Origin of the sequence: Pseudoxanthomonas sp. LjRoot143, from assembly GCF_964252945.1 — a bacterium.
Classification (GTDB): domain Bacteria; phylum Pseudomonadota; class Gammaproteobacteria; order Xanthomonadales; family Xanthomonadaceae; genus Pseudoxanthomonas_A.
In genome coordinates, this window is sequence record NZ_CAXUPM020000001.1 from 3,146,083 (window position 1) to 3,256,577 (window position 110,495).

A 110,495-nucleotide genomic window follows, 5' to 3' on the forward strand; every position below is an offset into this window, starting at 1 on the left:
ACATCGATGAAGCGCGCGCGCGGCTGGCACTGTGGACTGGTGCGCACGGGCGCGTAGCGATAAGGCTGCGCGGCATCGCCGGTGAAGACGCCTTCAAGACGCGCGCAGGCCTCGGGAATCTGCCGCAGCGTGTGCACGGTGCCGACGGCTTGCGGCGTGCCCGCCGGGCGCTGGATCTCCGGCGCGGGATCGGCCGCGCGCAGCGGCGAGGCCGCCATCAGGCAAGCGACAAACATTGGAAGTGCGACGGTCTGACGCATGGCAACTCCTTGAAACGGATACGAAAACACGAGCAGGGTCGCAAGGCTGGCACGGAAAGCCTGAACCAGTCCGTCACCGCTGGCGGCCTGCAACGCATCCGGTCATACTCGGGCCAGCTCCAGGGATGTCTGAACAAGGGTTTCGTGCTGCAGTCCATCGCAGCGGTCGAGTGCGCTCAATCGTTCAACAGGCTCCACCGGGATTGGGTTGCGTGTTCATGCTTTCTGCTGGACGACATCCATCTACCTTGGGAGGGGTCATGCTGGAACAACACGGTTTGACGCTGGCGCTGATCTGCGCCGGCGTGGCGATCATCTACGGCGTGGTGGCTGCGCGCTGGATCCTGAAACAACCCGCGGGCAACGCCCGCATGCAGGAAATCGCGGCGGCCGTGCAGGAAGGCGCCAGCGCCTACCTCAACCGCCAGTACACCACCATCGGCATCGCCGGCGCCGTCCTGCTCGTGCTGATCGGCTTCTTCGTTTCCTGGCCCAGCGCCATCGGCTTCCTGATCGGCGCGGTACTGTCCGGCGCCGCCGGCTACATCGGCATGAACGTCTCGGTCCGCGCCAACGTGCGTACCGCGGAAGCCGCCACCAAGGGCATGAGCGCGGCGATGGACGTGGCCTTCAAGGGCGGCGCCATCACCGGCATGCTGGTCGTCGGCCTGGGTCTGCTGGGCGTGGTCGGCTACTACGCCGTGCTCCACCTGCACATGGGCTACACGCAGGCCGAAGCGCTGCATGCGCTCGTCGGCCTGGCGTTCGGCTCATCGTTGATCTCGATCTTCGCGCGCCTGGGCGGCGGCATCTTCACCAAGGGCGCCGACGTCGGCGCGGATCTGGTGGGCAAGGTGGAAGCCGGCATTCCCGAGGACGATCCGCGCAACCCGGCGGTGATTGCAGACAACGTGGGCGACAACGTCGGCGACTGCGCCGGCATGGCGGCCGACCTGTTCGAGACCTATGCGGTCACCATCATCGCGACCATGCTGCTCGGCAGCCTGATGATCGCGCAGGCGGGCGAACATGCGGTGCTCTACCCGCTGGTCCTGGGCGGCGTGTCGATCATCGCCTCGATCATCGGCGCCATGTTCGTCAAGGTGAAGGCAGGCGGCTCGATCATGGGCGCGCTGTACAAGGGCGTGATCGTGTCGGGCGTGCTGGCCGCCATCGCGTTCTATCCGATCACCACGCAGCTGATGGCGGATTCGTCCTACGGCGCGATGAACCTGTACTTCTGTGCCCTGGTCGGCCTGGTGCTGACCGGCGTGATCGTATGGATCACCGAGTACTACACCGGCACGCAGTACGCACCGGTCAAGCATGTCGCCGCGGCATCGACCACCGGACACGGCACCAACATCATCGCCGGCCTGGGCGTGTCGATGCGGTCGACGGCATGGCCGGTGGTGGCGGTGTGCATCGCGATCCTCGGCGCCTACGCGCTCGGTGGCCTGTACGGCATCGCCATCGCCGCGACGGCGATGCTGTCGATGGCGGGCATGATCGTGGCGCTGGATGCGTACGGACCGATCACCGACAACGCCGGTGGCATCGCGGAAATGGCGGAACTGCCGCCGGAGATCCGCAACATCACCGATCCGCTGGACGCGGTCGGCAACACCACCAAGGCGGTGACCAAGGGCTACGCGATCGGCTCGGCGGCGCTGGCGGCGCTGGTGCTGTTCGCCGACTACACGCATAACCTGCAGACCGAACATCCGGGCGCGGTGTTCACCTTCGACCTGTCGAACCACCTGGTGATCGTCGGCCTGCTGATCGGCGGCCTGATTCCGTACCTGTTCGGTGCCATGGCGATGGAAGCCGTCGGCCGTGCGGCAGGCAGCGTGGTGGAAGAGGTGCGCCGGCAGTTCCGCGAGATCCCCGGGATCATGGCAGGCACGGCCAAGCCGGACTACAGCAAGGCGGTCGACATGCTGACCAAGTCGGCGATCAAGGAAATGATCGTGCCGTCGCTGTTGCCGGTGATCGTGCCGATCATCGTCGGCCTGCTGCTCGGCCCGCAGGCGCTGGGCGGCCTGCTGATCGGCACCATCGTGACCGGCCTGTTCGTCGCCATCTCGATGACGACTGGCGGTGGCGCGTGGGACAACGCCAAGAAGTACATCGAGGACGGCCACCATGGCGGCAAGGGCAGCGAAGCGCACAAGGCCGCGGTCACCGGCGACACCGTCGGCGATCCCTACAAGGACACGGCCGGCCCGGCGATCAATCCGCTGATCAAGATCATCAACATCGTCGCCCTGCTGCTGGTGCCGGTGCTGCCCGTCAATGGCTGGCTGGGCAGCGCCACATCGTCGGAGGTGGCTGCCCATGCGGCCCCGATGACGGGCAGCGAGGTGGTGGACGGACGCAGCGCGCGCATCCTGTTCGACAGTGGCTCGGCGGTCGTGCCGTCGGACACCAGTGCGCGCCTCGCCGGTGTGCTGGGCACGCTGGGTACCGATCCGGCGACGCGCGCCCGCGTCTCCGGCTTCCACGACGCCAGCGGCGATGCGGCGGCGAACGAAGCCCTGGCGAAACAGCGCGCGGAAGCCATCCAGCAGTGGCTGGTCGTCAACGGCGTGGCGGCCGAGCGCATCACCCTGGACAAGCCGGCGCAGACCACCGGCAGCGGGGATGCCGACGAGGCGCGCCGCGTGGATGTCCTGGTGGAATAGGCGCACGTACGACGCAACAAGAAAAAGGGCGGCCACCGGCCGCCCTTTTTCATTGCGATCCCGATGCGGATCAGGAGGTGGGCTGCAACGCCACGACACGCACGTCCACGTCCTTGCACGCGTCGTCCTTGCAGATGCCGTTCACCCACGCTTCGCCGTTGCCGAACATCACGCCCTTGTAGTTGACCATCAGCTGCGAATACTTCTGCCGCTTGATCGCCTCGGCGATGGCGGGGGTCATGATCCGGTCGTACTCGCGCACGAAGGCATCCGCATCGGCCACCTTCAGCGGCTGGCCATCGCGCACGGTAGAGAACGGATACTCGACCAGCGCGGCCACGGCGGCTTCGTCGTTCGCCGTTACCGCCTGCTGGAGCTGGCGGATCACCGCCTCGTAGCGGACGTGGTCGCCCAGCACCTCGTCGATGGCCTGGTTGACGGCGAGCGGATCGTCGACGACCTCGGCGACAGGAGGCGCAGTGGCACGCGAGGCGGACGCCGCATCCGCAGACGCTGCAGGCGGCGTCGCGTCGGCGGACGACGGTGCGGGATCGGGCGTGGCCGGCGTGCACGCCGCCAGCCACAGCGCCGCGAACGCGGCGATCGGTGTTTTCATCGAGCGGATTCCTGGTCAGGTGGAAACGCAGTGCGACAGGCCATCCGTGGCGACAACCCAACTCCGGCGATGCGCCTCCATCCTAGCCAGCCCCGCGTGCGATTGCGTTCGGGAATCGTTAGGCGGACGTGTCGAATCAGCTCAGCACGTCGGCCAGCACCTTGCGACCGACCGCCGCAGCCGCTTCCACTTCCGGCGTCGCTTCGGCGGCTGCCCGCGCCTCGGCCTGCTGCTTCAGGTACACCGGGCAGTGCTCCATCATGTAGTCGACGTCGAACTTCATCCGCTCGACCAGGAAGTCGACGAACGCGCGCACCTTCGGCGACTGCACGTGGCCGCGCGGGAACACGGCGTTGAATTCGAACTCCGGCCCGGCCCAGCCGGCAAGTACGCGCTGCAGATGGCCCTGCTCCAGATACGGCTTGACCATCACGTCGGCGCCGACCATCAGGCCTTCGCCACACAGCAACGCGCCCTTCAGCGCGGCGGGATCGTTCGCCACAAGGATCGGATTGATCGGATAGTCCTGTTCGCCGTTGGCGTCGCGCAGCGTCAGGGCGAAGCCATTGCCGCGCCGGTTCTTCGGCATGGCCAGCACGCGGTGGTGCTGCAGGTCGTCCGGATGCAGCGGCTCGCCGTAACGCGCCAGGTATTTCGGGCTGGCGTAGACCTGCGTGCGCAGCGTGCTGAGGCGACGCGCGACCAGGTTGGAGTCCGGCAGGTTGCCGATCCGCAACGCCACGTCGATCTCGCCGGAGATCAGGTCGAGCGTGTCGTTGGCGAGCAGCATCTCCACGCGGATCTCGGGGTACTGCGCGTGGAACTCGCCGAGCAGCGGCGCGATCTTGTCGATGCCGATCGAATACGGCGCGGTGAAGCGCAGCCAGCCGCGCGGACCGGCGTGCAGCTGGCTGACCGCGCTCGCGGCTTCGTTCAACTCGCGCGCGATGCGCTGACAGTGTTCGTAATAGACGTTGCCGGCTTCGGTGAGGCCGAGCTTGCGCGTGGTGCGATGGAGCAGTTGCGCACCGAGGCGCGTCTCCAGTTCCTGCACCTTGCGGCTGACCGTGGTCTTCGGCAGACGCAGCACGTTGGCGGCAGCGATGAAGCTGCCCTGTTCCACCACCTTGACGAAGATCAGGGTGTCGTTGAGATCGTGGCTCATCGTGGGGACTCCGGTAGGCGAAGGGGCATTGGCCCGCTGACGGGATGATTATTCCCCTAAATCAGGACTAATCAAGTCCTCATTGGGGGCGTAACGTGGCGCCCATCGTCCTCCACCGGGTACCGCCCCCATGCTGCTCGCCCGCCTCTTCCAGTCGCTGGAACACCCCGAAGACTCCCGCGAAGTCCCGCCCGAGCGGGCTTTCCGTCGCAGCAAGAGCCTGTTGTTACATGATCTTTCCGGTCATGTGGCTGCGCCGCGCTCGCAACGCGGTGGCGTGCTCGGGGGCGGTCGCCGCCTGGGCAGTCTGATGTCGGGTTCTGGGATTATCCCGGTCACGGGAGGATTCATCCCATGAGCGGGACACTCGCCCGCCGTGTTCCGACGAACGGCAGGGCCTCGACCCAGGACTGCGCCAACGGCGTGCAGCTGCGCCTCGGCCGCTGCCAGGCGTTTGTCGCGCCGGTGATCGACGGCACGCAGGATCAGGCAATTGCACAGCAGGATCCGGATATCGCCGCCGCCGTGCGGGTCGCCAGACTGCACGCCATGCCCGTTTCCCTTCCGACTGCCGCCCTGCGCTGGCTGCGTGCCGTTGCACGCACGCTGGCCGAACGCTTCCGCAGGCCGACCGACCCGTCGCCATCCTCCCCCGTGACGGGTCGGTCCGCCATGCGCCTGCCGTTCGTGCGCAAGGCCACCGGCTTCCGCGAGTTCACCCTGCCGCGACACCTCGCCGATGGCGGTGCGCTGCGTCTGCGGGTGAAGTCGGCCGGCGTCAGCACGCGCATCCTGCCCGTCGCCGGGCGGAGGCTGCCGTGACCACGACGAAAGACGCCCTGACGCCCGGCGCGCTGGTGCTGGGCGCGAGCGGCAACGTCGGCTTCGGCGTGGTCGGCGCGCTGCTGGAGGCTGGCTGCCCGGTGCTTGCCGTCGGTCGCGAAGGGCCGCGCATGAGCGCGCTGGCCGAGCACTTCGAGGATGAGCCCGGCCTGCAGCTGCTGCACTCGCCGTGCATCCACGATGACCGCGGTGCGGTGCGTCTGGCCGACGAGGTACGCGAACGCGGCCGTCCGCTGCGCGCGGTGTTCGCCAGCATGGGCACGCCGCTGCAGGCGGGTCGCCTGCTGGACCGTCCGGCGTCGTTCCTGCTGGAGAAGCTGGAAGCGGACCTGATCCCGCATCTCGCCGCCGCCCGTCATCTGTTGCCGCTGCTGTCGGAAAGCCAGACCGCCGCCAACTACGTGCTGATCGGCGGGCCATACGCGGAACGCGGCTGGTCGGGCTACGGCCACGCCTCGGTGACCGGTGCAGCGATGCGCATGCTCACCCAGGTGCTGCACGAGGAAGCGCAGACGATGGGCGTCCGCGTGCAGCTGCTGTCGGTCGACAAGCCGGTGTGCACGCCGGAGAACGCCATCAATGCCTGCGCCGAGTGGCCCAACGCGCTGGCGGTCGGTCGCAGCGCGGTCTCGTTGCTGTCGCGCAACGGGCGTGCCGCGCAATCGATCGTCACCTGGTCCGCGCACGACGCCAAGCCGCCGGAACAGACGCTCGCACGCGATTTCGAGGATGCGCTGTGGGCGGTGGCGGGTGCCAACCGCAATGGCCGCGCCTCGGCCTGAACTGTCACGGCGGAACATCGCTGATCGTCCTCTGCACAGCCTTCCAATACATCACCGCTTGACCTCAACCAGACTTCAGGTCGCACCCTTCCCTCCCGTTTCCTCCTCTCCCCCAAGAGACCACCACCCATGAACACGCCTCTTTCCGTTTCCCCGCGTTCGCAGCGCCTGCTGGCGCTCGGTGCGTTCAGTGTCCTCGCCCTCGCCGTGCTGGCCGGTTGCAGCGGCCAGGCCGCCGAGAACGGCGCTCCCCCGCCGCCGCAGGTCAGCGTCGCGGCCGTGCCGGTCAAGGCGATCAGCCAGTGGGACGAATTCAGTGGCCGCGTCGAAGCCATCGAACACGTCGACCTGCGTCCGCGCGTTTCCGGCTACATCGACCGCGTCGTCTACACCGAAGGCCAGGAAGTGAAGAGGGGCGACGTGCTCTTCACCATCGATGCCCGCAGCTACCGCGCCGAACTGGCGCGTGCCCAGGCCGAACTGGCGCGTGCGCGCACGCAGGCCGAACTGGGCCGCAGCGAAGCCTCGCGCGCCAAGCGCCTGGCCGACCTGCAGGCGCTGTCGACCGAAGAGTACGAGCAGCGCCGCGCCAACGCCGACCAGGCACAGGCCAATGTCGCCGCCGCGCAGGCCGCCGTGGAAACCGCACGCCTCAACCTGGAATGGACCCAGGTGCGCGCGCCGATCGACGGCCGTGCCGGCCGCGCGCTGGTCACCGCCGGCAATCTGGTCAGCGCCGGCGATGCCGCCAGCGTACTGACCACGGTCGTCTCGCTGGACAAGGTGCACGTGCACTTCGACGCCGACGAGCGCGCGTTCCTGCGCTACGCCGAAATGGCGCGCAAGGGCGAGCGCCCGAGCGAACGCGACGGCAAGGTGCCGGTTCAGGTCGCTCTGGCCGACGAGGCGGATTTCCCGCACGCGGGCACGGTCGACTTCCTCGACAACCAGGTCGACCGCAGCACCGGCACCATCCGCGCCCGCGCCGTGCTCGACAACACCGACCGCACGTTCACGCCCGGCCTGTACGCGCGCGTGCGCCTGCTCGGCAGCGGCGAGTTCAAGGCCGCGCTGGTCGATGACAAGGCCGTGCTGACCGACCAGGACCGCAAGTACGTCTACGTGGTCGACAAGGATGGCAAGGCCCAGCGACGCGACGTGAAGGTCGGCCGCATGGCCGATGGCCTGCGCATCGTCGAGCAGGGCCTGGCCGCCGGCGACAAGGTCATCGTCAGCGGCGTGCAGAAGGTCTTCTTCCCCGGCATGCCGGTGCAGGCCAAGGCCGTGGCGATGGGTGCGGCCGATGCGCCGCCGACCCAGGCCGTCGCCAAGAACTGACGCACCCACCCTCGTAACGATGGAACCCACATCGGTCGCCCAGGCGGCCGGTGACGGGGACGCTCTTTCTTCTTTCCAGGAAATCCACCCATGGACTTCTCCCGTTTCTTCATCGACCGGCCGATCTTCGCCGCGGTGTTGTCGATCGTGATCTTCGCTGCCGGCCTGATCTCGATCCCGCTGCTGCCGATCGGCGAATACCCCGAAGTGGTACCGCCCTCGGTGGTCGTGCGCACCGTGTACCCGGGCGCCAACCCCAAGGTCATCGCCGAGACCGTCGCCACGCCACTGGAAGAAGCCATCAACGGCGTCGAGGACATGATGTACATCAAGTCCGTCGCCGGTTCCGATGGCGTGCTGTCGCTGACCGTGACCTTCAAGCCGGGCACCGACCCGGACGAGGCCGCGGTGCGCGTACAGAACCGCGTGGCGCAGGCGCAGGCGCGCCTGCCCGAGGACGTGCGCCGCCAGGGCGTGACCACGCAGAAGCAGTCGCCGGTCTTCCTGATGGTCGTGCACCTGACCTCCAGCGACGGCAAATACGACTCGCTGTACCTGCGCAACTACATGCGCCTGCACGTGAAGGACGAACTGGCGCGCATCCCCGGCGTCGGCGATGCGCAGCAGTTCGGCGGTGGCGACTACGCCATGCGACTGTGGCTGGACCCGGACAAGGTGGCCGCGCGCGGCATGACCGCCAGCGACGTATTGCGCGCCGTGCGCGAGCAGAACGTGCAGGTGTCGGCCGGCCAGCTGGGCGCCGAGCCGATGCCGAACGGCAGCGACTTCCTGTTGCCGATCAACGCCAAGGGCCGCCTGGAGACCGTCGAGGAATTCGGCAACATCGTGCTGAAGAGCGGCGGCGACGGCGAGATCGTGCGCCTGGCCGACGTGGCCCGCATCGAACTGGCCGCCGGCGACTACACGCTGCGCGCGCGCCTGGACGGCAAGAACGCTTCCGCCATCGGCATCTTCCAGGCACCGGGCGCCAACGCGCTGGACATCCGCGACGCCGTCGTCGCCAAGATGGACGAGCTGCGCCCGACCCTGCCGCCGGGCGTCGAGATCCAGTCGATCTACGACACCACGGTATTCGTGCGGGACTCGATCAAGTCGGTGATCTCCACGCTGCTGGAAGCCACCCTGCTGGTGGTGCTGGTGGTGATCCTGTTCCTGCAGACCTGGCGCGCCTCGATCATCCCGCTGCTGGCGGTGCCGGTGTCGGTGGTCGGTACGTTCGCCATCCTGCACCTGCTGGGCTACTCGATCAACACGCTGACGCTGTTCGGCCTGGTGCTGGCGATCGGCATCGTGGTGGACGACGCCATCGTGGTGGTGGAGAACGTCGAGCGCCACATCGAGCACGGCGCGACACCGCTCGAAGCGGCGCACCTGGCGATGAAGGAAGTCTCCGGGCCGATCATCGCGATCGCGCTGGTGCTGTGTGCGGTGTTCGTGCCGATGGCCTTCCTGACCGGCGTCACCGGCCAGTTCTACAAGCAGTTCGCGGTGACCATCGCCATCTCCACGGTGATCTCGGCGATCAACTCGCTGACCCTGTCGCCGGCACTGGCCGCCAAGCTGCTGCAGCCGCACGACGCACCGAAGGATCGCCTGTCGCGCGTGATCGATGGCCTGTTCGGCTGGCTGTTCCGTCCGTTCAACCGCTTCTTCAAGCGCAATTCCGAGCGCTATGAAGGCGCGGTGGGCCGCACGCTGGGCCGTCGCGGCGCCGTGTTCCTGGTGTACGCGGTGCTGCTGGTGGGTGCGGGCCTGATGTTCCGCGCGGTGCCGGCCGGCTTCATCCCGGTGCAGGACAAGCAGTACCTGATCGCCGGCGTAAAGATGCCGGAGGGCGCCTCGATCGAGCGCACCGACGCCACCCTGAAGAAGATGGCCGCCATCGCGATGAAGGTCGAAGGCGTGGAGCACGAGGTCGCGTTCCCCGGTCTGAACCCGCTGCAGTTCACCAACACGCCCAACAACGGCGTGGTGTTCTTCACCCTGAAGCCGTTCAACGAACGCTCGCGGAGTGCCGAAGAGATCACCGCCGAACTGAACCAGAAGTTCGCCGGCATCGAGGAAGGCTTCACCTTCGCCTTCATGCCGCCGCCGATCCAGGGTCTGGGCAACGGCTCCGGCTGGTCGCTCTTCATCGAGGACCGTACGCGCCTGGGCTACGGCGAGTTGCAGAACGCGGTGCAGGCGTTCCAGGGCGCAGCGTCGCAGACGCCTGGCCTGGGCTTCCCGATCAGCAGCTACCAGGCCAACGTGCCGCAGCTGGACGCCGAGGTCGACCGCGTCAAGGCCAAGGCGCAGGGCGTGCCGCTGACCGAGCTGTTCGACACGCTGCAGACCTACCTGGGTTCGGCCTACGTCAACGACTTCAACATGTTCGGCCGCACCTGGCAGGTCATCGCGCAGGCCGACGGGCAGTTCCGCGACGACGTCGAGGACATCGCCAACCTGCGCACCCGCAACGCCAACGGCGAGATGGTGCCGATCGGCAGCATGGTGAACATCAAGCAGACCTACGGCCCGGACCCGGTGATCCGCTTCAACGGCTATCCGGCCGCCGACCTGCTGGGCGACGCCGACCCGCGCGTGCTGTCCTCGGGCGAAGCGATGGCCAAGGTCACCGAACTGGCGCAGCAGGTGCTGCCGACCGGCATGGGCATCGGCTGGAGCGACCTGAGCTACCAGCAGGCCACCCAGGGCAAGGCCGCGCTGGTGGTGTTCCCGCTGGCGGTGCTGCTGGCCTTCCTGGTGCTGGCCGCGCTGTACGAAAGCTGGACCCTGCCGCTGGCGGTGATCCTGATCGTGCCGATGACGCTGCTGTCGGCCCTGGCCGGCGTGTGGCTGGTCGGCGGCGACAACAACGTGTTCGTGCAGGTGGGCCTGGTGGTGCTGATGGGCCTGGCGTGCAAGAACGCCATCCTGATCGTCGAGTTCGCCCGCGAGCTGGAGCTGCAGGGCAAGGGCATCATCGAATCAGCACTGGAATCCTGTCGCCTGCGCCTGCGCCCGATCATCATGACGTCGGTGGCGTTCATCGCCGGTACCGTGCCGCTGGTGCTGTCCAGCGGTGCCGGCGCCGAGGTGCGCTCCGTCACCGGCATCACGGTGTTCGCCGGCATGCTGGGCGTCACCCTGTTCGGCCTGTTCCTGACGCCCGTGTTCTACGTGGCCCTGCGCAAGCTGGCCAACAAGCCGCTGGTCTCCCATGCTCCCGCCGCCGACACGGCGACGACACACGCCTGATCCAATTCCCACTACCCAACGAGGTCATGCCATGAACGTTTCTTCCAAGATCGCCCTCGTCACCGGCGCCACCCGCGGCATCGGTCGCGAAACCGTCCGCCAGCTGGCCGAAGCCGGCGTGCACACCCTGCTGGCCGGCCGCAACCGCGACAAGGCGGTCGAAGCCGTGCTGGACCTGCAGGCCCAGGGCCTGCCGGTCGAGGCCATCGCGCTCGACGTCACCGATCCAGCCAGCATCGCTGCCGCCGTGAAGGAGGTCGAACAGCGCCACGGGCGGCTCGACATCCTGGTCAACAATGCCGGCATCCTGGTCGATGACGCGACCAAGGGCGTGTCCGGCCAGTCGCTCGACACCTGGCGCACCACGTTCGACACCAACCTGTTCGGCGTGATCGAAACCACCCAGGCGTTCCTGCCGCTGCTGCGCAAGTCCAGTGCCGGCCGCATCGTCAACGTGTCCAGCCTGCTCGGCTCGCTGTCGGAACACCAGAACCCGGCGTCCTTCATCTACGAGTTCAAGGGCGTGCCGGCGTACAACGTCTCCAAGAGCGCGGTGAACGCATGGACCATCCACCTGGCCCACGAGCTGAAGGACACCGGCATCAAGGTCAACACGATCCATCCGGGCTATGTGCAGACCGAGATGAACAAGGCCGGCGACCAGCAGAACGGCGAGCTGTCCGTGCCGGAAGGCGCGCGCACCAGCGTGCAGCTGGCGCTGATCGACAACGATGGCCCGACCGGCGGCTACTACTACTTCGACCAGGTGCTGCCATGGTGATCCGTCCGCTCGTCCTCGGCGTCGCCGCCGTGCTGCTGGCGGGCTGCGTGACCGTGGGGCCCGACTACGCGGCCCCGCAGACCGCACCGGCCACGCTGCAGCAGGCCGGTGCCGTCGACTACGTGGCCGACCATCCGGTCGCCGCGTGGTGGAGCCAGTTCGACGACCCGGTGCTGGACCAGCTGGTCCGCGAGGCGCTGCTGGCCAACCTCGATGTGCGCATCGCGGTGTCGCGCGTCAACGAGGCACGCGCGGTGTTCTCCGAACGGCGTCTGGACCTGGCACCGCACGTCACGATGGGTGTCGAAGGCACCCGCTCCAAACAGCCGGTCGAAGGCCAGGGCCGCGTGGAGACGGACAGCTACTCCACCGGCTTCGATGCCGCGTGGGAACTGGATCTGTTCGGCCGCGTGCGCCGCAGTGCCGAGGCCGCGCATGCGGACCTGCAGGCGCAGCGCAACGATCTGCAGGCGATGCAGGTGACCGTCGCGGCGGAAGTGGCGCGCAACTACTTCGAACTGCGCGGCACGCAGAAGCGCCTGGACGTGTCACGGCGCATCCTGCAGACACTGGGCGAAACCCAGCGCCTGACCGAATCGCGCTTCGACCTCGGCGCGGGCAGCCAGCTGGAGGTGCAGAGCAGCCTGGCCCGCGTGCGCGCGGTCGAAGCCGAGGTACCGATGCTCGAAGCGGCCGAAGGCCAGTCGCGCCACCGGCTGGCGGTGCTGGTCGGCCAGCGTCCCGGTGAGCTCGACGCTCTGCTCGTCCCGCGCGAAGCCCCGGCGTTCGCCAAGGCGTTGCCGATCGGCGACACCACCGAACTGCTGCGCCAGCGGCCGGACGTGCGCGCGGCCGAGCGTCGCCTGGCGGCGGCCACGGCACGCGTCGGCGTGGCGACGGCGGACCTGTTCCCGCGGGTGAGCCTGCGCGGCTTCATCGGCTTCCTGTCCGGCGGCTGGGGCAACCTGGTCAACGGCGACAACCGCGCCTGGCAGGTCACGCCCTCGATCAGCTGGGCCGCGTTCGACATGGGCAGCGTCCGCGCGCGCCTGCGTGCGAGCGAAGCACAGGCCGACGGCGTGGCGGCGCAGTACGAGAAGGCCGTGCTCGGCGCGCTGGAGGAAACCGAAAACGCACTGCTTTCCTATGCCAAGCAGCAGGCCCAGCTGAAACTCCGGCTGGAACAATCCGTTGCCGCCCGCCGCGCAGCAGAGCTGGCCGAAGTCCGGTATCGTGCCGGCTCGTCGGACTTCCTCACCCTGCTGGACGCACAACGCACGCAGCTCGCGGCGGACGATGCGTTGGCGCAGGCCGAGGCCGGCGTCAACGTCGGCGTGGTGACGATCTACAAGTCGCTGGGCGGCTGGGGCGAACAGGACGTGGCTCCCGCGCTCGCGGCGCTGCCCTGAACCACCACCGTCACGCCGTCTTTCCGTTGCTGCATTGCATGCTGCGCCCACGGGCGCAGCCCACCCCTGATCGAGTGTCGTCCGTGCCCGCTGTACATCCTCTTTCCCCCGTCGCCTCCTCCCTCTCCTACCCGCTTCCGCGCGCCGCTTCCCGCCTGGCGCTCGCCGCGCTGTTGGCCGTCGCCAGCACGCAGGCCCTGGCCGCCGAACCGCGCACCGCCTGGTACGTGCAGGGCGGCGTGGCCGAAGACGCGCAATCGCTGACCGTCGGCATGAGCCGCGACTGGCGTTGGGAGAAGCAGTACCGCTATGGCCATATCAGCGGCCAATGGCAGGGCGAGGTGGGCCGCTGGCACAGCGACAGCGAGAACAGCACCCAGGTCGGCTTGTCGCCCGCGCTGCGCTGGCGCCCGAACGGATGGAGCGACGGCTGGTTCGTCGAGGGCGGCATCGGCGTCAACGTGATCTTCCCGAAGTACGACACGAAGAAGAAGGAATTCAGCACCACCTTCAACTTCGGCGACCACATCGCGCTGGGCAAGCGCTTCGGCGCCAGCGACCAGCACGAATGGTCGCTGCGCTTCCAGCACTTCTCCAACGCCCGCATCAAGCGGCCGAACCCGGGCGAGAACTTCCTGCAGTTCCGCTATACGCACCGGCTGTAAGCAGCAGCAAGTTGGGGATGTGGGTTGTGGGAGCGACGTAAGTCGCGATGGAAACATCGGGGGGCTTGAGCGCCCTCGATGCGGAGTGAGCCTCACCCTGCGGCAAGGTCGCCGATCCGTCAGATCGCGACTTACGTCGCTCCCACACCTGTTCTTCCCAGGCCGGTCAGCGCCCGTGAGTCACCGCAGCGGCGCCGCCATGATCAACGGCTTCAGGTCGTAGCCCATCGCCTCGGCCTTCGCCTTCAGCTGCTCGAACTGCGCACGCTCCATGGTCGGCTCGCGCGACAGGATCCACAGGTACTCGCGGTCCGGCTCGCCCACCATCGCCCACTGGTAGTCCGGGTCCAGCGCGATCACCCAGTAGTCGGCCCACACCATCGGCACCCACGACAGCCAGTCCGGGGCGAACCGTACTTCCAGCCGGCCCGGATGTCCCTCGACCGGACGGGCGACGCCCTGGGACTGGTCCATGCTGCCGTCCTCGGTCTTGCACGCGTTGAGCACGCCGATCTTACCGGGCGCGTCCAGCGAGTAGCGCGCGGTGATGTCGCCCACGCACTGGCGCTGGAAGAACATCGGCAGGTGCGCGATCTCATGCCACTGGCCGGCGTAGCGCGAGATGTCCAGTTGCGGGACGGAGGTGACCGGTTCGGCCGCATGCGCGGACAGCGTCGCGCAGGCCATCAGTGCGATCACGGACAGTCGGGGCAGGCATCGGCGGCGCATCGGTCACTCCCTGGCGATTGAATCGACGGACGACATACGTTCCAGACAGAGAAGCGGATGCACCCTACGCTGGAGTGCATCCGCTTCGTGCCACACACGCTTGGACGGGCGCTTAGCGCGCGGCGAGGGTCAGGCCACTGGCCTCGACCGACTTCACGCCCTTGATCTGCTTGGCGACGGTGATCGCCTTGTCCTTCTGGGACTGGTTGGCGACCGCGCCAGACAACGTCACCACGCCATCGACGGTTTCGACCTTGATGTCGAGGCCGGATACGTTCTCGGTGGCGAGCAGATCGGCCTTCACCTTGGTGGTGATCCACGTATCGGTCACCGGCTGGGTCGAGTCGTTCTGCGCGTTCTCTTCCGGTTCGTTCGGCGGATTGGCCGCCATGACGTGCGAGGCGGAGAACAGCAGCGCCGTCGACAGGGCGGCGGCAAGCAGCGAACGGGTATGCAGAGGTTTCATGATCTTTCTCCTGGTCGTGTTGCGGTCCGAGTGTCGGCGCGGCCTCGTACAACATGCGTGAAAAAGGGCGTGTCGTTCAGGCCGGTGTTGCGTGGGATTCATGCACGTGCACAGCGGATCAACGCGCCGCTTCCCGTACCATGGAGGCCTTCCTCCCGGATCCGCCGCGCATGACCACCTCCCTCAACGTTGCGCTGGTCGGTTATGGCTTCGTCGGCAAGGTGTTCCATGCACCGTTGATCCTGGCGACGCCCGGCCTGCGACTGCACACCGTGGTGTCGCGCGATGCCGCCAAGGTGAAGGCCGACTGGCCGGAGGTGCAGGTCGTCCAGGATGCGCACGCCGCGTTTGCCGATCCGCACGTGGACCTGGTGGTGATCGCGTCCCCGAACGACACCCACGCACCGCTCGCGATCGCGGCCCTGCGCCAGGGCAAGCACGTGGTGGTGGACAAGCCATTCACCGTCACGCTGCGCGAGGCGCATGACGTGATCGCCGCGGCGGACGCGGCGGACCGCCTGGTCAGCGTGTTCCAGAACCGGCGCTGGGATGCGGACTTCCTCACCGTACGGCGGCTGATCGCCGATGGCGAACTGGGCCGCGTGGCGGAGTTCCATTCGCACTTCGACCGGTTCCGTCCCGTCGTGCAGGACCGTTGGCGCGAGCGCGACGAACCCGGTGGCGGTCTCTGGTACGACCTCGGCCCGCACCTGCTCGACCAGGTGGTGCAGCTGTTCGGGCTGCCGGAAGCGATCACCGCCGACATCGCGCGCCTGCGCGACGGTGCGCAGGCGGCGGATTACTTCGACGTCACGCTGCGCTACCCGAGCCATCGCGCCATCCTGCACGCGTCCACGCTGGTCGCCGGCAACGGCCTGCGCTTCGCGGTGCATGGCACGCAGGGCAGTTATCTCAAGCATGGGCTGGACGTGCAGGAAGACCAGCTACGGGCGGGCATGGTGCCCGGCACGCCCGGCTGGGGTATCGACGCCCGGTCGGGCGAAGTCGTGCAGGAACGCGACGGGCGCCTCGTGACGGACATCGCCCGCGCCGAGCACGGCGATTACCGGGCGTACTACGCCGGCATGCGCGACGCGATCCTGCAGGGCGGCCCGGTACCGGTGACGCCGCAGCAGGCGCTGGAGATCATGCGGCTGATCGAACTCGGGGCTCGCAGCAGTGAGGAACGCCGGGAGATCGCACTGGGCTGATTGCATGCTGTAGGAGCGACGCAAGTCGCGACCGTACGCCATCCGGCGCAGAAGACCCCCGGCGTGTCTTCGGACGCCCCGTACCTGCGGATGCACCGTGATGCGGTGAGGTTCACGATCGCGACTTGCGTCGCTCCCACACCCACCGTCCCCCGGCCCTCACGCCACCGCCTCGCCGCGATACGTCCGGTGATGCGCCATCGCCAGCATCGCGAGGTCCTCGTGCGTATCGCCATAGGCGTGCACGGCGCGGTACGCCTGCGGATCGCACAGCGCGCGCACGCGACGCACCTTCTCCTCGCCGACGCATTGCGCGCCGGCATAGCCGGTAACGCGTCCGCCGCGCTCGGCCAGCACCGAGCAGGCGAGCTCGACGCCCTGCGTCGCGCACCAGGGTGCCAGATAGACATCCAGCCCACCCGACACGATGACGATGCGATCGCCGCGCTCGCGATGCCACTGCAACCGCGCCATCGCCTGCGGTCGCAGCACGCCGGGAAGCACGTCGCGCGCGAATGCTTCGCCCTGTGAACGCAAGCGCGCCGCGTCCACGCCACGCAGGCCGACCTGCACGATGCTGGCGCGCGTCGGATTGCCCGCCACCCAGCCGCGCCGGTAACCGAACACCACCGGCGCCAGCAGCACGCCTCCGGCCAACAGGCGGGGGCGCGCCACCGCATAGCGCATGAAGTCCGGAAAGGTCTCGCGCGTGGTCAGCGTGCCGTCGAAATCGAACAGGGCGAGATCCATGGGCGCCGATGGTCAGTGTCGTTCGACGCGCATCCTGCCGCGCGAGGCGGGTGTGGTTTCCTCGATCAGCTTGCGAATAGCCGGCTCGAGCGTCTTCATGCGCACCTGCATGGCTTCCATCGAGTGCTGCATCACCAGCGGCTGCTTCCTGATCAGCGAACGGCCTGTCGGCGTGCGATAGAACGCCAGCATGTCCTGCACTTCCTGCTCGGTGTAGACCTTCCGGTAGACCTCGATCAACGCGGGCGCCATCGCCTCCCAGCCCATCTCCGACCTGAGAAACGCCGACAATCGGGCGTGGCGATGTCGCGCCTGCACGTCATCCGCCGTGGGTGCGCCACCTTCGCCCTCCGGCGCCTGGTCGTACAACGACATCATCTGCGTGTGTACCTGGTCTACCAGCTTGTCCGCCTCGGTCGCCAACAGCAGCTCGCGTATCGACGCCTCGGTGGCAGGCTGCGGATCGGACGCGACCGCGATCCCGGGAAAACTGAGCAAAGCGAGCAGAATCCACTTCTTCATGTCGATCTCCTTGACGGTGTGCGGAAACAGCGATGACCCGCTCAGATGCTGCGCAGGACGTCCGCTCGCTGGCGCTCACGCTCGCCCTGCGTGATGGTGCCCCTAGCAAGCAGTTCATCCAGGCGTTGCAGACGCGCCTCCACGGTGGGGGCCTGCGGAGGCGCCGCGCGCGACCGGCGGACGAGGAACCAGGCCAGGCCACCGATCGCCAGTACCGGCAGCACGAAGAACACGAATAGGATGATCCAGTGCCAGATGCTGATGCCGCCCATGCGCACGCTCCTTATGTCGCCGGCCCCCTGCCGGTGGTTGCGATTCTAGCCACGATGCACCCCGCCCGCGACAGGTCAGTCCACCGCTTCCAGCAGCCGCGCGCCCGGCCCTTCCTCACCCAGTTCGTCCCACGGATTGCGCAACGGGCAGACCTTCAACGACAGGCATCCGCAGCCGATACAGCCATCCATCTGGTCGCGCAGCCGGGTCAGGCTGGCGATGCGTGCATCGAGCGCCTCACGCCAGCGCACGGAGAGCTTCTTCCAGTCCGCCGCCGTGGGCGTGCGGTTTTCTGGCAACGCCGACAGCGCGGCCTGGATCTCCGCCAGCGGAATGCCGGTGCGCTGCGCCACCTTGATTACCGCCACACGCCGCAGCACCTCGCGCGGATAGCGGCGCTGGTTGCCCGCATTGCGCCAACTGTGGATCAGCCCCTTGGCTTCATAGAAATGCAGCGTGGACACCGCCACGCCCGCGCGCGCGGCCACCTGGCCGACGGTGAGCTCCGTTTCAATGGGGGGATGCTGCTTTTCCGGCATGGCGCATTGACCTCAAGAATGGTTGAGGTTCTACCCTGCCCTTCCTGTTCCCGCAAGCCGCTCTGCGATGTCCGATCCCCTGCACCTGGCGCTGCTGTACGGCAGCACGCGCGAAGGCCGCTTCTGCAGCACCGTGGCCGACTGGCTGCGGACGCAGCTGGAACGGCGCAACGACTACACGGTCGATGCGATCGATCCCGCCTTGCTCGATCTGCCCCAGCGCCACGGGGCAGTGCCCAGTGCGGACCTGGTGAATCTGCAACAACGCATCTGGCGTGCCGACGCCTTCGTGGCGGTGGTGCCGGAGTACAATCACGGCGGCTTTCTATTGGGATGCGCCGCCGCGCTGAAGTTCGTGATCGATTCGGTCCAGGCCCACTGGCAGGCCAAGCCGGTCGCCTTCGTCGCGTATGGGGGTCACAGCGGAGGGGTCCGCGCAGCGGAACAGCTGCGCCAGGTGTTCTCCGGCCTGCATGCCGTGCCGATCCGCGACGGCGTGTACTTCAGCCAGGCATGGGATCGTTTCGATGCCGCTGGCAGGCCACACGCCACAGAGGCCAGCGAACGTGCGGCGCGCCGCATGCTGGATCAACTGGCCTGGTATGGGCACGCGCTGAGGCAGGCGCGCGCCGCCTGGCCTTATCCCGCCGGCTGACGCCGGCAAGTTTTCCTGCGCGGAACGACCGCGCCACGATGGACCGACCGATGTTCCGATTCTTCGAAACCCGCATCAATCCGTATCCGAAGGGCGAGCCGACCACGCCGCCGCGGAAGCTGCTGCCGTTCCTGCTGCATTACTCGCGGCCGCTGCTGCCCTGGCTGATTGTGATGTCGGTGCTGACCGGCGTGATCTCGGCGCTGGAGATCACCTTCTTCGACTACATGGGCCAGCTGGTCGACTGGATGGGCAGCACCGGCCGCGACAGCTTCCTGTCGGTGCACGGCGAGAAGCTGCTGCTGATGGGCGTGCTGGTGGTGGTGGCCTATCCGCTGCTGATCCTGGTGCAGTCGCTGGTCATCCACCAGACGATCTTCGGCAACTACCCGATGATCGCCCGCTGGCTGTCGCACCGCTACCTGCTGCGGCAGAGCGTGGGCTTCTTCCAGGACGAGTTCGCCGGCCGCATCTCGCAGAAGGTCATGCAGACCGCGCTGTCGATCCGCGAGACGGTGATGAAGCTGATGGACGTGTTCGTCTACGTCGTCGTCTACTTCGTCGGCACCGTGGTGCTGGTCGCGCAGGCCGATGTCTGGCTGGTGCTGCCGCTGGTGGTCTGGCTGGTGAGCTACCTGGTGCTGGTGTTCCACTTCGTGCCGCGCCTGCAGAAGGTGTCGATGGCGCAGTCCGATGCACGCGCGCAGATGACCGGGCGCATCGTCGACAGCTACACCAACATCCAGACCATCAAGCTGTTCGCCCACACCATGCGCGAGCAGGACTACGCGCGCGGCGCCATGGACGAGTTCATGGTCACGGTGCATGCGCAGATGCGCCTGGTCACCCAGCTGACGGTCGCCCTGCACACGCTCAATGCGTTCCTGCTGGCCAGCGTGGCCGGCGTGGCGATCTGGGCGTGGCTGCAGTCGTCGATCTCGATGGGCGCGATCGCCGTGGCCATCGCGCTGGTGATGCGCATCCGCTCGATGTCCGACTGGATCCTGTGGGAAGTGGCGGGTCTGTTCGAGAACATCGGCACCGTCGAGGACGGCATGGGCACGCTGGCGCAGCCGCTGGCGATCGCCGATGCCAAGGATGCTAAGGATCTGGACGTCACCCAGGGCGAGATCCGTTTCGACCACGTCCAGTTCCACTATGGGCGCGAGGCCAAGGTGATCGACGACCTGTCGCTGACCATCAAGCCCGGCGAGAAGGTCGGCATCGTCGGTCGCTCCGGCGCGGGCAAGTCGACGCTGGTCAACCTGCTGCTGCGCTTCTACGACGTGGAAGGCGGCCGCATCCTGATCGACGGCCAGGAGGTGTCGCGCGTCACGCAGGAGTCGCTGCGCCGGAACATCGGCATGGTCACCCAGGACACCTCGCTGCTGCACCGCTCGATCCGCGACAACATCCGCTACGGCCGGCCGGACGCGACCGAGGCGGAGCTGCTGGAAGCCTCTCGGCGCGCGCATGCGGACGAGTTCATCCAGGGCCTGACCGATGCCAAGGGCCGCAGCGGCTACGACACCCAGGTAGGCGAGCGCGGCGTCAAACTGTCCGGCGGCCAGCGCCAGCGCGTGGCCATCGCGCGCGTGCTGCTGAAGGATGCGCCGATCCTGGTGCTGGACGAGGCGACATCCGCGCTGGATTCGGAAGTCGAGGCCGCCATCCAGGAGCAGCTGTACGCACTGATGGAAGGCAAGACTGTCATCGCCATCGCCCACCGCCTGTCCACGATCGCCGTGCTCGATCGCCTGATCGTGATGGACGGCGGTCGCGTGATCGAAAGTGGCAGCCATGAGGAACTGCTGGAACAGGACGGCCTGTACGCCGCCCTGTGGCGCCGTCAGTCCGGCGGCTTCATCGGCGTGGATCTGGAAGACGTGGACGCGTAAGCCGGACCGACTGCGCAGGGACAAAAAAAGCCGCCGGGAAACCGGCGGCTTTTCTTTGCGCTGAGGCGAAACTCAGGACAACCAGCCCCGTGCCTTCGCCTTGTTGGTGTACCACAGCAGGAACAGCGCGATCAGCACAAAGACGGCCGGCATCACCAATCCGACGGGACCGTAAACCGCCCATGCCGGCGTCACTGCGTAAGCGCCGATCATCTGCACCAGCAGACTGACCAGCGACACCAGGAACATCGTTCCTGCCCAACGCTTCTTCATCAGCAGGCCCAGTGCGCCAAGCACGCCGCCGAACACCGCGACCGCGAATGCGATGTTGATCCAGCCTGGTGTGGCTTCGTATATCTGCCGCTCCGGCTCGGACATCATCGCAAGCCGGTCCGGCGTCATGCTGATCTGCATGTACCAGAACGCCACGCCGATCAGGTTCCAGACCAGCGCGAACACCGCGACGATCCAGTAACCCACCGAACGCTTCGTACCTGTCATGGTCGTCATCTCTCCCCTCCCCAGGGTCATTGTGGGACCGGGACGGAGCATAGACCCCCGCGCCGCGATACGCGCGTTACGGTCCGCCGGCCGGTGCCACCCGCCAGATCACGTTGCCGACGTCATCCGCCATCAACACCCCGTTGCGTGCATCCACCACCACGCCGACCGGACGTCCGCGCGCGTTGCCATCGGCGTCCAGGAAGCCGGTCAGCACGTCCACCGGCGCGCCCTGCGGGCGGCCGTCGACGAAACGCACGAACGCCAGCTTGTAGCCGGACGGTTCGCGCCGGTTCCACGAGCCGTGCTCGCCGATGAAGGCGCCGCCCTGCAGCGCCGCCGGCCAGCCCACACCGTCATGGAAAGCCAGGCCAAGCGCGGCGACATGCGCACCCAGCGCGTAGTCGGGCGCGATGGCGGACGCGACCAGGTCGGGCCGTTGCGGCTCGATGCGGGTGTCCACGTGCTGGCCGTAGTAGCTGTACGGCCAGCCGTAGAACGCGCCCTCGCGCACGGATGTCAGGTAATCCGGCACCAACGCGTCGCCGAGTTCGTCGCGTTCGTTGACCACGGTCCACAGTGCTCCGCTGTCCGGCTCCCACGCCAGTCCTACCGGATTGCGCAGGCCACCGGCGAACACGCGGCGCGCGCCGGTGGCGATGTCCACCTGCAGCACCGCGGCGCGGTCTCTTTCCATCTCCATGCCGTTCTCGCCGACGTTGCTGTTGGATCCCACGCCGACGTACAGGTACTGGCCATCCGTGCTGGCCAGCAGGCTCTTGGTCCAGTGGTGGTTGAGCGGCCCGCCCGGCAGGGCGGCGAGTTTCACCGGCCTGTCGGTGCTGCGCGTCTGTCCGTCGCGGTACGGCACGCTGACGATGGCATCGGCGTTGGCGATGTACAGCCGGCCATTCACCAGCGCCATGCCGAACGGCGACATCAGGTTGGAGAGAAACACCTCACGTACCTCTGCCACACCGTCACGGTCGGCGTCGCGCAGCAGGGTGATGCGGTTGGCGCTGGGCGTGGCGGCGCCGGCCTTCTTCATCGTGCGCTTCATGAACCAGGTGCGCAGGCCCTTCTTCTCCGCCGATTTGGGCGGGGCGTTGGTCTCGGCGACCAGTACGTCGCCGTTCGGCAGCACGTACAGCCAGCGCGGATGGTCCAGCCCGCGCGCGAAAGCCGTGACGGCCAAGCCTTGCGCGGGCGTCGGCGCCGTTCCTTCCGGCCAGCCGACCGCGGGCGCCACATTGACCGTGGGGATCCAACGTTTCTGCGGTTCCGGCAAGGTCGGTTGGGGGCCGGTCTCGGCCGGCGACTGCGCATGTCCGGAACACGACAGGCAGCCCAACAGCAGCAACGGCATCAGGCAGCGGATCTGCTTCATCGCACGCACTCCGGATGGCATGCGGCGAGCCTAGGCACGATGGCGCGAACGCGGCGTCAATCCGCGCACGGCTAGGCCTCGTCCTGCCCCCACGCCACCACGTCCAGGCTGCCTTCTTCGTCCATGCTCACCCGCACTTCGATCGGCTTGCAGCAGACGTGGCAGTCCTCGACGTACTGCTGGTCGCCCGCGGAGTCGTCCACCACCAGCGTGATGGTTTCTCCGCAATAAGGACACGCGATGTCGGCAGCAGGGAGATGAGGCATCAGAACGTGCCCAGGGCCGTCACCGTGACGATGCGGTCCAGCCACAGATAGTGCGCCACCTGTGGGCGATGGCGGTCATCGATGCGCACCACGGCATTGAAGCCCTCGTGGCCGTCGGTGTCGCGGAACACCTGCACGGCCGGCCGTACGGCGACGGTGCCGGTGATGCTGCCGCCATCGTTGAGGTCCAGCCGTACGACGGCCTCGTCCGGGAGCTGCAGGATCATGGCCTCCAGACGGGCGATGTCGGCCTGCTGCGTATACAGATGCGGGGGCGCCTCGGTCATGACCCACCTCCGTGCTTGCCTGGCGACCACGCTACCCCCGCGCGGGTAACAGTGCGTGAATGCGTCAGCGCAACAGACGCAGCACGTCCTCGGCCGCTTCGGCGGACGACGCCGGATTCTGCCCCGTCACCAGCCGGCCATCGGTCACCACGTACGACCGCCACGGCGCACCGCGCTCGTAGCGCGCGCCATTCTTCTTCAGTTCGTCTTCCAGCGAGAACGGCACCACGTCGGTCAGGCCCACCGCCGCTTCCTCCTCGTTGGAGAAACCGGTGACGCGCTTGTCCTTCACCAGCGGCTCGGCCAGCGCACCGCGCGCGTGGCGCAGTACCGCAGGACCGTGGCACACCGCGGCCAGCGGCTTGCCGGCGGAGAACGTCTGCTCGATCAGGCGCAGCGAATCCTGGTCTTCGGCCAGGTCCCACAGCGGCCCGTGTCCACCGGGATAGAAGACGGCATCGAACTCGTCGTCCACCACGTCCTTCAGCTTCAGCGTGGCGGCCAGCGTGGCCAGCGCATCGGCATCCTCGTTGAAACGCACGGTGGCCGCGGTCTGCGCGTCCGGCGCATCGCTCTTCGGGTCCAGCGGCGGTTGCCCGCCCTTCGGCGACGCCAGCACGATCTCCGCGCCGGCGTCCTTGAACACGTAGTACGGCGCGGCCAGTTCCTCCAGCCAGAAGCCGGTCTTGTGCCCGGTATCGCCGAGGCGGTCGTGCGAGGTCAGCACCATCAGGATCTTCATCGGCGGCTCCTCCGGTCGGAGCAGCCACCCTAGCCGCGCCTGCGATAAGGCCGGGTGATTAATCCTGCTTCTTGACCGCGTGCCCGCCGAACTCGTTGCGCATCGCCGACAGCAGCTTGTCGGCGTAGGAATCGTGCTCGCGCGAACGCAGGCGTTCCAGCAGCGACATCGTGATCACCGGTGCCGACACGTCCAGGTCGATCGCCTCGGCCACCGTCCAGCGGCCTTCGCCGGAGTCGGAGACGAACGGCGCGATCCCGGCCATGTCCGGATTCTTCTGCAGCGCATTGGCGGTCAGGTCCAGCAGCCACGAGCGCACCACGCTGCCGTGGCGCCAGATCTCGGCGAGCGCGCCGAGGTCGAAGTCCATCGCCTCCTTCTTCTTCAGGATCGCGAAGCCTTCGGCGAAGGCCTGCATCATTCCGTACTCGATGCCGTTGTGGATCATCTTGGCGAAGTGGCCCGCGCCGCTCGGCCCCACGTGACCCCAGCCGGTCGACGGCGTCGGCGCCAGCGTGGCGAACACCGGCGTCAGCGTCTTCACCGCGTCGGCGTCGCCGCCGATCATCAGGCTGTAGCCTTCGGCCAGGCCCCACACGCCGCCGCTGGTGCCGCAGTCCACATAGCGGATGCCGGCATCGCCGAGCGCCTGCGCGCGGCGCTGGCTGTCCTTGTAGTTGGAGTTGCCGCCGTCGATGACGATGTCGCCGGCGGCGAGCAGCGGACGCAGCTGGGCCAGTGTGTCGTCCACCACCTGCCCGGCCGGCACCATCAGCCACACCACGCGCGGCGAAGGCAGCGCGGACACGGCGTTCTGCAGGCTGGCGTGCGGGACGATGCCGCGGGTTTCGGCCTGCTGGCGTGCCGCCTCGCCCGGATCGTAGCCTCGGACCGTGTGGCCGCCGCGCACCAACCGTTCGGCCATGTTGGCGCCCATGCGCCCCAGTCCGATCATCGCCAGTTCCATGTGTACTCCCGTGGGTTCAATCGAAAATGAAAGAGGTCGCCATTGTCCGCCATCGGCCGTCGGCACGCGCGCAGGCGCGTGCGCGATGCCGGCGGCGCGTCACACCGCGGCCAGCCAGTCGCGCAGCACGGCTGCGGTTTCCCGCGGCACTTCCATCGGTGGCAGGTGGCCGCAGCGGGCGAACACGTGCAGGTGCGCCCCGGGGATGCGCTCGTGCATCAGCCGGGTCTCCTCGGGTAGCGTCATGCGGTCGTCCTCGCCGACCCCCAGCAGGGTGGGCACGGTGATGGCGGACAACAGCGGCAGCGAATCGGGCCGGCCGATGATGGCGCGCTGCTGGCGCAGGAAGGCATCGCGTCCGACGCGCTGCGCCATCGCCATGACCTCTTCGCCGACCGTGCCGTCCACGCGACTCTCGTGCACCAGTTGCGGCAGCAGCTTGCGGGTGACCCCGGCGAAACGGCCGGATTCGGCCATCGTCAATCCGGCCCGCCGCACGGCCAGCCGCTTCGGCGGGTCGAGCCGCGCACTCGTGTCCAGCAGCGCCAGCTTCGCCACCCGCTGTGGCGCCTGGCGCAGGATCTCGAACGCGACGTAGCCGCCCATCGACAGCGCCGCCAGCGCGAACACCGGCGGCGCCGCGGCCAGCACGCGTGCGGCCATGCCGGCGACGCTGTCGTCGCGCGTCAGATCGCCGTGGTGAATGTCGGCGACGTCGGCCAGCGCCTCGGCGGGATCGCGCCACAGACGCGCGTCGCAGAGCAGGCCGGGCAACAGAAGCAGGGGATATGGCGGCATATGCGTAGTGTAGTGGCCGCAACCGGAGCTGACCGGCGGTCGGCACCGACGGTCCGTTCCACGTCCGCAACACGCATCACGCCGTACGCTGCGCACTCCTCCGTCCTCGACCTCCTGCATGCATGTCCTGCTGACCGGCGGTACCGGCTTCATCGGCCACGCACTCTGCGGGCATCTGCTGCGGGCAGGGCACGCGCTGAGCGTGCTGACCCGCGATCCCGTCCGCGCCCGCACGCAGGTGCCGGCATCCGCACGCGTCCTGGTCAGCCTGGACGACGCGCGCGATGTGGAGGCGGTGGTGAATCTGGCCGGCGAGCCGCTGATGGCCGGCCGCTGGAATGCCGAGCGCAAGGCCGAGTTCCGTCGCTCGCGGCTGGGCACCACCCAGGCGCTGATGACGTGGATGGCGCGGCAGTCGGTGCGTCCGCGCGTGCTGGTGTCGGGCTCGGCCATCGGCTACTACGGCCCGCGCGACGATGAGGCGCTGGACGAATCCGCCGCCCCCGGCGGCGACTTCGCCGCGCAGCTGTGCCGCGACTGGGAAACCGAAGCGATGCAGGCCGAAGGCCTGGACGTGCGCACGTGCCGGCTGCGCACCGGCATCGTGCTGGCCGCTGACGGCGGCGCGCTGGCCAAGATGCTGCCGCCGTTCCGGCTGGGCGCAGGTGGACCGATGGGCGATGGCCGCCAGTGGATGAGCTGGATCCATCGCGACGACCTGGTGCGGATGATCGCGTGGCTGCTCGACAGCGACCGCGCCGGTGGTGCCTACAACGGCACCGCGCCCGAACCGGTGACCAACCGCGTCTTCGCCCGCACGCTGGGCAAGGTATTGCATCGCCCCGCCGTGCTGCCGACCCCTGCGTTCGCGTTGAAGGCGGGTTTCGGCGAGATGGCACACCTGCTGCTGACGGGCCAGCGCGTGCTGCCGGCGCATGCGCTGGCGGAGGGGTTCGCGTTCCGGTTTCCCGTACTCGAAGACGCGCTTCGCGACCTGCTACCCGGCTGACCGGCAACCTCGTCGACATCGCCGCCTGCGGCGACGTCATACTGGCGCCGTGCCCACCTCTTCGCCCTGTATGCCCTCGCCCACGCTACGCCCGTATCGCTCCCACGACGCGCCCGTCCTGACGGATCTTTATGCACGTTCCGTCGTGCACTACGGGCCACGCGCCTACAGCGCGGAGCAGGTCGCAGCGTGGGCGGCGCTGGCGACCGTCGAACGGACCGCAACACGGTGTGCCGACGGACGCTACGTGCTGGTCGCCCAGGACGATGCCGGCGGCGTGCTGGGCTTCGGCGACCTGGAAGCGGACGGCCACCTGGATTTCCTCTACGTGGCGCCGGAAGCCGAAGGCCTGCACGTCGGTCCGCTGCTGTACGCCGCGCTGGAAGACCATGCACGCGGACTGGGGTTGTCGAGGATCTTCGTCGAGGCCAGCGAGCTGGCACGCCCGTTGTTCGAACGGCGTGGTTTCGTCGTTCTGGGCCGCAACGACCTAGTGCTGGATGGCGTGGCGATTCACAACTACCGGATGGAAAAAACGCTGTAACCACCCCCCGGATCATCTTCCCCGAGCACCGAGAGAGCGATGCGACCTCGCGAGAGAAGCTTCGTGCTCGGTGATAGAGGCGGAAAGCCTCTCTCGGCGTGCGGCGCTTACCTCGCCTTCGCCTGCTGCACCTCGCGCGCCTGCCGCGCCATCTCTTCGTAGTGCGCGCGCAGGTCGTCGAGCTCCTTCTCTTCCAGTTCCTCCAGGTCCAGCAGCGCGTTGTTGGCGCTGCGCGAGACGCGGATCAGCTCGTCCAGCTTGATCTGCATGGCTTCCGTGTCCCGGTTCTGGGTGCTCTGGATCAGGAAGACCATCAGGAACGTGATGATCGTCGTGCCGGTGTTGATGACCAGCTGCCACGTATCGCTGAAGCCGAATAGAGGCCCGCTGATCGCCCACACGACGATGGTGCCGAGCGCGAGTGCGAAGCACGCTGGCCGGCCGGTGAAGGTGGACGCCTTTTTGGCGAGACGGGTGAAGGCGGACTGGGTGGCCATGGCGCGCTCCGTGGCGGGTGTTCGTGCAGTGTCGTCGATCCGCCCGGAGCGGGGTGACGGTCTTCTTCCACCGACCCACGATGCCGCCGATTACCGCGGCGACAGCACGTCCAGCAGCAACGGTACACTGAAGGGCTTGGTCATCAGCAGCGTGCCGGTGGGCAGGTCGCTCATGTCTTCGCGCGCATGGCCCGACACGACGCACACGGTGACGCCGGGCTGCAGGCGACGGGCTTCAGATACCACCGCTGCTCCCGTGATGCCGGGCATGTCGTAGTCGGTCACCACGCAGTCGTAGCGCTGCTGCTGCAGGAACGCCTGCGCGGCGCTGCCGCTGGCGGCCTGGGTGACGCGATGGCCGGCCAGTTCGAGGGCTTCGGCCACCATGGTGCGGTGCCTGTCGTCGTCGTCGATGTAGAGGATGGTGAGGTCGGTCATGGACCGACTTTGCGGCAGGACGGTGCGAACCCGGCGTGAAATCCGCGCGCTCCGGCCGAGCTTTACGCGTCGTCTTCCAGGCCCGCGTACCAGCCGGCGTATGGCGTGTTCCTTACCAGGTGGCGGTTGTAGTCCCGGGCGCCGTCCCGCCACCACACCGGGCCGCGTTCCCCGAGCGCCGTCTTGGCGGCGTGTACCGCCTCGCGTGCCTGGCGAAGGCGGGCCGCATCCCGTGAAGCCATCGCTGACTTCACGTCCCGCCTGGCCTGCATGAGTTGCTGCACGAGTGCCTGCCGTGTGGCATCGGCGAGGTGCGGATTGGCGGCACGCCACAGGCGGCCGCGCACGACCAGGTAGCGTCCGTCGGGAGTATGCCGCTGCGCCATGTCGCCACCAGTGTGCCATCCCGCGAGCCCGCGACTCGAGGGCAGCGGTTGTCCGCGACGATGCACCGACGACATCCACGCAACGCCGCGCGGGGCTAGCATGCCGGCATGGACGTCGCCGCCCTCAAACGCCATTGCCGTTCCCTGCCCGGCAGCGTGGAAACGCTGTACGACGCGCCCGCCAACATCCTGGTGTACGCCGTGGGCGACAAGCGCTTCGCGTACTTCAAGACCAGCGAGCCGGAGCGCTGGCGCTTCAGCTTCAAGGTGGCGCCGGAGCGGTTCTTGGAACTGACCGACCAGCCCGGCATCAAGCCGGCGCGCTGGCTGGGCATTCACCGCTGGATCACCGTGGTGGACGTGGCCTCCGTGCCGACCACCGAGCTGAAGGCGCTGGTGGGCTGGTCCTATGGCTATGCCTGGGACCGGCTTACCCGGCGTCAGCGCGCGGCGGTGCTGGCCGATGCGCCCCGGGCCGGCGACCCCGTCCGCTGAAGGACCGATCCGTCGAACGAATCCCGGCCTGCCCATCTGTCGATTCCGGGACTGCCGGTTCGTCGACTGCAGGAAGACCACCCCGGCGCCGTGCCCTGGCGCCCTGTCATCACCCACCCAAGGAGCACGAGATGAACGTCAATCCCTACCTGATCCTCAATGGCGACTGCGAAGCCGCGTTCACTTTCTATGCGCAGGCCACCGGCGGCGAACTGGGGCCGTTGATGCGCTTCGACGGCACCGAGGGTTGCGAGGACATGCCGGCCGAGTACAAGCAGAAGATCATGCATACGCACGTGATGTTCGGGCAGACCGTGCTGATGGGGTCGGACAATCATCCCAACTATCCCTACGAGGGCGTGAAGGGCTGCTCGGTCTCGCTGTCGGTGGACAGCATCAAGGATGCCGAGCGCATCTTCGGCGCGCTGTCGGCCGGTGGCCAGGTGACCATGCCGCTGGCGCAGACGTTCTGGGCGGTCCGCTTCGGCATGCTGGTCGACAAGTTCGGCGTGCCGTGGATGATCAACTGCGAGAAGGATGCGTGATGCGCGCGTGGGGATGTCGTGCGCACGCTGACGCCCCTGCCCGCTGCACTGCGGCTTTCACCCGCCGCAGTGCCGTGGTCTGATGCGCGGCATGTCGAGCTCCCCCACCCATCGCGCGATCGACGCCGTCTGGCGCATCGAGTCCGCGCGCGTGATCGCCGGTCTGGCGCGCATGCTGCGCGACCTGGACCTGGCCGAAGAGCTGGCGCAGGACGCGCTGGTGATCGCACTGGAGACCTGGCCCCGTGACGGCGTGCCCGACAACCCGGGTGCCTGGCTGATGACCACCGCCAAGCGCCGCGCGATCGACCGCCTGCGCCGGCTGCAGTTGCTGGACCGCAAGCACGAGGAACTGGCGCGCGAACTGGACGACGCGCACGAGGAGCGCCGTGCGCGCGACGAGGATGCGCTGGACCACGATATCGACGACGACCTGCTGCGGCTGGTGTTCGTGTCGTGCCATCCGGTGCTGTCGATGGAGGCGCGCGTGGCGCTGACGCTGCGCTTGCTGTGCGGGTTGACCACGGACGAGATCGCACGTGCGTTCCTGACCTCCGAGCCGACCGTGGCGCAACGCATCGTGCGGGCGAAACGCACGCTGGCCGATGCCGATGTGGCCTTCGAGGTGCCGCGCGGCGACGAACTGCAGGAACGCCTGGCCTCGGTGCTGGGCGTGGTCTACCTGGTCTTCAACGAGGGCTATTCGGCCACCAGCGGTGACGGCTGGATGCGCCCTGCATTGTGCGAAGAGGCACTGCGGCTGGGCCGCATGCTGGCGGCACTGGCGCCGCACGAGCCCGACGTGCACGGCCTGATCGCGCTGATGGAAATCCAGGCCTCGCGCCTGCCCGCGCGCGTCGGCAAGGACGGTGCGCCGGTGCTGTTGCTCGACCAGGACCGCGGCCGCTGGGACCGCCTGCTGATCCAGCGCGGCCTGGAGGCGCTGGCGCGCGCCGAGCGGCTGGGCGGTGCATTCGGCCCGTATGCGTTGCAGGCCGCCATCGCCGCCTGCCACGCGCGTGCGCACATCGCCGAGGCCACCGACTGGACGCGCATTGCGACGCTGTATGCCGCACTGGCGCAGGTGAATCCGTCGCCCGTGGTCGAACTCAACCGTGCGGTGGCGGTGTCGATGGCCACCGGCCCGGCCAGCGCGCTACCGCTGGTCGACCGGCTGCTCGACGAGCCGGCGATGAAGCACTACCACCTGCTCCCCAGTGTGCGCGGCGACCTGCTGTTCAAACTGGACCGTCGCGATGAAGCGCGCGCGGAGTTCGAGCGTGCGGCGGGGATGACGCGCAACGAACGCGAACAGGCCCTGCTGCTGGCGCGCGCGCAGGCGTGCGTCGCGGGATGACACCCGCCGTACGCGATCAGGCGGCGGGGCCGAGGTAGTCCAGCTTGCCCAGCGGCACGCCGTGGTGGCGCAGGATGGCGTACGCAGTGGTGACGTGGAAGAACAGGTTCGGCAGCGCGTGGCCGAGGAGATAGCCACGCCCGTCGAAGTGCAGGTCGCCGCGCGTGCGCGTGGACAGGGTGACCGCGCGCGTTTCGCTGCCCTGCAGCGCGGCCTCGTCGAACGTGTGCAGGTAGTCGGCGATTGCGTCCAGGCGCGCGTACAGCTCGTCGAACGTAGTTTCCACATCCTCGAAACGCGGCGACTCCACACCGGCCAATCGTGCCGCGCCGAACTTCGCCGTATCGGTCGCGATCTGCACCTGCCGCACCAGCGGCAGCATGTCCTCGTACAGACGGGCCTGCAGCAGCGCAGCCGGATCCTCGCCACGGCCGCGGGCATGCGCCTCTCCCTTCTCCAGCACATGACGGAGGTTGCGCAGCGCGCGCAGGAACACGGGAACGGAGGCCTGGTACATCGACAAAGGTACGCTCATGGGCATGTCCGGAAGCAGGTGGCGTGAGGATAGTCGCCGGCGTGGACCGTGATTAGCGGGTCATCCCGGGAGAGTGCATCCCAACGCCACATGCCCGGTCGTCCGCAACGACGCGCCAGCGGGTCTGGGGTAGGATCGGCGCCCCCTCTGCTGCCGAGCGCCACCATGCCCGCCTGGACTGACCTGCTGCGCGACATCGCCGACTTTCCCAAGCCCGGCATCCTCTTCAAGGACATCACGCCGGTCCTGGCGGACGCCAGCGGCTTCGCCGACGCGGTGGCCGCGATGGCCGCACCCTGGCGGGACGCATCGCTCGATGCGGTGGTGGGCGTGGAAGCACGCGGCTTCATTCTCGGTGCCGCCGTGGCGCGCGAATTGGGCGTGGGGTTCGTACCGGTACGCAAGCCGGGCAAGCTTCCCGCGCACACCCTGTCGCTCGATTACGGCTTGGAATACGGGCGCGACCGTCTGGAAATCCATACCGATGCCCTGCCCGCCGGCGCGCGCGTCATCGTGATCGACGACGTGCTGGCGACCGGCGGCACGCTGAAGGCGGCGGTGCAGCTGGTCGAACGACAGGGTGCCATCGTGGCCGGCACCGGCGTGCTGGTGGAGCTGGGCTTTCTTGCTGCACGCGCCACCTGGGACCATGCCGCCCCGCTGCATGCGGCCGCGATCTACTGACCGGTCACGAGCAATGGGCCGCAACCTGCCGGGTCAGTCGGGCACGCGGGTAACGTAGGCGCCGGTACCGATGATCTGGAAGGTGTCGTTGTCGATGCGACGCACATGGCTGCCGTCTTCCAGCACGTAGGCGGGGGCGTGGGGGCCATCGCCGCGGGATGCATTGCCTTCGTCGCTCCGGGTCACCTGGATGCGGCAGCGACGGCCCGCGGAATCCTCGGCGGTGAAAACATGCGTGGTCATGTGGCCTCCTGCTTGCAGGGATCGGGCCACGACGATAGGCCATCGCGTGTTAAGCGCACCGAAGCGGAATGTCATCGATCCGTAGGTGCCGTAAAAAACGAGGGGAGGCATTGCGCCTCCCCTCGGCGCCTGAGCGCGACGCCGCCCATGTGTCGGGCACGGACGGCGATGGACACACTCCCTGGGGATGGGAGTGGTCCCACCTAGCCACGGGCGGGGGTACGCCCGCGGATAGCGGTCTGCGGATCAGCGTGGAGGGACACCTCATCCCCGTCACGTCAGCCCGTGGTTCTGCAAGGACTGCCCCTACCTATTCGCGTCGCCTTGCGCGTCACAGGACATGCTCAGGAAGCGCGCATGGCCCGGCTGAGGTACTTGGTGTTGTTGCGATGCAGGTAGCGCTCGATCAAGGCATGCAGATCGAGGGCACGCTGGTCCTGCGGATCGAAATGCGCCAGCACCTGGGTCCAGTTGCCATCCTGTGCCCAGCGGATGAAGCGGACGTAGATGCCGTGCCATGAACCGAAGTCCCGCGGCAGATCCGACCAGTAGGCGCCGGTCTGCGCGACCCACAGCACCGCCTCGATGAACCGGCGTGCGTTGCCACCGTGACGCGCCCGTGCGCCGACACGGCCAGGCAACGCGTGCATCAGGCGCTTCCATTCTTCTGCCGTCAGGCGCTCGGTGATGGGCCATTGGCTGATCGCACGCGGACCCACGCCCTGCGGCAGCGTCCAGTGCGCGGGCAGTGCGACGGTCACCTCCTGCTCTCCCCTCGCGTCTCCGTCCTTCCGCGTGGGATCCGCCGCGCCCTCATGCACCATGGCCCGTCCCCCTCTCCGCCGCGATGGTGTTTTCCTTCGCCGTCGACTTCATCGCCAATGGCCCTGCCGCACAGACCTTCCTCAAACTACGCATGCCGTCCTCTCGTGGATCCCGCCGTCTCGATACACCTGTGTCACTCATTCACCGCTCGCCGCTCGCGCCGCCCCTTGCGCCTCAGCCCTCAGAAGGCGTGCCAAGGCTTGCTTGATGGCCCCGGGAGGGGTGTTATATGCAAGGAACGAGATCGTGATGGCAGGCACATTCCGGACATGACAGGGCGATGGGACATCGGCGGAACGGAGGTCGGCAGTGGGGAGATGCCGGGCTCGCTCGACGTGACCGCGATACCTCCCCCAGATCCGGATGCCGTCACCCAGCTGCTGGGGGAGGTCGAGAAGGGCCAGGCCGGTGCCTGGAACCGCATCTACGCGCTGCTGTACCGCGACCTGCACCAGATCGCCCGGTCGCAGATCCGCCAGCAGCGGCGTGGCCACGTGCGCTCTCCCACGTCCTTGATCAGCGAAACCTGGCTGAAACTGGCCAGCGCCGACTTCAGTGTCGAGAACCGCGCCCACCTGGTGGCGCTGGTCGCGCGCGCCATGCGCTTCGTCCTGCTGGACGAGGTCCGCCGCACCTTGGCGGAGAAGCGTGGCGAAGGCATGGACCTGCTGCCGCTGGACGAGACCACCGAGCCGGGCCAGAGCTCACGGCTGGAGCAGTTGCTGATCCTCGACCAGGCCCTGAACGATCTGGCCAAGCTGGATGCGCGGCTGGCGCAGGTCGTGGAGATGCGCTATTTCGGCGGGCTCAGCGAACTGGAAATCGCGGGCGTCCTGAAAGTGACCGAGCGCACCGTGCGCCGCGACTGGCGGAAGGCGCGCGCCTTCCTGTTCAGCCATCTCGGCGAAGGCGAGCTGCCCGACCCCGTCTGAGGTACCGCGCTGCGGACGTACGTCCGGAAATGCCGTCCGGCAGCGAATCCTACAGACGTGCTTCATCATCCCCTTTCCGCCTCTTCCGCCCACCGCGTTGCGCCCTCGGCTGCGCTGGGCACCGCGTGGATCGTCGGAACGGCACAGGCATGAAGCAGGCCAAGGCCCTCGCGATGGGTCTGTTCAGCGCGTACTGTGAAATGGCCGACGACGATCAGGCCAATGCCCTGGCGGTGCTGAGGACCGTCGACCCCACGGTCCATGATGCCTTGGTCCAGTTGCTGGTCGCAGATGCGCTGGCCCATGCGCTCGACGTGCCGCCCTGGCTCTGCCTGAACGCGTCGACCAGTCCGCAGACGGATTAGCCGGCCGGCCGCACACCGGGGCGTGTACAGCGCGTCGCTGACAGGCCTTGCTGGCTGGACGCCTGCTGCCATTGATCCGGCTCGAAGATGCCGTCGGGATCTCCCGATGCCGTACCCGCCCCCTGATGCACCCGTCGGACGCTCCGCTGTGGCCTGCGTCGCACTTCGCATCACATTTGTCACGGCATCCGGTCACTCTCCCGCCCTCGGCGCGAGGCGCGGGTGTGGAATTGAGACAGCGTTGGCAGCCGCCCCACCGGGGGGGCTCGCTAGCATGGACCCCTCCCGTCGAAACCCGTCCTTACCGCACAAGGAGTGCAGATGACGATCCATGCCGCCGCCGCATTCGCCGGCACCTGGCACCTGCTCCCGGAGCAGTGCGATTACCAGCTCGGGCGTGCGCCGCGCGCCGGACACTACCGGCTGGCGTGCGCGGACGACGGCGCGTTGTCGATCGCATCGGAATGGCTGGGCAGGAACGGCAAGCGCCACCGCGCCGCCTTCGATGGCAGGGCCGATGGCACGCCCTACCCCTATCGCGGCACCCCACATGCGGATGCGCTCAGTTTCGAATCGGTATCCCCCACGCAACTCCACTCGACCACCTGGCACGACGGCCGGGAAGTGCAATGGTCGGAACGCGAACTGGTGGATGCCGACACGCTGGTCATCCGCATGCGCGGCCATCTGAGCGACGGCCGCAGCTACACCAACGTGGGCGTATTCCGGCGCCAGGACAGCTGAGGTCATCCGCCGGCCTGGCGGCCATCGAGCCCGCCGACACGGAAAGGGCGCCCCGAGGGCGCCCTTTCTGTTTTCGGACAACCGGACGAAGATCGTCCGCGGCAATCCGGCTTCAGCGCGTCTGCACGCAGTTCTGCAGCCACAGCACGCGCTTGAAGTCGTCGTAGCGCAGGAACTGGCCCTTGAACACCACGCGGTCGCCCTTGCGGAACGTCAGTACGTTGGCCAACTGGTTCGGCTTGAACAGGCACGCGACACCCACGCGCGGCTCGTTGTCGCCGGGCACCTGCAGCAGGCCCGTGCCCGGCTGCGGGATCTCGAACGAGACGTTGTAGTCCTCGCCGTCCTCCTGCACGTAGTCCACGCGCCCGCGCAGCGCATAGTGGCGGCCCTTGTGGCGCGCGGTGACGGCGACCGCATTGCCCTTGGCTTCACGTGCGATCTCGCGCGAGAACGCGTAGACGTCCTTCACCGTCACGTCGGCGTTGTTCTGCGTCTTCGCGCCCTGCGTGGCGGCAGCGCGACCTTCCTTGCCGCCCTTCAACTTGGCGAGGATTTCGCACATGTAGGGCCGCATCGCATCCTGCTTGGCCAGCTGGCCCTTCTCCGTCTTCACGGTCATCTGCACCACCGCCGCGCCGCCTTCCTGGCTGATGTTGATCAGTGTGGGGATCGCGCGCGTGGCACCGGTGGAGCGTTGCTCGACCAGCATCGCCCCGGTCTCGACGTCCTCGGTGATCACATCCATCTTCTCGCCGATCATGATGCCGCGCATCTGCGCCATCGCATCCTTGACCGACTGGTCCGGCACGGTGATGCGGCTGGAGAAATCGGCGCCCGAGAAGATGCTGCCGGACTTGCTGAAGTTGTCCTCGCACTCACCCGCGATCGCCGCGGGCGCCACGCTCGCCAGGGCGAACGCGATGGCAGCAAGTAGCTTGTTGGTCATGTGGTCCTCACATAGTGGAAGTAGCGGGCATCCCGGACACCACGCACATGCTTCCGACTGCGAAGGATCCGTCCCCACCGCATTCTGGCAAGGTCGGGCGACACATCACAAGCGCCCCGCGCTCTAGAATCGCGATCCTCCTTCAAACAGATGTCAAATCCACGACCATGCGACACGCGCCACGCCCGCACCGGCTTTCACTCCGCATCGCCGCTATCGCGGCCCTGCTGCCGTTCGCCGCCGGCGCATTCGCAGGCGATGTCGCGCCATCCCGTGCCTTGCCGGCGGACGTGCAGGCCGATGTCGAGGCGATCGCCGAACAGTTGACGCAGGTAAACGACACCGAAACCGCGCTCGCCTGCAGCAAGGCCGTCGACAATGCGCGCTACGGCGTGGAAAGGACGCTGGAAGTCGGCGAGAAGAACCTGCGCGACGGCTACTTGACCCCGTCCGCGTACGACGCGATGGCGCCCGCCCTGCGCTCGCTGCTCGGCGTACTGAGCGTGCAGGACTGCGAATCCGCCAGCGGACCGCGGCGCGACTTCTACCAGTGCATGTCCAGCGACTACAACCACGTGCTCGCCTGCGGCAAGGCGCATCCGTTCGAGCCCTGAGGTTGACCATGCGCACCGGCGCCGTCACCCTTCCTGCATGACAACGCACGCCCCCTCCTCCCTCGAACGCCTCCATCCAGCCCCCACGGAGGCCTGCTGATGTCGTGGCCCGAATTCAACGGTTGGCTGCAGGAGGGCGCCGCCGTCGTCATTCCGATCGCGCAGGCGCTCGCGATCCTGCTGGGTGCGTGGCTGCTGCTGCGGGTGCTGCGCATCGTCGTGCGCCGCATCTGCGACAGCTACCACCTGCCGGCGCAGGTGGCGGTCAGCGCGCGCCGGCTGCTTGGGGCGCTGGTCTACATGTCCGCGGCCATGCTGGCGCTGGGTCGACTGGGCGTTTCCGGCAGTGTGCTGTGGACGGCGCTGACGGGCTTCACCGCGGTGGCTGCCGTCGCGTTCTTCGCCGCCTGGAGCGTGCTGTCAAACATCTTCTGCAGCGTGCTGATCCTGACCACACGGCCGTTCCGCGTGCACGACCACATCGAGGTGCTGGAGAACGGCGACAAGCCGGGCTTGCGCGGCCGCGTGATCGACATCAACCTGCTCTACACCACGCTGCTGGAAGAGGACACCCTGCGCGGCGACACCGTACTGCAGATTCCCAACAGCCAGTTCTTCCAGCGCACCACGCGGCGCTGGCGCTCGGGCTCGCCACCGGCGGCGTCCGCGCCGGAGTGAGCGCGGCCGCCCGTCGCCGACGGGTCAGGCGGCGGCCAGGACGCGGGACGCCGAGGCAGGCCGTGCATCCAGGACAAACACATCCACCGCCTGGATCAACTGCTGCGCCTGCTCTTCCATCGACCGGGCGGCGGCGGTGGCTTCTTCCACCAGGGCGGCATTCTGCTGGGTGGTCTCGTCCATCTGCACGATGGCCTGGTTGACCTGTTCGATGCCGGCGCTCTGCTCCTGCGAGGCAGCGAAGATCTCGGCCATGATGTCGGTCACCCGCTGCACCGAGGCCACGATCTCGGCCATCGTCGCGCCGGCCTGGTCGACCAGGACCGAGCCGTCGGCCACCTTGCCCACCGAGGTCTCGATCAGACTCTTGATCTCTCTGGCCGCATTGGCCGAACGCTGGGCGAGCGTACGCACCTCGCTGGCCACCACCGCGAAGCCACGACCCTGTTCGCCGGCGCGTGCCGCTTCCACCGCGGCGTTGAGCGCCAGGATATTGGTCTGGAACGCGATGCCGTCGATGACCGAGATGATCTCGGCGATCCTCTTTGAGGATTGTTCGATGTCGGCCATTGTGGTGACCACGCGTGACACGGTTGCCCCACCTTCCGACGCGATGGCCGCAGCACCGATCGCCAGCTGGTTCGCCTGACGGGCGGAATCCGCGTTCTGGCGCACGGTGGAGGTCAGCTCCTCCATCGACGCCGCGGTTTCCTCCAGATTGGCCGCCTGCTGTTCGGTGCGGCGCGACAGGTCGGTGTTGCCGGCCGCGATTTCGCCTGCCGCCGCATCGATCGATGCTGAAGCACCCTGGATGTGCCGCACGATGTCGCGCAGCTGCACGACCGTGGCGTTGGCGTCGTCGCGCATGCGCGCGAACACACCGTGGAAGTCGCCCTCCATGCGTGCGGTCAGGTCACCGCGGGCGATCGCCTGCAGCAGCAGGGACACCTCGGCCAGGTTGGCGTCGGTGGTCTCCATCAGGCGATTCAGGCCGGCGACCATGTCGCGGAAATCGTGCTGGTACTTGCGCACATCGCCGCGCAGCGAGAAGTCGCCCGTCGCGGCCGACTGCGCCAGCCGCTTGATCTCGCCGTTGATGGCCGACAGGTTGGCCTTGGTGGCATCCATCGCATCGGTCAGCACCGCCTTCTCGCCGGGCAGGCGGTCCATGTCGACGGAAAGATCACCGATGGCATAGCGCTGCATGATCTCTACCAGGCGCATCTTCACCGCGATGTGCGAGGCGACGAGCGTGTTGGCGCCGCGGACCATGCGGCCGTACTCGCCAGGGAAGGCGCCATCGTCCATGCGGAAGCTGAGCTGGCCGGCATCGTGGCGCTCGGCCATTTCGCCCTGTGCTGCGATGACGCCTTTCAGTGTCGACGTCATCGCCAGCATGGCCGTGCCCAGCTGGCCGATCTCGTCGCCGCTGCGCACGTGGATGCGGGCACCCAGGCTGCCGGAGGCCACCGCGCGCGCGGCATTCGCCGCATCGATCACCGGGCGGATGACCGAGCGCCGGATCCACCAGCCCAGCGTCGCGATCAACGCGATCGCGGCCAGCACCGACAGCACCGCGCACAGCACCAGCGTGCGTCGCGCCTCCTGCGAGCGCGCCACCACCGCGGCATCGGCCAGCGTCTTGGTGCGCACGATCAGCGCTTCCAGTGTCTGGCCCAGTTCGCGGTCCATGCCCTTCACCAGGGCGTCGCCTTGTTGCGTGTCGTAGCCGGCGGCGGCGAACTGCTCAAGCGCCGCGCGATAGTTGCGCTCCAGCGTCGCATGCTGCGCCAGGAAATCCCTGGCCAACCGCTGCGCATCGGGATCGACCAGCGAGGCCGACAGCATGCCGGCAAGCGTCGCGACCTCGCGGCCCTTCTCGTCGAATGCCTTGGTGTACCTGATGCGCTGCTCATCGTCGTGGCCGCGGATCAGGATGTTCTTCCATTCCTGCACCTGTAGGCGGAAGTCGCGACTCAGTCGCTCGCCGTCGGTGGCCTGCGCCACCTGTGGCGGGACATCGGTGGACAAGCTGAGCCACGCCGATCCCAGGCCCGCGAGCGCACACAACAGGATGACCACGAGGCCGAAGGTCAGAGAGCCCAGCAGCTTGGCCTGCAGGCTGTAGGAACGGGGGACGGAGGACGACATGCGGCACGACGCGAAGAGGAAGGGACGCACTTCTTAACGGCGTCGAACGCACGGAGTTAAGCCACACTGACGCCCGCGAGGCGATGTTTTTTATTGCAGTTTCGTGACACGCCTGCGCAGCAATCGCGTACTACCCGGAAATCCCGGCCCGACTCAACGCGTTACCCCATGACACGCGGATGACAGCGCTCAGGAGGCAGTGTCGCAGGCAACGTTGGCCGGCGTGCTCGCACCGCGCAAGGTGCGCTGTGCCCACACATAGATCAGCAGGCCTGCGACCGCCATCGCCGCACCGACGTAACCCGTCGATGTCCAGCCGTAACCGGCCGTGATCGCCATGCCGCCCAGCCAAGGTCCCAGTGCGTTGGCGGTGTTGAAGGCGGCGTGGTGGGAGGCGGCAGCGAGCGTCTGCGCATCGCCGGCCACGTCCATCAGGTGGGATTGCAGAATCGGACCCAGCGCGCCCATCAAGCCAATGGTTACCGTGGCCAACAGGATGGTCGGCAATCCCTTCGCCAACAGCGGGAACATCAGCAGCGCCACCATCGCCCACGCCAGCACCATCCACGCGCCGCGCAACTGGAAACGGTCCGACAGCCAGCCGCCAACGAAATTGCCGATCACACCGCCCACGCCGAACCCGGCCAAGCCCAGCGGAATCCATGCCGGCGACACGCGCGTCACCTCCAGCATCGTCGGTGCCAGGTAACTGAAGACCGAGAACATGCCGGCGAAGCCGATCGCACCGATCGCCAGCGCCTGCCACACCGGCAGGCGGTTGAAGGCGCGCAGTTCGTCCAGGGGATGCGCCTTCGCGCCGTCGATACCGGCCGGCAGCCAGACCGCCAGCAGCAGCGCCGTGCTCAGCGCGACCAGCGCCACCGCGGCGAACACCCAGCGCCAGTCGATGATCTGGCCCAGCCAGGTCGCCAGCGGATTGCCGATCAGGATGGCCAGGGTCAGGCCCAGCATCACCAGGCTGATCGCGCGGCCACGTTTGTTGGGCGGACTGATCGCCACGGCGGTCAGCGCGGCGACGCCGAAGTACGCGCCATGCGGCAGGCCTGCGATGAATCGGAAGACAAGGAGGCTTTCGTAGGTCGGGCCCAGTGCGCTGGCGAGGTTGCCCAGGGCATAGAAGCCCATCAGTGCGAGCAGCAGGGTCTTGCGCTTCCAGCCCGCGCCGAGGATCGCCAGCAACGGCGCGCCGACCACCACGCCCAGTGCATAGGCGCTGATCAGATGCCCGACCTGCGGCTCTGTCACACCCAGTGAGGCCACCATGTTGGGCATCAGGCCCATACTGGCGAACTCGCTGGTGCCGATGGCGAAGCCACCGAGGGTCAGCGCGAACAGGATCAGGCCGACCTGGCGCGCGGTCAGTGCATCGGCAACGGAAGGCAGGGGAACGGGGGGAGGTGCGACATCCATCCCGCCATTATGCTGCGCCGCAACACCCGTGGTCGACCTTGTGGGTGGAACGCTGCGGGCGATGGGTCAGGGGCCAGCCACCCGGAACGGCAGGTTGGCGTAGGCCGCATGACCCTGGCCGTCATGGGCTTCGACGAACAGCCGGTAGGCGCCCGGCGCCTCCGGCGCCGTGAACGTCATGCCGCCCTTCCCGTCCTGCTGCAGGACCAGCCCGACCTCCGCAGGCACGTCCTCGCGGTCGCCGCCGATGCTGGTGGCCGTACTCTCGTGCAGCACGGTCCACGTGTAGGTCACGGCGTCACCGTCGGGATCCCGCGCGTCGGCCCGTGCGGCATACGACTTCCCCGGTGTCAGCACGATGCTGTCGATCGCGACACGGCCGTCCAGCCGCAACGGCTGGATCGACGGCGCACGGTTCGCAGGCCACGCGCCGGTCCAGACGTACTGCATCGCGTCCACCGCCGGCGTGCTTTCGCCGCTGGGCAGGAACAGGCCGTACCACGTCGGCGTGCGTTCCTGCTTGTTGCCCCACAGGAACACGTACGAGCCCAATCCCTGCTTGGTGTCCGACGCGATCACCTGTTCGTAGCGCTGCTGCAACAGGGCTGCCTTGCGCGACGCATCGTCCTCGATCGGCGCCTTCCACGTGGTCAACGGACTTTCCCAATGGCCGGTTGGGCCCCACTCGGTGACGACGTAGGGGCCGGTCCATCCACTGCTTTCCAGCTTCTCCGGCAATGCACCGATGTCGCCGTACAGCTGGATGCCGATCAGGTCCAGCGATGGTGCACGCGCCTTCAGCAGGTCGATGAGCTTCTTGTCGAAGCCGGCCAACGTGGTCATCACGGGGTGGTTGGGATCTTCCTTGTGGATCGCGTCGGCGATGCTGCCCACCGCATCCCAGACTTTCGGATTGCTGTAATGCAGGTTCAGTTCGTTACCCACCACCCACATCAGCACGGCGGGATGGTCCTTGTAGAGCGCGACTTCGCGACGGATGCGCTCGCGCTGCTTCTTCACCGCGGTGGCGTCGTCGTAGTCGAAACCGTGGCGTTCGTTGCCCACCTCGAGGCCCATTGCCACTTTCAGGCCGTTGCGTTGCGCGCGGTCCAGCATCGCGCGCACCTTGGCCTCGTCCATGCCGGTGCTCCACGTGCGGAAGGAATTGCCACCTCGCGCGGCCAAGGCGTCCTGCCCTTCTCCGCCCATGCCAGCACCCTTCACACGGAACGGCGCACCGTCCACCAGCAGTACGTACGCCCCCTCCTGCTGGACGATGCGGACCTGCGACGGCGCCGCGAGCACCAGAGGCGATACAGCCAACAGGAAGATCGACACGAACAGGCGCTGCAGCATGCGGGCACTCTCCGACCACCAGGGACGGCGCATCATGCCATGCACGCCGTCATCGCCCCCACCAGCGCTAGAATGCGCGCATGAACACCATCCTCATCCCCGTCTCCATCGGCGAACTGGCCGACAAGCTGACCATCCTCGAGATCAAGGCCGAACGCATCGAAGACGCCGGCAAGCGCCAGCACGTGCAGGTCGAACTGGAGGGCCTGCGCGCGCTGTGGATGCCGCTGGAAGGCGCGCAGGACGAACTCGCCCCGCTGAAGCGCGACCTGCGCGCGATCAACGAGCGCATGTGGGACGTGCAGGACGCACTGCGCGCCAAGGAAGCCGCGCAGGCCTTCGACGAGGAATTCGTCACGCTGGCGCGCGCGGTCGCACAGCGCAACGGCGAGCGCATCGCGGTGAAGAACACGATCAACCGCCTAGCCGGTTCCCGTTTCATCGAAGAGAAGCAGTACCAGGCGTAAACCGCGGCGCGCTACGCCACGCCGTGGCGCTCGCGGATCACCTGCAGGCGCTCGCGGTAGTACAGCGCGTCTGCCGCGACCTTCGGCGGGTTCTCCGCCAGCCAGTCCACGGCCTGCCGCATCAGCGCCGCCTTGTCGGCGTCGGGCGCTTCCAGGGCGGTATCCACACGATCCAGTTGCAGGATGACGTCTTCTCGGGTCGGGGTCGTCATGCGTATCTCCTGTGCGATGCCAGGAGTCTGGGCCGGCCCGTGTGTTTGCCGCGTCATCGTCGTGGTACATGTGTCCGGGCGCTCCTCTCCCGCCTTAGCGGCGCCCGCTGCTGCGTCCTATCGGCGTGCGTCTTGCCTATGTCACCTCACATGACACTACCCGTCGATAGGATCGTCCCCAGAGGTGCGCGCGTCGCGTTCTCCAGCTCGGCGCCGGCGAAGGCTTCATCCGCAGCATCCTCGACCAGGGGAGCACCGTCGGCGAGGCCTTCCTAGCCTTCGCGCGCGAGCAGGCGCACCTGCCCGCGATCGAGGCCGATTATCTCGCCCGCATCTGTGCCGCCGCCGGCGCGGACCGGTCCACCGGGGACGATGCCGTACCGTTTGCCCCGGGTGCCGCCACCACGTTCGTCGTGAACGGCATCGCCGAGTCACTGACACACCGTGAGATCGGCGTGCTGCGCCTGCTCGCCGATGGCGCGTCCAACACGCAGATCGGCGCATCACTGTTCATCTCGGTCAACACCGTGCGCTGGCATGTGGCCAACATCCTCAGCAAGCTGCACGTCGAGAACCGCACGCAGGCCGCCGCGTCCGCGCACCTGCTCCATCTCGTCGACTAGCGGCGGCCGGATCCGCCACCATCGCTTCGCCCCGCGTCGTCCCCCGGGGCTTCCGCCTCCTGCCGCACCCGACATGCGGTGACGCGGCGACGGTATGCGGGCATGCATGCCATCACTGGCATGCGATCGGATGCACCGATGCCTCCAGGCGCCGCTGTTCGGCGGCGCTGAGCTCGGGAAGGAAGTCGAAGCCGGTCGCGTCCTCGATGGCATCGATGCTGGCGGCGAAATCGTCGAGCTGGGAATTCTCCGGCAGTACCTCGTTCGGCATCACCGCAGCCCATGCGCGCAGTTCGTCGCCCGGCGTGCGGTAGACCAGGATCTTCCACGTGTGCGTCGGGATCACCACGCCATCGCCGATGGTGTCGACGGTGACGACCTCGACATCGCGTTCGGTGTAGACCATCGGCCCGCTGATCACCCACTTGGCGCCGCGCACCGGCCCGGTGGTGCGCGCGCAGGCTTCCAGCCGCGCCCACTGCCCGCGGTTCATCGACCGGTGCTGCGGCACGGCGTTGGAGAGGTAGAACGTGTCGACGATGCGCGACTCGCTGCTTGAATGCGCCTCGGCCGGCGCCATGTGGCCGATGTCGATCGGGAACGGGCCGGCGCGCGTGCGATGTTCCGACGAACCGCGGTAATCACCCGGCACCGCACGCGCCAGGCGCAGCTGCGGATCGGTCTTGAAGGACCGCGAACCACGCTCGACGTTGTTGCGGAGCGACGCCGTCGTATAGGTCTCGCATACCCAGTAGGGCGTCTTCAGGTCGGCGCTGTGCAACAGGGCGTAGCCCGCGCGCACGACGCGCTCGGTATCGCCGAAGTCCAGCCCGCGCCGCGGCACCGGTTCACCGAACGGGCACTGCGTCGTCGCTGCGATGGCCATCGCCGTTGCCATCCGCGCTCCCGCCGGCGGGGGAGGCGGCGCGACGTCGCCCGCCATCACAGGGGCGTCCATGGCGTCGCCGGTCATGGCCGACGCTGCGGTCTCGTCGCTGAAGTGCGGACGGGCGGCCGCATCGTGCGGTACACGGCTCGGGATCTGCTTCACCTCCCTGCCTGCGTCCGGCCCGGCACTCACCGGTCCGCGCGTACTGCAACCGGCCACGACCAGGCCCAGCGCGAGCAACAGGCCTGCGCGGCACCAGGGATGGAACATCGGTCGCGGGATCATCGGGAACCTTCGGTCTGCACGGAGCGGACGGCATCGCACCGGTCGCGATACCTACCCTCTGACACGCATCCTTCCGTGCGCGTCGGCCATGCCCGCGCCTCAGCGCTTGCTGGCCAGTTCCTCCAGCAGTTCGCAGACCAGCCGCCGGCTGGTCCGGGTCAGGCGTCGCAGGCTGTCCAGGCAATGCGCCTCGAATTCATCCATCGCGAAGGCCCTGGACACGGCGGGCGTCTCCAGATCGTGCGCGGGACGGGTACCGCGTCCGGTCGCCAGCCATTCGAAAGCGACCTTGGTGGCCACCGCAATACTGGCGAGATTGGCGACACTCGGCGTGGTGGCACCTTCGGCGCGTTCCCACTGGGCCACCGCGCTGCGGTTCACACCCGTATGCCGCGCAAGCTGCGCCTGCGTCAGCGAGGCACCCAGGCGTGCGCGACGGATCCTGATGGCCATCGTAGCCCACATGACGATCCACTCCACGATGAAAGGCCAATACCCTCGCCCCCCTTCGGTGACAGCCGCGTGGGTGCCGTGCACATGGGTTATCCACGGCGAAAAATCCACCGATGTGTCGACCAGCGGTCTTCACCACGCTGAGTCATACCGCACTGCAAGCGTCACCATGCAATCGTTGCTTGCCGTGTTCGCAGCCGGCGATGTCGCGTGTCAGGACGAACGGAACTGTCCGCGCTCGATGCCGTCGCGCCAGCGCTCCGGTTGCGGTTGCCAGGAGCCTTCGCCTAGCACGGCCTCCACCAGGTGCGCGATGGGAAAGCCGAGGTGGTGCTCGGCGGCCAACCCGCCGTCCTGCAGGTGCGCGTCGGCGACGAACGCACGGAAGGCGGCCTCGTCGCGCGCCGCCAGCGCGGTGATCTTCTTCGCCAGGTCGTACGACAGGCGGTTGCCGTCGTCGGTGGCGAGGAACGACCTGCCCGACCAGAACGCCTGGATGCTCTCGGCGTTCCAGTAGGCGGCATGCTGCGCCGCGACCTCGTGCGGGAAGTAGAGCTGCGCCTGCGGTGAGGCCAGCTGCGGGAACATCGTGTGTTCGGTGTTCACCGCCAGCCCTTCGTTGAGCCACGCCGGGATGGGCAGGTGGGTCAGCAGGCAATGGGTCAGTTCGTGTGCGATCACCGGTTCCATCGCATCGATCTGCTCCAGCGGCATCACGAAATGCCCGTACCCCGCCTGGATGAACATGCCGGACGACATCGCGTACTCGCCGCCGTCGGGATAGTAATGGCCGACATAGTCGTAGTAGTCGTCGGGATCGTCGAACACCATCACCACGTGCCGCCCCCAGCCGCCCTGGTCGGCCAGCGGCCCGAGATTGCGCACGATGCGCGCGCGCATGCGCTGGCAGGTCGCCAGGAAGACCTGCGCCGGACGCGCCTCCAGCGTGGACAGCAACAGGAAGTCCTGCGATCCGGCGATGCGGTAGTGCCCGCCCAGTGCGTCACGCAGGGCCTCCAGCCACGCCTGCGCGGCCGAGTCCCAGAACGCGTGCGCCGCCTCGCCGGTCCGGTCGCCGGCCTGTGCGTCCAGGCGTTCCCAGTCGACGATCGGCAACCGCGTATCGGCGAACCAGGCCATATCCACCGCCACGCGCGGACGTTCGGTCGCGGGCGCGGCCTGCGGACGGGAGAACAGGCGGGTCAGGTGCTTGAGCATGGCGTCCCTGCGCGTGCAGCGCTGTGGTGGCTACTGCGCCATCAGCGCGGTCTTCACGTGCGGCGGCAACTGGATGAAGGCCGCCAGCTGCTCGGCGTTCTCGTTGAACAGGTCGCAGGTCTTCTCGACGGGGATCTGCGCACCCAGCGCCACGTCCTTCATGTCCTGCTCCACCTGGCCCATGATCACCTCGCGCACCCTGGCTTCCTGCTGGTCCAGGTCGACCCCTTCTGCGGCGGCCACGGCCCGGCTCCGCTCGCGTTCGAGGCGATGGGTCGCCAGGAAGGCGGTGACGAACGGGGTCAGGTCCACACCGCGCTGCCGGCAATAATCGGCGCGGGCACGCACGTTCATGTAATCGAAGCCCCAGAACATGCTGGCCGCCGAGAACGCCCGTTCCCGCGCGCCCATGTCGTCGAACTGCTTGGCCGACTCGGCGGCGACGTACGCCTTCAGCGCATCCGTCTTCGCCATGTCGGGATTGGACGCTTCGGCCTTGGCACGCATGCTGTCCACCGACGCCTGCAGCTGTTCCGTGCTCACCTCGCCTTTCGGCATCAGGCCATCGTACGGCGCTTCGGCCGGTGCTTTGCTTCGCAGCATGGTGATGCCCGCGACGATCGCCAGCACGACCAGCATGCCGAGCAGGATCTTGACGACGTTTCCCATCGGATTCCCCTTCGTGGTGATGCGTCGCGCGCAGGCCGGAACATCCCCATGCTCCCGGCCGGTCCGACGCGGCGACGTCGTGCCGTGCACTGTATACAGGCGGCCGGCACCGGGGCCAGCCCCCGGCGCGCGTGCGCATGGGCCGCAACGATCAGACCGGTGCCGGCTCCACCCGCAACGCGACGCGCGTGGTCCAGCCCGCGTGCGAGAACCGGTGCTGCACGCCGGTCAGTCCGCGAACCACACCACGCTGTTGCCGGCCGGCAGTTCGTGCGCACGCATCGCCTCGCCGCCGGGCCGCGGCGTCCAGCGCGCGCGACCAACGTCGTCGATGCGCGCGTAGGTACCGAGCGCGCGGAACCCGTCGATGGCGAACGGCAGACCTTCGCTGCCCAGCGCGCTGGGGCCGTCGGCCAGGTTGAAGTGCAGCTGCGGATCGGACGCGCTGCCGGTGAACCCCACCTCGGCGATCGTCTGCCCCTTGCGTACGCGCTGTCCGACGGCGACCTGCGCACTGCCCGGACGCAGGTGGCCGTAGAAGGCGAAGCGGCCGCCACCGAGATCGAGCACGAGCGTGTTGCCGCCGCCGGTCTCGAGCCCGTGGTCCGACGCCTCGTCCAGCCGGCGCCGTTCCGGCAGGTCGTCGCGCACGTCCACCACCGTGCCGTCGGCGACCGCCAGCACGTCTTCGCCATGGCTGTAGGCGTCGGCGACCTGTCCATCCGCGCGGTCCGTCTTGCGCCCCTGCGTATCCAGCTTCACCCAGTCGACCGCGACACGTCCCGGCGTGCGCGCCTTGCCATCGATGGCATAGCCGACGCGGCGATGACCGCGTTCCCATGACGGATCATGGATCGCGATCCACGGTCCGCCGCGCAGGGGCGGACCCAGCACGACCGCCGGTTCGCGTGCGATGGGAACGGCTGCGCCTTCCACCTGCACCACCGCGCCATCGGCGGCGCGGAACGCCACGCGGTGCCGCAGCGTGCGCGGCGGTTGCGCGCTCGCCGGCAGCGCCAGTTCGAAGAACACAATGCCGCGACGCCCGGGCTCGATCGGCGCGCCGGCTTTCGCCTGCCATTGCAGTCCGGAGCGATCCAGTTGCCGTTCGAGGGCCTCGCCCGCTAACGAGGCCAACGGCACGCCGGAGACGGTATCCAGCACGTCGACGCGCACCGGATCCAGTGCGTGCCGCGAGAAGTTGGCCAGGTGCAGTTCGTAGAACAGGCGCGCGCGCCCGTCGATGGCCACCGGCGTCGGCGGCATCGGCACGCTGAGGTCGAACGATTCCTGCAGGGCTGGCCCCGCGTTGACGGACAGCAGCGGCAGGCAACCAGCGCAGGCGCTCAGGATCCAGCGGCGGAGACGTGGCTTCACGGGAACTCCTGGTCGGCACGGGATCCCGTCATCGTAGGCGTGGCATCGCGCGACGCCGGATCGATCCGGCGTGCGTTTGCCACGGCACGGCGCATCGACGCGTGCCGCTGGCGTATGCGGCCCGTGCTCACCGCGGCATGGATGTGCGCGATGGCGGGCGCGCGCCCACCCTGCGCGTAGTTGCGTGGCACGCCGTCCCGCGCCACGAAGGCCGCTGGACGTTTACGCGGTAGACGTCACTTGTCGCCGCGCAGGACGTCCAGCCCACTGCGCGGATGCGTCGCCGGGCCGGTCAGCGAACAGATGCCCGTCGCCAGTGCGTCGTCCTTGCCCCAGGCATACACCACGTACTCCTGCCCGGTGCGGAAGGCGTAACCGCAATCGCCGCCACCGATGCCGGTGTCCACGGTGAGCTTGCGCACGGGCGTGCCCTTGAAGGTTTCGCGCACGACGAAGCGCACACGCCGGTGGGGCTCGCCACGCGGGTCTTCCTCGATGGCCTGCACGCGCCCCAGGAACACGCGCGTGTGCTGGTCCTTCTCCTCGACCGGCGTGCCGGGACGCGCGCAGGAGCACGCTTCGGCGCGCAACGGCAGCCACGCGGCAGCGAGCAGCAGGCAGAGGATCAGGTGTTTCATGCGGCGTGCTCCAGGATTGACGTCATGCTGTCGCGGCAGAGGCAGGACCACGCGGCCTGCGCCTCCCGGCGGCGATGGTAGCAGCCGCATTCCACGCGATCGCGCGCGTCCGCGCCTCAGGGACCCCGCGCATGGTCACCGCGCACGGTGGCGATCGTCTCCACCAGCGGCGACACGATCAACGGCATCGCCAGCAGGCTGATGCCCAGCGTCAGGAAATACATGCCGAACGGATTGGTGACGAGGAAGGCCGCCTTGCCCGGATCCCAGCCATGCAGGTAACGCCAGAACAGGCCCATCCCCACCCCCCAGCCGACCAGCCCGGCGACCGGGGCGAACTGCAGGTGTTCCGCTCGCACCACGGTGCCGCCGTGCGGGTGCAGGTCGTCGTCGATATCCCCGAAGGCGGTGACGCCAACACTGATGCCGCCGGCCGCCATCGTCATCAGGCACATCATGTAGGTGGGCACCTCGATGGTCAGGCCCGAGTGGTGCTGCGTGAACAGCACCCAGCCGGTGACGGACACGATCGCGAGCACCTGGGCGCAGGCGAGCCACCGCCATCGCCGGCGGACGTGGGCGATCCGGCGCGCGTCGTCATCGCCCGCACCGACCCCCAGGTCGGCGGCGATGCGCTCGCGCGAGCGGAACTGCAGGTCCTTCGGTTCGGGACCGGACGCATCAGGCTGCATGGCATCCCCTTGCCGTGTGCTGGCGATGATACGCGCGGGAAGCGGTGATGGACGGCCACGATGCGCAATGCAACGCCATCGCAGGGGATGCGGAAGATCGGCAGGTTTGACGGAAAGCCGCCGGACCTGATCGACGTGGAGGACGTTGCGAGGGCGGGACGCGGTCGTCAGCCCGCTGCCGGGGCCATGGGCGGCGACGGTTCGTTCGCGAAAGCCTGCGCCGCGCGTGCGCGCAGGATCTCCATGAACGCCGGGTTGCCGGTGTAGAAGTCGAGGATCTTCTTCGCACGCGCGGTGGAGAAGATGCCCGGCACCGGGGCCATGTAGGACTCCCACGATGCTTCGTCCAGGCTGCCGCATTGCAACTGGTGCCAGGCGAACTCGCGGATCCGGATCGCCTTGATGACGATCCAGGTGAACCTGCGCTCATCAAGCGCGGACAGCGCGACGTCGTCACCGATCAGGTGCGGATCGATGCCATGGGTGATGTAGTCGGAGATCAGGCCGAGATCGGCGGCCAGCAGCCCCTGGCGCGAGCTGGCCAACGCCGCCTGTGTGTTCTGCCGGATCTGCCGACCGACGTACCAGAGGGATACCACGACGACCAGTGCACCGACGAGTTCGATCAGCGTGGAGACGACGGTCCAGTTCACGGTCATGGCGCACCTGGTGGGAAGTGGCGGGAGAACGGCATCGCGGCGGATGTCGCGCCGCTCCGTGCAGCCAACGCGCAAACCGGCCGGGACCAGACAGCATCGGGCATGCCTCCGCGACAACGGGATCGCGCTGTCGCCGGGTGGGCACGGCGCCGCCGTCCCGGACGTGGGTTACGCACGCGGCTGCGTTCGCGTCTCCTTGCGGCGCATCACGCCTGACGTGTCGTGAACCTGTGCCGCACCGACGGCAGGAACAGCATGGCCGCGGCCAGGATGCGGGTGATGTCCGCCGCGCAATGCAACAGGTCCGCCGGCAGGATGGGCAGGTGCCGGAGCTGCAGCAGCGAGATCACCGGCAGGATCGTGAAGAAGACGAGCCACGCGCGCGCCCACCCCTTGCCCCGCACCAGCGCGATGCCGACCAGCAGGTTCACCAGCGCCACGCCCATCCAGGTCAATGCCGCGTAGCGGGTGATGCCGATCTCCAGCACCAGCGACTGTGCGAAGCGCATCAGCAGCGATCCCCCGTAGAGCGCCACGGCCACGTAGAGCAGCACGGGAACGCCACGCGCGTCGGATGTCGCAAGTCCGGCCGTCGGCGGCTGGTAAGGGTTGTCGGTCGCGGTCATGACGGGTGCTCTTCCGGCGACTTCATCGCAAGTGCTTCGGTAAGCAGGGCTTCGTAGAGTTGCAGCCGGATGCGCATCAGTGTCGCCAGGGTAACGATCAGCCATAGCAGGATCAGGAAGGCTGCCGCCAGCAGCTCCCACGTCGGCATGTCCAGAATGTCGCCGGCATTCCGCACGAAGAGATAGGTCGCCGCGATGGCCGGCAAGATCCCCAGTCGATCAAGGCCCCCGGCCAGCAGGCCGATCTTCGCCGTCAGTTGGCGATGCGTCACCCTCACCATCCGCCGGCATTCGTGCAACGCGTCCGCGGGTTGTCGGCATAACCACGCAAGGAGCGCTTCGAACTGGGGACGGTCATGGTCCAGTTGCTCCACTTGTCCCTGCCGCCAGCGCCACATCGTCACGCCCAACACCCAGACCTGCCTGACGAAGATCGGTAACCATCCCATCACCATGATCGCGAAGCCGATCTGCACCATGGTCAGCATCCACGGCGCAGCGGTCAGCATGCGCACGAGGACCTGCGGCACCAACGCAAGCAGGAAGCCGGCGCTGCCGACGAGATTCGCGATGCGATAGAGCTGCGGCGTGTCGAGTATCCCGGACGGGCCTTGCGGCACCGCACGCAGGCGACGATCCAGTTCCGCAAAGCTCAACGTGTCGTTCGATGCCATGGTCGACTCCTTGTCGGTCCGGAGGAGGAATTTTTCCGCCTGTCGGTATGTGTAATGCCCAGCTGTACGGCGGGCCGGGAGCCCTATGGAACACCCTTGGCTGTCATGATCGCCTGCACCCACGCCTTCGACTGCTCGCGCGTCCACGCCAGATCGTCGCTGCCGCCGTGGACCCACAGCACGAACACCGTATCGTCCACCCGGACGAAGCTCATCGTGGCCGTGCTGACCTCAGTGCTGGTTCCGCCCTGTTCGAGCGCCACGGTATGGCGCGCCACCAGCGACATGGCCAGCGAATCGGCGGTCTCGTCGTGGACGGGAAGCGGCCTCACGCCATCGATCGTCATCCGGACGTCGCTGCCCCGCTTCTCCGACAGCGAGTCGCTGACGCGCTCCATGTGCTCGTCGATCTGCGGCCCCAGGCTCGCCAACTGTCGCTCGGCCTCCGTGCGCGCCATCGTCTTGAGCGCATCGAAGTCCGCCGCCGAATACGGACTGTCGATCATCGGTACCGGAATCTGGATCTCGAACCTGCGCGCCATCGGCGGCGTCCTGCCCTCGCGGGCGATCGCAAGATCGTCTTCCGCCAGATACAGCGCCAGCAGCCGGTTGCTCGGTGGCAGCACGGTTTCCACCAGCGCGAGGACGCCCGCCATGTCGGCGCCGACGCGGCCATACCCCTGCGGTACGGGAACCTCGATCGTCTTGCGGCCGACCTGGACGGGCGCCGCCCAGGCGATGCCGTACACGCACGCGAGCAAGGCGGCCGCCACTACCGTCGTCAACCTGCGCATGATGCCCCCGGGTCCGATCGCTCGACCGGAACCCCTGCCGGCGAGAGGGCCGTAGTCTAGCCTGCCATTGCCGTCGCCGCCGGATGCCGCCGATGCCCATGCGCAGGCGTGAGCCTGTCTGCGGCGGCGGGCTTGAGCCCGCCCTACGTCGCGGGCGTATCGTGCAGCGCTACGTTTAGGCGGTCCACCACCATCGCCCAGTCGGCATCATCGAGGCGTTCTTCGCGCAGCAGCTGCGCCTGCGCAGGCGTCCAGAACGGCGCCTCTTCCAGGCGCACGTCATCCGGCAGCGGCGAATGGGTGGCGATGAACTGCTGGATGCTGGCGTTGTCGTTCGACAGGCCGAGCTGGGCGAAGAGTTCGGAGAAGGGGTGGATAGGCAATTCCATGATCTGGCCTCCAGAATGAAACTTCACCGTAGCGATGTGCGTGTTAAGCCGATGGCTAGTGCGCATCCGTTGTGCGCCTGCGCGGTCGCTGGGCGGACGACATGGCGACGCATGCACTCGGCGCCACTTCCGCGCGCCTCACGAAGTCCTCGACGACGTCGGATTCATGGCGCAACTGTGCAAGGTAGTTCATGCCCACGCTGACCTTCCGTATATCGATCGAAAGGCCGGTCGCCCGGTGAACGGTATAGATGCTGGGGTAACCGGCACCTTTCAGCCCAAGCGGGACAAGTACGTAGCGATCCTCCTCCACCAGGAGGGTCTGCCGGGGAAAATCGCGCGTCGGGAAGGACGCCATCTCGTCGGCATCCTTGGTATGGATACTGACGACGCCAAAGGGACCGCGGCCGGTGCCGATCTCGCCGGGTGAGGCCGATGCGCCTGTCAGGTAGTCGAGATCGGAGTACCGGAAGATGAATCCGTCATCTCCTTGCGAGGGCAGCAGCGCACGCGGCAGGCGGAAGCAGCGATGGCCGGCGCCGTCCATCGTCGGTGCCCTCACGAGGACGCTCCCTCCACGCGGCAACCGGTGCGGTCTGTGCTCGTAGCGCGTGTATTCGCATGCTGGCAAGGTCAGCACAAAGGCCAGCGCGCACCACCGCATGGTTCGTCGCCCACACAGGTTCCTACCTGTTCCCACCTTGCCGCGCGCCATGGTGTCTCCCTATCGTGGCTTCCCATCGCGTCCCCCGCCCCATCCTACGCGGTCATCGGGCCTACTGCGGCACTTCCACCACCAGCGTGATGTTCGGATGCGCGGCGATGATCTCCAGCACGATGTCGAAGTAGGTCTTCCCGGTGCCCGCGTCCAGCGCATCGAGTTCGCGCTGGAAGTGCGCAGCGTTGAAGTGTTCGGGCTGGGCGAGTTTCGCGAGCAGGTACTGCCGTGTGGTTTCCACCCCGAGCGCGTCGCGGCTGGCGGCGAAGTGCGTCCAGACCAGTGTCACCGGCGCATCGCCCTCGAGCGCGCCGTAGCCGCCGTAGAGCAGGTCGTCGAGGGCATCCAGGCTGGGGCCGAGCGTCCAGTCGACGTCCTGCATGAAGACGCGGTTGATCTCGTCGTAGAACGACGGGATGTCGTGGATGCGGGTGCCGTCGAGGGTGAGGGTCCGGGTCATGGACGCAGCGTAGCCCGGATAGGGCCGAAAGCCTCGGCCGGGAACGGAAGGACGACGTGCGCGCTGCGCTTGCCCGGGTGGCGCGCGATGATCTAAGGACCCGCCGCAGGACGCACGTCCAGCGACTGCGTCAGCGCCTGCCACAGTCGCCCGGTCTCTTCCGGCGCCAGGCGGCCGTCGCCGTCCTCGTCCACGTCGGTCAGTCCGTGCGGATAGCGCGCGTCGGCGTTCTCCAGGTAGAAGACGATCGCCTCGTGTCGGCCTTCCCTGTCGGCTACGCGAGCCAGGCGCACCACGTGCCAGTAGCGCGGCGGTGACAGGTCGTTCGCCTGCAGCGCGGCGCGCGTGCGCGCGGCCTCCAACGCGGGTTCGCGGGCGGCGGCGGTGGCGTCGTCGTAGGCGTAGCTGCCGAAGCGGTAGACGTGCGGGCCCAGCGTGCGCGGCGGCTTGGGCGGGAATACGAAGCGGAAGTCGCTGCCGGGCTGCACCGTCTCGAACTGCAGCACCAGCATGCGCGTCACCGCGCCGTCGGCGGTCTCGACGAACAGGCGGCGCTCGGCTTCGGTCTGATCGCGGATCGGGAAACGCAGCGCGGGCAGCGGCGTGAGGCGGGCATCGACCTGGAAGACCGCGTCGGGCACCGCGGGCGACGTCACCGTGTGGGCATCCCCGGCGTGCAGCGGCAGGGATAGCGCCAGCAGACAGGCGGAAACGAACCTCCGGTGTTTCATCGTCGTGCACCTCCAGCGTCGCGATGGACTCTGCGCGCGCGGTCGTCCGGCGGAGCGTGCTGGAAGTCATCGTCGACCCGGGCGCCCGGCCAGACGCGTGTGGACGGCGTGCGATGGCGGGCCCGGATCCGCCCTGCGGCAGAGGTTGCGCGGCGCCGGAAGTGATAGCGTGGCAGCCGCCCTGCTGCAGGCTGCCCTCCGGGAGGCCACGATGAAACCGTTCCTGCTGGTGCTGTTGCTGCTCTCCCTGCTGACCGGCGTGGTGCTGGTGCGATCGGACACCGTCTGGCTGCAGGCACCCGCGGTGCGCGCACAGGCCGCCGCCCCCGTGGCGCGCGGGAACGCGCCAGGCGTCGCGGTGACGCAGCCCCCTGCCCCTCGCGGCACGCCGCCGATGGCGACGACCATCGCGTCGCAAACCGATCCGTTCGCCCCGGTCTACATCGTCACCTCGCGCGAGACCTGGCAAGGCATCCGCGGCGTGGCGACGAAGGTGGCCGAGCCGCACGACAGCACCGGTGCGCCGTTGTTGATTGCCGAAACCCGCGCCGACCGCCTGGGCGAGATCAGCCACTACGTGCACACCCACGAGCGGCGCTGCGGCGGCTACTTCGCGTTCCCCAGCCGCGCGCAGGCCGAGGCATTCGTGCGCGAGGGCCGCGCGAAGCAGGCGATGACGAAGTCGATGCTTGCCGGCTACGCGCTCGACAACCAGGCCACGGTGAACCGCTGGCTGCCGCAGGTGCAGGAACGGCGCCTCTACGACACCATCAACCACCTCTCCAGCTACCGCAACCGCTACTTCGCCAGCACGCACGGCAAGACCTCGGCCGAATGGATCCGCACGCACTGGCAGTCGCTGGCCGCGGGCCGCGACGACGTCACCACCGAGCTGTTCACTGCCTGCACCAACTGCAGCACGCAGCCGTCGGTCATCCTGACCATCCGTGGCTCGGACCTGCCGGACGACGTGGTGGTGCTGGGGGCGCATCTGGACTCGATCAACGCCAGCACCTACACCGATCCCAACCACCATGCGCCCGGCGCCGACGACGATGCCTCGGGCATCGCCACGCTCACCGAGACGCTGCGCATCGCCTTGGCCGACGGCTGGCAGCCGCGGCGCACGGTGAAGTTCATGGGCTATGCGGCGGAAGAAGTCGGCCTGCGTGGTTCCCACGCCATCGCGCAGTCGTTCCGCGCCAGCGGCGTCAACGTGGTCAGCGTGCTGCAGGTGGACATGACCAACTACAAGGCCGGCGCGACCAGCGACATGAAGCTGATCAGCGACTACTCCAACACCGACCTGAAGAACTTCTTCGTCACCCTGTTCGACACGTACCTGGCACCGATGGGCCTGACGCGCAGCAACAGCGCGTGCGGGTACGCCTGCTCGGACCACGCGTCGTGGACCAACGCCGGCTACCCCGCGGCGATGATGTTCGAAGGCGGCAGCCCGAACGGCAGCTTCCCTTACATCCACACGCAGTACGACACGCTGGCGACGATGGGCGAGTCGGCGCAGCACAGCGTCAAGTTCACCCAGTTCGCGCTGGCCTACCTGGGCGAGACGGCCAAGACGCGCGTGAGGGTCACGGGCGGGCCGGCGCAGGTGTTGGTGAGGGAGTGAATCGTAGGGTGGGCCTTGGCCCACCGTTCGGGATGGCGGCTGGCGTGCGATGGCGGGCTTGAGCCCGCCCTACGGCAATGAGTTCTGGAGACCGGGATGAGACACGCGTTCGCGAACATCGCTTTCACCCCTGCCGTCCGCGACGTGCAGGCCCGCGACGGCAGCCGTGCGCAGTACGCCCGCGCGTTCGAGTCGGGAGACGAGGTCCGCAATGCCGACCTCGGGCCGGACGAAGCCGCCTTCATCCACGCGCAGCGCAGTTTCTACATGGCGACGGTGTCGGAAACCGGCTGGCCGTACGTGCAGCATCGCGGCGGAACGCCGGGCTTCCTGCGCGTCGTCGATGCGAAGACGCTGTCGTTCGCGGAACTGCCGGGCAACCGGCAGTTCATCAGCGTGGGCAACCTGGCCAAGGATGATCGCGTGGCGATGATCCTGATCGACTACGCGCACCGGCAGCGCCTGAAGCTGCTGGGACGGCTCACGGTCGAGGAGTCGCCGGGAACGCCGCGCACCGAGCGCACGATGACGATCCACGTGGAAGCCTTCGACTGGAACTGCCCGAAGTACATCCCGATGCGCTTCGAAGCCGAAGACGTGCAACGCGCCATCGACGAGCGCGATCACCGCATCAGGGAACTGGAAGCGCAGGTGACGCGGTTGCTTCGGCAGGAGAAGTAACCGCGCAGTCCGCAAGGCGGGGCTTGGCCCGCCTTGGGACGTAGACGGATGGCGGGCCGGAGCCCGCCTTACGTGACGCAGCCTTGGCTCAGGTGCCCAGCAGTTCCACGTCGAACTTCAGGGTCGCGTTGGGCGGGATGACGCCGCCGGCGCCGCGGGCGCCGTAGCCGAGATTGGCGGGGATGATGAGGGTGCGCTGGCCGCCGACCTTCATGCCCTGCACGCCTTCGTCCCATCCCTTGATGACCATGCCGCCGCCGAGGGGAAAGATGAAGGGTTCGTCGCGGTCCTTGCTGGAATCGAACTTGGCGCCCTGTTCGCCGTTCTCATACAGCCAGCCGGTGTAGTGCACGGTGACGTTGCTGCCGGGCTTGGCCTCGATGCCGCTGCCGACGACGGTGTCTTCGAACTGCAGGCCGGAGGCGGTGGTGGTGAATGCCATGGAGTGTTCCTTATCAAGAGCGGAAGGTTGTGGCGCGTAGTCTATCGCGCGTGTATCCCGGGTGCGCCGTGCCCACCCGGCGACGTGGCGCCCGTTGCGCTTCAGAAGCAGGGTGTCGATTGCACGCGGCGCGATCGGACGGTCAGTCAACTGCCAACGGCGTTTGACCTCGTGGCGGGCAATAGTGGTATATCCCCCTGTATGCAAGACGCTGAGAGAGACAAGATGCTCCGGCCAAGGACATGGGTCGCCGTACTCGGCGCGTCAGCCTACGTCACCCTGCATCTGATCTTGCTGGCGCCGGGATCGGAACACGCCAAGCTGCTTTCCTTTGCCTTCCTGATCCTGGCGCCGCTGCTGGCGGGCGTGGCGAGCGTTGCGCTGGCCCAGCGGTCAGGAGCCATGCGGGGGCAATGGAACGCGCTGGGCGCGGCCATGATGCTTTGGGCGGCGGGCATGGCCAGCACCTCGCTCGATGAGCTGGTGCATGACCTGTTCAACATGCCGACCACGCCCAGCGTCCTGCTCTTCGTTCTCTATGCGGTGCCATTGGTCTTCGCCCTGGCCAGCGAGAACCATGAGGACCGCTTCGTGCGCTGGACCGATGCGGGGCTTGCGCTCGCCTTGGGCGGGCTCTTCGCGATCCATACGCTGGCCTTCTCCACCGTGCAGGGAACCGATGCCGCCGGCGTGTCGCACCTGCGCCTGATGTTCGATGTGGAGAACCTCTTCCTTGCGCTGTTTGCCCTGGGTCGCTGGGTGACGTCGGAGGATGCGGGGCAGCGTCGATTCTTTGCCGTGCTGGGACGCTACGCGGTGGTTTACCTGCTCGTGGCTGCCTACGTGAACCACGTGGACACCTCCGCCTATGGCCAGTGGATGGACGCGGTGATTCCCGTGCCCTTTCTGCTCCTGCTGATCGATGTGACGCGGAGCGCGCCGGACCCGGCCAGCGGGCGCTTGCTGGTCCCCCAGCGCTGGACGCAGGTGGCCCGCATTGCGAGCCCCTTGATCTTGCCGCTGGCGTTGCTCGCGGTCGCAACCGTGCTCATGCCCCACCGCCCTGTGCTGGCATGCGCGGGCTTCGTGGTGGCCACCGTCGGTTACGGCGTGCGCACCATCCGCGTGCAGGTGCGATCGAATGCGGAGCAGGAACACCTGGCGCTGCTGTCCGGCCTCGATGGGCTGACCGGCCTCGCCAACCGGCGCCGCTTCGATGACAGCCTTGCGCGCGAGTGGACGCGGGCAAGGCGCAGTGGCGATTGGCTGTCCCTGCTCTTGCTGGACATCGACCATTTCAAGAAGCTCAACGACCACTGGGGACACCAGGCAGGCGACCAGGGCATCCGACTGGTCGCGGGCGCGCTGGCGTCCCGTCTCCACCAGGGCGGTGGCTTGCTGGCGCGCTATGGCGGCGAGGAGTTCGCCGTGATCCTTCCGGGCTGTTCGCCGCACGTGGCGCGCGCGGTCGGCGAGGACATGCGGCGGGCGGTCGAGCAGATGGGGCCCGTGGCCGTCGATGTGCCGGCAACGCTGACCATCAGCGTGGGCGTGGCCAGCATCCGGGCGATGCCGGAAGGCAGTGCGCTGGAGCTGGTCAAGCTGGCCGACCGGGCGCTGTACGACGCCAAGGATGCCGGTCGCAACACCGTGGTCGTCAGCAACGGCGTTGAAGCAACTGAGGGTGGGCGCTGACAGGGCGCGGACCTCACGCGCGACGGTCTTCCTCATCCCGCCCGGTACACACCGGATCGATACGGTGAAGGGTGGATCTTGGCCCACCGCTCACTGCGTACCCACTTCCCCATCGGCGGCGGCATCTACGGCATTCAGCCCATGATCCAGCGCGACGCGCACGTGGGAGGACAACGCAGGCGCCTGTTCGCAATGCGCCATGATCCGGTCCAGCAGGTGGGCCAATGCATCGGGGCGCGGACTTGCGTGAGCGCCCCATACGCGATGCTGGATCTCGTTGAGCCATTTGAGGGCATTGAGTTGTTCCGCCGCCTCCAGCCCTTCGTCGCTCCAGATGCTGCGGCCGACGATCGTCAGTTCCAACCAAAGGCGTGTGCAGAACTCCCTGGCCCGTGTTCCGTCGAGTGCTACGACGCGTGCTCTCATGTCGATGGTTCTCTCTCGTTGATGTGCAGGGATGCCGGCGACAGCGGTGAGCCGATGTCGTCAGACGGCGATGGGGTTGGCGAGGCGGATGACGCCCGTAGCCCAGGCAGGGCCAACGGCCGCACCCGGGGACCGCGTCAGTTCCCTGCGGATCGGGAACGGCGTGCGTCAGGGCCGCCTACGCGGACGGTCTGCGACAGCAGGCGTGCCCCGCCCTACTGCGATGCGTCGTGCGGGTCGCCGGTGCGCTCGTAGTTCGCGATGTAGTCGGCCGTCGGGTAGGCGGTGCCGGTGTCCATCAGCCGGCCCGTCGCGCGTTCGACGAGGTAGGGCGCGTTGCCGGCGAGGGCGTAACGGAAATCGCCGGTCTCGTGGTAGCGCCGTGACGTGTAGAAGAACACCCAGCCCCACGGCTTCTCGAGGGTGGCGTCATCGAGGATGATCCGCGTGTCTTCGGTCATCCCGTCGTGGGTCGCCGACAGTTCCTGTTCCACACGGGCCCTGGCTTCTTCCCTGGTGATCACGCGCTTGCCTTGTCCGTGCGGTGGAAGCGCATGGTAGCCGCGGAGGACGCGGTGGCGCGACCCTGGGTGGCTTGGCTGGCGCGCTCACCCCGCCGCATGGCGCTAGTTGCCCAGCGCCTTGAACAGCAGCAGCCAGAAGAACCAGCCGATCATCATGAAGAACAGGGCTTCGCCGGCGGCTTTCTTCCGGTCGGCCATCAGGTAGCCGGCGGCCAGGAAGATGACGATGCCGGGCAGCAGGACGCACAGCACCTTGAGCACGAGCGGCAGGGGGTCGGCGGGCTTGGCGCCGGAGATGGGCGGGGGTGAGCGTCCCGGCGGGGTGTCGAAGCGCGCATCCTGGATGCCGCGCCCGATGAGTTCCTGCCGCGCCAGGTCGATCGCTTCCTCACCGTACTCGTCCGTGGTTGCCAGCGCGATGCGCATCAGGCGGTCGGTTTCGTACTCGCGGTACTGCTGCCTGGCGGCGTCGGCATCGAAGTAGGTGGACATGTTCGCTCCATGATCGTTGTCCTGCGGTGGGATCGACTTGCTGGGCCTCTATGGCACGGTGGTGGGGTTCGCACGCTTACCCCACCCGCTGGTCCTTGGCTGCGAACCAGCGACGGCTGGCCGGCAGCAACAACATTACCCCGACGGCGATGCGCAGTATGCCGGCCAGACAGGCGTGCCACTGCTCCATCGACACGCCGCGCCAGAGCATACGGATCAGGAAGAACACGGCGAGTAGCGTGGTGAGTACCAGCCATACCCTGGCCCACTGCCACCGCCGCCACAGCGCGAACGTCATGACTAACGTGTAGATGCCGAGCGCTGCCATCGATGGCACGAACAGCTCGAACCTGGACATGGGTGTGCCGAACAGCGGGACCACTTCCAGCAGGTAGACGACCGGATACGTCGCCAGCGCCGCCTTCATCGCCGGTGGCATGCGCACCGGGCGGGTGTCCGCCTCCACCAGCGTCGCCTTTGGCGCGTCATACGGATTGGATGCTTCACTCATGACGCCGCGACTCCGGAGTGGACTTCATTGCCAGCATCGGTCAGGCGGGAGCAAATCGTAGGGTGGGCCTTGGCCCACCGTTCGATGGATGGGATAGCGTGCGATGGCGGGCTTGAGCCCGCCCTACGGGATCTGATCTGCCGAGTTTGCGCGTCAAAGCGAACCGGGTGCGCTTCGCTCACCCGGGCCGCGCCAGCATCTTCTCTTGGTCACTTCTTGCGAACATCGGGCGTGTTCACGAGCGCACGAAGATCTCGACGCGACGATTCAACTGCCGCCCGCCCGGATTGTCCCGGCCCTCAATTTCGTTGGGTGCCACGGGCTCGCGCTCGCCATATCCTCGCGCATCGGCCTGCTGCGCCGCGCCGTGCTGCCGCAGCGCGGCCACCACCGCATTCGCACGCCGTTGGGACAGTGCTTGATTATAAGCATCATCGCCCTTGGCATCCGTGTGACCACGGACTTCCATGCCGGTTGCCGATACCTTTGCCAGCGCCGCGGCCAGCGTGACGATCACCGCTTCTGCGTCAGGGCGAATATCGGCCTTGTCGAAATCAAAGAGCACACGATCATTTAGGGTGATCAGGTAACCGCACGGCGCGCCCGGTGGCGAAAACTTCTTCAGCGGCGGGAATCGCCCGGCAGGCGACACTCGCGGCATCGGCGGCATTCTCACTTGGCGCGCCGGAGGGCCTATCGTGCCAGTGCCGTCGCCATGATTGGTGATGAGCCCTGCCTCGCCGTTCCAGACGCCCGAACCATCCGCGTTGACGCGGATCAAACCCATGGGTCCATTCCACGTGCCGCTGCCGTCACCATTGTTCGTGATCAGGCCGCTGTCGCCATTCCAGGTTCCCCCGCCCTTGCCATCGAGGCTGATCAACCCGGCGGCACCATTGTAGGTACCCGATCCGTCGGCCTCGACACGGATGATCGCATCATCGCCACCACCCGAAGCCGTACCGTTGATGGTGCCGCTGCCATCGGGGTTGACGCGCACCAATCCTCCTTCAAAGTTGGCCGTACCACTGCCGTCAGAATCTATGGTGAAGATACCTTCGTCGCCGTTGCGGGTAAGCCTTCCGCTCTGGTCGATATGCGTGATTCCGCCATCGGTGATCAGGCCGCCGTGGTTATCGCAGCGTGCCGGGGAAACGCTCACGCCTTTCATTGGGTTAAGGATCGAATGGATAGATGATTCCAGGGCCCGTTGGGCCGGCGTCACCCCAACTATCTCGGGTACCACGATGGCTGGGATCACTGGGAACTCAGGGATATCGCTCTCGAATTCTTGGTCCTTGCGCTCGGCGGCCTCCCTTTCCACCGCTTGTTCCTGTGTGTCGGCCCTCGCTGCGGCCGACCTTTCGTGATCACTTGGTCTGGAACAAGCCGCGAGCGTCGTCAGAAGACATGGAATGATCAATAGCTGGCACGCACCCTTGCTTGACATCATCGAATTTTCCGATCCAGGCTGTAGTCTCGAGGTCATTCTATTCAGTGTTCCTAAGGCCCGCGTGAAGCCGTGAACGGATGGAACGAATACCCGGTTCGACCTATCTCTGTATTGTCCTCCGGCCACCTAGTAGGGTGAGCCTGATGATCCCTTGAGTATTAAGACGGGGCCGTTCCTCAATTGGCACACCCGGGCCGGGTTCTACCGCGTTTCCACGGAAGGTTGGGTTAAGAGTCTAAAAACCTGATTCTTGGTATGGAGCGTTCGCCGGATAAGCTGATTGTTTAAGCGCTCGATGTAGCGGAGCACGTTGATTCTGACCTCGGCCAGCGCTAGATAGCGACGACGATGGACGCGTTCGCGCTTGAGCGTCCCGAAGAAACCTTCAGCGGCAGCGTCGTCTCCGCCGTGAGCGGCCTCGCCCATTTTGCCGACGATGCGATAACCCTTCAGGAACCGCTAGTAGAAGCCGAAAATTACGGATCAACCTTCTTGGCATCGGCCTCATCGCGCAGATACCGATCGATCGCCAACCGGCCAATCTTTTCCCCCATTTCCCTTCCGACTTGAGTTGAGGTTCGGAAATGCACGCCGTCATAGATACGAGCCGCTGATACCTCTGCGACAAAATCTTCCAGTCGCGCCCAGCTGCGCTTAACGCCAGGCGCGGTATCACTAGTGGTAGAGAAAGCGCTTATGCCATTTGCCTCAGCACCCAGCACCGTTCCCACTGCACTGGCGACGATGCAGTGCGCGCAGGGATACTCTGGGTGTATTGGCGTATCGATAAGTGGCAGCCAAGAGCTATCCCTCTCAGTCGCTTCGGCACCATCCAGATCGCCATTGCGGATCGCCGTAATGGGCCTCCAGAACCCATAGTAATATTTCGCATCGAATACGGCGATGATCGCGTCATCCATCGCTTGATTAACCGCCATCAAGAGGCGCGCGTTCTGGGTCATTTCTCGTGAAGGCTGATCGGTAATGGAATAGACAATCCCGTAGAAGATCACCGGTAGCGTCGTTTCCCAGAATCGACCAAGTTCGGTCTGGGCGGGTGTTCGTGCCACGCTCTCACGAGCACCGAGATCCTTGATCTCATTGAAATCCCGTACCCATACCTCACTATCTAGTGACGGCGGTGGCGCGGGACGAAACTGCGTGGCATCCGACATCAACCATGGCTTGCGCTGTGGCCACTGCGGCACGATCGGCAAGGTGGTCGCTACATATGTGCCAGGCTGAGTAACGGGTCGATACGACGGCACTGTGTTGGCACCATCTCCCGCGCGTTCCTTTAGTAATTTCCTGGCACTGAATTCTCCGATCGCAATGCCCCGACGAGTCAGCGCGTCGTCCGGCAAGGCGCCAATGGAGGCTCGATAGAGCCTTTCGATATGACTGGATTGAGAAGGAAGCAGTTCGCCGAGTACGACGCGATTGGTCGCGGCGATAGCGGCTTCGATCGAGGCGGGCTCCTCGTTTACCGGTGAGCTCGATGGATAGCGTTGGGTGATCTGGTTGACGGCTTCATAGACAGATGTCTGCAGGATGGCCATCGTACGGTTTGCCATGGGCGTATTGACTTTGGCCTCAACCACAATTTTCATCGCGGCTCGATTCCAGTCCGTCACCACATCGGCTTTTGCTTCTCCATAAAAGGAGAGCGCAATCATGATTGAAAAGAACGCCGCCACGTTGCTCATCTCACCACCTGCACATGAACTAACCAATCGAACGATACGGGACCAAATAAGCGGCCAGACACGCGAGCGCCATGGCATCACTGGTCTCGCTAGCCTCTACACTGGAGGTGCATTTAGGTCAGCTTGAGCCCGCAATGTGCAGATGGGCTGAAAGATGCTTGGTCAAACCGCGATTCGGCTACAACCTCTAACGCAAGCAGGTCTAGGACGGGAACCGGCCAATCTCGCCTGCGGGATTCAGGAGTCATGAATGCTCCTCTGGGCATAGCCCCGCGCCTCCTGATAGAAGCGCGCGCACCACGAGCCGGCGGTGGGTATCCAGCCACTGCTCGACCCGGGTCAGAACCTCGATAGCATTTGCACTTGTAAAGCTAGGGAGATTGATTCCTGGAACAGTAGAGCGGCATTTCCAGGCAGACTCTTTACGGGAAACCACCGCGATGCGGCACTCGCCTACATAATAGCCCCAGGCAACGCCCTCCTTGCGCCAATGGATGCCTTCTCCCTGCATGCTTGGAACAGTCTCTTTCTACAGTGGCCGGTGACCCGAAGGCCACCGGCAAGAAGCGCTAACGATGGTGCAGATCGTGCCCATCGGTGGCGCCTGCCACCTCTGCAGGCTTCGGAGATACCCAAAGCCTGAGAACAAACCATGCCAGCGATATTGCGCCCACGCTGAAGATTACATCGCCCGGAACGCGCATCCAGACCAGCATCTCCACAATCGGCTTTTGCATGAACTCAGCGGATCGAGCGTAGTAGTAGCCGTGCTCGATGGCCGCCAACAACTGCATGGTGCCCAAAGGAAGCAGCGTGAGCAGTGCCATCAGCGCCAAGCCGATGTTCAAGCACCAGAAGGCTGTCTTGAGCGCTTTGGTGTTCCACCGCATCTGTCCTCGGAGCCCGCGCAGGCAGAACAGCACCAGAGCGATGCCCAGCATGCCGTAGACCCCAAAAAGCGCGGTGTGTCCATGCAGCGGGGTTAGATTCAAGCCCTGCATGTAGTACAGCGACAATGGCGGGTTGATCAGGAATCCAAATAGCCCCGCGCCGACCAGGTTCCAGAACGAGACTGCGATGAAGAACAGAATTGGCCAGCGATAGCGTTCCATCCAAGGCGTGGCCTTGCCCATTCGATAGGTGTGATAGGCCTCGAAGCCCAGATAGGCCAACGGCACCACCTCAAGCGCGCTGAAGCTGGCGCCCAACGCAACGACAGCAGTCGGCGTCCCCACAAAATAGAGGTGGTGCAAGGTGCCCAGCACGCCACCGGACATAAAAATGATGGTAGCAAACATCACGGCCGTCGTAGCCGACTTCGGCCCCACCAGGCCCAGCTTTACAAAGATGAGGGCCATCACGGCGGCGGCAAAGACTTCAAAGAATCCCTCTACCCACAAGTGAACCAGCCACCAGCGCCAGTATTCGACCTCAGAGATATGCGTGTGCTCGTTCCACATCAGTGCGGACGCGAAGAACAGGCCGATGCATACCGTAGAGAGGAACAGTAGCCCGACAACGGTGCGGGTCTCAGTCTTGGGGCCACGCAAGACGGGCCACAGCGCTCGACCCACTAGGACCAGCCAGAGCAATAGACCTATGAACAGGTACCACTGCCAGAACCTGCCCATGTCGGCGTATTCCCAGCCTTGGTGCCCGAACCAGAAGTTGTGCTCCAGTCCCAGCTTCTGCATGACCGCCAACCACTGGCCGGTGAAGGAGCCCACAACGATGATGAGCAAGGAGAAGAACAGGAAGTTCACGCCCAGCCGCTGGAACTTGGGTTCATGACCCGACATGGCAGGGGCGATGTACAAACCAGTGGCCAGCCATGCCACCGCGATCCACAGCACCGCTAGTTGAGTGTGCCAGGTGCGGGTAATCGAGTAAGGCAGTATCTCTGACAACTCATATCCGTAGGCTACCTGTCCCTCCACCTGGTAATGGGCCGTGATCGCGCCCAGCAGAATCTGCAGCAAGAAAAGGGCCAACACAACCCAAAAGTACTTGGCCGTCGCCCGCATCGAGGGCGTGATCCTCAAGGTTGCTAAGGGGTCGGTGGCCGGAAGAGCAGGCTCGTCCTCGTCACGCGTACGGGCGTGATGCCAGCCTAGCAAGGCGATGCCCGCGATCAAGAACAAGACACTGAAGGCTGACCAGACCCACAGTGAAGGCGGCGGCCTATTGCCAATCAGTGGTTCACTGGGCCAATTGTTCGTGTAGGTCACCCGTTGCGGCGTGACCCCCGCCTGCTCGGGTGCAATTGATTCGCCTGTGGAGCCTGGCCGCTCCGTGCCGGCACCCCACGCAGTCCACCAGAAGAAGGCGGTCAGCGCCTCACGGTGGTCTGCATCGGGGACCGTATTGTTCTTCATGGCGTACGCTTCGCGTAGCGTTGCCGTTTGGGGGTCGTTGCCAAACAGGCTCACGTAATGAGCCGCAACCGTGGCCATGGCCTCGGCTCGTACGTTCGGGACTGTAATGACCTTCGATCGCGGATCAAAGGTGTTCGCGCGAATCAGCGACTCCAACCGAGCGCGGAGTAAGCCTTGCTGTTCGGCCGGTAACTCTCGATAGGTCGGGGCGCCCGCCGTCGGAGCCCATGAATCGAGAATGGCTATGGCTTCGCGATGAAGCCAATCGGCGCTCCAGTCCGGCGCCACATACCCACCATGGCCCCAGATAGAGCCCAGCTGCATGCCTCCCATAGACTGCCAAACTTGGCGACCGCGTTCGATATCGGCTCGGGTGTAGAGTTCGCGTCCGTCTTCCGCGACAACACGCTCGGGTATGGGCGGCGCGCTCCGGAAAATCTCGGTGCCTGCCCAAAGCAAGACTGCGAATGACACGACTAGCAGAGTCCCTAGCCCGATCCAAAGCTTTTTGGTCGCGTCCACGTTCTCTCCCTAACGTTGAGGTCCCGGCGGTATCCTGCCGCTTTTACGTAAAGGATTTGTGAATCGAAGTCGTACTTTTGCACCCTTACACTATGCGATCGCACCGGAGACAAGCCGTGATCCACTACTACTTGCAGATCAAGTCGGCACACGTCTTCCTCGGCATCACCGTTGCGCTCGTTTTCGTGGCGACCTTCATTGCGGCCTCGTTGCCGGCGCTGAGCGCTGCGCGCACACCGATCAAGTATGTGAGTTGGACGGCCGATATCGCCCTCCTGACAGCCGCCATGATGCTGTTGACCATTCTTCCCGGCGAGATGTACGCGAACGGATGGCTGATCGCCAAGCTCCTCGCTCTTGCAGGTTTTGTCGTTTGTCGACACTTCATGGGGAAGGAGCATGCCCTAACTGTTCCACGGTGGACGTGGTTCCTGGTCGGCCTCTTGTTGCTCGCCTACGCCTATACCGTTGCCCGCGAGCACCATCCGTTGGGGTACCTCTCCCAACTTGGCCTTTGACTGCCCTTCGCTGGTGCTGACCGGCGACCAAGACTTCAACGAGCGCTTCTCCGCTCGCAAGACGTGGCGGGGCGACGCGTTACGGTTCAGCCCCAAGGACAACGGCGCCATGCTGGTCACCTTCAACAATTGCGCCCACATCTTCGGCGGCATTTCCGGCTACGACGCCAAGGAGGCCAACGACGAGAATCCCCAACTCCGGCTTGAATGAATTGTTAGGCCCCGTCGCGGCGGCCCGGGAAAGTGGGAACCGGCCATAGCGCCGCAGCGGCAAGCCGCCTTCCAGCTTGGGGGTGTGCAGTATCGCTATCGCAGGATAGCTATTCACTACATCGTATCGTCGCGGACAACGGTAATCGTCAATAGCCGGCTACAGCCCTTACGAACCTTCTTCAACAACATGGGGCGCCCCATTTGCCGGAGCAGCAGGTGAGTTGTCGACAAATATCACGCTATTTGAGTCGTCCCACTTGATAAGGTCCGATTGTTGCCCCGCTGGGCTGCGCCATAGGAGCCCCAGCGGGTCGTCCTCAGGCGAGACCTATGTCCACATCCATGTCAGTGCGTATCCTAAGTGCTCGCGCAGAAGCCAAGTTGACCCAAACTCAGCTGGCCGAGCGTCTGGGGGTCAACCGTAGCGCCGTCGCGCAATGGGAGCGCGCGCAAGGCGGCACCAATCCGAGCATGGCTCACTTGACCCAGATTGCCGATATCACCGGCGTAGGTTTTGAGTGGTTGGCCACCGGGCGTGGCACGGCACGTGGCCGTCGACGCCGCACGGCACCAGGCACATCTGTTGAGCAGGCATGCAATGATCTGGAAGCCCAATGCCTGCAGTGGTTCCGACGCGTACCATCCTATAAACAGCCCCTCGCGCTTCAACTGCTGGCCGAGCTTGCCCGCCCTCGCTAAGAATTTGAAACTCCGGATTCCACTACGCAATCCTGAGTGCCAACACTAGTCTCCAAGTTCCTTAGTCGAGCGGCAGCCTGGGGTCAAATGGGCCGCGGACCCTGGGGCCCACTGCCTGCTGCGTGCCATAGCGAGAGCATCTCGCTCAGCCGCATCGCGCGATTTGTGAGGGGTGGTAGTTGCCCCATGCCATCTGGCCCCTCCCGCAAGCTCAAGGATGAAGCGGGCCTCCCAGAAGTCGGTACCGTCTGCTGCCCTTGTTTGGACGACTCGCACGGTGATCTGCTCTTCGTTCTGTATAAACATCTTCATCGCACCGGGTCCCCGCCCGTCGAGTATTCGAAGTTCTAACCCACCATAGTCGGAGCGGCAAGTGTTATGAGGCGCGGGCAACACCTCAAGGGAAGCGCCCATTCGAATGCACAAAAGTATCCACAAATTCACACGAAAGCGCAGGCACCTTGAGACGCAGAGGTGAATGCAAAACATTCTCATTTGGATCGGCAAACATCACGCCTCTCCAACGCTGCTCACGACGATGAATAGGTGAATCAAGTAGCTGCGATGATTGCCGATAGATCCCCAGACTAACTACTGTCCGTCCGCCATGTTTCCTGCGTTACCTGCCCTGACCGTATCCGCCACACGTAGCGCAGCGGCGCGCAGGGGCGCGCTTGCGGTGCTGTGCCTGATACCGTTAATCGCGTTGGGTGCCCGCGCGCAAACGCGGGATGATCTGACGGACATGTCGCTCGAAGATCTCTTGCAGGTTGAGATCGTGACCGCCACGCGTTTCCAGCAAACGGTGGCCGAAGCACCTTCCAGTGTCCAAGTCATCACCGCTCAGGATATTCGCGCGCATGGGTGGCGCACGCTCGCCGAGGCGTTGGACAGTCTGCCTGGCCTTTATGTAAGCGACACCGGCCTCTATACCTACTTGGGTGCGCGTGGGCACCTGCGCGCCGGTGACTATGACACCCGCTTTCTGTTGCTTATTAACGGCCACCGCATCAATGACCCCGTCTATAGCCAGAGTCCGGTGGGCGCAGAGTTCCCGCTCGACATGTCTTTGGTCGAACGTATCGAGTACGCACCAGGCCCTGGATCGGCGCTCTACGGCTCCAATGCCTTCTTCGGTGTCATCAACGTATTGACCCGGGATGCGGGGGCCTACGGTAACGGGGAGCTACGGACGGCAGTAGGCAGCTACGGCACCTCCGATGCTCAGTTCACCCTGCCCTTGGCGTCGTCAGGCGGCAACACAACGCTGCTATCTGCACGTCGCTACCACTCGGAGGGCCGCACGCTGCGCTTTGCAGAGTTCAGCGACACGCCCTCGGGCGGCGTGGTTAGAGACCAAGACGACGAGCGTGTCCGTCAGATCTTCGCACACCATGCAAAGGGAGACCTTTCTATCCAACTGGTAGCCGGCGACCGGCGCAAAGAAGATCCCGTTGCGCCCTACGACCAGGCCTTCGCCACACCCGGCGCGCAGGTACAAGACCGCTGGATTACCTTGGGTGCAGCGTATACACACCGCTTTCGGGAGGCACGAGAAGCTAATGTCCGACTTGACGTGGTGGATTATCGCTACGTCGGGGACTACGTGTATGACCCTGCAGGCCCCTACCTAAATCGCGATGTCGCCACCGGCACCTCGGTCGTCGTAGGTGGACAGGTGTTGTCCAGGTTCGGCCAGCGCCATACCGTGGTGGCTGGCGTGGAAGCCAAGGTTGATCAAGGCGTCGTTCAACGCAACTTCGATATTGACCCCCGAATCAGCTATCTGACCTCGCGTGAAAACATGTCCACATGGGGCGTGTTCGTGGATGACGATATCCGCCTCTCAGATCGCTGGCGCGTCAATTCAGGTCTGCGAGCCGACAGGAGCGACGCAGGTACATGGCGGTTGAGTCCCCGATTTGCGCTGATTGCCACGCCCGAAGAGGGCACTGTCCTGAAGCTGATAGCCGGCCAGTCGTACCGGTCGCCTAATGCCTACGAGCGCTACTACCAAGTCGATGCCGAAGAGAGCGCGCAGTTTGCCAACCCCGCGCTTGGCGCAGAGCACATGCAGACTACCGAACTGCACTACAGCAGGGCCGTGGGTGCACGTGGACGGGCGGACATCTCAGCTTATCAATACCGCTTGCGCGACCTGATCACGCTGGTTGAGGTCGAGGATGGCGTACTGACGCTGGCCAACCACGGGCATGCATCATCGCGTGGCGCCGAGTTGGCTTACGTGTATCAAGGGAACAACGGCCTTCGCATGCGCGCCAGCCATGCCTACAGCGAAGTCAGCGACTCGGAGACCCGACGTCCGGTGAATGCGCCCACAGGCATCACCCGGCTGGCCGCGTCAATGCCGTTGCCTTATCAGTGGAAAGTCGCGGCAAGTGCCCAGCGGGTCAGCTCGCGTGCGAGCTTGGATGGAAGCCTCCCGGCATACACGACTGTCAACGCGCATCTGTCCTGGCAGCCCGACGGCTTGCCGTTGTCAGTCTCGATGGGGGTGCGCAATCTGCTCGACGAGAGCTATGGCGACCCGGTCGGCCCCGAGTTTGTCCAGGACGTCGTGCCCCGTCGCGGCCGGGAGTATCGTCTGGAGGCCCGATGGACCTTCTAGAAAGTCGGCCAGCGCGCCCCCGCCGTAAGTCCCTCCGCGCCGCGCTGGCTGCGGGCATGGCCGCACTGGCCACAGTGGGCGGATGTTTCGCCCAGGTCGACGAGAATTCGCTCAAGGCCGCTTTTGTCTACAACATCATCGCCTTCTCGCAGTGGGACCATCCGCCTGATGACCCGCTGACGATCTGCGTGCAGACGAACCCGGCCCTGCTCACGGCGATGGGAACGTTGCAGGCTAAGCGCCTCGATGGACGTCGCCTGCTGGTGACTGATGGATCCATGCCAAGTGATTGCGACGTCAGGGTGCATGGCGCGCAGACGTCCGTGTCCCCCGCTGCCGACGTGCTGGTTATCTGTGATGCGTGCCAGCTCCCCAACCACACCAGTGCAGTGGCTCTGGTGCGGGAGGGTAACAAGCTACGTTTCGATGTCGATGTGGCGCGTGCGCGATCCGACCGTATCTTGCTGAGCAGCCAGTTGCTCCGCCTAGCGAGGCGAGTACTGTGAATATGGCCGGGTCCACACGCATCGCTGCCCAACGTAGTACGCGGATCGCCGCCCTGGTCGTACTGATCCTGGCCGGCAGCATGCTGATGGTACTGCAGTGGATCAGTATCCGGCATGAGCACGTGGCAGATGCTCAGGCGCAGGCGCATGTGATGGCGGCCGGCGCCGCCGCCGCCGTGATGTTCGATGACAGTCAAGCCGCACACGAGACGTTGGCGCCGCTGGCAGCCCTGAGCCACGTCCGACGGGCTCACGTCACCAACCAGCGGGGACAGATCGTCGCCTCTTACCCTGAAGCAAGCATCTCCGCGAACGAGCAACCTGCATGCCGCTGGGACTGCATTGTGGTGAGCGCACCAATCTTCTTCCGAGACACCAAAGTCGGCGCGATAGAGATGCAGCTGGACATGCAGCGTGCCTATACACGACTGGCCAGCATCGCTATCACATTCATAATCGCGTCCCTCGCCGCCTATCTCCTGTCATTGCCACTGCTGCGCCGCATGCGAGAAAGAATGCGGCAAGCAGAGGACCAGCTGCAGTACCTTGCGCACTATGATGGCGTCACTGGGCTTCACAACCGCAACGCCTTCAGTACGCACCTCAATGACTGTCGCGATCGCCAGCAACCCTTGGTGTTGATCCAGCTCGATCTGGATCGTTTCAAGGACGTAAACGATAAGCTAGGGCACCACGGCGGTGATCAACTCCTCCGCCAAGCCGGCCATCGCATTGCACAGACGCTTCCCGACACCGCACGCCTGTTCCGGCTGGGTGGTGATGAGTTTGCGGTTGTGCTGACAGGACCGATGGCGACCGAAGAGGTTGTCGTCCTTGCAGAAATGATCCTTGCACGTTTCATTCAGCCATTTACCGTCGACGGCATCAGCCTGGGGGTGACCGCCAGCGCAGGTCTTAGTCGCTGGCCGAACGATGCCGATCGCCTCGACACACTAGCGGCCAATGCTGATACCGCGATGTACAGCGCCAAGCGAGAGGGTCGCAATCGACTTGTAGTCTTTTCGCCGAGCCTACGCGCGGCGCAGTTGACCCGCATCAGCATTCGAGATGCGCTGCGCCTGGCAATCGTCAGAGAACAGCTAACTCTGCACTATCAACCCCAAGTCTGCGCGCAAAGCGGTCGATTGCAAGGTGCGGAGGCGCTGCTGCGCTGGACGCATCCCGAACTCGGCACGGTGCCGCCATCCACGTTTATCCCTATTGCCGAGGAGGGCCCTTTGATCATTGATCTTGGGCGCTGGGTAATCGGGGAGGCGTGCCGGCAGATCGCCGCTTGGCACGCGCATGGCTTTGGTTACTTGAGGGTTGCTGTGAACCTGTCGGTGCGACAGACCCGCGATGAGGCCTTGCCGTCCTACATCGACGAGGTGTTGAAGACGACTGGCGTCCCCGCACATTGCCTTGAATTGGAAGTTACTGAGAGCGTCCTGATGGAGGACGCCGACGCTGCCGTCGCCCAGCTGGCACGATTGCGTGCCCGTGGGCTGCGGATGGCTATCGATGACTTCGGCACGGGCTATTCATCCATGTCGTACCTAAAGCGCCTGCCGATCAACAAACTTAAGATCGACATGGCCTTCGTGCAGGATGTGCCCGGTGAGGGGGAAGCCATCGCCACCGCCATTCTCGCTATGGCGAAGTCGCTAGGACTAGCCACCGTCGCCGAAGGAGTGGAAACTCCGGCACAGAGGGACTTTTTCCGCAATGCGGGCTGTCAGCAGTTGCAGGGCTATCTACACGGACGCGCAATGCCCGCCGAGGAGTTCGCTGCGCAGTGGCTTGCACATTTCGTTACCCGCTCAGATACGCAGGAGTCGATGTCAGCTGGAGTGAACAGCTGACGAGCGCGCCATGTAAGAGCAAGATCCTCAATTCCCACCGTGAATTGGGCGAACTTTAAGTGCGCCGCGGACCTTGAAAGGACGCCCATCCCCATGTGCGGCCATTCGCTCACAGTGTGTAGCGCGGGCTGAGATGGCTGCTTTGGGTCGGAAGCGGACGCCTAACTAGCCCGAAGCAGTGCTGACAAACGGCAAGCGCATACAGCGACGTCGACGCCGCGTGAGTACCTGTGAAAGGCCGCTTACATACTTCGTCCTGTTTGAATCCACCTCCATCACGCGTGCGTAGAGCACGTGCCTACAGTAGGTAGGCGCTATCCGTACTGATGGGAGAGGCACATGCAGATCAAACTTCTTGGCGCCGCCTTGCTGATGGCGGCAGGACCCGCGTTTGCGGCAGGTCCCGAACAGGGAAGATTCTCGATGTCGGTGTTCGGCGGCGTCGACAGGCCGGTCAGCGGGGACGTCCACACCGGCGCGGTGGCACCGGTGCCGGATCTCGGTCCCTTGAACCCCGCGCTGGCGGGCGTCAGCGCGGAGTTGCGCATTCGTTCCCGTAGCCATGAGCATATCTACGGCACCGCCAAGTCATGGGGCCTGGAACTGGGCTACGGACTGAGCGACCGGAGCGAAGTGTTCCTCCAGGCGAGGGAGACCAGCGCCGATGATGGTCGCGCGCGAGTCGGTGCCGCGTACGTGCCGGCGCTCGACACCGAGCTCGACGTCTTCGGAAGGTTCTCGGGCTATGACGCGTACGCGTGGGAGGCTGGGTACCGGCACTTCTTCCGCGACGGCAGCCGGGTCAGACCATTCGTCGCGGCGCGACTGGGTGCGACCGAAACCGATGCCATCAGGGCCACCTTCGAGATTCCCGATGCCGCGATCACGATCCCGAATGCGCCGTTCTACGAGAAGGATTGGGCACTGAGTGGCGGTCTTGAGGCCGGTGCGCAGATCTCGTTTACCGAGCGCTTCAGTATGAAGCTCACCGCAGGGGTGAACTACATCGACGATCTTTCGGACGACGACTCTGCGATCGCCGGGCTCGGCTCGGCTGCCATCAACGACACCGGTAGCCGCATCTCGGTGCCGCTATCTATCACCGGCCATTGGGACTTCTGAGAGCGTTCGACGGCGGGCGCGGCAACGTGCCCGCTGCCCAGGCCCGACGTCAGCACCCGAGATCAGGCTATCGCCATCGGTGTCAGCTTCCGGCCAGAAGCGGACATTGAACGCATGGACTGTGTCAACCGACTAGAAATCAGAAGCTCCTGCCGAGGTTGATGTCAGCCGAGTGCATGGCTTTCCGTAACTCCTTTGTCAGTCAGATGCACCGATACAGCCGCCAAGTGCGTGGCTGAGTCACGTTCTAAGTCTAACCGTCGGAGTTCGTTATGCCGCTCGTTTGTCGTCTGTTAGCACTACTGCTATTGATCATCCATGCGCCCTCGATCGCGGCTGAAACTGACTCAGGGGAAATGCTGGGACCTGAAGTGGTATCAACGCGACACAATGAAACCAGCGCTACATTAACTCTCGACCGGGCAGTACTCTATTTCACGCGTGGTGATCTAGCCTCGGCCGACACAGTGATTCTATCGGCCGAATGGCGAGCGGGCAGGTACCAAGATGTACGCGTTGCGTCGTTTTCTGGGATTTGGAAGGATTCCGAGCCAAGCATCTCACCAGATGGCAAGCGCCTTTACTTCGTCTCCAATCGTCCGGTGACGCCCGGCGGATCCCCGCTGGTGGCCACCCGTGGGCGGTTGAGTTTTCCTGGCGCCAACCTTTGGTACGTTGAGCGGCACGGCAACGGATGGGGGGAGCCGGTCCATATCGGGGGCGAGATTGCACGGGTTCCGATGGTCTACAACCCAGTAGTGGCAGCCAGCGGCAACCTCTACTTTTCTTCGCATCGAGAGGACAGTGGCCCCGGCTACCAAATCTACGTCGCGCGGCCAGAGGGCACGGGATGGTCGGCGCCAAAGCAAGTGACTCTCGGGAAGGGCGTGCAAGCCAACCACATGGATCCCGCCATTGATCCACGCGAACGGTTCATTCTGTTCGCCGGTGACGAAGGAGACTCAGCCGGCTCAGCGGATATCTACATCGCCTTCCGCACGCCTTCTGGGGAATGGGGGAAACCTATTCGCTTGCCAGGTGACGTGAATACGATGTATCTGGAGAACGCACCGACGCTCGGTCGCGCCTTCGGCGAACTCTTTGTCACCAGCATGCGTATCCCCGGGGTCGTCTTCCCCAAGCAGCGGCAAGGTATTGAGGGGTTAGAGCACCGGCTGGATACCCCCCTCAATGGCTCGCGTAACGTGTGGCGCTTCGACATTTCCAGCCTCCTGCGCGAGCACGGCATCCAAGACTGACACAACAGCAGTCTTCAGGCGCTAAAGCACGGTGTGAGTGTCAGGAAAGTTTCTCGCCTTGCGTATCCCTCTGCACGCAGGGCTCACCAGACCATCGTGCCGTCCCATTCTTCCAGTCGCCGTGCCCGTCTCGGGCAACATGCCCGTCAGACTACGAACGATGTAGTTCGCGGACTGTTGCCGCCCCCCCTTGCGATTCAGAGTGCGCAGCCTGGGACGGCGGTGGAAGATGAATACTTCGATGCTCCCACATGCCGCAATTGTGGTGCCCCGCGCCCCATGCCGCATTGTGGCGCCTGCGGTCAGAAGGCAGCGAAGCGGCTCTCGATCCGCGACGTGTGGCAGGAGTTCTGGCAAAGCCGGCGATTGTTCGAACTGACGATACTGCATGCCGCTCTGCACTTGGCATGCGCTCCTGGACAGGTGGCGCGCGATTACGTGTTTGGCGCACGAAAGCGCCACGTGCACCCGCTGAAGTTGTTGCTGGTGGCGGTGGCTTCGTTGGTGCTACTGCTCGACCACACCGGATACCTCACCGCCGGCCAGACTGAGCTTTCAGGACACATGCGGGTGGTTGCCGCTTGGGCGCGCTGGTCATTCAGCTTGGGGCTGATAGCTGTGCTGACCGCCACTTTGATTTTGTTCCCGGGACGCTGCGGATACAACGCAGTCGAGCATCTGGTTCTGGCGGTGTATGTGCAGTTCGTGGTGATCGCTGCTAACGCGCTCAATCTGCTTCCGTTACTCGTGCTGGACGCCAATCGCTGGGCCGTCCCATGGCGACAGGCCGCTTCCTGGTATATGACCCCATTGGAGTTGCTGGTGGTCGCTGTAGCGAGCAAACAGTTCTTCCAACTGCGCTGGCGAGCCGACGCGCTGCGCATAGGTGCGCTGGTCGTAGTTTTCTACCTCGCCAAGAAAGCTCTCCTGCTTGCCTATGGTCGAATTGTCTACCACGTCGCCCTATCGCAATGAAGCCACTCTGCGAAGAACGCGGTGCTGAAATTTTATTGTCTTCCACGTATGGGATGCCGAATCGTGAAAACCATGTGCCTTTCCTCGCTTGCCCTGTGTCTTGTCGCCTTGGCTGGCTGCAGTCGTGAGGCCAATGACGCGCCATCGCTGCCTGTAGCGCAGCATCTGCCAACTGCCGCGACTAGCGATGACGCCAACCGCATCGCGGCGCAGATTGCCGACACATTGCAGGCCTGCTCCTACGACGGTCAGCCCGTGCGCTTTGGCATTGGCGGGCAGGCCCCGCGCGACTGCCGGGACATGATCGAGCAGGTCATGAACTTCACCGGTCTGCCGCAGAACTTCCAAGTCACGGAGGCCGACGTGCCTAATGCCGCCGCCGCCATCCTGCTTGACCAGCAGAAGGTCCCGCAGCGGGTAATCGCGTTCAATCCGGACTTCATCGAACTGGTGCGCCGCGAGACGGGAGGCAATCCCTGGGCGGCAGTGAGCATCATGGCGCATGAGGTAGGCCACCATTTGGCCGGACACACCATCCAGCCAGGCGGGAGCCAACCCCCAATTGAGCTGGAAGCGGACAAGTTCAGCGGCTTTGTGCTCTACAAGATGGGGGCTAGCCGACAAGACACACTGAAGGCCATCCAGACGCTCGTGCCGGAATCGGTGCGCCACGACAGCACCCATCCAGGCCGCGCGCAGCGTGTTGCCGCGATCAGCGATGGCTGGGATTCGGCTTGTCGCCAGACCGGGCGGGGTGACTGCGCCAGCGGTGCCTCCGGAGCACCTGTCGCGGGGATCGATGCCCCGAATAGCGGCCCGACGCCTGTGCAGGACACGGGATCGGCCAGCGCTGTCGCGCCGGTCGCGCCCCCTTCTTCTCCTTCAATGGCGTCCCAGCCTGAGTCGGCGTCCGTGACTTCCCCAGCGGTCCCAACCTCTAAGGTTGTGCTGCCCGCGCCGGATCCCAAAACGCTCCCAAGTAAGGGCACCCGTTTCGTCTACGATGAAACCGGTTTGCTCGACCCACAGGTCGTGGCGCAAGTAGAAAGGCAGATGTTCGAGCACGCCAAGCAATGGGGCGTCGAGATTGTGACCATCGTGACTAAGGACCTGCACGGCCTGAGCGCGGAAGAATACGGCTGGGCAATGATGCGCCAGTTGCGCGTCGGCAAGTTGGACGTCGGCAATGGAGCCGTCTTGGTGCTGGCCCCCGAGCAAGGTCAAGCTGCAGCAGTGATGGGGCCGGGGGTGGCCCTGGAGATGGCGTCACACGATAAGAGCGAGCAGCTGAAGCGCACACTGGAGCAGGCTTGGCCGCAATGCCGGAGAAAGAACGCCTGCGGCGGCTGGACCGAGAATCTTCTGGACGCAGCAGACCATATCCGTCGCGATACCGACCAGAGGGAGTGGACGGTGCGCTACCAAAACTTGGGTGAGCTGCATAAAGCATTCGTGACAGAAGATGTCTCGCTTACCGATCCCAACAAAAGTGCTTACTGGCAAAAGATCGTGCGCTTCAGTGGAACCGTCGTGGACCTCATGCCGACGCCAGGCAACAAGGACGCCTGGTTTGATGATGCGCGCCAGATCGCTGGCCGTCCGGCCAAGGCCATTCACCTGCGCAGTGACGAAGGCCTCACCGTGATGCTCTACCTAAACCCCCAAACCGAGTCGTTGATGCCAAGCGGCCCATTAAAGGACGGCCAGCGCTACGTTCTAATTGGCCGTGAATCTGGCCTATCACCGAACCCAAAGGATACTCAGGCGATCGAGCTGCTTAGCTACGATCTGGCGCAATGACGAACGGTGCCGCCAACGCACTCCCCGACAGGGCGCCACGCATGGCAGCAATGGTCACCGCCGCGCCAATGGTAGCGGTGGCCGCGTTCTGGGCGTTGCTTGGACTTCTGGGCAGCAATGGCATGAGCGGCGCGAACGGCGCGCGGTTTCTGTTCGGCCACGTAGGTGCCGGCTTGCTGATGCTGCTGCTTTCCCCATGGCTGGCGATCCACCTTTGCCGCCGAGCCCGGCGGCAAGGCTGGCATACCGCGCTGGCGGTAACTTTGGCCAGCACCGTTGCCCTCGGTGGCGCGCTGGTGTTCCTGCTTACGACCTCCATCGTACTGGCTGCTCTGGCCACGCCTGAATAGAACGCGCAGTGTGCTACTCCCGCTCTACCGTGTGGCGCCTGGATAAGATTGAAGCTGCCTCTGGAACGACAGGCTGACCTCCGCCAACCTACCCTCATCATCCGCACCTCCATGCTACGTTCCCTTGCTTTGCTCACCCTAGTGCTTGCTCCACCCTCCCACGCTACCGGAGTCAACTGGTGCGATTTGCCACAAGCCCACCCGGTAGACGTCGCTTTCGCGGCTGCCATCGAACGCAGTGGTGGCGTCACCGCGGACATGAGGGATGCGCAGGGATTGGCCTACGAGGGCTGGGACACTGAACTGAACCGCATTTACCGCGAGCTAATGCTCCAACTTGGTGGCGACATGCGTGCCGACGCCTTACGCCAAGCCCAGCGCGCCTGGTTGGCATGGGACGACGCGGAAGCCGTCAGTGACCTGGCGATGCAGCAAGACAGTGGTAGTGCCGGTCCACTCGTGATCGCGGACCAGTCCTTAACCCGTCGACGCGATCGTGCCTGCACGCTCTACCGTTTACTGGAAACATCCACATCGCCATAGCAAGGAACTTCCGGAGCGGCGCCTATAGGATAACGGCCCATCCTAGACCTGCTGGATGCAACATTCGCGGCACTAACTCTCCCGCACCTCCAACATCTGCTATGTCATCCGAAGAAGATAAAAACCCGCGTTTCGCCGCCATTCTGGATGCAATGCTTTCGCGGCCGGGCGTGTCCCATGGCAACGGAAAACGAGGCTTTGGCGGCAACGCTCTGAACGTGCATGGGAAGATCTTCTGCATGCAGACGCCCGGTAGGGAATTCGTGATCAAGGTCTCGGCGGCTCGGGCAAAGGAACTCATCCATTCTGGCTTGGGGACAAGTTTCCGCATGGCCGGACGCCCAATGCGGGAATGGGTCGTCTGCAGGCCGGAATACGGCACCGAATGGGAGGCCCTGGCTCTCGAGTCATACCTTTTCGTGTGTGGAAAGGACGCTTCAACTGGCGGGAAGTAGCCCTGGCTTGACCCGGTACGTCTCGGGTTTAGCATCCGAGTTGACGCTGGTGACCGACCGAAAGGATCATGCAGTTCCTCCTGCCACCAGCGCCACATGCAGACCTCGGACGAAATCACCCTCTTGGTGCAGCGCTGGAGTGCCGGCGACCGTGACGCTCTGGACAAGCTGCTACCGGGGATCTACGTCGAACTGCGCCGGCTGGCCCGTATCCAATTGGGGCGGCAGCAGGGGCATGACACCCTGCAAGCCACCGCCCTGGTCAACGACGTGCTACTCAAGCTGATCGATCGCGATGCACCGCAGGCACTTGAGAGCCGTACTCACCTCTACAACACCGCGGCAAAAATGATGCGGCAGATGCTAGTGGACCGCGCCCGCAGCGCTGCGGCCGAAAAGAATGGCGGAGGCTGGCTACGCGACGAATTTACCCGCGCGCTAGAACTTCCCATTCCCGAGCAAACCCGCCTGCCCGAACTGGATGCAGCGCTTACCGAGTTGGCTGCGCTGGAACCTCGCATGGCGCAGGTAGTCGAGTTGCGCTATTTCATCGGCTTGAGCGTCGCGGAAGTCGCAGCGATGCTAGAGCTTGAAGAGCGCACTGTCTATCGCGACTGGGCCGCGGCGCGCGCTTGGCTCAAAGACCGACTCAGCGACTGAGCCGTCTGCAGCACCAGAAGCCTTGAGAGATACAAGAAGCGCGCGGCGCACTTGGCATCTTCGTCTTAGCCTAGACATGTGTCACCCGGTCGCGCGGCATCACGTATTCCTCTTATCCCCTTCTTCACCACATCAGAATGACGACATCGAGCGATCCGCAACTGGAGCAACGCGCGCTGCTTCTCTTCCGCGAGTTGCTCGATCTAGATGAGGGCGATCGCGCCGACCTGGTCACCTCGTTGGAACCGCTACTGCGGGAGCGTGTGCAGGCGCTACTTGCGCACATGGTCGAGGATGACCTGGAACCGTCTTCAGGTGGCACCGATGCGGCCGGTCAGCGCATAGGTCCCTACCTATTGCTCGAAAGACTGGGCCGAGGCGGTATGGGGGAAGTGTTTCTAGCTAAGCGTGCTGACGGCGCATTCGATAAGGAGGTGGCAGTCAAACGAATCTGGGCGGGTTACGCTCCGCTGGCCGCGCGTTTCGTGCGCGAGCGCCAACTATTGGCGCGGTTACAGCATCCGCATATTGCACAATTGCTGGACGGGGGTATCGACGAGTCGGGCAAGCCTTGGCTCGCCATGGAGCTAGTGCGCGGACAGGACATCGACCATTGGTGCGATGTGCGCAACCTACCATTGGCGCGCCGCGTAGAACTCCTTGTGCAAGTATGCGGTGCGGTCGACTACGCGCATCGGCAATTGATCGTCCACCGTGATCTTAAGCCGTCCAACATTCTTGTGGACGAGGACAGCTGCGCCAAGCTGCTCGATTTCGGCATTGCTCGCCTACTGGATGACAACGACATGGGCGAACGCACGCTAACCCAAGCGATGACGCCAGCCTGGGCGACTCCTGAGCAGCGCCAAGGCAGGCCGGCGACGACCGCCAGCGATGTCTACCAACTCGGCCTTCTGGCGAGGAGGCTATTGTCTGGGCTGCCGCGCGACGACACCAATGCGCGCATGTCTGCCCATGTGGCGCGCCTGCGTCGTGACACACCCTCGAGCGCCGACGCCATCGCCATGTGCCGTGGTCTCTCTGCCGATTCCTTGCAACGACACCTACAAGGCGACCTCGACAGCATAATCGCCCTCGCCACAGCACAAGACCCAGACGAACGTTATCCAGGCGCCCATGCCTTGGCCGATGATCTGAAGTTGTGGCTAGCCGGTCTACCTGTGCAGGCGCGCTCCGATGAACGCGGCTACCGCCTGCGTCGCACCGTGCGCCGCTGGTGGCCTGCAATGGCAGCGGTGCTCCTCGCTTTTGCCTTCATCGGCTTCCACGTTCATAGCCTTCGAACCGCCTTGGGACATACCGAACGCGCCCGCGCCCGCGCTCATATGGCAGAGCAAAACGCTCTAGCAGCACAGGCCCGCGCCGAGCAAGAACGAAACACCGCCAACGCGGTATCCGATTACTTTATCAAGATGTTCAGCATGCTTGGCCCAGAAGCCATTAACGGTGACAAGCCGGCCACAGTGAAGCAGCTGCTGAGTGTGGGCGCCGCGGGGTTAGACGATGTGGAGGCCAGCCGCGAACGTTCACCGGAGGCACTTTCGGCGATGTGGAAGTCTATGGCCGCTGTTCACCGCAACCTGGGCGAGCACCAGCGTGCGTTGGAGCTGGCCGACAAGGCCATAGAAAATGCGCGCATTGCGGGGAACTCGGTGGCGATGGCTGAGGCCCTGCGTGCGCGCTCAGGTGCGTTGCACTGGCTGGGGCGCACTGATGAAGCATTCGAAACCACCTTACAGGCGGTGGCGCAACTGGGAGAATACCGCAGCGAATACGGCAGCTTGCCAGCCAAGCTACACGATGATCTGTCATGGGGATACCGCGAACGCGGCGAGTATGCGAAGGCCATGCATCACGCGCGCATCAGCATCGATGGTCTTCGCCGCGATCCACAAGCCGTTCGCAGATTGGCCTTCGTGCAAGCGCTAAACAATGCGGGTGACACCGCCATCGCTGCCGGAGATTTCGCGCAAGCTCGCACCTGGCTAGAAGAAGGCGCACGCCTTTACCCGCAACTGGCTAATCCCAACCCAAGCACCCACGTCTTCCTGGAGTCCAATCTAGCCACGCTGGATTTGCATGCCGGCCGCACGGACGCGGCGCGCAAGCGCCTGCAAGACCTACTGGTGGGGACCCGGGCGCAGTTTGGTGAGAGCCATCCGCGCACCGACCTGGTGCTGACCAATCTTGCCCTGGTCGAACTGGCGTCGGGAGATGCTCAGACAGCGGTTGCCTCCGCGCGCCGGCTGCTTGCCTCCGGAGTATCCACCTACGGCGCCGAACATCCTTACGTGACCGACGCGAGAGGCGTCTTGTTGATCGCTCTGGTGTCCGCAAACGAGGAACAGGAGGCCACTATGGTACGAGCGCAACTGCGTTCTCGCTGCGCCGAACCAGCACGGGATGCACACGGACAATTAGTAAAAATGGCCTGCGCTCGCGCCGACCACGATGCTGATACGTTGAATGCAGGCGGCACTGCGCTTGCGGGCTTCCGCGACGTCATGCCATGGCAACAACGGCTCGCTGAACGCTGGCGTGGGGAAGCCTCTTCTCGCGCCCAATAGCCGGACTACGGTGATTGCTCTTCGGTGGAGTTACCGCAGTCCAGACATCACCAAGAGAACCGACGGGTGTTAGCTCTCTTCTCACCTCAGTGAGACCAGTGCTTCGCCGCATAACCCTGCGGATCCGCCCGGTAAGCCGCCAGCCGGCGTTCGGCGGCTGTATAGTCGTTAGCGGTTATCGCCATGCCGCCATCCCACGTCAAGCCAACCGGCATACCTGGCTGCTGACGCGCCAACGCAAGCACGCGCGCGACCACATCCGCTTCTGGCTGGACTTCGTGCAGTAACCAACCCCGCAAATTCCGCTGCAGTTCGGGGAATTCGCGCGCTTCTATCCTCTTCATTTCCTTGCGCGCGCATGGCCGCTCAGCGTCCTGCGGCAGCAAGCCATAGACAAGCGCCCACGCCGGCTGCTCTTGATCTACACAGATCGCCCCCACCAAATTCCCTTGGACATTCTGGTCTGTGCGACCAATACGTAGCGGCTGATGGGGCAAAGGCAGTTCTCCCGCAGGCGCTGCAAACAGCGCCGCAATCAAGGTGAAGGAAATCGCAAGCCTGGCTGGCATTGGTGAACCCGCGTAGCGAAGACATACGGAATACGCATTTTTTTGGCAACAGCTGACATAGCGACTCGGTGCATATGGCAACACGCAGCACTTGTCAGGATATGCGGCTCCTATGCGTATCCCCTGCGTCACGCCATTCCGGCGTCATTTCCCCGGAGAGTTACGATGCATGCTTCATTGTGCTTACCGCGTCCCGCTGCATTGGCAGCGGCACTCTTGCTAGCTCTTGCAGTTCCCGCTGCGTTTGCCGCCGAACAGCCTTGCAAGGACACAGCAGGCAACGCGGTAGTCGGCAGCACCAACCAAGGCCACGAGGCTGGTACAGACAACACCACCTGTGCAAGCAACGCTACGGCTGCAGGTTACGAGAACAACGCATCTGCAGCCGGTAGCACCGCGATGGGCTATCAGAACGAGGCCTTCGCTGTGGATAGCACCGCCGTAGGCCGGGGCAACATCGTCAGAACGGTGGGTTCGCTGGCAATGGGCTTCGGCAACGAGATAGAGGCCAACGCAAACTATGCGACTGCAATCGGGCGCTTGAATACGGTCAGCGCCGATCGCGGCGTAGCCATTGGTTCAAACAATGATGTGACTGCGGTCCACGGCGGCGTTGCGCTCGGGCGCGGAAATCTTGTCAGCGGAAACGATGCATTGGCTATCGGCACCTCGGCACAAGCCACTACCGAAGGCTCCGTGGCCGTTGGGTCTTGGTCCATAGCAGACCGCGGCAACGCCGTATCCTTCGGCAATGCCACTCTCCAGCGTCAGCTCATCAACATTGCCGCCGGCACAGCCGGCACCGATGCGGCGAACCTGGGTCAGGTGCAGGCCGTTGCCAGTGCGCTGCGTGGAGGCGCCGGCTACAACAGCAGCGGCGCGTTTCTCTCGCCCAACTTTAGTATTCAAGGCAATAGCTATTCGAGCGTTGCCGATGCCTTTGCCGCGGTTGATACGCGGCTGACGGCGCTGGGCAGTGGCAGCGGCGGCAATGCGGTGCAATACGACAACCCTATGCGGGACAGTGTAACTCTGGGAGGCAGCGCCTCCAGCGGTGGCACTCTAATCCGGAACGTCGCAGCAGGTATTGCGCCAAACGATGCGGTTAACGTGGAGCAAATGGAAAACAACGACCGGATGGTCCTGGCCGCCGCGCGCAAATGGCACGAAGCAGGGATGGACTATGCCGATGCCGGCGACGCCGCCACGCTTAGCGCGGCAAATCAGCATGCTGATGCGGGGGATGCTTCGACATTGCGCTCTGCCAATCAACACGCCGACGCTGGCGACGCAGCGACATTGCGCTCTGCCAACGCTTATACGGATGCTCGCGTGAACGCCATTGTGCAGCCGCAGTTCGAAGAGTTCCGAAATGATGTATGGTCACGTATGGACATGACCGACCGCCGCATCAACCGAGTGGGTGCAATGGGGACGGCTATGACGCAGATGGCGGTCAACGCCGCCAATGGCAGCGGCGATCGCGGGCGCCTGGCGGTTGGCGTTGGCTATACCGATGGCGAGAAGGCGCTATCGGTTGGGTACGGCCTACGACTCGGGCGGGGTTCGTTCTCACTTGGTGCAGCCTTCAGCGGTAGCGAGAACACAATCGGCGCCGGCATCGGCTTTGATCTTTGAAGATTAGCCTGCCGCCGATCACCGCAGACTGCTCCGGCACCGAAAGATCGCGTTCGTTCGACCAGTCAAAACCGGAGGGTAGGCGCTAGCATTTGGACCAAACCGACTCGCTTTGCGGGTCGGTTTGCAGGATACGTTGGGTGCGAGCTACGACCCATGGCTGAGGAAGCGATGCTGATCGCTGATCCGCCTTGCTTCACGCAACGAAGACCGTGGTATGTGCCCAGTTTCGCAGGCGACTTGGTCAGGCGTCGGTTAAGGTCTGCCTCTGACTTATGATTTACGTGCATTTAGGGTTTAATTCGTAGCCGGGCTCCTGGTCCGGTTGTACGACGTACCCTCAGCACCTGTTGATGGGATATCCCTTGATACCGCTCGATCTTTGGAAGTCGGGTTTCGGCGAGTATCCCGACGTACAACAGGACCCAGCAGCGCGCAGGGTATGCGCTCGGCGGATGTCCGCTTTGGGTCTTGGATTCAACCGATCGACGCAACAGTTTGTCGATATCGCTCTGCTGGTGTTTCGTAGTCCAGCGTCTTGCGTGGCCGCTCGTTGAGTTGGCGTGCAACGGCGTCCAGCTTGGCCTGCGTGACATCGGCCAGATTGATTCCCTTCGGGAAGTACTGCCGCAGTAGGCCGTTGGTGTTCTCGTTGGTACCGCGTTGCCAAGGATGGTGCGGGTCGCAGAAGTAGACCTGGATGTCCGTGGCCAAGGTGAAGCGGCGGTGCGCCGCCATCTCCTTGCCCCGATCCCAGGTCAGCGACCGGTACAGCTGCTTCGGCAGACGGCGTGCGTTCTTGATCAGTGCATTGACCACGGTCTCCGTGTCCTTGCCTGCCACCTTCACCAGCATCAGATACCGCGTCTGTCGCTCCACCAGCGTGGCGATCTGACTGTTCCGGTCACCGAACAGCAGGTCGCCTTCCCAGTGCCCTGGCACGGCCCGATCTTCGGCACTGGCCGGCCGCTCGCTGATCGAGACGGTGTCAGCAATCCGGCCGTGGTTCTCTGTCTTCTGGGTGTGGTGTCGTGATCGACGCATCGCCCGCGTGCGCCTCAGATGGGCGAGCAGTTCCTGCTTCAGCGCCCCGCGCGACTGGATATAGAGCGTGCGATAGATGGTCTCGTGGGACACCTGACGGCTCGCATCATCGGGATAGGTGCGTTTGAGCCAGCCGGCCACCTGCTCAGGCGACCACTGCCGCTGGATCTTCTCTGCCACGCGAGCAGCCAAGGCTCGATGCAGCGCCAGCTTACAGGTCTTGGGGCGCCGCGCTCGGTCCCAGGCAGCCAGGTCGGCTTGGTTGGCGCGGTAGCCTTCAGCGCCCTCGTTGCGCCCGATCTCGCGGCTGACCGTGGATGGCGCCCGTCCCAGCAACGCGGCGATCGTGCGGATCGACCGTCCCGTCGCCAAGCCGCGGGAGATCTCCTCGCGCTCGGCCAGGTTCAGTGCCCTCGCGGATCGTCGCCTTGTCGGCGGACGAATGCCGCCATGCTCGGCCAGGATGTTTCGGACGGAGCTGTGGTGCCGGTCAAACAGGGACGCGATCTGGTGCAGCGACTCGCCCTGCTGCCAGCGATCCCACATCAGTGCCTTCTGGGTGTCGGTGTAGTAGATCCTCTTCCTACGCTTCATCTGCAACACTCCCGCTGCCTATGCAGCTATCCGTGTGTTGCGTCGATCATATGAATCCGCGGTCGGAAGCGGACACTAAGCACCCGCACTTACCCGTTGGCCGCCGGGGGCACTACGTAGTGGCAGGGCACGAGCGCGTCGACATCGATAGGGAATACCGCACTGGTTGTGTTCAAGCAGTCACGATGCTGGTTGGACGCGCTCGGAAAATTCCTTTGTCAAGAGCCAGGTCTTGGACTTTCCAAGACAGCTTCCAGCTCTGCGACCCTTTGCTCTAGCTCCACCTCGCGAGTGATATCGGAGAAAGCTCCGAACCATCGCTCTACTACGCCATCTACAATTTGAGGGCGCGCTCGGCTACGAACCCAACGCCAAGTGCCCTCAGGCCACTCCACGCGGAACCGCGTTTCGAAGGGCAGGCCCGTTGGTAGCCAGGCTAACCATTGCTCACGAACTCGCACGCGATCATCCGAGTTCATCCTTAAGTACCAGGAGTTGAGTCGATCCTCGACGCTACGGCCTTGCGGCTCGTCAGCCATAGGACTGATGTAACTGAGTGAGCCGTCCGGCTCGGCTATCCACATGACGGTGGGACTGAGCTCAACTGAATTTCTGTACTGACGCTCGCTGTCATGAAGCGCCAGCTCCGCACGTTTTCGCGCTGTTATATCGAGCGATACGACCGAAAGGTGGTACGCCCCCGATTCCGTAGACACCTGATAGTGTCTTTTGAGGATCGGAGGATCTATGGCGAGCAAGCGATTCACAGACGAGTTCAAGGCCGAGGCGGTCAAGCAGGTCAGCGAGCGCGGTTACCCCGTCACTGAAGTTGCCGAGCGACTCGGCGTGTCATCGCACAGTCTGTACGGCTGGCTTCGTGAGCGCGGGATAAGTCGCGAAGTGCGCAAGGCCAAGAAGAGCGTGGACCTTGTCCAAGAGAACGCCCGGCTGCGTGCCGAGCTGCGTCGCGCCGAAGAGGAGCGCGACATCTTAAAAAAGGCCGCCGCGTACTTTGCCAAGGGGTAAGGGCAAGGTACGCCTTCATGCAGGCCCATCAGCAGCAGTTTCGGGTCGTGACGATGTGCCGGGTGCTCAAGGTAGAGCGCAGCGGTTACTACGCATGGCTGAAGTGTCCGCAGTCGGCACGTGCCAAAGAAGATGCTCGCCTGTTGGCGTACATCGAGGAGTCTTACCTGGCCTCCGGTGGCGTGTACGGCAGTCGTAATGTGCACCGCGATCTGACCGAAGCCGGCGAACGTATTGGCCGTAAGCGGGTGGAGCGATTGATGCGGCAGAAGGGACTGCGCTCGGTGCGCTCTCCGCTGCGTCGCAGATACAAGGGCGGTAAGCCTGCAGTCGTGGCGCCCAATCGCTTGCAACGACAGTTCACGGTCAAGCAACCCGACCTTGCCTGGGTCACCGACATCACTTACCTGCGCACCGCCGAAGGTTGGTTGTATCTGGCCGTGGTGATCGACCTCTACTCGCGCGCGGTCATTGGTTGGTCGATGAAATCCAGCTTGGCGCGCGAACTGGCGATGGATGCTTTGCTGATGGCTATCTGGCGTCGTCGACCCACATCGGAGGTCGTCATCCACTCCGACCAGGGCGTGCAATACGGCAGCGACGACTGGCGTCGCTTTTGCCGCGAGCACGGCTTGGAAGTCAGCATGAGTCGTCGTGGCAACTGCTGGGACAACTCAGTGGCTGAGTCGTTCTTCAGCAGCCTGAAGAAGGAGCGCGTACGCGGCAGGGTCTATAGCAGTCGCGAAGAAGCGCGCAGCGACGTGTTCGATTACATCGAGGTTTTCTACAATCGACAGCGCCGCCATGGACATCTGGGAGGCCTTGCCCCAATGATGTTTGAGGCGGCTAACTCAAAACAAAGCCCCTAACCGTCTACGAAAGCGGGGGCGTACCAAGGCCAAGAAGCAAACCCGCGTCATCCACTACTCTGTGATGATAGATGAGGTACACCTCCTGAGCTCCGGGAAACTGAAACTCCAGAGGATCCCCTTGCTCGCCTAGTAGCTTTCTATCGACGATCTCCTCAATCATGGTCGCCACTTCCGAACTGAAAGTCTCCCGAATTGTCCTGCCCACAACTTGCTCGGGTGGCCTATCCAGCATTTTGCAGAACGCCTCGTTAGCTGCCACATGGCGCTTGGCGGTATCGACGAAACAAAGACCCACAGGCGAAGCCGTGTACAACGTTTCCAGCTGATACTGGCGGTGATATGGGGACAGGGTGACTGAACTTTCGGCGCTTACCGGAGTCGCTCCCGGACCGAGAAAAAGGTGCGCATCCTCCGCTGCAGCCGGCCGCCCAAATAGCCAGCCCTGGCCGTACTCGCAGCCGAGCCGCCTTAGAAAATCAGCGTGTTCCGGTGTCTCGATCGATTCGGCAACCACTGGAACTTCAAGAGAATGACCCAACCCGACAATTGCAGAAATGATTCTTCTGCTATCAGCGTCGATGTCAATTCTTCGGATGAACCCACCATCTATCTTGATCTCGTCGAAATCAATCTCGTTGAGCCTTGCTAGGCTCGAGAAGCCAGCTCCGAAGTCGTCCAGGACGACCTTCATCCCCTTCTTCTTGAGTAATTGGACGGCACGCCTAACTGCCTGCTCGTCTTCAACCAGCTCCGCCTCCGTCATCTCAATCCGAACGCGGCTGAAAGCGAAGCCCGCTTCAGTGACTGCATCCGCTAGCAGGGTCATCGCCTGAACATCCTGCATCAGGCTGGGTGGGACGTTGAAGGCCAGGTAGAAATCATGGGGCCACGCGCTAGCTGAAGTGCACGCGCTTCGGATCAAGTTGTAGGTCAGAATTGCGAGAAGAGACTTCGCCTGTGCTGCAGGAATGAACTCTTCAGGGGAGACTGGACCGAGTTCGCTGTCAGTCCAGCGAGCCAACACCTCAAACCCGACCGTTCGGGTGGAACGAAGATGGACGATAGGCTGAAAGACGGGCGCAATGTGTTGGAAGCATACTGCCTCAGCAATACGGTCATGAACTGGTCGGCGAATGATCACTTTACTGCCTCATCAGTTCAGGGTGCTTAGTGTAAGTCAGCAGTCATCTTGTTAGTTCTGCTTAGCGATGGACGGTGCAAAAGGCCCGTCTGAGAGATCCGTGCTCAACTAGATGTACGAGGCGAATTGTCTCAAGACATTGGGCAAGCCCCCACGTGTGCCAAGGCATAGTCCATGCGTCACAACCCATCGCTCTGCATTTCTTTGGACGCGCGCACAGATTCCGATATGTGCGTTCAGTGCATCTGGTTCAAGCTATAGCCCTATAGAAGATGTCTTTGGATATAGCGTGCGCGTGTCGATTTTCTGTGTATTGAGGTTGAAATGCGTAGGCGAGCACCAGGAGGTGCGTTCATGAGTACGCGCACGGAGTTCAGCGACGAAGACCTTCCACCTGTTCTTAGAAGGCTGATTTCAGAAGGAAGACTCAGAGACTATGTGCTCATTGAGCTATACGCCACGCTGCCATTGAGCATAGAGCGCCTAGTCAAGTTGCGGGCGGGGAATCTACTTCCTTGCCCCGACGATTCGGCTTCGCTCTGCTTTCTCCATGGAGGTGGATTTCGAAAGATCCATGTGGACGACGACGGGCTGTTCGCTATCCGCGTATGGGTCGAACTCGCCAAGTTGGAAGCTACGGACTACCTGTTTCCTTCCGCGAGATCGATGCATGGACACCTGTGCTCGAGGCAAGCTCGCAGGATCATTGACGCGCAGTTCCATAGTGCGGACGGAACCATCGTTGACAGCGAGCAAGCTTGGAAAGCCGAACTAGGGAACAGCTTCAAGTGTAGAGTGAGCCGCTGGCCTTGGATCGAGTGTGTAAGAGCTCAGTCTGGCGAGAAATGCGTCACGCACTGTGAAGGTATGCCCGATGCTAAGGTCACCCGGCCTTTCCGAAGGCACGGCGTCTTGAAGCCAAGATTACCTCGCGTTTAGGGATGAATCCTGCCATTTGGAAAATCTCCCTAAGTATCGGCCATCGCAGGGACGACTTTACGGATGCAGTTGCCGTACCTTGCCAAAGTAGGGGTTCGAACAAGCCAGTCGGCCGACGTCCGCTGTCGACCGATAACGGACATGGATCTGGATGAATGGAGGCGCCTGCTTGATGGGCGCCTCCATTGCGTCAGTAATCAACGTCGAGCGTTGGCGACGGCCACGTTGCCGTGCCCGCCGTTGGATGTTTTCAAAAGTCCCAGCGGCCGGCGATGGACACAGGTATTGAGACGCGACTTCCGGTGTCGTTGATGGCCGCCAGGCCGAGCCCGCCGATCGCGGAATCGTCGTCGGAGAGATCGTCGATGTAGTTCACCCCTGCAGCGAGTGTCATGCTGAAGCGCTCGGTGAACGAGATCTGTGCGCCGGCCTCAAGCCCGCCGCTCAGCGCCCAGCCCTTCTCGTAGAAAGGCGCATTTGGGATCGTGATCGCGGCGTCGGGGATCTCGAAGGTGGCCCGGATCACGTCGGTTTCGGTCGCACCCAGGCGTGCCGCAAAGAACGGCCTGACCCGGCCGCCGTCGCGAAAGAAGCGCCGGTAACCCGCCTCCCACGTGTACGCGTCATAGCTTGAGAACCTTCCGAAGACGTCGAGCTCGGCATCGAGCGCCGGCACGTATGCCGCACCGACACGCACGCGGCCTTCGTCCGCGCTGGTCTCCCTAGCCTGAAGGAATACTTCGCTCCGATCACTCAGTCCATAGCCCAGTTCCAAGCCCAACGACCTGGCCGTGCCGTAGATCTGCTCGTGGCTACGGGAGCGAATGCGCAACTCCGCACTGACACCTGCAAGTGCGGGATTCAACGGACCGAGATCCGGCACCGGCGCCACGGCGCCAGAGTGGACGTTGCCGCTGATCGGCATGTCCACGCCGCCCGAAACCGACATGGAGAACTTGCCTTCTTCTGGACCTGCCGCGTAGACGGGGCCAGCCATCACCAACATCAATGCGCCAAGAATCTTGGTATTCATGTGCCACTCCCAGGGGTTGAGTCAGCTGCTTACTTTCTGTAAGCCAATCCGCTACGCGCTGACCGAGGGAGAAGATTCAAGGGAGAGCACGAACGTAAGCGGGGTTTCAAAAGACCTCACGCGTTATGCACGTTGCTGTATCGGCTGGCGCCGCTGGTCGGCACACGTTGCTGCTTGCCTCGAAGCCGCATCTAGCCGACACCGCCTTTCGTAAGCGCAACACCAAACGTCTCACGCGCCGTTTGCTAAGGCAGGTCGTGTAATCCCTGCCGCTCGCATGACTGATTTCGCGTGTCCTTGTTGAAGGTTCTTCCCCTGAGTACTTACATCACAGGAACACAGACCATGAATACGCTTCGGCTTTGCTGCTGTGCCCTCGTTACAGCAGCCCTCATCCCCGCATCCGCCTTGGCCGCGCCCACGGTCAGTACGCTAGGCGGCGACACCCGTGTGCAGCTTTCCGGCGACTTTGTCGGTGCGCTTACCTCCCTTGGCGTGTCGGTGCGTGCCTCTTATCCTGCCCGCTTGCGTGGGGCCAACGCCGCCTTTCCCATTCCGGGAGGCGAACTGGATCTGGGCAACCTGAAAGGAGAAGTGGATCATGCCGGCGGATTGTCCCTGCAAGCGGGCGGCACCCAAGTCAACCTCAGTAGCTACACCATCGATACGACCGGCGCTGCTCCTGTGCTCACCGGGCTGGTGAAAGTCAATGACAGCGTACTGGGACGGCTGCCGTTGTTTGACATCACGCTGGTCAGCGCCCCCATCGTCCGAGGGCTGCACTCGCGCGCGGGCTCGGTGCAGCTGAATGACGTGCAGCTGACACTCAACGCCGATGCTGCTGTCGCGCTGAATACCGTCTTCAATGTCACCGCATTCCAGGCCGGATTGCCGATAGGGACCGCGCGGGTGAATACGTACTTCTACGAGCCTTCGCCTTGAGGATTCTGGCGTGGACGAAGACCGGGGACGTACTCCCGGTCTTCCTACTGTTGGACACGCTATGAGCGAGCGTCATACGCCTGTCGAGCTAAGCGCTCCGCAGCGGCATGGCGTGTTGCCCGTCCTCGTCAATGTGCTGGGCAATCAACTTGTATGGCTGGTCGCAGTCATTGCAGCTGGAAAAGACATGGCGTGGCCGGGCGTACTGGCGAGCGCTGTCTTCGTCGGCCTTCATCTAAGAATGGCGCGCACGCCTTTGGTAGAGCTCAAGTTGGTTGCAGCAGCCATCGGCTGCGGCTTGGTGGTGGACGGCGTAGCCGGCTCACAAGGATGGCTGGTGTATCGCGCTGCCCCACTGGGTAGCGAGATCGCTGCACCCTGGATTCTTGCGCTGTGGGCGGCGCTGGCGGTCACCCTGACCGTGTCGATGCACGGTCTGCAGCGCCGCTTGTGGTTGGCTGGCTTGGTGGGCGGTATCGGCGGACCGCTCGCTTACCTTGCGGCGGCACGAGGTTGGGGATCTGTGGCGCTGGTAAGTCCGGAATGGGTGGGTCTGCTTTGGCTGGGCTCGGCGTGGGCAGTAGCACTGCCCGGACTGCTCTGGGCGGCTCGTTACTTAACCGCTACCACCTTCCGACGTCGCAAAACCTCATCTGCGTGATTCCATGATCTCTTTTTTGTCGTCGGCATCACGCCACGGTGCTCCACACTAGCGAGGTGGGCTGGAGCTCTGCACTCCCCTCGTCTCAAGTCCGTAATCTCATCTGGGAAGGTCTCATGACGCGTACGCAACAGGTGATTGGCTTGGCTGGGTGGCTACTGCTTTGCTACGCCGCGGCAGGGGTTGGGGCGGTGGCCTCAGTACACGCGGACGTCTTCTATAAGAGTTTGACGCTGCCTTCGTGGGCACCGCCTGCGAGTGTATTTGGGCCGGTGTGGACCGTGCTCTACGGCGCTATGGGTGTGGCCGCCTGGCTGGTGTGGCGAAACGGTGGCTGGGCGAAGCACCAAGGGGTGTTGACCCTGTTTCTAGCGCAGTTGGCAGTGAACACCTTGTGGAGCTGGCTGTTCTTTCATTGGCAACGTGGCGGTTGGGCGCTCGCCGATATCGTCGCTCTATGGCTGCTCATCATCGCTACCCTGATCGGCTTTTGGCGGGTGAGGCGCAGTGCGGGGCTGTTGATGTTGCCTTACCTGGCCTGGGTCAGCTTCGCATCGGCACTGAATCTCGCCGCCTGGAAGCTCAATCCACTCGTGCTTGGTTGAGCAAGTGCTTGGCTTGGTAGTAAAGAAGCAAGACTGAAGAACTGTGTGTAACTCTCGCTACACAGCGACTCGCAGGTCGCTTTAGCTGACCGAGAAGGGGCCAACACCAGCCACACGCTCGGATATCTCAGGCTTCAAGGGAGCGAAACGATGTCAATAAATGCCAAGCTGCCTCCTGAGCTCTCCTGGCGTCAGGAGTTGGATCAACACACGCTCTATTTGGATGACATTCCAGTTGTCCGTGTGGAGCCCATGGTTCGCGGCCTGATGGTTCGTACACTTGTTCATGGGCCACGCTTGAGTGCCCAAGAGACGATGGTTCGCTCGGTGGATCGCGGTAAGGCCCTGGCAAATCGCTGGGCAACGGCACGCCTTACCGTAATCCGGGAAACGTGTTCTAACTGCATCCAGCACGGACTAGACAGTAAGAGCGAGGCTTCCGAAGCGCCCTCTATTGCCCGCTGGCTTCAGACATGACGGAGCGTCCAGCCCTACCCAAAGACTTCCCCATCTTCTTAGAGCGAGCTGTCAGGTGACAGGATCCATGGCAAATCGCATTCGTCAGGCCAGGTTGGATGCCTCCCTGACACAGACGCAGTTGGCCGAGCCTTTAGGCGTCAACCGAAGTGCAGTGGCTCAATGGGAGCGAGTCGAGGGCGGAACCCAGCCCAGTATTAGCCATCTCATCCAGATTGCTGAGATGACGCAGGTTGCTTTCGAGTGGCTGGCAACGGGACACGGAAAGGCTCAAAAGCGCCGCCCCTCAAAACCGCCAAAGAACGAGATCGAATACGCAAGAGACGCCTACGAATCTGCCTGTCTCCAGTCGCTCAGGCGAATACCTGCTCGCCGTCGCGGCTTGGTCGCTCATCTGCTGTGCGAGCTCACAAGTAGACGCTAGAACGAGCGTTTCAACCAGTCCGGGTACCCAGCGAGCATGATGTTAGCCACGCGCTCATCCATCAGGATCGCGCCGTTCAAGCGCATGTGATCTTCAATAAACTTCCGGCCGGCGGTATCCCGAGAAAGAAACCGCATATCGGGTGCGCGGTCCTTTAATTCGGACGTGTGCGAGGCGGGGATCGGGCTATCAGCTGGGCACACATAGTACCCCACCGTCAACGCGGTAGAGGTTCAGTCTCATGGAGCGGCCAATGCGGTTCCCGGCCGCCAGGTGTACTGCAGGTCGCAGTAGATGGGGCGCACAATATCAAAGAGTTCTCGGCGAAACCTGAATTATTCAGGTTCACGCTTCAAGCCAGATTACACGAGCGGATTGCCCCCTTCTGGCTGTGTAAAATCGCCCCCCGCAGGGCGTCTGCCCGGACATGGGGAAACCAGGGTGTCTTCGAAATTAAGTGCGCTCGCCTACGTGAGTCGAGCAACCGAGCAGTTGGACAGCACTAGGCTCAGGAGCCTATTGGCAGACGCTATCGAGTTCAATGGAAAGCACGATCTTTCGGGCGCTTTGGTCTTCGACGGCTCCTGCTTTTTTCAGTACATCGAAGGACCCCGTGGCAGCCTATCCGAGGCAGTCTCGCGCATCCGCGCGTCTCGATCTCACGTAGTTCTGCTCCATCTCATGGACGGTCCGGTTGCCGCGCGGCGCTTCGAGGGATGGGAGATGTTTTACCGCGACGGCGCTGCGTCCGGGATCGAGGGGTTGAATTGGCTACCAGGCAGGGAACCGCAAAGCGACCTCAAAAGGGATTTGGTTGCAAACTCACTAAGCTACTTCTGGCGCAACTTCGACAAGGATATTTCGCCAGCCCGCCCCATCTGAAAAGCGCCGGCTTTTGACCAAGAAGCCGGACAAAGTCCCGAGCGAATTGAGGTGGAGCGAATCAGCCCACCGCAGAAGCTAGCGGGGGCTGGTCGGTAGTGTCCTGACTTTGGCTGTGACTGAGGTCCGCGAGGCGATAGCCTGCACTTTGAACCGTTTGCAGAAGCGGACTACTGAAATCCTTATCGATTCCCTTCCGAAGATTGTAGAGATGGCTTCTCAGCACATCCGAATCAGGCAGGTCGTCACCCCAGATTTCGCGCTCGATCTCTCGACGGGTCACCACGCGTGGAGACTCGCGCATCAAGATCTGAAGCAATTGGGTGGCAACGCGCGAAAGATGAAGCTCTTTGCCCGCGCGTGTCGCCCGCTGACTCGCGGGGTCGTAAGTGAGATCACCGACGCGCAAGGCTTGCCCACACAGTTGCTTACGGTTGCGACGGATGACCGCGCGCAGACGGGCCTCTAGTTCCTGCGCAGCAAAGGGCTTGGTGAGGTAGTCATCTACTCCGAGCTCCAGCCCTCGGATCTTGTCCTCAAGCGTGTCGCGGGCTGTCACCATGATGATGGGGGTCGACATCCGGGACTCTTCCCGCAGTTTACGAACCACCTCCAGACCGTCCATACGTGGCATGTTGCCATCGAGCACGATCGCGTCGTAGCGGTTCTCCTGAGCTAGCCGATAGCCCTCCATGCCATCTACCGCATAGTCAACGTCCAGCCCCCTGGTCTCTAGGTAGCTGCCGACCGCTTCTGCAAGGATTCGATTGTCCTCAACAAGAAGGATGATCCCGGAATTAGACACGCTGTCGCCCCACCTCTGTCGGTTTCACTAAACTGAATCAGGGCTCGTCATGGCTATGTGAAGAAGACGGCGACCCGAGACGTTGCAGGTGACTCACAGCCTGCGCGACAGATGGGAAATCCACCGCTCCCTGCCAGAAGTGGTGGTTGTGGTATATCGATCATCGCCACGATCAAGCCAAAGATCGCACCTTCTTCTCCCGGTCCCACTGGCGCGTGCGTGCGGCAGCGATGAAGGCCTGCGTCAGATCGGCATCCACCACACCGGCATCGCGACCGATGCCGGCCGCTTTCAACACGGGCTGCGCACCTGCATCGGTACCGATCGCCTTCAGGTGTCCGAACGCGTCGCGCACGAAGTCGACGGCGGCGGCTTCCTTGGCCAACCGCTTGCCCGCATCCGGCGACAGGATCACGGCCACCGCATCGAACAGCACCGACGGCGTACCCGCCAGCTGTCCGTCGGCCGCCAGGCGCGCGCCATCGTCCAGCGTCGCCCCGCCCAGCCGCGGTGCGACGATCTTGACGGTGGCGCCTTCGCGCTCGATCGCCTTGCGCAACGCTTTGACCACGGCGGCATCCGAGCCATCGTCCACCAGCAGCCCGACGCAACGACCCTCCAACGTGTCGCGCATCCGGTCGATGATGCGCAGGGCCGGCGACGCCGGCAGGTCTTTCGGCATGACGGCCGCAGGCGGCGCATCCGGCAGCGACGTCATGCCGAGTCCATCGCGCACCCGTTCCGCCAGCGACGGATCGACGTGGCGAAGATGACCGACGATGGCCTCGCGCACATGCGGCGTCTGTACCTTGGACAGTTCGAACACCAGCGCCGACGCGATGTGCGCCTGTTCGTGCTTGCCTTGGCTGCGGAAGAACAGGCGTGCCTGGCTGTAGTGATCCGCGAAGGATGCCGGCCGCAGGCGCTGCTTGCCGCCCTCCTCCGTCCTCGTGGCATGGCTGCGGAACCCCTGCGGTGTTTCGCGCGGCGAATCCGGCTGAAGCGAACTGGGTTCGTAGTTGACCCGTCCTTTCGGAACGGACATCTGCATATGCCCGTCCCGCTGCAGGTTGGCGAACGGACACTTCGGCGCGTTGACAGGAATCTGGTGGAAGTTGGGGCCGCCCAAGCGCGACAGCTGGGTGTCGAGGTAGGAGAACAACCGCCCCTGCAGCAGCGGATCGTCGCTGAAGTCGATGCCGGGCACGATGTTCGCCGGGCAGTAGGCCACCTGTTCGGTCTCGGCGAAGAAGTTGTCGGGCCAGCGGTCCAGCACCATCCGCCCGATGATGGTCAGCGGGATGGTCTCCTCGGGGATCAGCTTGGTCGGGTCCAGGTGGTCGAACGGGAATCCGTCCGCCTGTTCTTCGGTGAACAGCTGCACACCCAGGTCCCACGCCGGGAACGCGCCGGCCTGGATCGCCTCGAACAGATCGCGCCGGTGGAAATCGTTGTCGGCGGCCTGCAGCTTCAGCGCCTCGTCCCAGACGGTCGACTGCAGGCCGAGCACCGGGCGCCAGTGGAACTTCACGAAGGTGGACCGGCCCTGCGCATCGAGCAGCCGGAAACTGTGCACGCCGAAGCCTTCGATGGTGCGCAGCGAACGCGGGATCGTGCGGTCGCTCATCGCCCACATGATCATGTGCATGGTTTCCGGCGTCAGCGACACGAAATCCCAGAACGTGTCGTGCGCACTGCCGGCCTGCGGGAATCCGCGGTCGGGCTCCATCTTCACCGCGTGGACCACGTCGGGAAACTTCATGGCGTCCTGGATGAAGAACACCGGGATGTTGTTGCCCACCAGATCCCAGTTGCCCTCGCCGGTGTAGAACTTGACCGCGAAGCCGCGCACGTCGCGTGGCGTATCCACCGAACCCGCGCCGCCGGCCACGGTGGAGAAACGCGTGAATACGGGCGTACGCACGCCCACCTCGGTGAGCACCTTGGCCGTCGTGTACTTGCCTAGCGATTTCTTCAGCTCGAAATAGCCGTGCGCGGCCGTGCCGCGCGCGTGGACGATCCGCTCGGGAATGCGCTCGTGGTCGAAGTGGGTGATCTTCTCCCGCAGGATGAAGTCTTCCAGCAGCGTCGGGCCGCGCGGTGCGCTGCGTAGCGAGTTCTGGTTGTCGGCTACCGTAATGCCCTGGTTGGTGGTCAACGGCGGATGCTGCCCGCCGGCCACGTCATGGCGTTCGTCGCCGCCGCCACGCGGCGCGGGCTGCGTCCTGGACGTCTTGGGGGAACGGGCGGGCTTCTTCTGGCTGGCCATGGCATCTGCGTCCGGAGTCGAGGGAAACGTAAGGGGACTTGCACGAGCGCCGCGCCGCAGACGATCTGTGGGAACACTGAGCATTGCTGCCAGCCCTTCAACGAGCCGATGCTACATCGGCCGGATTCACGACTATCCGCTACGCGCATCTTCCACAGGCGGCGTGACTACGATGTGCACTCTGGATTGTCGCGCGTTAGCTAAAAGCGTTGCACCTAGTTGCCGGTCGCATTGCTTGAGGCCTCGTAAAGCTTCGATGTTCGCAGTTCGGCCCGACCAGACCTTGCCTATGCCAGAGGCGTAGCAAAAGCCAGCTAGGCGTTGACATGGCATCTACACGAACTCCGTAACGTTCAGCTTTCACACTCACCAGATGGAGGATGAAAGCCATGTCCATTAGCGTCCAGCTGCCGCCGGACTACGTCTGGGAAGAAGACAACGGTGAGGAAATCCTCTCTCTCAATGGTTATCCCCTCGTGCGCGTCGCCCCTGTAGGGTCGGCCTGGCGAGTCGAGACGCTACTGGAGGCTCCGGATATCACGCCTCAGCAGGTGGCTGTGCGACGTGCGGAGTACGGAAGGGGCTGGGCCAACCGTTGGGTGTTGCAGCGTCAGCGGCTTATAGCTCCGGCATGCGGACGCCCGGAATTGGCACCGCCCGTGGTCCATGGACCGCCCCGCCGGATCTTTGCTTGGCAAATGCCCAGTTGGGCGCGAGCATCTTGACGGGGCATTCGATCTGGTCGCTCAAGTCGTCAAGTGCATTTAAGGACAGGGCTCGCACTCTGCATGGTGTTGGCTTGAGGGGGCACGGCTTGGAAGCGACCGGAACAGGCGTGATTCCGCTATACGCCTCGACCAACCGTTTTGACGGCCAAGTTCACGAAGATGCGATGCGGCGACCGCTGTCGTGAGGACGTGCTCCAATTCCGTCGCGTCTGAGTGGATCATAGAGGCGGCGGCCTAATCGGTTGGCACGTGTCGGCGATGCGTTGACGCTAGCACTACATCCAACGCGAGAAAATTCCTCAAATCACTCGCAGGAAATCAGCACGAACACGTCTCTGGCGCCCACCTTTTATTGGCGCCAGAGCCCGCATGACGGCGACCCGTTCAAGGTCAACCCCCACCGCACGGCCCACACGCTCTACTGCGCCCAGCATCCGATCGCTCGAGTACAGCCCTCGGGCTTAGGGCTTGCTGTCCACTTCCTGGATCAGACTATCGACACCCCAGGTCGACCTGTGGCGGTCCCGACGGTCAAGAGGGGGAAAGTGTTTGTAGAGAACTGGATCCGTGATCGAGAAGCGAGTGTGATCGCTGCGTATCAGGCACAGCAATTCCCCTCCCTCTCAGGGCCGTGCGGCTCGCTTTCAACCGCTGGGAACTGCGCAGGCCCGTAGTGGGCTTTCGATGTCTGCCTCCGGCCAGAAGCGGACTCTGAGCCGGAGGCTTACCCCAACATGCCCTCGACGGGTGCCATCTTTTAGTCCATCACGCCGGTTCGGCCTCCGCAAATTTCCAGCTGCCATCGAGGATGGCTTGGGGCGATACACGCAGACGGTGTAGTTCCAACCGGGAACGGTCCTTCAGGCGAGACGCGATTTTCCCACAGATGCCACGGGTCGCCGCGCCCCCTCCCGAAAAGACTGCCCGGCCGGCACTCGCTGCGCCGCGCGACCGACTAATCGCTCTCCTTTAGCAGGGCCGGGCGAGCGTCGTACCAGTCGCGCGCACCGACGATGTGCATCTTGCGCTGTCCGTCATGCAGCTCCATGCCCATCCCCAGCAAGCCCCAGCGTGCGTAGAGGTCGCCCGCTGGCGCGCCCGCGGCGATGCGCATGCGCGCCTTCAGGTCGAAGCGTTCGTTGCTGGCTTCGACGCGGTCCAGCACGATCTCGCCGCCGCGGATGCGCAGATCGCCAGTGGCCCGCGCCTGGCCAGCATCGACCAGGTTGCCTACCCATCCGGGGAAAGCGTCGCGCTCTGCGAACAGGCCAAGCACCACGCTGGCGTCGCGCATATCCACCTGGCCGCGGCCGGCCACTTCGAACGGTTCCTGCCAGTCAATCTCCCCTTGCGTTAGGCGCATGCGCGCCCACCAGCCGGCATCGGCGCCGGACGATTCCAGCCGCACGCCGTCCAGACGCACCGCCATCTCGTCGAGGGCATAGCGACGTTCGCCTTTCTCAACCCGTGACAGACGGCTGTCCAAGACCAGGTTGCCGGCCAGGCGCGACGGACCCAGCGCAAAGCGCACGTCCTGGCCGCGCATTTGCATGCGTCCACCGAGCATTTCGCCGGCATTGTCCAGGTGGATGTCGGCGCTGGCGCTGGCGCTGCCACCGAGTAGTCGCGCGCTCTGGGCAGGCATGTAGCGGTTGTAGCTGCGCAGGTCCGGCACCTGTGCGTCGTCGAAATGCAGGTGCGCATCCAGGTTCTCGTGGAACCGGGCCAGCGGGCCGGTGGACTGCAGGTCCAGGCGTAGGTCACGGCCGCGCAGGTCGATGCTCTCTGGAGCCGCGATGGGAGCCAAGGTGAATTGCTGCATCACAATCGCGATGGTGGTGTGCAGTGAGGCGTCGTCCTCGCCACGCATGCGCAGGCGTGCCCGGGCCTGCCCGCTGAACCTGTTGTCGAGGACGCGCGCCTGTACCTGCGCATCCTCCACGTCGACGCGGCTGCCCGCCTGCATTGCGCCAGCGTCCAGACGCACGTCAGCATCCAGGTTGGCGCGGCCGTTGATCTCCAGCCACGGGATGTCGTCCAGGAACACGTCGATCCAGCGCAGCGGCATCGCCGGCCAGCGGGTGCGCACGGTGCCGCCCAACGCGCGCAGCGGCCGCAGCCAGTCGTCTGGGCCAAGACGGCGATCGTCCACGCGCAGGTCGGCCGCCAGCCAAGGCGCGCCCTCGGAGGTGGGCGGCATCCGTGCCGCCAACGCGATCGCTTCGCGCTGAGTGCGCAGCGCCACGCCCAGCGGATGCCGCACTGCCTCCCCGTCGACGCCACGCGAGAAGACCGGCGCCGACCAGTCCAGCCAGCTGCCCGGCATCAGTGCGCCGCGGCTCAGGGTCAGGTCGGCTCGCAAACGGCCCGCGGCGCCGCGGGCACCCAGCGGCAATGCCTGGCCGTGGTGGGCGACCAGGTCAATGCCCGGCGCCGGGCCGTCCACCCGCATGCGCGCGTGCATAAGCCCCACTTTCTCGGCCCCCTGCGCGCGCTCGCGCGTATGCAGGGGCAGCGAGATCTCGAAGTCCAGCCGCCCGTCGCGCATCACCTCGACCTCGCCCACCTGCAGGATCGCATCGGGCATATGCAGGGTAGACGGGCCCACTTCCATCGCACCGCCATGCAGCCGTTTGCGGAAGACAAAGCGCGCCTGCCCATGCCCGCGTACGCGGGCATCGTAGAAATCCATGCGAAGCAGGCTCGGGGTGGTGATCGCATCGAAACTCAGCTCCCACGGCGGCTTGCCGGGGCGTTTGATGGTGGGTTTATCCTCGGCCACGCGCTGCACGTGCACCGAGACGTCCGCGGCACGGATAGTGCCGAAACCCACTTCGCGCCACAGCAGCGGCACGAGCTTAATCCGCCCATCGGCACGGGGACTGGCGACAAACCAGCGGTTGGTACGTGCATGGCCGCCCAGGACTATGCCCTGGGCATGGATGTGTCCCGGGTAGGCACTAAGTGCCCAGTCCCAGCGCGCCTGGAATCGATCCGGCTTACGGTTGATGACCTGCTCGCCAATGGTCGTGTTGAGGAACACGTTGGCGGCCAGCAGGTACGCCAGGTACAGCACCAGAAGCACAAAGCCAGCACGGCGCAACGTGCAGCGGTGGCTGGTGCACCACGAGTTGAAGGATTCCATGGACATGCGCCAAGTATTACCGAGCCGCCGTGAGGATGGCCTGCAAAAGGGGCGTTCGCGCGGCGATCACCCCTCTTTGCGGTGCAGGCGACGGGCATGGGCATGCGGACGCCGTTAGTGAATACGTAACCTCCCCCTGTCTCCGCTTCAGTAAAGGGCTTGGTTCACGAGGCTGCTTCTGACCCGCGCCTTGGACCATGCCTCTCGGACTGGATCACTACCCTGCATTTCGGTTCAGTGTGGGGCCTACCCATGAAAGTACTCGTCAGCGCAATCGGAGTCATCATTTACATACTGAGCTTGACCGTCGTTGTCGTTTGGTGGCGAGAGGCGCACTGTCAGAGACGAAGGCTGGAAGGTCCAAGCTTGGAGGGGCCCGCCGATAGGTGTATGTCGGCTATCGGCCAGAAGAGCCGCTCCCTGTCGTGATGGACGGGCACGAGCAGGCTATGCTGTCGCGCATGGGCGAGCCAGAAGACGTAGTGTTAGGAGACCGGGCCACAGCCATCATGTGGAGCCCGGATATCGTGAGCTTCATGCGTGGAGCCAGTGCTGATCGCGAATTGGACATTCGGGATGCTGCGGACGCACTAAATATGACGCTCCGCGTCTGGCTCGCAGGACCTGCTTCCAATCATCCGCATGGGCCTGTCTAGTAGCACTGCTGGACGGCATGCCAATGCATCGCCAAAGTCTTAAGTGTCTTGTTTAAGAAGACATAGACCCGAGACTGCCTCTTGGAGTACCTGCGCGTAGCACTGGATGTCCGCCTCCGGCCAGAAGCGGAAACTGACCACCGCTTCAGGTCGTGCCATCAAGCCCGGTCTGCTGCAATGGTCAGGAAATCGCCCATCATTCCTTGGGCAAGGGATCCCTTTGCGACCAGATCACCGAGATGATCTTCCAGCCCTCGTCGGTACGAACGAGATGCCACATCTCGCGACCCCAGTGTTCTTCTTTCCCGTTGAGGAGGAAAGCGTAGTCAAAGTTCACCGACGCGATCTCCCCGTCGGTGTCGATGACCACGTCCCGGAACACCTCCTCGCTAGGCTCCGAACCCGCCTCAGCGGTCCTCTCAATCATGGCCAGATAGTTGTTCTCTGGCCACCTGACTACCCGACGTGCTTCGGGAACGATCTTCTTGAGCCGGGCGACCCGTTGATCGTCATCCACGAGCTGCCAAGTTACATGCGCAGGGTCGTCAGAGAAGAACAAGCGGACGAACGTCGCTTTGTCCTTTTTGATGATGGATGTGCGGAACGCCTCCACGACTTCACGAATGGCGGCTACGTCCTTGGGATCGTTGTGCGCCGCCATTGCGGGCTGCAGACCGATAGACAACGAGAGAGCAAGGGTGAGCGCGAGGACGAGCTTCTGAATGGATGACATTGGAACTCTCCAAGGATTCGGCTACCTGAGAGGCGGACTACGTGCTTGGCTCCACCGCCTAGCCATGGCACCTAGCGGTTGTTACGGCGCGATCTTAGTGTCGCTGGTTTTGGCCAGCAAGGTATCTGCCATGCCCCCCACCCTGAACCGGATGCGTTCCCTCCGATGTCCGCTTTGGGTCGCGGATTCATATGATCGATGCAACACACGGGTAGCTGCGTAGGCAGCAGGAGTGTTGCGAATGAAGCGCAGGAAGAGGATCTACTACACCGACACCCAGAAGACGCTGATGTGGGATCGCTGGCAGCAGGGCGAGTCGCTACACCAGATCGCGGCCCTGTTCGATCGGCACCACAGCTCAGTGCGGAGCATCCTGGCTGAGCACGGCGGCATTCGTCCGCCGGTGCGGCGACGATCTCCGAGGGTGCTGAGCCTGGCTGATCGCGAAGAGATCTCCCGTGGGCTGGCGGCGGGACGATCGATCCGTGCGATCGCCGTCTCGCTAGGGCGCGCACCATCCACGATCAGCCGCGAGATCGAGCGCAACGAGGGCCGTGAAGGCTACCGTGCCAGCCAGGCCGACCAGGCTGCCTGGGGCAGAGCTCGACGCCCCAAGCCCTGTAAGCTGGCGCTGCATCGAGCCTTGGCCGCTCGCGTGGCAGAGAAGATCCAGCGGCAGTGGTCGCCTGAGCAGGTGGCCGGCTGGCTCAAACGCACCTATCCCGATGATGCGAGCCGTCAGGTGTCCCACGAGACCATCTATCGCACGCTCTACATCCAGTCGCGCGGAGCCTTGAAACAGGAGCTGCTCGCGCACCTCAGGCGCACGCGGGCGATGCGTCGCTCACGACATCACACCCAGAAGACGGAGAACCACGGCCGGATCACCGACACCGTCTCAATCAGCGAGCGGCCGGCCAGCGCTGAAGATCGAGCCCTGCCGGGACACTGGGAAGGCGATCTGCTGTTCGGTGACCGGAATAGTCAGATTGCCACGCTGGTGGAACGACAGACGCGCTATCTGATGCTGGTGAAGGTGGCAGGCAAGGACACCGAGACCGTGGTCAATGCACTGATCAAGAACGCACGCCGCCTGCCGAAGCAGCTGTACCGGTCGCTGACCTGGGATCGGGGCAAGGAGATGGCGGCGCACCGCCGCTTCACCTTGGCCACGGACATCCAGGTCTACTTCTGCGACCCGCACCATCCTTGGCAACGCGGTACCAACGAGAACACTAACGGCCTACTGCGGCAGTACTTCCCGAAGGGGATCAATCTGGCCGATGTCACGCAGGCCAAGCTGGACGCCGTTGCACGCCAGCTCAACGAACGGCCACGCAAGACGCTGGGCTACGAGACACCGGCAGAGCGATATCGACAAACTGTTGCGTCGATCGGTTGAATCCAAGGTCGTAAGCGGACAGCATGTCGCGCAGATTTGGAATCACGCAGCACTCTAGAATCACTCCAAGGCCATTCGGGCGCCAACGGATGATCAGCCTGCATCAGCGTCAGCAGTGTCCAGCGCAACCGTCCTCCTCGCAAAGCTTCGCAAGGCCGCTTCTCTCTCGTCCAGTACCTTGTCCATTGCAGCCAGGCGCACCCAGATGGCAGATCGCATCTCTTCGGGCGCGTCGGCCAGCAACTGCGCACGAAGTGCTCTGACGAAGCCCCGAGCGTCACAACCGACTTGTTCGTCGCGCAATCTCGCCATACTTTCTCGTAGACAAGCGCTGAGCTCTGATGCTGTTCTCATCACGATCACCAGTTAGTAGTCACTCACTTCCGGCCCCGGTACTCGCTGGCAAAGCCTGCCTGCATCTCGCCGTAAGGCATTTCACGTCCGGGCGGCACGTCGGCATAATTTTTGCCCCATATCCGTTGAGCACACCCCGATCACATCGGGCGGCGCAGCCTCGTGGTGCTCGGCATTCCGCCGAGTAGGAGACATTCCGATGAGCAGTAACACGGGCCAGCGCGATTCGCAGGGTAAGTCGGGCGAAAAAGGCCAACAGAAATCAAAAGACGAGACTGGCAAACATGCGAAGCCGCAGCAGGACCAGAAACGCGGTCAAGAGCAGAAGAAGCGCTGAACATAGAGAGCCCCAGACAGGGGCTCTTCGCTTATGAGGTACTGGAAGCGTTCAACCTACGGTTGCGAGTCCTGCATACCGGAGCACTGTGCCTTCGTCTTGAGTCGCTTGTTTAGTCGACTCCAGCCAGCGCGCCGCAGGACCAAAGTTCTTGATGAGGCTGCCCAACTCGTCTGTCAGGCACTTTGCGCAAGGCTGACCTCCCGGACTGGGCCTGCAGCATCGCGCGCAGGGCGACATCGTCGTCTTGCTTGCGGGCCTCAGCTGATAGGCGATCTTGTTCATAAGGGCGGCAGCGGTCTTAACCCGGTCCGTCCCAACGCCGATCGAGGCTGATGCGGGGGGTTTGATAGGCGGGACCATGGGAGTTCAACCACCGAAGGAAGAGATGCGGCGGGAATTTCTCCCCGCCGCGGGCAGTCCTTTGCATCCGCACCTTAGTTAGGCTTGGATTCCGGAAGGTTGACCTTGTCGATGCCGTGGATCACGCCATTCTTGGCAAGGATGTCCGGAAGCGTGACACGGGCGGCACCAATGCTGAGCTTGCCTTCAGTGACCTTGATCGGCGCAGTCTGGCCGTGCACCGTACGCGCCGATTGCCATTTCCCGACATCGGTCGTCGTCTTGCGGCCACTGACCAAGTGATAGTTGATCACTGAAGTCAGTTCATCCTTATTGGCAGGCTCGAGCAACCGATCGAGCGCACCTGTCGGTAGACCGGAGAATGCCTCGTCAGTTGGGGCAAAAAGCGTGAACTGCTCATCCCCGGCCAGTGAGGCCGTAAGGCCTGCCTTGTCGATGGCATTGATGAAGGTCGAGAAGGACTTGTTGGTCTTCAGCGTACCCAACAGATTCTGCTGGGCGAGGCCTTCTTTCTGTTTCATTTCCATGGGAATTTCCTACGAAGTAGACCCGTATCAGGGTCAAACGGACGGCCAAAGCCGTGGCCGGGCGAAATGCCAGGCGCGAGCTCAATGCGGAGAGTAGGAGGGGTGGAGCGCGGCTGAGCAGCCGATACGGTATTGCACCGCAACACCCGCACCCTGCGCCTTTGGTTGTTAGTCTGGTGTGACGCCATCCGCAAGATCACGTTCTATTCCTTCCGTAACGTGGTAGCTTCGTACAACGCGGAATTCCGATGCTTGGTTAGCTTTCGCGCCCGCAGTGTGCCGGCTCGCACAATTTGCCGGAGCTGCCATGACTATCAAACGACACCGTGTCGTTTCGACCGATTCCCCGTTTCAGAACATCACTCATGCCCTAAGGGAGCGTGCGCTGCAGTGTGCCGAGAATGAGGGATGGCCCGTCCTTAGAGATGCGGTCGAACCTTACTTGGCGATAGCCAAATCCAATCTTGTTCAGTGCATCGTGCAGCAAAGGGATAAGCATGCCGAAGAGGAGACGTCCTTCTGGTCAGGAAGAACCACGGCACTTCGTCGCGTAGGACCGAGCACGCGACGCGGGTTGGCGCTTGTGACCTCGGGTGCACGGTATCGCAGCCATGAATAGCATCTCGTTAGTTATTTCGTCGCAAAGCGTTGAGTGCATCGACAGTCGTCTCGATCCGGAGATGGACTCGCGATTGAATTCATTTCGCCTTGTTCATGAGCAGAAAAACTTCGAAGGTGACGTTTGTTGGCTCTTCTTCGCCAATGCCGATCTTACTAAGCCGGAGGCTCTTTCCCGCGCTCAGCAATGGTACGCATCTACGCACCATTCTCTTTGGCCGGGCATGTTCCATTAGTTGCCATCGAAGCGATCAGAGCTAATGCCACTGCGCTACTATCGGACAAAAGCTCGGAACGAAAGACGGCAGGTCTTCGTTCTTCGTTTGGGCGTTGGCCAGTCCATTGGCCCAACGGCGTTGACAGCGATATGGGCCACGGCTTGTGATTCGCCTGATGTCAGCGTAAGCCGTCGTGCCCAGGACAATGCTGGCTACGGCATCCGTCCGTGCTACGGCCTTTGGGCGGGACAGGCCATTAGCCGACTTCCGGCCGAGCAGAAGCTACGCGACATGCTGGATGCCAACGGGTACTTCTTCACATTGACCTCAACACTAGCTTAGGGTCATTCAAGGCGGTACATGGCGCCACTTAGGTTCTATCCAGTCGCGGTGATGTTGGACGCAACTTGAGCTGATTCGTGACAACCCTTTTCAGGCTGTGCGAACTCCTATCTCACCGAATGTCCGCTATCGGCCTTGGATTCAACCGATCGACGCAACAGTTTGTCGATATCGCTCTGCTGGTGTTTCGTAGTCCAGCGTCTTGCGTGGCCGCTCGTTGAGTTGGCGTGCAACGGCGTCCAGCTTGGCCTGCGTGACATCGGCCAGATTGATTCCCTTCGGGAAGTACTGCCGCAGTAGGCCGTTGGTGTTCTCGTTGGTACCGCGTTGCCAAGGATGGTGCGGGTCGCAGAAGTAGACCTGGATGTCCGTGGCCAAGGTGAAGCGGCGGTGCGCCGCCATCTCCTTGCCCCGATCCCAGGTCAGCGACCGGTACAGCTGCTTCGGCAGACGGCGTGCGTTCTTGATCAGTGCATTGACCACGGTCTCCGTGTCCTTGCCTGCCACCTTCACCAGCATCAGATACCGCGTCTGTCGCTCCACCAGCGTGGCGATCTGACTGTTCCGGTCACCGAACAGCAGGTCGCCTTCCCAGTGCCCTGGCACGGCCCGATCTTCGGCACTGGCCGGCCGCTCGCTGATCGAGACGGTGTCAGCAATCCGGCCGTGGTTCTCTGTCTTCTGGGTGTGGTGTCGTGATCGACGCATCGCCCGCGTGCGCCTCAGATGGGCGAGCAGTTCCTGCTTCAGCGCCCCGCGCGACTGGATATAGAGCGTGCGATAGATGGTCTCGTGGGACACCTGACGGCTCGCATCATCGGGATAGGTGCGTTTGAGCCAGCCGGCCACCTGCTCAGGCGACCACTGCCGCTGGATCTTCTCTGCCACGCGAGCAGCCAAGGCTCGATGCAGCGCCAGCTTACAGGTCTTGGGGCGCCGCGCTCGGTCCCAGGCAGCCAGGTCGGCTTGGTTGGCGCGGTAGCCTTCAGCGCCCTCGTTGCGCCCGATCTCGCGGCTGACCGTGGATGGCGCCCGTCCCAGCAACGCGGCGATCGTGCGGATCGACCGTCCCGTCGCCAAGCCGCGGGAGATCTCCTCGCGCTCGGCCAGGTTCAGTGCCCTCGCGGATCGTCGCCTTGTCGGCGGACGAATGCCGCCATGCTCGGCCAGGATGTTTCGGACGGAGCTGTGGTGCCGGTCAAACAGGGACGCGATCTGGTGCAGCGACTCGCCCTGCTGCCAGCGATCCCACATCAGTGCCTTCTGGGTGTCGGTGTAGTAGATCCTCTTCCTACGCTTCATCTGCAACACTCCCGCTGCCTATGCAGCTATCCGTGTGTTGCGTCGATCATATGAATCCGCGGCCAG

At 64.6% G+C, this 110,495-nt stretch carries 117 protein-coding genes and 1 pseudogene (1 of these 118 running past the window's edge); 55 read left to right on the top strand and 63 right to left on the bottom strand.

Features of this window, described 5'->3' with window-relative positions; all coding sequences use genetic code 11:
* Positions 1-260: the beginning of a hypothetical protein gene (locus tag ACSQ1W_RS15285; protein ID WP_436044503.1), read on the bottom strand. 262 nt of this gene lie to the left of the window's left edge; the window shows 260 of its 522 coding nt (coding positions 1-260); its start codon is at positions 258-260; its stop codon lies beyond the left edge, outside the window.
* A 260-nt stretch (positions 261-520) separates the two neighbouring features.
* Between ACSQ1W_RS15285 and ACSQ1W_RS15290 the strand changes: the two are divergent.
* Positions 521-2,548, top strand: a pseudogene (locus ACSQ1W_RS15290) (sodium-translocating pyrophosphatase); the annotation flags it as partial.
* A gap of 60 nt (positions 2,549-2,608) precedes the next feature.
* Positions 2,609-2,944: an OmpA family protein gene (locus tag ACSQ1W_RS15295; RefSeq protein WP_225589603.1), complete on the top strand. Its 336-nt coding sequence runs from the start codon at positions 2,609-2,611 to the stop codon at positions 2,942-2,944.
* Between the two features lie 70 nt (positions 2,945-3,014).
* On the opposite strand, the gene ACSQ1W_RS15300 is transcribed toward ACSQ1W_RS15295, so the two are convergent.
* A complete protein-coding gene (locus ACSQ1W_RS15300; protein WP_436044504.1) occupies positions 3,015-3,560 on the bottom strand; it encodes a hypothetical protein in 546 nt (181 codons plus the stop codon).
* Between the two features lie 136 nt (positions 3,561-3,696).
* Entirely contained in the window at positions 3,697-4,725 is a 1,029-nt protein-coding gene (locus tag ACSQ1W_RS15305) for a LysR substrate-binding domain-containing protein (protein WP_436044505.1), read from the bottom strand.
* Positions 4,726-4,855: 130 nt separating this feature from the next.
* On the opposite strand from ACSQ1W_RS15305, the gene ACSQ1W_RS15310 reads away from it, so the two are divergent.
* The 8 genes from ACSQ1W_RS15310 (at position 4,856) to ACSQ1W_RS15345 (ending at position 13,804) form a co-directional block, all read left to right on the top strand.
* Positions 4,856-5,083 carry a hypothetical protein gene (locus ACSQ1W_RS15310; protein ID WP_436044506.1) on the top strand — a complete coding sequence of 76 codons (228 nt, stop codon included), beginning with the start codon at positions 4,856-4,858 and terminating at the stop codon, positions 5,081-5,083.
* Entirely contained in the window at positions 5,080-5,547 is a 468-nt protein-coding gene (locus ACSQ1W_RS15315; protein WP_436044507.1) for a hypothetical protein, read from the top strand. Before ACSQ1W_RS15310 ends, ACSQ1W_RS15315 begins: the two co-directional genes overlap by 4 nt.
* A complete protein-coding gene (locus ACSQ1W_RS15320; protein WP_436044508.1) occupies positions 5,544-6,350 on the top strand; it encodes an SDR family NAD(P)-dependent oxidoreductase in 807 nt (268 codons plus the stop codon). The genes ACSQ1W_RS15315 and ACSQ1W_RS15320 overlap by 4 nt, the downstream gene beginning before the upstream one ends.
* A gap of 129 nt (positions 6,351-6,479) precedes the next feature.
* Positions 6,480-7,688, top strand: coding sequence for an efflux RND transporter periplasmic adaptor subunit (locus ACSQ1W_RS15325; protein ID WP_436044509.1), 1,209 nt, complete (start codon positions 6,480-6,482; stop codon positions 7,686-7,688).
* 90 nt (positions 7,689-7,778) lie between these two features.
* Positions 7,779-10,949 carry an efflux RND transporter permease subunit gene (locus ACSQ1W_RS15330; RefSeq protein WP_436044510.1) on the top strand — a complete coding sequence of 1,057 codons (3,171 nt, stop codon included), beginning with the start codon at positions 7,779-7,781 and terminating at the stop codon, positions 10,947-10,949.
* A 31-nt stretch (positions 10,950-10,980) separates the two neighbouring features.
* On the top strand, positions 10,981-11,730 hold the full coding sequence (locus ACSQ1W_RS15335) for an SDR family oxidoreductase (protein ID WP_192273209.1): 750 nt from the start codon (positions 10,981-10,983) through the stop codon (positions 11,728-11,730).
* Positions 11,724-13,139 carry an efflux transporter outer membrane subunit gene (locus ACSQ1W_RS15340; RefSeq protein WP_436044511.1) on the top strand — a complete coding sequence of 472 codons (1,416 nt, stop codon included), beginning with the start codon at positions 11,724-11,726 and terminating at the stop codon, positions 13,137-13,139. Before ACSQ1W_RS15335 ends, ACSQ1W_RS15340 begins: the two co-directional genes overlap by 7 nt.
* Positions 13,140-13,222: 83 nt before the next feature.
* The gene (locus tag ACSQ1W_RS15345; protein WP_436044512.1) at positions 13,223-13,804 is read left to right on the top strand and encodes an acyloxyacyl hydrolase; all 582 of its coding nucleotides are present in this window, start codon (positions 13,223-13,225) and stop codon (positions 13,802-13,804) included.
* A 180-nt stretch (positions 13,805-13,984) separates the two neighbouring features.
* On the opposite strand, the gene ACSQ1W_RS15350 is transcribed toward ACSQ1W_RS15345, so the two are convergent.
* Together ACSQ1W_RS15350 and ACSQ1W_RS15355 are read right to left on the bottom strand one after the other, a co-directional pair.
* Complete coding sequence (locus tag ACSQ1W_RS15350) at positions 13,985-14,533, bottom strand: lipocalin family protein (RefSeq protein WP_436044513.1); 549 nt, start codon at positions 14,531-14,533, stop codon at positions 13,985-13,987.
* Between the two features lie 112 nt (positions 14,534-14,645).
* Positions 14,646-15,002, bottom strand: a complete 357-nt coding sequence (locus ACSQ1W_RS15355) for a BON domain-containing protein (protein WP_436046209.1) — start codon at positions 15,000-15,002, stop codon at positions 14,646-14,648.
* Positions 15,003-15,169: 167 nt separating this feature from the next.
* Here ACSQ1W_RS15355 and ACSQ1W_RS15360 point away from each other — a divergent pair, with 167 nt between their 5' ends.
* Positions 15,170-16,210, top strand: a complete 1,041-nt coding sequence (locus ACSQ1W_RS15360; protein WP_436044514.1) for an oxidoreductase — start codon at positions 15,170-15,172, stop codon at positions 16,208-16,210.
* A 159-nt stretch (positions 16,211-16,369) separates the two neighbouring features.
* On the opposite strand, the gene ACSQ1W_RS15365 is transcribed toward ACSQ1W_RS15360, so the two are convergent.
* The 4 genes from ACSQ1W_RS15365 to soxR form a co-directional block, all read right to left on the bottom strand.
* Positions 16,370-16,960, bottom strand: a complete 591-nt coding sequence (locus tag ACSQ1W_RS15365) for an HAD family hydrolase (RefSeq protein ID WP_436044515.1) — start codon at positions 16,958-16,960, stop codon at positions 16,370-16,372.
* A gap of 12 nt (positions 16,961-16,972) precedes the next feature.
* The gene (locus ACSQ1W_RS15370) at positions 16,973-17,482 is read right to left on the bottom strand and encodes a DUF2059 domain-containing protein (RefSeq protein WP_436044516.1); all 510 of its coding nucleotides are present in this window, start codon (positions 17,480-17,482) and stop codon (positions 16,973-16,975) included.
* A 41-nt stretch (positions 17,483-17,523) separates the two neighbouring features.
* Positions 17,524-17,754 carry an SHOCT domain-containing protein gene (locus ACSQ1W_RS15375; RefSeq protein ID WP_436044517.1) on the bottom strand — a complete coding sequence of 77 codons (231 nt, stop codon included), beginning with the start codon at positions 17,752-17,754 and terminating at the stop codon, positions 17,524-17,526.
* A gap of 75 nt (positions 17,755-17,829) precedes the next feature.
* Positions 17,830-18,294 (bottom strand): redox-sensitive transcriptional activator SoxR, encoded by a 465-nt coding sequence (soxR, locus tag ACSQ1W_RS15380; protein WP_436044518.1) that lies wholly within the window; start codon positions 18,292-18,294, stop codon positions 17,830-17,832.
* 67 nt (positions 18,295-18,361) lie between these two features.
* On the opposite strand from soxR, the gene ACSQ1W_RS15385 reads away from it, so the two are divergent.
* Positions 18,362-18,949, top strand: coding sequence for an NADPH-dependent FMN reductase (locus ACSQ1W_RS15385; protein ID WP_436044519.1), 588 nt, complete (start codon positions 18,362-18,364; stop codon positions 18,947-18,949).
* Between the two features lie 50 nt (positions 18,950-18,999).
* A complete protein-coding gene (locus ACSQ1W_RS15390; RefSeq protein ID WP_436044520.1) occupies positions 19,000-20,847 on the top strand; it encodes an ABC transporter ATP-binding protein in 1,848 nt (615 codons plus the stop codon).
* Between the two features lie 72 nt (positions 20,848-20,919).
* Here the strand turns inward: ACSQ1W_RS15390 and ACSQ1W_RS15395 are convergent, their stop codons facing one another.
* The 7 genes from ACSQ1W_RS15395 to ACSQ1W_RS15425 all read right to left on the bottom strand — a co-directional run bounded on the left by ACSQ1W_RS15395 (position 20,920) and on the right by ACSQ1W_RS15425 (position 25,795).
* A complete protein-coding gene (locus tag ACSQ1W_RS15395; RefSeq protein WP_436044521.1) occupies positions 20,920-21,348 on the bottom strand; it encodes a hypothetical protein in 429 nt (142 codons plus the stop codon).
* Between the two features lie 76 nt (positions 21,349-21,424).
* On the bottom strand, positions 21,425-22,735 hold the full coding sequence (locus ACSQ1W_RS15400; RefSeq protein WP_436044522.1) for a PQQ-dependent sugar dehydrogenase: 1,311 nt from the start codon (positions 22,733-22,735) through the stop codon (positions 21,425-21,427).
* A 71-nt stretch (positions 22,736-22,806) separates the two neighbouring features.
* Positions 22,807-23,001: a CPXCG motif-containing cysteine-rich protein gene (locus ACSQ1W_RS15405; RefSeq protein ID WP_436044523.1), complete on the bottom strand. Its 195-nt coding sequence runs from the start codon at positions 22,999-23,001 to the stop codon at positions 22,807-22,809.
* The gene (locus ACSQ1W_RS15410) at positions 23,001-23,288 is read right to left on the bottom strand and encodes a DUF3247 family protein (protein WP_192273237.1); all 288 of its coding nucleotides are present in this window, start codon (positions 23,286-23,288) and stop codon (positions 23,001-23,003) included. The genes ACSQ1W_RS15405 and ACSQ1W_RS15410 overlap by 1 nt, the downstream gene beginning before the upstream one ends.
* 64 nt (positions 23,289-23,352) lie before the next feature.
* The gene (locus ACSQ1W_RS15415; protein WP_436044524.1) at positions 23,353-24,030 is read right to left on the bottom strand and encodes a type 1 glutamine amidotransferase domain-containing protein; all 678 of its coding nucleotides are present in this window, start codon (positions 24,028-24,030) and stop codon (positions 23,353-23,355) included.
* Between the two features lie 58 nt (positions 24,031-24,088).
* Positions 24,089-24,997 (bottom strand): phosphogluconate dehydrogenase (NAD(+)-dependent, decarboxylating), encoded by a 909-nt coding sequence (gene gnd / locus ACSQ1W_RS15420; protein ID WP_436044525.1) that lies wholly within the window; start codon positions 24,995-24,997, stop codon positions 24,089-24,091.
* Positions 24,998-25,096: 99 nt separating this feature from the next.
* Positions 25,097-25,795, bottom strand: coding sequence for an alpha/beta fold hydrolase (locus ACSQ1W_RS15425; protein ID WP_436044526.1), 699 nt, complete (start codon positions 25,793-25,795; stop codon positions 25,097-25,099).
* Between the two features lie 118 nt (positions 25,796-25,913).
* Between ACSQ1W_RS15425 and ACSQ1W_RS15430 the strand changes: the two genes are divergently transcribed.
* Both ACSQ1W_RS15430 and ACSQ1W_RS15435 read left to right on the top strand, forming a co-directional pair.
* The gene (locus tag ACSQ1W_RS15430) at positions 25,914-26,804 is read left to right on the top strand and encodes a TIGR01777 family oxidoreductase (RefSeq protein ID WP_436044527.1); all 891 of its coding nucleotides are present in this window, start codon (positions 25,914-25,916) and stop codon (positions 26,802-26,804) included.
* Between the two features lie 49 nt (positions 26,805-26,853).
* Entirely contained in the window at positions 26,854-27,348 is a 495-nt protein-coding gene (locus ACSQ1W_RS15435; protein ID WP_436044528.1) for a GNAT family N-acetyltransferase, read from the top strand.
* A gap of 107 nt (positions 27,349-27,455) precedes the next feature.
* On the opposite strand, the gene ACSQ1W_RS15440 is transcribed toward ACSQ1W_RS15435, so the two are convergent.
* The 3 genes from ACSQ1W_RS15440 to ACSQ1W_RS15450 form a co-directional block, all read right to left on the bottom strand.
* Positions 27,456-27,845, bottom strand: coding sequence for a low affinity iron permease family protein (locus ACSQ1W_RS15440; RefSeq protein WP_436044530.1), 390 nt, complete (start codon positions 27,843-27,845; stop codon positions 27,456-27,458).
* A 90-nt stretch (positions 27,846-27,935) separates the two neighbouring features.
* The gene (locus ACSQ1W_RS15445) at positions 27,936-28,283 is read right to left on the bottom strand and encodes a response regulator (RefSeq protein ID WP_436044531.1); all 348 of its coding nucleotides are present in this window, start codon (positions 28,281-28,283) and stop codon (positions 27,936-27,938) included.
* Between the two features lie 62 nt (positions 28,284-28,345).
* On the bottom strand, positions 28,346-28,669 hold the full coding sequence (locus ACSQ1W_RS15450; RefSeq protein WP_436044533.1) for a hypothetical protein: 324 nt from the start codon (positions 28,667-28,669) through the stop codon (positions 28,346-28,348).
* A gap of 108 nt (positions 28,670-28,777) precedes the next feature.
* Here ACSQ1W_RS15450 and ACSQ1W_RS15455 point away from each other — a divergent pair, with 108 nt between their 5' ends.
* The 3 genes from ACSQ1W_RS15455 to ACSQ1W_RS15465 all read left to right on the top strand — a co-directional run bounded on the left by ACSQ1W_RS15455 (position 28,778) and on the right by ACSQ1W_RS15465 (position 31,066).
* Entirely contained in the window at positions 28,778-29,164 is a 387-nt protein-coding gene (locus ACSQ1W_RS15455) for an MmcQ/YjbR family DNA-binding protein (protein ID WP_436044534.1), read from the top strand.
* Positions 29,165-29,295: 131 nt separating this feature from the next.
* On the top strand, positions 29,296-29,709 hold the full coding sequence (locus ACSQ1W_RS15460) for a VOC family protein (protein ID WP_436044535.1): 414 nt from the start codon (positions 29,296-29,298) through the stop codon (positions 29,707-29,709).
* A gap of 91 nt (positions 29,710-29,800) precedes the next feature.
* Positions 29,801-31,066 (top strand): RNA polymerase sigma factor, encoded by a 1,266-nt coding sequence (locus ACSQ1W_RS15465; RefSeq protein WP_436044536.1) that lies wholly within the window; start codon positions 29,801-29,803, stop codon positions 31,064-31,066.
* A gap of 16 nt (positions 31,067-31,082) precedes the next feature.
* Here the strand turns inward: ACSQ1W_RS15465 and ACSQ1W_RS15470 are convergent, their stop codons facing one another.
* Entirely contained in the window at positions 31,083-31,601 is a 519-nt protein-coding gene (locus ACSQ1W_RS15470; protein ID WP_436044537.1) for a DUF1993 domain-containing protein, read from the bottom strand.
* A gap of 165 nt (positions 31,602-31,766) precedes the next feature.
* Between ACSQ1W_RS15470 and ACSQ1W_RS15475 the strand changes: the two genes are divergently transcribed.
* Positions 31,767-32,285: an adenine phosphoribosyltransferase gene (locus ACSQ1W_RS15475; RefSeq protein WP_436044538.1), complete on the top strand. Its 519-nt coding sequence runs from the start codon at positions 31,767-31,769 to the stop codon at positions 32,283-32,285.
* Positions 32,286-32,318: 33 nt separating this feature from the next.
* Here the strand turns inward: ACSQ1W_RS15475 and ACSQ1W_RS15480 are convergent, their stop codons facing one another.
* Both ACSQ1W_RS15480 and ACSQ1W_RS15485 read right to left on the bottom strand, forming a co-directional pair.
* Positions 32,319-32,528: a hypothetical protein gene (locus ACSQ1W_RS15480; protein WP_436044539.1), complete on the bottom strand. Its 210-nt coding sequence runs from the start codon at positions 32,526-32,528 to the stop codon at positions 32,319-32,321.
* A gap of 344 nt (positions 32,529-32,872) precedes the next feature.
* Entirely contained in the window at positions 32,873-33,289 is a 417-nt protein-coding gene (locus ACSQ1W_RS15485; RefSeq protein ID WP_436044540.1) for a transposase, read from the bottom strand.
* A 333-nt stretch (positions 33,290-33,622) separates the two neighbouring features.
* Between ACSQ1W_RS15485 and ACSQ1W_RS15490 the strand changes: the two genes are divergently transcribed.
* The 3 genes from ACSQ1W_RS15490 to ACSQ1W_RS15500 all read left to right on the top strand — a co-directional run bounded on the left by ACSQ1W_RS15490 (position 33,623) and on the right by ACSQ1W_RS15500 (position 35,394).
* Positions 33,623-34,285 (top strand): ECF-type sigma factor, encoded by a 663-nt coding sequence (locus ACSQ1W_RS15490; protein ID WP_436044541.1) that lies wholly within the window; start codon positions 33,623-33,625, stop codon positions 34,283-34,285.
* Between the two features lie 149 nt (positions 34,286-34,434).
* Positions 34,435-34,650, top strand: a complete 216-nt coding sequence (locus ACSQ1W_RS15495) for a hypothetical protein (protein WP_192273286.1) — start codon at positions 34,435-34,437, stop codon at positions 34,648-34,650.
* Positions 34,651-34,971: 321 nt separating this feature from the next.
* Positions 34,972-35,394 carry a hypothetical protein gene (locus ACSQ1W_RS15500; RefSeq protein WP_192273289.1) on the top strand — a complete coding sequence of 141 codons (423 nt, stop codon included), beginning with the start codon at positions 34,972-34,974 and terminating at the stop codon, positions 35,392-35,394.
* 112 nt (positions 35,395-35,506) lie between these two features.
* Here ACSQ1W_RS15500 and ACSQ1W_RS15505 read toward each other — a convergent pair whose 3' ends face one another.
* Positions 35,507-36,343, bottom strand: a complete 837-nt coding sequence (locus ACSQ1W_RS15505; protein WP_436044542.1) for a hypothetical protein — start codon at positions 36,341-36,343, stop codon at positions 35,507-35,509.
* 167 nt (positions 36,344-36,510) lie between these two features.
* Here ACSQ1W_RS15505 and ACSQ1W_RS15510 point away from each other — a divergent pair, with 167 nt between their 5' ends.
* Positions 36,511-36,957 (top strand): hypothetical protein, encoded by a 447-nt coding sequence (locus tag ACSQ1W_RS15510; RefSeq protein WP_436044543.1) that lies wholly within the window; start codon positions 36,511-36,513, stop codon positions 36,955-36,957.
* Between the two features lie 99 nt (positions 36,958-37,056).
* Positions 37,057-37,635 carry a mechanosensitive ion channel family protein gene (locus ACSQ1W_RS15515; protein ID WP_192273295.1) on the top strand — a complete coding sequence of 193 codons (579 nt, stop codon included), beginning with the start codon at positions 37,057-37,059 and terminating at the stop codon, positions 37,633-37,635.
* A gap of 24 nt (positions 37,636-37,659) precedes the next feature.
* Here the strand turns inward: ACSQ1W_RS15515 and ACSQ1W_RS15520 are convergent, their stop codons facing one another.
* The 3 genes from ACSQ1W_RS15520 to ACSQ1W_RS15530 form a co-directional block, all read right to left on the bottom strand.
* A complete protein-coding gene (locus ACSQ1W_RS15520) occupies positions 37,660-39,786 on the bottom strand; it encodes a methyl-accepting chemotaxis protein (protein WP_436044544.1) in 2,127 nt (708 codons plus the stop codon).
* Positions 39,787-39,975: 189 nt separating this feature from the next.
* Positions 39,976-41,217, bottom strand: coding sequence for an MFS transporter (locus ACSQ1W_RS15525; protein WP_436044545.1), 1,242 nt, complete (start codon positions 41,215-41,217; stop codon positions 39,976-39,978).
* Positions 41,218-41,283: 66 nt separating this feature from the next.
* The gene (locus ACSQ1W_RS15530; protein ID WP_436046211.1) at positions 41,284-42,606 is read right to left on the bottom strand and encodes a glycoside hydrolase family 2 TIM barrel-domain containing protein; all 1,323 of its coding nucleotides are present in this window, start codon (positions 42,604-42,606) and stop codon (positions 41,284-41,286) included.
* Positions 42,607-42,653: 47 nt separating this feature from the next.
* Here ACSQ1W_RS15530 and ACSQ1W_RS15535 point away from each other — a divergent pair, with 47 nt between their 5' ends.
* On the top strand, positions 42,654-43,040 hold the full coding sequence (locus ACSQ1W_RS15535; protein ID WP_192273307.1) for a DUF6165 family protein: 387 nt from the start codon (positions 42,654-42,656) through the stop codon (positions 43,038-43,040).
* Between the two features lie 11 nt (positions 43,041-43,051).
* On the opposite strand, the gene ACSQ1W_RS15540 is transcribed toward ACSQ1W_RS15535, so the two are convergent.
* Positions 43,052-43,252, bottom strand: a complete 201-nt coding sequence (locus ACSQ1W_RS15540) for a hypothetical protein (RefSeq protein WP_192273308.1) — start codon at positions 43,250-43,252, stop codon at positions 43,052-43,054.
* Between the two features lie 413 nt (positions 43,253-43,665).
* Here ACSQ1W_RS15540 and ACSQ1W_RS15545 point away from each other — a divergent pair, with 413 nt between their 5' ends.
* Positions 43,666-43,875, top strand: a complete 210-nt coding sequence (locus ACSQ1W_RS15545; protein WP_436044546.1) for a helix-turn-helix domain-containing protein — start codon at positions 43,666-43,668, stop codon at positions 43,873-43,875.
* A 112-nt stretch (positions 43,876-43,987) separates the two neighbouring features.
* Here ACSQ1W_RS15545 and ACSQ1W_RS15550 read toward each other — a convergent pair whose 3' ends face one another.
* The 16 genes from ACSQ1W_RS15550 to ACSQ1W_RS15625 all read right to left on the bottom strand — a co-directional run bounded on the left by ACSQ1W_RS15550 (position 43,988) and on the right by ACSQ1W_RS15625 (position 55,147).
* A complete protein-coding gene (locus ACSQ1W_RS15550) occupies positions 43,988-45,034 on the bottom strand; it encodes a DNA/RNA non-specific endonuclease (protein WP_436044547.1) in 1,047 nt (348 codons plus the stop codon).
* Positions 45,035-45,148: 114 nt separating this feature from the next.
* Positions 45,149-45,502, bottom strand: a complete 354-nt coding sequence (locus tag ACSQ1W_RS15555) for a helix-turn-helix domain-containing protein (protein WP_436044548.1) — start codon at positions 45,500-45,502, stop codon at positions 45,149-45,151.
* Positions 45,503-45,715: 213 nt separating this feature from the next.
* A complete protein-coding gene (locus ACSQ1W_RS15560) occupies positions 45,716-46,720 on the bottom strand; it encodes a hypothetical protein (RefSeq protein ID WP_436044549.1) in 1,005 nt (334 codons plus the stop codon).
* 30 nt (positions 46,721-46,750) lie between these two features.
* The gene (locus tag ACSQ1W_RS15565; protein WP_436044550.1) at positions 46,751-47,389 is read right to left on the bottom strand and encodes a hypothetical protein; all 639 of its coding nucleotides are present in this window, start codon (positions 47,387-47,389) and stop codon (positions 46,751-46,753) included.
* A gap of 228 nt (positions 47,390-47,617) precedes the next feature.
* The gene (locus ACSQ1W_RS15570) at positions 47,618-48,766 is read right to left on the bottom strand and encodes a M23 family metallopeptidase (protein WP_436044551.1); all 1,149 of its coding nucleotides are present in this window, start codon (positions 48,764-48,766) and stop codon (positions 47,618-47,620) included.
* Positions 48,763-48,957, bottom strand: a complete 195-nt coding sequence (locus ACSQ1W_RS15575; RefSeq protein WP_436044552.1) for a hypothetical protein — start codon at positions 48,955-48,957, stop codon at positions 48,763-48,765. Before ACSQ1W_RS15575 ends, ACSQ1W_RS15570 begins: the two co-directional genes overlap by 4 nt.
* Positions 48,958-49,002: 45 nt before the next feature.
* Entirely contained in the window at positions 49,003-49,404 is a 402-nt protein-coding gene (locus ACSQ1W_RS15580) for a hypothetical protein (protein ID WP_436044553.1), read from the bottom strand.
* 116 nt (positions 49,405-49,520) lie between these two features.
* Complete coding sequence (locus ACSQ1W_RS15585) at positions 49,521-50,096, bottom strand: hypothetical protein (RefSeq protein WP_436044554.1); 576 nt, start codon at positions 50,094-50,096, stop codon at positions 49,521-49,523.
* Positions 50,097-50,263: 167 nt separating this feature from the next.
* Positions 50,264-50,755, bottom strand: a complete 492-nt coding sequence (locus tag ACSQ1W_RS15590; protein ID WP_436044555.1) for a hypothetical protein — start codon at positions 50,753-50,755, stop codon at positions 50,264-50,266.
* A gap of 206 nt (positions 50,756-50,961) precedes the next feature.
* On the bottom strand, positions 50,962-51,381 hold the full coding sequence (locus ACSQ1W_RS15595; RefSeq protein ID WP_436044556.1) for a hypothetical protein: 420 nt from the start codon (positions 51,379-51,381) through the stop codon (positions 50,962-50,964).
* Entirely contained in the window at positions 51,378-52,055 is a 678-nt protein-coding gene (locus tag ACSQ1W_RS15600; RefSeq protein ID WP_436044557.1) for a hypothetical protein, read from the bottom strand. Before ACSQ1W_RS15600 ends, ACSQ1W_RS15595 begins: the two co-directional genes overlap by 4 nt.
* A gap of 83 nt (positions 52,056-52,138) precedes the next feature.
* The gene (locus tag ACSQ1W_RS15605) at positions 52,139-52,849 is read right to left on the bottom strand and encodes a hypothetical protein (protein WP_436044558.1); all 711 of its coding nucleotides are present in this window, start codon (positions 52,847-52,849) and stop codon (positions 52,139-52,141) included.
* Between the two features lie 143 nt (positions 52,850-52,992).
* Entirely contained in the window at positions 52,993-53,238 is a 246-nt protein-coding gene (locus ACSQ1W_RS15610) for a DUF2789 domain-containing protein (protein WP_436044559.1), read from the bottom strand.
* 55 nt (positions 53,239-53,293) lie between these two features.
* On the bottom strand, positions 53,294-53,800 hold the full coding sequence (locus ACSQ1W_RS15615) for a hypothetical protein (protein ID WP_436044560.1): 507 nt from the start codon (positions 53,798-53,800) through the stop codon (positions 53,294-53,296).
* Between the two features lie 214 nt (positions 53,801-54,014).
* Complete coding sequence (locus ACSQ1W_RS15620) at positions 54,015-54,416, bottom strand: barstar family protein (protein WP_436044561.1); 402 nt, start codon at positions 54,414-54,416, stop codon at positions 54,015-54,017.
* Between the two features lie 92 nt (positions 54,417-54,508).
* On the bottom strand, positions 54,509-55,147 hold the full coding sequence (locus ACSQ1W_RS15625; protein WP_436044562.1) for a hypothetical protein: 639 nt from the start codon (positions 55,145-55,147) through the stop codon (positions 54,509-54,511).
* Between the two features lie 169 nt (positions 55,148-55,316).
* On the opposite strand from ACSQ1W_RS15625, the gene ACSQ1W_RS15630 reads away from it, so the two are divergent.
* Together ACSQ1W_RS15630 and ACSQ1W_RS15635 are read left to right on the top strand one after the other, a co-directional pair.
* On the top strand, positions 55,317-56,777 hold the full coding sequence (locus ACSQ1W_RS15630) for a M20/M25/M40 family metallo-hydrolase (protein ID WP_436044563.1): 1,461 nt from the start codon (positions 55,317-55,319) through the stop codon (positions 56,775-56,777).
* A 96-nt stretch (positions 56,778-56,873) separates the two neighbouring features.
* Positions 56,874-57,458, top strand: a complete 585-nt coding sequence (locus ACSQ1W_RS15635) for a pyridoxamine 5'-phosphate oxidase family protein (RefSeq protein ID WP_436044564.1) — start codon at positions 56,874-56,876, stop codon at positions 57,456-57,458.
* A gap of 88 nt (positions 57,459-57,546) precedes the next feature.
* Here ACSQ1W_RS15635 and ACSQ1W_RS15640 read toward each other — a convergent pair whose 3' ends face one another.
* Positions 57,547-57,900, bottom strand: a complete 354-nt coding sequence (locus tag ACSQ1W_RS15640; protein ID WP_436044565.1) for an FKBP-type peptidyl-prolyl cis-trans isomerase — start codon at positions 57,898-57,900, stop codon at positions 57,547-57,549.
* A gap of 84 nt (positions 57,901-57,984) precedes the next feature.
* On the opposite strand from ACSQ1W_RS15640, the gene ACSQ1W_RS15645 reads away from it, so the two are divergent.
* Positions 57,985-59,595 (top strand): diguanylate cyclase domain-containing protein, encoded by a 1,611-nt coding sequence (locus ACSQ1W_RS15645; RefSeq protein WP_436044566.1) that lies wholly within the window; start codon positions 57,985-57,987, stop codon positions 59,593-59,595.
* A gap of 90 nt (positions 59,596-59,685) precedes the next feature.
* Here the strand turns inward: ACSQ1W_RS15645 and ACSQ1W_RS15650 are convergent, their stop codons facing one another.
* The 8 genes from ACSQ1W_RS15650 to ACSQ1W_RS15685 form a co-directional block, all read right to left on the bottom strand.
* Positions 59,686-59,958: a hypothetical protein gene (locus ACSQ1W_RS15650; RefSeq protein WP_436044567.1), complete on the bottom strand. Its 273-nt coding sequence runs from the start codon at positions 59,956-59,958 to the stop codon at positions 59,686-59,688.
* A 278-nt stretch (positions 59,959-60,236) separates the two neighbouring features.
* The gene (locus tag ACSQ1W_RS15655; RefSeq protein WP_436044568.1) at positions 60,237-60,545 is read right to left on the bottom strand and encodes a YrhB domain-containing protein; all 309 of its coding nucleotides are present in this window, start codon (positions 60,543-60,545) and stop codon (positions 60,237-60,239) included.
* A 102-nt stretch (positions 60,546-60,647) separates the two neighbouring features.
* Positions 60,648-61,037 carry a hypothetical protein gene (locus ACSQ1W_RS15660; protein ID WP_436044569.1) on the bottom strand — a complete coding sequence of 130 codons (390 nt, stop codon included), beginning with the start codon at positions 61,035-61,037 and terminating at the stop codon, positions 60,648-60,650.
* Positions 61,038-61,113: 76 nt separating this feature from the next.
* Complete coding sequence (locus ACSQ1W_RS15665; protein ID WP_436044570.1) at positions 61,114-61,548, bottom strand: hypothetical protein; 435 nt, start codon at positions 61,546-61,548, stop codon at positions 61,114-61,116.
* Positions 61,549-61,783: 235 nt separating this feature from the next.
* Positions 61,784-62,998, bottom strand: coding sequence for an OmpA family protein (locus tag ACSQ1W_RS15670; RefSeq protein WP_436046213.1), 1,215 nt, complete (start codon positions 62,996-62,998; stop codon positions 61,784-61,786).
* 204 nt (positions 62,999-63,202) lie between these two features.
* Complete coding sequence (locus ACSQ1W_RS15675; RefSeq protein WP_436044571.1) at positions 63,203-63,427, bottom strand: IS3 family transposase; 225 nt, start codon at positions 63,425-63,427, stop codon at positions 63,203-63,205.
* Positions 63,428-63,477: 50 nt separating this feature from the next.
* The gene (locus tag ACSQ1W_RS15680; protein ID WP_436044572.1) at positions 63,478-64,707 is read right to left on the bottom strand and encodes a vanadium-dependent haloperoxidase; all 1,230 of its coding nucleotides are present in this window, start codon (positions 64,705-64,707) and stop codon (positions 63,478-63,480) included.
* Positions 64,708-65,276: 569 nt separating this feature from the next.
* Positions 65,277-67,604, bottom strand: coding sequence for a nitric-oxide reductase large subunit (locus ACSQ1W_RS15685; RefSeq protein ID WP_436044573.1), 2,328 nt, complete (start codon positions 67,602-67,604; stop codon positions 65,277-65,279).
* Positions 67,605-67,720: 116 nt separating this feature from the next.
* Between ACSQ1W_RS15685 and ACSQ1W_RS15690 the strand changes: the two genes are divergently transcribed.
* From ACSQ1W_RS15690 to ACSQ1W_RS15760, 15 genes are all read left to right on the top strand, one after another.
* Complete coding sequence (locus ACSQ1W_RS15690; RefSeq protein ID WP_436044574.1) at positions 67,721-68,122, top strand: SirB2 family protein; 402 nt, start codon at positions 67,721-67,723, stop codon at positions 68,120-68,122.
* 13 nt (positions 68,123-68,135) lie between these two features.
* On the top strand, positions 68,136-68,333 hold the full coding sequence (locus ACSQ1W_RS15695) for a hypothetical protein (protein ID WP_436044575.1): 198 nt from the start codon (positions 68,136-68,138) through the stop codon (positions 68,331-68,333).
* A 344-nt stretch (positions 68,334-68,677) separates the two neighbouring features.
* Positions 68,678-69,034 carry a helix-turn-helix transcriptional regulator gene (locus ACSQ1W_RS15700; RefSeq protein ID WP_436046215.1) on the top strand — a complete coding sequence of 119 codons (357 nt, stop codon included), beginning with the start codon at positions 68,678-68,680 and terminating at the stop codon, positions 69,032-69,034.
* A gap of 745 nt (positions 69,035-69,779) precedes the next feature.
* Positions 69,780-71,663, top strand: coding sequence for a TonB-dependent receptor plug domain-containing protein (locus ACSQ1W_RS15705; RefSeq protein ID WP_436044576.1), 1,884 nt, complete (start codon positions 69,780-69,782; stop codon positions 71,661-71,663).
* A gap of 56 nt (positions 71,664-71,719) precedes the next feature.
* The gene (locus ACSQ1W_RS15710) at positions 71,720-72,169 is read left to right on the top strand and encodes a YfiR family protein (protein WP_436044577.1); all 450 of its coding nucleotides are present in this window, start codon (positions 71,720-71,722) and stop codon (positions 72,167-72,169) included.
* 2 nt (positions 72,170-72,171) lie between these two features.
* Positions 72,172-74,031 (top strand): putative bifunctional diguanylate cyclase/phosphodiesterase, encoded by a 1,860-nt coding sequence (locus tag ACSQ1W_RS15715; RefSeq protein WP_436046217.1) that lies wholly within the window; start codon positions 72,172-72,174, stop codon positions 74,029-74,031.
* Between the two features lie 339 nt (positions 74,032-74,370).
* Positions 74,371-75,153 (top strand): autotransporter outer membrane beta-barrel domain-containing protein, encoded by a 783-nt coding sequence (locus ACSQ1W_RS15720; protein WP_436044578.1) that lies wholly within the window; start codon positions 74,371-74,373, stop codon positions 75,151-75,153.
* Between the two features lie 308 nt (positions 75,154-75,461).
* Positions 75,462-76,412: a TolB family protein gene (locus tag ACSQ1W_RS15725; RefSeq protein ID WP_436044579.1), complete on the top strand. Its 951-nt coding sequence runs from the start codon at positions 75,462-75,464 to the stop codon at positions 76,410-76,412.
* 222 nt (positions 76,413-76,634) lie between these two features.
* Complete coding sequence (locus ACSQ1W_RS15730) at positions 76,635-77,387, top strand: DUF3667 domain-containing protein (protein ID WP_436044580.1); 753 nt, start codon at positions 76,635-76,637, stop codon at positions 77,385-77,387.
* Between the two features lie 72 nt (positions 77,388-77,459).
* Positions 77,460-79,187 (top strand): TPM domain-containing protein, encoded by a 1,728-nt coding sequence (locus ACSQ1W_RS15735; protein WP_436044581.1) that lies wholly within the window; start codon positions 77,460-77,462, stop codon positions 79,185-79,187.
* A 41-nt stretch (positions 79,188-79,228) separates the two neighbouring features.
* The gene (locus ACSQ1W_RS15740; RefSeq protein WP_436044583.1) at positions 79,229-79,537 is read left to right on the top strand and encodes a hypothetical protein; all 309 of its coding nucleotides are present in this window, start codon (positions 79,229-79,231) and stop codon (positions 79,535-79,537) included.
* 48 nt (positions 79,538-79,585) lie between these two features.
* Positions 79,586-80,080: a lysozyme inhibitor LprI family protein gene (locus ACSQ1W_RS15745; RefSeq protein ID WP_436044584.1), complete on the top strand. Its 495-nt coding sequence runs from the start codon at positions 79,586-79,588 to the stop codon at positions 80,078-80,080.
* A gap of 101 nt (positions 80,081-80,181) precedes the next feature.
* Positions 80,182-80,535: a hypothetical protein gene (locus tag ACSQ1W_RS15750; protein WP_436044585.1), complete on the top strand. Its 354-nt coding sequence runs from the start codon at positions 80,182-80,184 to the stop codon at positions 80,533-80,535.
* A 96-nt stretch (positions 80,536-80,631) separates the two neighbouring features.
* Positions 80,632-81,195, top strand: coding sequence for an ECF-type sigma factor (locus ACSQ1W_RS15755; protein ID WP_436044586.1), 564 nt, complete (start codon positions 80,632-80,634; stop codon positions 81,193-81,195).
* Positions 81,196-81,332: 137 nt separating this feature from the next.
* Positions 81,333-83,783 carry a protein kinase domain-containing protein gene (locus ACSQ1W_RS15760; protein WP_436044587.1) on the top strand — a complete coding sequence of 817 codons (2,451 nt, stop codon included), beginning with the start codon at positions 81,333-81,335 and terminating at the stop codon, positions 83,781-83,783.
* Positions 83,784-83,869: 86 nt separating this feature from the next.
* On the opposite strand, the gene ACSQ1W_RS15765 is transcribed toward ACSQ1W_RS15760, so the two are convergent.
* Entirely contained in the window at positions 83,870-84,352 is a 483-nt protein-coding gene (locus tag ACSQ1W_RS15765; RefSeq protein WP_436044588.1) for a hypothetical protein, read from the bottom strand.
* Between the two features lie 165 nt (positions 84,353-84,517).
* Between ACSQ1W_RS15765 and ACSQ1W_RS15770 the strand changes: the two genes are divergently transcribed.
* Positions 84,518-85,990 (top strand): hypothetical protein, encoded by a 1,473-nt coding sequence (locus tag ACSQ1W_RS15770; RefSeq protein WP_436044589.1) that lies wholly within the window; start codon positions 84,518-84,520, stop codon positions 85,988-85,990.
* A 477-nt stretch (positions 85,991-86,467) separates the two neighbouring features.
* On the opposite strand, the gene ACSQ1W_RS15775 is transcribed toward ACSQ1W_RS15770, so the two are convergent.
* Both ACSQ1W_RS15775 and ACSQ1W_RS15780 read right to left on the bottom strand, forming a co-directional pair.
* The gene (locus ACSQ1W_RS15775; RefSeq protein ID WP_436044590.1) at positions 86,468-87,628 is read right to left on the bottom strand and encodes an IS30 family transposase; all 1,161 of its coding nucleotides are present in this window, start codon (positions 87,626-87,628) and stop codon (positions 86,468-86,470) included.
* Between the two features lie 218 nt (positions 87,629-87,846).
* Entirely contained in the window at positions 87,847-88,395 is a 549-nt protein-coding gene (locus ACSQ1W_RS15780; RefSeq protein WP_436044591.1) for a PAS domain-containing protein, read from the bottom strand.
* Between ACSQ1W_RS15780 and ACSQ1W_RS15785 the strand changes: the two genes are divergently transcribed.
* Positions 88,376-89,523 (top strand): IS3 family transposase gene (locus ACSQ1W_RS15785; RefSeq protein ID WP_436043798.1). Its coding sequence is split into 2 segments (ribosomal slippage): positions 88,376-88,628 and positions 88,628-89,523, totalling 1,149 coding nucleotides; the frame shifts between segments, so codons are not numbered across the junction. The genes ACSQ1W_RS15780 and ACSQ1W_RS15785 overlap by 20 nt on opposite strands.
* Before the next feature lie 4 nt (positions 89,524-89,527).
* Here the strand turns inward: ACSQ1W_RS15785 and ACSQ1W_RS15790 are convergent.
* Positions 89,528-90,667 carry an EAL domain-containing protein gene (locus ACSQ1W_RS15790; protein ID WP_436044592.1) on the bottom strand — a complete coding sequence of 380 codons (1,140 nt, stop codon included), beginning with the start codon at positions 90,665-90,667 and terminating at the stop codon, positions 89,528-89,530.
* 1,189 nt (positions 90,668-91,856) lie between these two features.
* Positions 91,857-92,639, bottom strand: coding sequence for a hypothetical protein (locus tag ACSQ1W_RS15795; protein ID WP_436044593.1), 783 nt, complete (start codon positions 92,637-92,639; stop codon positions 91,857-91,859).
* Positions 92,640-92,984: 345 nt separating this feature from the next.
* On the opposite strand from ACSQ1W_RS15795, the gene ACSQ1W_RS15800 reads away from it, so the two are divergent.
* From ACSQ1W_RS15800 to ACSQ1W_RS15820, 5 genes are all read left to right on the top strand, one after another.
* Positions 92,985-93,581, top strand: a complete 597-nt coding sequence (locus ACSQ1W_RS15800; protein ID WP_436044595.1) for a hypothetical protein — start codon at positions 92,985-92,987, stop codon at positions 93,579-93,581.
* 61 nt (positions 93,582-93,642) lie between these two features.
* Entirely contained in the window at positions 93,643-94,242 is a 600-nt protein-coding gene (locus ACSQ1W_RS15805) for a DUF2878 domain-containing protein (protein WP_436044596.1), read from the top strand.
* A gap of 116 nt (positions 94,243-94,358) precedes the next feature.
* Positions 94,359-94,847: a TspO/MBR family protein gene (locus tag ACSQ1W_RS15810; protein WP_436044598.1), complete on the top strand. Its 489-nt coding sequence runs from the start codon at positions 94,359-94,361 to the stop codon at positions 94,845-94,847.
* 544 nt (positions 94,848-95,391) lie between these two features.
* Positions 95,392-95,748, top strand: a complete 357-nt coding sequence (locus ACSQ1W_RS15815) for a helix-turn-helix transcriptional regulator (protein ID WP_436044599.1) — start codon at positions 95,392-95,394, stop codon at positions 95,746-95,748.
* Between the two features lie 294 nt (positions 95,749-96,042).
* Entirely contained in the window at positions 96,043-96,630 is a 588-nt protein-coding gene (locus tag ACSQ1W_RS15820) for a BLUF domain-containing protein (protein ID WP_436044600.1), read from the top strand.
* Between the two features lie 61 nt (positions 96,631-96,691).
* Here the strand turns inward: ACSQ1W_RS15820 and ACSQ1W_RS15825 are convergent, their stop codons facing one another.
* From ACSQ1W_RS15825 to ACSQ1W_RS15835, 3 genes are all read right to left on the bottom strand, one after another.
* Positions 96,692-97,435: a response regulator transcription factor gene (locus tag ACSQ1W_RS15825; RefSeq protein WP_436044601.1), complete on the bottom strand. Its 744-nt coding sequence runs from the start codon at positions 97,433-97,435 to the stop codon at positions 96,692-96,694.
* 172 nt (positions 97,436-97,607) lie between these two features.
* Positions 97,608-99,704 (bottom strand): catalase, encoded by a 2,097-nt coding sequence (locus ACSQ1W_RS15830; RefSeq protein ID WP_436044602.1) that lies wholly within the window; start codon positions 99,702-99,704, stop codon positions 97,608-97,610.
* Between the two features lie 1,683 nt (positions 99,705-101,387).
* Positions 101,388-103,583 (bottom strand): hypothetical protein, encoded by a 2,196-nt coding sequence (locus ACSQ1W_RS15835; RefSeq protein ID WP_436044603.1) that lies wholly within the window; start codon positions 103,581-103,583, stop codon positions 101,388-101,390.
* Positions 103,584-103,736: 153 nt separating this feature from the next.
* On the opposite strand from ACSQ1W_RS15835, the gene ACSQ1W_RS15840 reads away from it, so the two are divergent.
* A complete protein-coding gene (locus tag ACSQ1W_RS15840) occupies positions 103,737-104,006 on the top strand; it encodes a PepSY domain-containing protein (protein ID WP_436044604.1) in 270 nt (89 codons plus the stop codon).
* 423 nt (positions 104,007-104,429) lie between these two features.
* Here ACSQ1W_RS15840 and ACSQ1W_RS15845 read toward each other — a convergent pair whose 3' ends face one another.
* Complete coding sequence (locus ACSQ1W_RS15845; protein WP_436044605.1) at positions 104,430-104,966, bottom strand: nuclear transport factor 2 family protein; 537 nt, start codon at positions 104,964-104,966, stop codon at positions 104,430-104,432.
* Between the two features lie 241 nt (positions 104,967-105,207).
* Between ACSQ1W_RS15845 and ACSQ1W_RS15850 the strand changes: the two genes are divergently transcribed.
* The gene (locus tag ACSQ1W_RS15850) at positions 105,208-106,368 is read left to right on the top strand and encodes an IS30 family transposase (RefSeq protein ID WP_436044606.1); all 1,161 of its coding nucleotides are present in this window, start codon (positions 105,208-105,210) and stop codon (positions 106,366-106,368) included.
* 553 nt (positions 106,369-106,921) lie between these two features.
* Positions 106,922-107,059: a hypothetical protein gene (locus ACSQ1W_RS15855; RefSeq protein ID WP_436044607.1), complete on the top strand. Its 138-nt coding sequence runs from the start codon at positions 106,922-106,924 to the stop codon at positions 107,057-107,059.
* 437 nt (positions 107,060-107,496) lie between these two features.
* Here the strand turns inward: ACSQ1W_RS15855 and ACSQ1W_RS15860 are convergent, their stop codons facing one another.
* Positions 107,497-107,949 (bottom strand): fasciclin domain-containing protein, encoded by a 453-nt coding sequence (locus ACSQ1W_RS15860; RefSeq protein WP_436044608.1) that lies wholly within the window; start codon positions 107,947-107,949, stop codon positions 107,497-107,499.
* Between the two features lie 611 nt (positions 107,950-108,560).
* Between ACSQ1W_RS15860 and ACSQ1W_RS15865 the strand changes: the two genes are divergently transcribed.
* Positions 108,561-108,803 carry a hypothetical protein gene (locus tag ACSQ1W_RS15865; RefSeq protein ID WP_192314872.1) on the top strand — a complete coding sequence of 81 codons (243 nt, stop codon included), beginning with the start codon at positions 108,561-108,563 and terminating at the stop codon, positions 108,801-108,803.
* A gap of 465 nt (positions 108,804-109,268) precedes the next feature.
* On the opposite strand, the gene ACSQ1W_RS15870 is transcribed toward ACSQ1W_RS15865, so the two are convergent.
* Positions 109,269-110,429, bottom strand: a complete 1,161-nt coding sequence (locus ACSQ1W_RS15870; RefSeq protein ID WP_436044590.1) for an IS30 family transposase — start codon at positions 110,427-110,429, stop codon at positions 109,269-109,271.
* Between the last annotated feature and the right edge of the window lie 66 nt (positions 110,430-110,495).

Bases quoted from the DNA above. Each gene is read 5' to 3' on its own strand.
- ACSQ1W_RS15315 (WP_436044507.1), top strand. From the start codon at position 5,080: ATGAGCGGGACACTCGCCCGCCGTGTTCCGACGAACGGCAGGGCCTCG.
- ACSQ1W_RS15525 (WP_436044545.1), bottom strand. From the start codon at position 41,217: ATGGATGTCGCACCTCCCCCCGTTCCCCTGCCTTCCGTTGCCGATGCA.
- soxR (WP_436044518.1), bottom strand. From the start codon at position 18,294: ATGCCGGAAAAGCAGCATCCCCCCATTGAAACGGAGCTCACCGTCGGC.
- ACSQ1W_RS15765 (WP_436044588.1), bottom strand. From the start codon at position 84,352: ATGCCAGCCAGGCTTGCGATTTCCTTCACCTTGATTGCGGCGCTGTTT.
- ACSQ1W_RS15565 (WP_436044550.1), bottom strand. From the start codon at position 47,389: ATGGGAAACGTCGTCAAGATCCTGCTCGGCATGCTGGTCGTGCTGGCG.
- ACSQ1W_RS15665 (WP_436044570.1), bottom strand. From the start codon at position 61,548: ATGAGTGAAGCATCCAATCCGTATGACGCGCCAAAGGCGACGCTGGTG.
- ACSQ1W_RS15375 (WP_436044517.1), bottom strand. From the start codon at position 17,754: ATGGGCGGCATCAGCATCTGGCACTGGATCATCCTATTCGTGTTCTTC.
- ACSQ1W_RS15415 (WP_436044524.1), bottom strand. From the start codon at position 24,030: ATGAAGATCCTGATGGTGCTGACCTCGCACGACCGCCTCGGCGATACC.
- ACSQ1W_RS15515 (WP_192273295.1), top strand. From the start codon at position 37,057: ATGTCGTGGCCCGAATTCAACGGTTGGCTGCAGGAGGGCGCCGCCGTC.
- ACSQ1W_RS15810 (WP_436044598.1), top strand. From the start codon at position 94,359: ATGACGCGTACGCAACAGGTGATTGGCTTGGCTGGGTGGCTACTGCTT.
- ACSQ1W_RS15700 (WP_436046215.1), top strand. From the start codon at position 68,678: ATGTCAGTGCGTATCCTAAGTGCTCGCGCAGAAGCCAAGTTGACCCAA.
- ACSQ1W_RS15620 (WP_436044561.1), bottom strand. From the start codon at position 54,416: ATGACCCGGACCCTCACCCTCGACGGCACCCGCATCCACGACATCCCG.
- ACSQ1W_RS15295 (WP_225589603.1), top strand. From the start codon at position 2,609: ATGACGGGCAGCGAGGTGGTGGACGGACGCAGCGCGCGCATCCTGTTC.
- ACSQ1W_RS15605 (WP_436044558.1), bottom strand. From the start codon at position 52,849: ATGCGCAGGTTGACGACGGTAGTGGCGGCCGCCTTGCTCGCGTGCGTG.
- ACSQ1W_RS15635 (WP_436044564.1), top strand. From the start codon at position 56,874: ATGAGACACGCGTTCGCGAACATCGCTTTCACCCCTGCCGTCCGCGAC.
- ACSQ1W_RS15830 (WP_436044602.1), bottom strand. From the start codon at position 99,704: ATGGCCAGCCAGAAGAAGCCCGCCCGTTCCCCCAAGACGTCCAGGACG.
- ACSQ1W_RS15675 (WP_436044571.1), bottom strand. From the start codon at position 63,427: ATGGGCGAGGCCGCTCACGGCGGAGACGACGCTGCCGCTGAAGGTTTC.
- ACSQ1W_RS15710 (WP_436044577.1), top strand. From the start codon at position 71,720: ATGGCCGCACTGGCCACAGTGGGCGGATGTTTCGCCCAGGTCGACGAG.
- ACSQ1W_RS15800 (WP_436044595.1), top strand. From the start codon at position 92,985: ATGAATACGCTTCGGCTTTGCTGCTGTGCCCTCGTTACAGCAGCCCTC.
- ACSQ1W_RS15370 (WP_436044516.1), bottom strand. From the start codon at position 17,482: ATGAAGAAGTGGATTCTGCTCGCTTTGCTCAGTTTTCCCGGGATCGCG.
- ACSQ1W_RS15530 (WP_436046211.1), bottom strand. From the start codon at position 42,606: ATGCGCCGTCCCTGGTGGTCGGAGAGTGCCCGCATGCTGCAGCGCCTG.
- ACSQ1W_RS15455 (WP_436044534.1), top strand. From the start codon at position 28,778: ATGGACGTCGCCGCCCTCAAACGCCATTGCCGTTCCCTGCCCGGCAGC.
- ACSQ1W_RS15470 (WP_436044537.1), bottom strand. From the start codon at position 31,601: ATGAGCGTACCTTTGTCGATGTACCAGGCCTCCGTTCCCGTGTTCCTG.
- ACSQ1W_RS15385 (WP_436044519.1), top strand. From the start codon at position 18,362: ATGTCCGATCCCCTGCACCTGGCGCTGCTGTACGGCAGCACGCGCGAA.
- ACSQ1W_RS15740 (WP_436044583.1), top strand. From the start codon at position 79,229: ATGGCAGCAATGGTCACCGCCGCGCCAATGGTAGCGGTGGCCGCGTTC.
- ACSQ1W_RS15330 (WP_436044510.1), top strand. From the start codon at position 7,779: ATGGACTTCTCCCGTTTCTTCATCGACCGGCCGATCTTCGCCGCGGTG.
- ACSQ1W_RS15560 (WP_436044549.1), bottom strand. From the start codon at position 46,720: ATGCTCAAGCACCTGACCCGCCTGTTCTCCCGTCCGCAGGCCGCGCCC.
- gnd (WP_436044525.1), bottom strand. From the start codon at position 24,997: ATGGAACTGGCGATGATCGGACTGGGGCGCATGGGCGCCAACATGGCC.
- ACSQ1W_RS15815 (WP_436044599.1), top strand. From the start codon at position 95,392: ATGGCAAATCGCATTCGTCAGGCCAGGTTGGATGCCTCCCTGACACAG.
- ACSQ1W_RS15715 (WP_436046217.1), top strand. From the start codon at position 72,172: ATGGCCGGGTCCACACGCATCGCTGCCCAACGTAGTACGCGGATCGCC.
- ACSQ1W_RS15640 (WP_436044565.1), bottom strand. From the start codon at position 57,900: ATGGCATTCACCACCACCGCCTCCGGCCTGCAGTTCGAAGACACCGTC.
- ACSQ1W_RS15670 (WP_436046213.1), bottom strand. From the start codon at position 62,998: ATGTCAAGCAAGGGTGCGTGCCAGCTATTGATCATTCCATGTCTTCTG.
- ACSQ1W_RS15795 (WP_436044593.1), bottom strand. From the start codon at position 92,639: ATGAATACCAAGATTCTTGGCGCATTGATGTTGGTGATGGCTGGCCCC.
- ACSQ1W_RS15490 (WP_436044541.1), top strand. From the start codon at position 33,623: ATGACAGGGCGATGGGACATCGGCGGAACGGAGGTCGGCAGTGGGGAG.
- ACSQ1W_RS15580 (WP_436044553.1), bottom strand. From the start codon at position 49,404: ATGAAACACCTGATCCTCTGCCTGCTGCTCGCTGCCGCGTGGCTGCCG.
- ACSQ1W_RS15720 (WP_436044578.1), top strand. From the start codon at position 74,371: ATGCAGATCAAACTTCTTGGCGCCGCCTTGCTGATGGCGGCAGGACCC.
- ACSQ1W_RS15755 (WP_436044586.1), top strand. From the start codon at position 80,632: ATGCAGACCTCGGACGAAATCACCCTCTTGGTGCAGCGCTGGAGTGCC.
- ACSQ1W_RS15770 (WP_436044589.1), top strand. From the start codon at position 84,518: ATGCATGCTTCATTGTGCTTACCGCGTCCCGCTGCATTGGCAGCGGCA.
- ACSQ1W_RS15680 (WP_436044572.1), bottom strand. From the start codon at position 64,707: ATGAGCAACGTGGCGGCGTTCTTTTCAATCATGATTGCGCTCTCCTTT.
- ACSQ1W_RS15590 (WP_436044555.1), bottom strand. From the start codon at position 50,755: ATGACCGTGAACTGGACCGTCGTCTCCACGCTGATCGAACTCGTCGGT.
- ACSQ1W_RS15850 (WP_436044606.1), top strand. From the start codon at position 105,208: ATGAAGCGCAGGAAGAGGATCTACTACACCGACACCCAGAAGACGCTG.
- ACSQ1W_RS15510 (WP_436044543.1), top strand. From the start codon at position 36,511: ATGCGACACGCGCCACGCCCGCACCGGCTTTCACTCCGCATCGCCGCT.
- ACSQ1W_RS15450 (WP_436044533.1), bottom strand. From the start codon at position 28,669: ATGGCGCAGCGGCATACTCCCGACGGACGCTACCTGGTCGTGCGCGGC.
- ACSQ1W_RS15310 (WP_436044506.1), top strand. From the start codon at position 4,856: ATGCTGCTCGCCCGCCTCTTCCAGTCGCTGGAACACCCCGAAGACTCC.
- ACSQ1W_RS15520 (WP_436044544.1), bottom strand. From the start codon at position 39,786: ATGTCGTCCTCCGTCCCCCGTTCCTACAGCCTGCAGGCCAAGCTGCTG.
- ACSQ1W_RS15625 (WP_436044562.1), bottom strand. From the start codon at position 55,147: ATGAAACACCGGAGGTTCGTTTCCGCCTGTCTGCTGGCGCTATCCCTG.
- ACSQ1W_RS15870 (WP_436044590.1), bottom strand. From the start codon at position 110,429: ATGAAGCGTAGGAAGAGGATCTACTACACCGACACCCAGAAGGCACTG.
- ACSQ1W_RS15395 (WP_436044521.1), bottom strand. From the start codon at position 21,348: ATGACAGGTACGAAGCGTTCGGTGGGTTACTGGATCGTCGCGGTGTTC.
- ACSQ1W_RS15595 (WP_436044556.1), bottom strand. From the start codon at position 51,381: ATGACCGCGACCGACAACCCTTACCAGCCGCCGACGGCCGGACTTGCG.
- ACSQ1W_RS15860 (WP_436044608.1), bottom strand. From the start codon at position 107,949: ATGGAAATGAAACAGAAAGAAGGCCTCGCCCAGCAGAATCTGTTGGGT.
- ACSQ1W_RS15550 (WP_436044547.1), bottom strand. From the start codon at position 45,034: ATGTTCCATCCCTGGTGCCGCGCAGGCCTGTTGCTCGCGCTGGGCCTG.
- ACSQ1W_RS15760 (WP_436044587.1), top strand. From the start codon at position 81,333: ATGACGACATCGAGCGATCCGCAACTGGAGCAACGCGCGCTGCTTCTC.
- ACSQ1W_RS15600 (WP_436044557.1), bottom strand. From the start codon at position 52,055: ATGGCATCGAACGACACGTTGAGCTTTGCGGAACTGGATCGTCGCCTG.
- ACSQ1W_RS15865 (WP_192314872.1), top strand. From the start codon at position 108,561: ATGAATAGCATCTCGTTAGTTATTTCGTCGCAAAGCGTTGAGTGCATC.
- ACSQ1W_RS15540 (WP_192273308.1), bottom strand. From the start codon at position 43,252: ATGACGACCCCGACCCGAGAAGACGTCATCCTGCAACTGGATCGTGTG.
- ACSQ1W_RS15400 (WP_436044522.1), bottom strand. From the start codon at position 22,735: ATGAAGCAGATCCGCTGCCTGATGCCGTTGCTGCTGTTGGGCTGCCTG.
- ACSQ1W_RS15445 (WP_436044531.1), bottom strand. From the start codon at position 28,283: ATGACCGACCTCACCATCCTCTACATCGACGACGACGACAGGCACCGC.
- ACSQ1W_RS15610 (WP_436044559.1), bottom strand. From the start codon at position 53,238: ATGGAATTGCCTATCCACCCCTTCTCCGAACTCTTCGCCCAGCTCGGC.
- ACSQ1W_RS15350 (WP_436044513.1), bottom strand. From the start codon at position 14,533: ATGCGCCGCCGATGCCTGCCCCGACTGTCCGTGATCGCACTGATGGCC.
- ACSQ1W_RS15410 (WP_192273237.1), bottom strand. From the start codon at position 23,288: ATGACCGAGGCGCCCCCGCATCTGTATACGCAGCAGGCCGACATCGCC.
- ACSQ1W_RS15495 (WP_192273286.1), top strand. From the start codon at position 34,435: ATGAAGCAGGCCAAGGCCCTCGCGATGGGTCTGTTCAGCGCGTACTGT.
- ACSQ1W_RS15340 (WP_436044511.1), top strand. From the start codon at position 11,724: ATGGTGATCCGTCCGCTCGTCCTCGGCGTCGCCGCCGTGCTGCTGGCG.
- ACSQ1W_RS15405 (WP_436044523.1), bottom strand. From the start codon at position 23,001: ATGCCTCATCTCCCTGCTGCCGACATCGCGTGTCCTTATTGCGGAGAA.
- ACSQ1W_RS15555 (WP_436044548.1), bottom strand. From the start codon at position 45,502: ATGGCCATCAGGATCCGTCGCGCACGCCTGGGTGCCTCGCTGACGCAG.
- ACSQ1W_RS15300 (WP_436044504.1), bottom strand. From the start codon at position 3,560: ATGAAAACACCGATCGCCGCGTTCGCGGCGCTGTGGCTGGCGGCGTGC.
- ACSQ1W_RS15660 (WP_436044569.1), bottom strand. From the start codon at position 61,037: ATGTCCACCTACTTCGATGCCGACGCCGCCAGGCAGCAGTACCGCGAG.
- ACSQ1W_RS15820 (WP_436044600.1), top strand. From the start codon at position 96,043: ATGGGGCGCACAATATCAAAGAGTTCTCGGCGAAACCTGAATTATTCA.
- ACSQ1W_RS15845 (WP_436044605.1), bottom strand. From the start codon at position 104,966: ATGTCATCCATTCAGAAGCTCGTCCTCGCGCTCACCCTTGCTCTCTCG.
- ACSQ1W_RS15460 (WP_436044535.1), top strand. From the start codon at position 29,296: ATGAACGTCAATCCCTACCTGATCCTCAATGGCGACTGCGAAGCCGCG.
- ACSQ1W_RS15480 (WP_436044539.1), bottom strand. From the start codon at position 32,528: ATGACCACGCATGTTTTCACCGCCGAGGATTCCGCGGGCCGTCGCTGC.
- ACSQ1W_RS15585 (WP_436044554.1), bottom strand. From the start codon at position 50,096: ATGCAGCCTGATGCGTCCGGTCCCGAACCGAAGGACCTGCAGTTCCGC.
- ACSQ1W_RS15750 (WP_436044585.1), top strand. From the start codon at position 80,182: ATGTCATCCGAAGAAGATAAAAACCCGCGTTTCGCCGCCATTCTGGAT.
- ACSQ1W_RS15365 (WP_436044515.1), bottom strand. From the start codon at position 16,960: ATGGATCTCGCCCTGTTCGATTTCGACGGCACGCTGACCACGCGCGAG.
- ACSQ1W_RS15500 (WP_192273289.1), top strand. From the start codon at position 34,972: ATGACGATCCATGCCGCCGCCGCATTCGCCGGCACCTGGCACCTGCTC.
- ACSQ1W_RS15440 (WP_436044530.1), bottom strand. From the start codon at position 27,845: ATGGCCACCCAGTCCGCCTTCACCCGTCTCGCCAAAAAGGCGTCCACC.
- ACSQ1W_RS15325 (WP_436044509.1), top strand. From the start codon at position 6,480: ATGAACACGCCTCTTTCCGTTTCCCCGCGTTCGCAGCGCCTGCTGGCG.
- ACSQ1W_RS15335 (WP_192273209.1), top strand. From the start codon at position 10,981: ATGAACGTTTCTTCCAAGATCGCCCTCGTCACCGGCGCCACCCGCGGC.
- ACSQ1W_RS15390 (WP_436044520.1), top strand. From the start codon at position 19,000: ATGTTCCGATTCTTCGAAACCCGCATCAATCCGTATCCGAAGGGCGAG.
- ACSQ1W_RS15735 (WP_436044581.1), top strand. From the start codon at position 77,460: ATGTGCCTTTCCTCGCTTGCCCTGTGTCTTGTCGCCTTGGCTGGCTGC.
- ACSQ1W_RS15775 (WP_436044590.1), bottom strand. From the start codon at position 87,628: ATGAAGCGTAGGAAGAGGATCTACTACACCGACACCCAGAAGGCACTG.
- ACSQ1W_RS15475 (WP_436044538.1), top strand. From the start codon at position 31,767: ATGCCCGCCTGGACTGACCTGCTGCGCGACATCGCCGACTTTCCCAAG.
- ACSQ1W_RS15425 (WP_436044526.1), bottom strand. From the start codon at position 25,795: ATGCCGCCATATCCCCTGCTTCTGTTGCCCGGCCTGCTCTGCGACGCG.
- ACSQ1W_RS15535 (WP_192273307.1), top strand. From the start codon at position 42,654: ATGAACACCATCCTCATCCCCGTCTCCATCGGCGAACTGGCCGACAAG.
- ACSQ1W_RS15705 (WP_436044576.1), top strand. From the start codon at position 69,780: ATGTCGCTCGAAGATCTCTTGCAGGTTGAGATCGTGACCGCCACGCGT.
- ACSQ1W_RS15360 (WP_436044514.1), top strand. From the start codon at position 15,170: ATGACCACCTCCCTCAACGTTGCGCTGGTCGGTTATGGCTTCGTCGGC.
- ACSQ1W_RS15835 (WP_436044603.1), bottom strand. From the start codon at position 103,583: ATGTCCATGGAATCCTTCAACTCGTGGTGCACCAGCCACCGCTGCACG.
- ACSQ1W_RS15855 (WP_436044607.1), top strand. From the start codon at position 106,922: ATGAGCAGTAACACGGGCCAGCGCGATTCGCAGGGTAAGTCGGGCGAA.
- ACSQ1W_RS15430 (WP_436044527.1), top strand. From the start codon at position 25,914: ATGCATGTCCTGCTGACCGGCGGTACCGGCTTCATCGGCCACGCACTC.
- ACSQ1W_RS15305 (WP_436044505.1), bottom strand. From the start codon at position 4,725: ATGAGCCACGATCTCAACGACACCCTGATCTTCGTCAAGGTGGTGGAA.
- ACSQ1W_RS15465 (WP_436044536.1), top strand. From the start codon at position 29,801: ATGTCGAGCTCCCCCACCCATCGCGCGATCGACGCCGTCTGGCGCATC.
- ACSQ1W_RS15805 (WP_436044596.1), top strand. From the start codon at position 93,643: ATGAGCGAGCGTCATACGCCTGTCGAGCTAAGCGCTCCGCAGCGGCAT.
- ACSQ1W_RS15505 (WP_436044542.1), bottom strand. From the start codon at position 36,343: ATGACCAACAAGCTACTTGCTGCCATCGCGTTCGCCCTGGCGAGCGTG.